The 112,131-nt window shown below is 65.6% G+C and carries 109 protein-coding genes, 1 tRNA gene and 2 pseudogenes (2 of these 112 only partly in view); 63 read left to right on the top strand and 49 right to left on the bottom strand.

Annotation, left to right across the window (positions count from 1 at the left end):
• From rplU to QRN21_RS04925, 11 genes are all read left to right on the top strand, one after another.
• On the top strand, window positions 1-263 hold the 3' portion of the coding sequence (gene rplU / locus QRN21_RS04975) for a 50S ribosomal protein L21 (RefSeq protein ID WP_072591411.1). The gene continues 46 nt to the left of window position 1, outside the view; 263 of the gene's 309 nt are visible here — the last part of the coding sequence; its start codon lies off the left edge, out of view; the stop codon is at window positions 261-263.
• Between the two features lie 19 nt (window positions 264-282).
• Window positions 283-540, top strand: coding sequence for a 50S ribosomal protein L27 (rpmA, locus tag QRN21_RS04970; protein WP_028501603.1), 258 nt, complete (start codon window positions 283-285; stop codon window positions 538-540).
• 107 nt (window positions 541-647) lie between these two features.
• Window positions 648-2,150 carry a GTPase ObgE gene (gene obgE, locus QRN21_RS04965; protein ID WP_285363318.1) on the top strand — a complete coding sequence of 501 codons (1,503 nt, stop codon included), beginning with the start codon at window positions 648-650 and terminating at the stop codon, window positions 2,148-2,150.
• Window positions 2,147-2,932, top strand: coding sequence for a glutamate 5-kinase (gene proB / locus QRN21_RS04960; RefSeq protein ID WP_072591410.1), 786 nt, complete (start codon window positions 2,147-2,149; stop codon window positions 2,930-2,932). Before obgE ends, proB begins: the two co-directional genes overlap by 4 nt.
• Window positions 2,933-2,941: 9 nt before the next feature.
• On the top strand, window positions 2,942-4,195 hold the full coding sequence (locus tag QRN21_RS04955; RefSeq protein ID WP_072591409.1) for a glutamate-5-semialdehyde dehydrogenase: 1,254 nt from the start codon (window positions 2,942-2,944) through the stop codon (window positions 4,193-4,195).
• Between the two features lie 66 nt (window positions 4,196-4,261).
• Entirely contained in the window at window positions 4,262-4,486 is a 225-nt protein-coding gene (locus QRN21_RS04950) for a hypothetical protein (protein ID WP_053096577.1), read from the top strand.
• A 6-nt stretch (window positions 4,487-4,492) separates the two neighbouring features.
• The gene (gene nadD / locus QRN21_RS04945; protein WP_053096575.1) at window positions 4,493-5,095 is read left to right on the top strand and encodes a nicotinate-nucleotide adenylyltransferase; all 603 of its coding nucleotides are present in this window, start codon (window positions 4,493-4,495) and stop codon (window positions 5,093-5,095) included.
• Window positions 5,092-6,303, top strand: a complete 1,212-nt coding sequence (locus QRN21_RS04940; RefSeq protein ID WP_285363317.1) for a hypothetical protein — start codon at window positions 5,092-5,094, stop codon at window positions 6,301-6,303. The genes nadD and QRN21_RS04940 overlap by 4 nt, the downstream gene beginning before the upstream one ends.
• Window positions 6,303-6,686 (top strand): ribosome silencing factor, encoded by a 384-nt coding sequence (gene rsfS, locus QRN21_RS04935; protein WP_042537705.1) that lies wholly within the window; start codon window positions 6,303-6,305, stop codon window positions 6,684-6,686. Before QRN21_RS04940 ends, rsfS begins: the two co-directional genes overlap by 1 nt.
• A 1-nt stretch (window position 6,687) precedes the next feature.
• On the top strand, window positions 6,688-7,377 hold the full coding sequence (locus QRN21_RS04930; protein WP_053096572.1) for an SDR family oxidoreductase: 690 nt from the start codon (window positions 6,688-6,690) through the stop codon (window positions 7,375-7,377).
• A 98-nt stretch (window positions 7,378-7,475) separates the two neighbouring features.
• Window positions 7,476-7,760: a hypothetical protein gene (locus tag QRN21_RS04925; RefSeq protein ID WP_053096570.1), complete on the top strand. Its 285-nt coding sequence runs from the start codon at window positions 7,476-7,478 to the stop codon at window positions 7,758-7,760.
• Between the two features lie 61 nt (window positions 7,761-7,821).
• Here QRN21_RS04925 and QRN21_RS04920 read toward each other — a convergent pair whose 3' ends face one another.
• The 3 genes from QRN21_RS04920 to QRN21_RS04910 all read right to left on the bottom strand — a co-directional run bounded on the left by QRN21_RS04920 (window position 7,822) and on the right by QRN21_RS04910 (window position 10,336).
• Complete coding sequence (locus QRN21_RS04920; RefSeq protein ID WP_053099155.1) at window positions 7,822-8,004, bottom strand: hypothetical protein; 183 nt, start codon at window positions 8,002-8,004, stop codon at window positions 7,822-7,824.
• Between the two features lie 133 nt (window positions 8,005-8,137).
• Window positions 8,138-9,220, bottom strand: coding sequence for an AI-2E family transporter (locus QRN21_RS04915; protein WP_230100734.1), 1,083 nt, complete (start codon window positions 9,218-9,220; stop codon window positions 8,138-8,140).
• Between the two features lie 747 nt (window positions 9,221-9,967).
• On the bottom strand, window positions 9,968-10,336 hold the full coding sequence (locus QRN21_RS04910) for a hypothetical protein (protein WP_285363316.1): 369 nt from the start codon (window positions 10,334-10,336) through the stop codon (window positions 9,968-9,970).
• A gap of 406 nt (window positions 10,337-10,742) precedes the next feature.
• Here QRN21_RS04910 and QRN21_RS04905 point away from each other — a divergent pair, with 406 nt between their 5' ends.
• Window positions 10,743-11,591 (top strand): AfsA-related hotdog domain-containing protein, encoded by an 849-nt coding sequence (locus tag QRN21_RS04905; RefSeq protein WP_285363315.1) that lies wholly within the window; start codon window positions 10,743-10,745, stop codon window positions 11,589-11,591.
• Window positions 11,592-11,599: 8 nt separating this feature from the next.
• Here the strand turns inward: QRN21_RS04905 and QRN21_RS04900 are convergent, their stop codons facing one another.
• The gene (locus QRN21_RS04900) at window positions 11,600-12,241 is read right to left on the bottom strand and encodes a ScbR family autoregulator-binding transcription factor (RefSeq protein ID WP_285363314.1); all 642 of its coding nucleotides are present in this window, start codon (window positions 12,239-12,241) and stop codon (window positions 11,600-11,602) included.
• Window positions 12,242-12,324: 83 nt separating this feature from the next.
• On the opposite strand from QRN21_RS04900, the gene QRN21_RS04895 reads away from it, so the two are divergent.
• On the top strand, window positions 12,325-13,230 hold the full coding sequence (locus QRN21_RS04895) for an NAD-dependent epimerase/dehydratase family protein (RefSeq protein WP_285363313.1): 906 nt from the start codon (window positions 12,325-12,327) through the stop codon (window positions 13,228-13,230).
• Here the strand turns inward: QRN21_RS04895 and QRN21_RS04890 are convergent.
• From QRN21_RS04890 to QRN21_RS04870, 5 genes are all read right to left on the bottom strand, one after another.
• Window positions 13,184-15,127 carry an ABC transporter ATP-binding protein/permease gene (locus tag QRN21_RS04890; RefSeq protein WP_285363312.1) on the bottom strand — a complete coding sequence of 648 codons (1,944 nt, stop codon included), beginning with the start codon at window positions 15,125-15,127 and terminating at the stop codon, window positions 13,184-13,186. The two genes, QRN21_RS04895 and QRN21_RS04890, sit on opposite strands and share 47 nt — an antisense overlap.
• Window positions 15,124-16,389 (bottom strand): hypothetical protein, encoded by a 1,266-nt coding sequence (locus tag QRN21_RS04885; RefSeq protein ID WP_285363311.1) that lies wholly within the window; start codon window positions 16,387-16,389, stop codon window positions 15,124-15,126. The genes QRN21_RS04890 and QRN21_RS04885 overlap by 4 nt, the downstream gene beginning before the upstream one ends.
• A complete protein-coding gene (locus tag QRN21_RS04880) occupies window positions 16,386-17,255 on the bottom strand; it encodes a hypothetical protein (RefSeq protein WP_285363310.1) in 870 nt (289 codons plus the stop codon). Before QRN21_RS04880 ends, QRN21_RS04885 begins: the two co-directional genes overlap by 4 nt.
• 73 nt (window positions 17,256-17,328) lie before the next feature.
• Window positions 17,329-17,658 (bottom strand): hypothetical protein, encoded by a 330-nt coding sequence (locus tag QRN21_RS04875; RefSeq protein WP_285363309.1) that lies wholly within the window; start codon window positions 17,656-17,658, stop codon window positions 17,329-17,331.
• Between the two features lie 627 nt (window positions 17,659-18,285).
• Window positions 18,286-18,358: transfer RNA gene (locus QRN21_RS04870), tRNA-Ala, on the bottom strand.
• A 107-nt stretch (window positions 18,359-18,465) separates the two neighbouring features.
• Here QRN21_RS04870 and QRN21_RS04865 point away from each other — a divergent pair.
• The 4 genes and pseudogenes from QRN21_RS04865 to QRN21_RS04850 form a co-directional block, all read left to right on the top strand.
• Window positions 18,466-18,906 carry a GNAT family N-acetyltransferase gene (locus QRN21_RS04865; RefSeq protein WP_285363308.1) on the top strand — a complete coding sequence of 147 codons (441 nt, stop codon included), beginning with the start codon at window positions 18,466-18,468 and terminating at the stop codon, window positions 18,904-18,906.
• Window positions 18,907-18,947: 41 nt separating this feature from the next.
• A complete protein-coding gene (locus tag QRN21_RS04860) occupies window positions 18,948-20,012 on the top strand; it encodes an NAD(P)-binding domain-containing protein (RefSeq protein WP_285363307.1) in 1,065 nt (354 codons plus the stop codon).
• A 57-nt stretch (window positions 20,013-20,069) separates the two neighbouring features.
• Window positions 20,070-20,726: an SDR family oxidoreductase gene (locus QRN21_RS04855; RefSeq protein ID WP_285363306.1), complete on the top strand. Its 657-nt coding sequence runs from the start codon at window positions 20,070-20,072 to the stop codon at window positions 20,724-20,726.
• Window positions 20,727-20,730: 4 nt separating this feature from the next.
• A pseudogene (locus QRN21_RS04850) lies at window positions 20,731-21,792 on the top strand (glycoside hydrolase family 3 N-terminal domain-containing protein); the annotation flags it as partial.
• A gap of 148 nt (window positions 21,793-21,940) precedes the next feature.
• On the opposite strand, the gene QRN21_RS04845 reads toward QRN21_RS04850, so the two are convergent.
• From QRN21_RS04845 to QRN21_RS04835, 3 genes are read right to left on the bottom strand one after another with little or no spacing between them, the layout of a single operon-like run.
• Window positions 21,941-22,810, bottom strand: coding sequence for a 3-methyladenine DNA glycosylase (locus tag QRN21_RS04845; RefSeq protein WP_285363304.1), 870 nt, complete (start codon window positions 22,808-22,810; stop codon window positions 21,941-21,943).
• A 7-nt stretch (window positions 22,811-22,817) separates the two neighbouring features.
• Complete coding sequence (locus tag QRN21_RS04840) at window positions 22,818-23,843, bottom strand: App1 family protein phosphatidate phosphatase (protein ID WP_056278907.1); 1,026 nt, start codon at window positions 23,841-23,843, stop codon at window positions 22,818-22,820.
• Between the two features lie 4 nt (window positions 23,844-23,847).
• On the bottom strand, window positions 23,848-24,519 hold the full coding sequence (locus QRN21_RS04835) for a DedA family protein (RefSeq protein WP_053096558.1): 672 nt from the start codon (window positions 24,517-24,519) through the stop codon (window positions 23,848-23,850).
• A 41-nt stretch (window positions 24,520-24,560) separates the two neighbouring features.
• Between QRN21_RS04835 and QRN21_RS04830 the strand changes: the two genes are divergently transcribed.
• From QRN21_RS04830 to QRN21_RS04820, 3 genes are all read left to right on the top strand, one after another.
• Entirely contained in the window at window positions 24,561-25,886 is a 1,326-nt protein-coding gene (locus tag QRN21_RS04830) for an anthranilate synthase component I family protein (protein ID WP_072591404.1), read from the top strand.
• Between the two features lie 33 nt (window positions 25,887-25,919).
• Window positions 25,920-28,496, top strand: coding sequence for a leucine--tRNA ligase (gene leuS, locus QRN21_RS04825; RefSeq protein ID WP_285363303.1), 2,577 nt, complete (start codon window positions 25,920-25,922; stop codon window positions 28,494-28,496).
• A gap of 113 nt (window positions 28,497-28,609) precedes the next feature.
• Window positions 28,610-29,212 carry a ComEA family DNA-binding protein gene (locus QRN21_RS04820; RefSeq protein ID WP_285363302.1) on the top strand — a complete coding sequence of 201 codons (603 nt, stop codon included), beginning with the start codon at window positions 28,610-28,612 and terminating at the stop codon, window positions 29,210-29,212.
• 28 nt (window positions 29,213-29,240) lie between these two features.
• Here the strand turns inward: QRN21_RS04820 and QRN21_RS04815 are convergent, their stop codons facing one another.
• Window positions 29,241-30,509, bottom strand: coding sequence for an FAD-dependent oxidoreductase (locus tag QRN21_RS04815; protein WP_285363301.1), 1,269 nt, complete (start codon window positions 30,507-30,509; stop codon window positions 29,241-29,243).
• Window positions 30,502-30,624, bottom strand: a complete 123-nt coding sequence (locus QRN21_RS04810; RefSeq protein ID WP_285363300.1) for a hypothetical protein — start codon at window positions 30,622-30,624, stop codon at window positions 30,502-30,504. Before QRN21_RS04810 ends, QRN21_RS04815 begins: the two co-directional genes overlap by 8 nt.
• Before the next feature lie 116 nt (window positions 30,625-30,740).
• On the opposite strand from QRN21_RS04810, the gene QRN21_RS04805 reads away from it, so the two are divergent.
• The gene (locus tag QRN21_RS04805; protein WP_285363299.1) at window positions 30,741-31,412 is read left to right on the top strand and encodes a Type 1 glutamine amidotransferase-like domain-containing protein; all 672 of its coding nucleotides are present in this window, start codon (window positions 30,741-30,743) and stop codon (window positions 31,410-31,412) included.
• A gap of 74 nt (window positions 31,413-31,486) precedes the next feature.
• Window positions 31,487-32,362: a MerR family transcriptional regulator gene (locus QRN21_RS04800; protein WP_285363298.1), complete on the top strand. Its 876-nt coding sequence runs from the start codon at window positions 31,487-31,489 to the stop codon at window positions 32,360-32,362.
• Between the two features lie 97 nt (window positions 32,363-32,459).
• Here QRN21_RS04800 and QRN21_RS04795 read toward each other — a convergent pair whose 3' ends face one another.
• Window positions 32,460-33,155: a hypothetical protein gene (locus QRN21_RS04795; RefSeq protein WP_285363297.1), complete on the bottom strand. Its 696-nt coding sequence runs from the start codon at window positions 33,153-33,155 to the stop codon at window positions 32,460-32,462.
• Between the two features lie 10 nt (window positions 33,156-33,165).
• Window positions 33,166-34,227: an AraC family transcriptional regulator gene (locus tag QRN21_RS04790; RefSeq protein ID WP_285363296.1), complete on the bottom strand. Its 1,062-nt coding sequence runs from the start codon at window positions 34,225-34,227 to the stop codon at window positions 33,166-33,168.
• 71 nt (window positions 34,228-34,298) lie between these two features.
• Here QRN21_RS04790 and QRN21_RS04785 point away from each other — a divergent pair, with 71 nt between their 5' ends.
• Window positions 34,299-35,051, top strand: a complete 753-nt coding sequence (locus QRN21_RS04785) for an SDR family NAD(P)-dependent oxidoreductase (RefSeq protein ID WP_285363295.1) — start codon at window positions 34,299-34,301, stop codon at window positions 35,049-35,051.
• A 4-nt stretch (window positions 35,052-35,055) separates the two neighbouring features.
• Here QRN21_RS04785 and QRN21_RS04780 read toward each other — a convergent pair whose 3' ends face one another.
• The 4 genes from QRN21_RS04780 to QRN21_RS04765 all read right to left on the bottom strand — a co-directional run bounded on the left by QRN21_RS04780 (window position 35,056) and on the right by QRN21_RS04765 (window position 37,808).
• Complete coding sequence (locus tag QRN21_RS04780; protein WP_285363294.1) at window positions 35,056-35,718, bottom strand: NAD(P)H-binding protein; 663 nt, start codon at window positions 35,716-35,718, stop codon at window positions 35,056-35,058.
• Window positions 35,715-36,797 carry an LLM class flavin-dependent oxidoreductase gene (locus QRN21_RS04775; protein ID WP_285363293.1) on the bottom strand — a complete coding sequence of 361 codons (1,083 nt, stop codon included), beginning with the start codon at window positions 36,795-36,797 and terminating at the stop codon, window positions 35,715-35,717. The genes QRN21_RS04780 and QRN21_RS04775 overlap by 4 nt, the downstream gene beginning before the upstream one ends.
• A gap of 72 nt (window positions 36,798-36,869) precedes the next feature.
• The gene (locus QRN21_RS04770) at window positions 36,870-37,205 is read right to left on the bottom strand and encodes a MerR family transcriptional regulator (RefSeq protein WP_285363292.1); all 336 of its coding nucleotides are present in this window, start codon (window positions 37,203-37,205) and stop codon (window positions 36,870-36,872) included.
• A 108-nt stretch (window positions 37,206-37,313) separates the two neighbouring features.
• Entirely contained in the window at window positions 37,314-37,808 is a 495-nt protein-coding gene (locus QRN21_RS04765; RefSeq protein ID WP_285363291.1) for a MarR family winged helix-turn-helix transcriptional regulator, read from the bottom strand.
• A gap of 83 nt (window positions 37,809-37,891) precedes the next feature.
• Between QRN21_RS04765 and QRN21_RS04760 the strand changes: the two genes are divergently transcribed.
• The 5 genes from QRN21_RS04760 to QRN21_RS04740 all read left to right on the top strand — a co-directional run bounded on the left by QRN21_RS04760 (window position 37,892) and on the right by QRN21_RS04740 (window position 42,844).
• Window positions 37,892-38,962 (top strand): LLM class flavin-dependent oxidoreductase, encoded by a 1,071-nt coding sequence (locus QRN21_RS04760; protein ID WP_285363290.1) that lies wholly within the window; start codon window positions 37,892-37,894, stop codon window positions 38,960-38,962.
• Window positions 38,959-39,624: an NADPH-dependent F420 reductase gene (locus QRN21_RS04755; protein WP_285363289.1), complete on the top strand. Its 666-nt coding sequence runs from the start codon at window positions 38,959-38,961 to the stop codon at window positions 39,622-39,624. Before QRN21_RS04760 ends, QRN21_RS04755 begins: the two co-directional genes overlap by 4 nt.
• Window positions 39,621-40,502 (top strand): VOC family protein, encoded by an 882-nt coding sequence (locus QRN21_RS04750; RefSeq protein ID WP_285363288.1) that lies wholly within the window; start codon window positions 39,621-39,623, stop codon window positions 40,500-40,502. Before QRN21_RS04755 ends, QRN21_RS04750 begins: the two co-directional genes overlap by 4 nt.
• A gap of 85 nt (window positions 40,503-40,587) precedes the next feature.
• The gene (locus QRN21_RS04745) at window positions 40,588-41,511 is read left to right on the top strand and encodes a CPBP family intramembrane glutamic endopeptidase (RefSeq protein WP_285363287.1); all 924 of its coding nucleotides are present in this window, start codon (window positions 40,588-40,590) and stop codon (window positions 41,509-41,511) included.
• 28 nt (window positions 41,512-41,539) lie between these two features.
• The gene (locus QRN21_RS04740; protein ID WP_350223948.1) at window positions 41,540-42,844 is read left to right on the top strand and encodes a glutaminase; all 1,305 of its coding nucleotides are present in this window, start codon (window positions 41,540-41,542) and stop codon (window positions 42,842-42,844) included.
• 77 nt (window positions 42,845-42,921) lie between these two features.
• Here the strand turns inward: QRN21_RS04740 and QRN21_RS04735 are convergent, their stop codons facing one another.
• The gene (locus QRN21_RS04735) at window positions 42,922-43,824 is read right to left on the bottom strand and encodes a CPBP family intramembrane glutamic endopeptidase (protein ID WP_285363286.1); all 903 of its coding nucleotides are present in this window, start codon (window positions 43,822-43,824) and stop codon (window positions 42,922-42,924) included.
• 202 nt (window positions 43,825-44,026) lie between these two features.
• Window positions 44,027-44,854 (bottom strand): MerR family transcriptional regulator, encoded by an 828-nt coding sequence (locus tag QRN21_RS04730; protein WP_285363285.1) that lies wholly within the window; start codon window positions 44,852-44,854, stop codon window positions 44,027-44,029.
• A 46-nt stretch (window positions 44,855-44,900) separates the two neighbouring features.
• Here QRN21_RS04730 and QRN21_RS04725 point away from each other — a divergent pair, with 46 nt between their 5' ends.
• Entirely contained in the window at window positions 44,901-47,765 is a 2,865-nt protein-coding gene (locus tag QRN21_RS04725; RefSeq protein WP_285363284.1) for an AAA family ATPase, read from the top strand.
• 97 nt (window positions 47,766-47,862) lie between these two features.
• Here QRN21_RS04725 and QRN21_RS04720 read toward each other — a convergent pair whose 3' ends face one another.
• The 3 genes from QRN21_RS04720 to QRN21_RS04710 all read right to left on the bottom strand — a co-directional run bounded on the left by QRN21_RS04720 (window position 47,863) and on the right by QRN21_RS04710 (window position 49,832).
• On the bottom strand, window positions 47,863-48,108 hold the full coding sequence (locus QRN21_RS04720) for a hypothetical protein (RefSeq protein ID WP_285363283.1): 246 nt from the start codon (window positions 48,106-48,108) through the stop codon (window positions 47,863-47,865).
• 136 nt (window positions 48,109-48,244) lie between these two features.
• Entirely contained in the window at window positions 48,245-48,982 is a 738-nt protein-coding gene (locus QRN21_RS04715) for a MerR family transcriptional regulator (protein ID WP_285363282.1), read from the bottom strand.
• Window positions 48,983-49,058: 76 nt separating this feature from the next.
• A complete protein-coding gene (locus QRN21_RS04710; RefSeq protein ID WP_285363281.1) occupies window positions 49,059-49,832 on the bottom strand; it encodes an SDR family NAD(P)-dependent oxidoreductase in 774 nt (257 codons plus the stop codon).
• Window positions 49,833-50,052: 220 nt separating this feature from the next.
• Here QRN21_RS04710 and QRN21_RS04705 point away from each other — a divergent pair, with 220 nt between their 5' ends.
• Entirely contained in the window at window positions 50,053-51,090 is a 1,038-nt protein-coding gene (locus QRN21_RS04705; protein WP_285363280.1) for a zinc-dependent alcohol dehydrogenase family protein, read from the top strand.
• Entirely contained in the window at window positions 51,087-51,386 is a 300-nt protein-coding gene (locus QRN21_RS04700) for a DUF1330 domain-containing protein (RefSeq protein WP_285363279.1), read from the top strand. The genes QRN21_RS04705 and QRN21_RS04700 overlap by 4 nt, the downstream gene beginning before the upstream one ends.
• A 24-nt stretch (window positions 51,387-51,410) precedes the next feature.
• Here the strand turns inward: QRN21_RS04700 and QRN21_RS04695 are convergent, their stop codons facing one another.
• The 4 genes from QRN21_RS04695 to QRN21_RS04680 all read right to left on the bottom strand — a co-directional run bounded on the left by QRN21_RS04695 (window position 51,411) and on the right by QRN21_RS04680 (window position 55,494).
• The gene (locus QRN21_RS04695; protein WP_285363278.1) at window positions 51,411-52,358 is read right to left on the bottom strand and encodes a GlxA family transcriptional regulator; all 948 of its coding nucleotides are present in this window, start codon (window positions 52,356-52,358) and stop codon (window positions 51,411-51,413) included.
• A 131-nt stretch (window positions 52,359-52,489) separates the two neighbouring features.
• Window positions 52,490-53,437 (bottom strand): CPBP family intramembrane glutamic endopeptidase, encoded by a 948-nt coding sequence (locus QRN21_RS04690; RefSeq protein ID WP_285363277.1) that lies wholly within the window; start codon window positions 53,435-53,437, stop codon window positions 52,490-52,492.
• A gap of 31 nt (window positions 53,438-53,468) precedes the next feature.
• A complete protein-coding gene (locus QRN21_RS04685) occupies window positions 53,469-53,876 on the bottom strand; it encodes a RidA family protein (protein WP_285363276.1) in 408 nt (135 codons plus the stop codon).
• Between the two features lie 64 nt (window positions 53,877-53,940).
• Window positions 53,941-55,494 (bottom strand): alpha/beta hydrolase, encoded by a 1,554-nt coding sequence (locus tag QRN21_RS04680; protein ID WP_285363275.1) that lies wholly within the window; start codon window positions 55,492-55,494, stop codon window positions 53,941-53,943.
• A gap of 248 nt (window positions 55,495-55,742) precedes the next feature.
• Between QRN21_RS04680 and QRN21_RS04675 the strand changes: the two genes are divergently transcribed.
• The 3 genes from QRN21_RS04675 to QRN21_RS04665 all read left to right on the top strand — a co-directional run bounded on the left by QRN21_RS04675 (window position 55,743) and on the right by QRN21_RS04665 (window position 57,843).
• Window positions 55,743-56,219, top strand: coding sequence for a carboxymuconolactone decarboxylase family protein (locus tag QRN21_RS04675; RefSeq protein ID WP_285363274.1), 477 nt, complete (start codon window positions 55,743-55,745; stop codon window positions 56,217-56,219).
• A gap of 241 nt (window positions 56,220-56,460) precedes the next feature.
• Window positions 56,461-57,066: a serine hydrolase gene (locus tag QRN21_RS04670; protein WP_285363273.1), complete on the top strand. Its 606-nt coding sequence runs from the start codon at window positions 56,461-56,463 to the stop codon at window positions 57,064-57,066.
• Window positions 57,067-57,108: 42 nt separating this feature from the next.
• Window positions 57,109-57,843, top strand: coding sequence for a helix-turn-helix domain-containing protein (locus QRN21_RS04665; RefSeq protein ID WP_285363272.1), 735 nt, complete (start codon window positions 57,109-57,111; stop codon window positions 57,841-57,843).
• Window positions 57,844-57,873: 30 nt separating this feature from the next.
• Here the strand turns inward: QRN21_RS04665 and QRN21_RS04660 are convergent, their stop codons facing one another.
• Window positions 57,874-58,542, bottom strand: coding sequence for a GOLPH3/VPS74 family protein (locus tag QRN21_RS04660; protein ID WP_285363271.1), 669 nt, complete (start codon window positions 58,540-58,542; stop codon window positions 57,874-57,876).
• A 169-nt stretch (window positions 58,543-58,711) separates the two neighbouring features.
• Between QRN21_RS04660 and QRN21_RS04655 the strand changes: the two genes are divergently transcribed.
• From QRN21_RS04655 to QRN21_RS04645, 3 genes are all read left to right on the top strand, one after another.
• Entirely contained in the window at window positions 58,712-59,311 is a 600-nt protein-coding gene (locus QRN21_RS04655; RefSeq protein ID WP_285363270.1) for a small multidrug efflux protein, read from the top strand.
• Window positions 59,312-59,510: 199 nt separating this feature from the next.
• On the top strand, window positions 59,511-60,275 hold the full coding sequence (locus QRN21_RS04650) for a hypothetical protein (RefSeq protein ID WP_285363269.1): 765 nt from the start codon (window positions 59,511-59,513) through the stop codon (window positions 60,273-60,275).
• A 123-nt stretch (window positions 60,276-60,398) separates the two neighbouring features.
• A complete protein-coding gene (locus QRN21_RS04645) occupies window positions 60,399-60,614 on the top strand; it encodes a hypothetical protein (protein WP_285363268.1) in 216 nt (71 codons plus the stop codon).
• A gap of 854 nt (window positions 60,615-61,468) precedes the next feature.
• Here QRN21_RS04645 and QRN21_RS04640 read toward each other — a convergent pair.
• From QRN21_RS04640 to QRN21_RS04625, 4 genes are all read right to left on the bottom strand, one after another.
• Window positions 61,469-61,675, bottom strand: a complete 207-nt coding sequence (locus tag QRN21_RS04640) for a hypothetical protein (RefSeq protein ID WP_136040653.1) — start codon at window positions 61,673-61,675, stop codon at window positions 61,469-61,471.
• Between the two features lie 356 nt (window positions 61,676-62,031).
• Window positions 62,032-63,036 carry a type I glyceraldehyde-3-phosphate dehydrogenase gene (locus tag QRN21_RS04635; RefSeq protein ID WP_285363267.1) on the bottom strand — a complete coding sequence of 335 codons (1,005 nt, stop codon included), beginning with the start codon at window positions 63,034-63,036 and terminating at the stop codon, window positions 62,032-62,034.
• Window positions 63,033-63,512 carry a GNAT family N-acetyltransferase gene (locus QRN21_RS04630; RefSeq protein WP_285363266.1) on the bottom strand — a complete coding sequence of 160 codons (480 nt, stop codon included), beginning with the start codon at window positions 63,510-63,512 and terminating at the stop codon, window positions 63,033-63,035. Before QRN21_RS04630 ends, QRN21_RS04635 begins: the two co-directional genes overlap by 4 nt.
• Window positions 63,513-63,592: 80 nt before the next feature.
• A complete protein-coding gene (locus QRN21_RS04625) occupies window positions 63,593-64,165 on the bottom strand; it encodes an NADPH-dependent F420 reductase (protein WP_285363265.1) in 573 nt (190 codons plus the stop codon).
• 276 nt (window positions 64,166-64,441) lie between these two features.
• Here QRN21_RS04625 and QRN21_RS04620 point away from each other — a divergent pair, with 276 nt between their 5' ends.
• The 6 genes from QRN21_RS04620 to QRN21_RS04595 all read left to right on the top strand — a co-directional run bounded on the left by QRN21_RS04620 (window position 64,442) and on the right by QRN21_RS04595 (window position 70,473).
• The gene (locus QRN21_RS04620; RefSeq protein ID WP_285363264.1) at window positions 64,442-64,840 is read left to right on the top strand and encodes a nuclear transport factor 2 family protein; all 399 of its coding nucleotides are present in this window, start codon (window positions 64,442-64,444) and stop codon (window positions 64,838-64,840) included.
• Window positions 64,841-64,971: 131 nt separating this feature from the next.
• Window positions 64,972-67,677: a cation-translocating P-type ATPase gene (locus QRN21_RS04615; protein ID WP_285363263.1), complete on the top strand. Its 2,706-nt coding sequence runs from the start codon at window positions 64,972-64,974 to the stop codon at window positions 67,675-67,677.
• Entirely contained in the window at window positions 67,674-68,024 is a 351-nt protein-coding gene (locus tag QRN21_RS04610; RefSeq protein WP_285363262.1) for a UBP-type zinc finger domain-containing protein, read from the top strand. Before QRN21_RS04615 ends, QRN21_RS04610 begins: the two co-directional genes overlap by 4 nt.
• Before the next feature lie 86 nt (window positions 68,025-68,110).
• Complete coding sequence (locus tag QRN21_RS04605) at window positions 68,111-68,917, top strand: SDR family oxidoreductase (protein WP_285363261.1); 807 nt, start codon at window positions 68,111-68,113, stop codon at window positions 68,915-68,917.
• Window positions 68,918-68,981: 64 nt separating this feature from the next.
• Window positions 68,982-69,464: a universal stress protein gene (locus QRN21_RS04600; RefSeq protein WP_285363260.1), complete on the top strand. Its 483-nt coding sequence runs from the start codon at window positions 68,982-68,984 to the stop codon at window positions 69,462-69,464.
• A gap of 34 nt (window positions 69,465-69,498) precedes the next feature.
• Window positions 69,499-70,473 carry a DUF5996 family protein gene (locus tag QRN21_RS04595; protein WP_285363259.1) on the top strand — a complete coding sequence of 325 codons (975 nt, stop codon included), beginning with the start codon at window positions 69,499-69,501 and terminating at the stop codon, window positions 70,471-70,473.
• 53 nt (window positions 70,474-70,526) lie between these two features.
• Here QRN21_RS04595 and QRN21_RS04590 read toward each other — a convergent pair.
• Window positions 70,527-70,718 (bottom strand): annotated as a pseudogene (locus tag QRN21_RS04590) (LuxR C-terminal-related transcriptional regulator); the annotation flags it as partial.
• A gap of 1,848 nt (window positions 70,719-72,566) precedes the next feature.
• On the opposite strand from QRN21_RS04590, the gene QRN21_RS04585 reads away from it, so the two are divergent.
• Window positions 72,567-75,410: an AAA family ATPase gene (locus QRN21_RS04585; RefSeq protein ID WP_285363258.1), complete on the top strand. Its 2,844-nt coding sequence runs from the start codon at window positions 72,567-72,569 to the stop codon at window positions 75,408-75,410.
• Here QRN21_RS04585 and QRN21_RS04580 read toward each other — a convergent pair.
• The 6 genes from QRN21_RS04580 to QRN21_RS04555 all read right to left on the bottom strand — a co-directional run bounded on the left by QRN21_RS04580 (window position 75,357) and on the right by QRN21_RS04555 (window position 82,657).
• On the bottom strand, window positions 75,357-77,717 hold the full coding sequence (locus tag QRN21_RS04580) for a helix-turn-helix transcriptional regulator (RefSeq protein ID WP_285363257.1): 2,361 nt from the start codon (window positions 77,715-77,717) through the stop codon (window positions 75,357-75,359). The two genes, QRN21_RS04585 and QRN21_RS04580, sit on opposite strands and share 54 nt — an antisense overlap.
• A gap of 216 nt (window positions 77,718-77,933) precedes the next feature.
• The gene (locus tag QRN21_RS04575; RefSeq protein WP_285363256.1) at window positions 77,934-78,914 is read right to left on the bottom strand and encodes an aldo/keto reductase; all 981 of its coding nucleotides are present in this window, start codon (window positions 78,912-78,914) and stop codon (window positions 77,934-77,936) included.
• Entirely contained in the window at window positions 78,911-79,345 is a 435-nt protein-coding gene (locus QRN21_RS04570; RefSeq protein ID WP_285363255.1) for a MerR family transcriptional regulator, read from the bottom strand. Before QRN21_RS04570 ends, QRN21_RS04575 begins: the two co-directional genes overlap by 4 nt.
• Before the next feature lie 107 nt (window positions 79,346-79,452).
• Window positions 79,453-80,169, bottom strand: a complete 717-nt coding sequence (locus tag QRN21_RS04565) for an alpha/beta fold hydrolase (RefSeq protein WP_285363254.1) — start codon at window positions 80,167-80,169, stop codon at window positions 79,453-79,455.
• A 4-nt stretch (window positions 80,170-80,173) separates the two neighbouring features.
• The gene (locus QRN21_RS04560) at window positions 80,174-81,133 is read right to left on the bottom strand and encodes an alpha/beta hydrolase (RefSeq protein WP_285363253.1); all 960 of its coding nucleotides are present in this window, start codon (window positions 81,131-81,133) and stop codon (window positions 80,174-80,176) included.
• A gap of 108 nt (window positions 81,134-81,241) precedes the next feature.
• The gene (locus QRN21_RS04555) at window positions 81,242-82,657 is read right to left on the bottom strand and encodes an MFS transporter (protein WP_285363252.1); all 1,416 of its coding nucleotides are present in this window, start codon (window positions 82,655-82,657) and stop codon (window positions 81,242-81,244) included.
• Between QRN21_RS04555 and QRN21_RS04550 the strand changes: the two genes are divergently transcribed.
• From QRN21_RS04550 to QRN21_RS04485, 14 genes are all read left to right on the top strand, one after another.
• Window positions 82,656-83,756, top strand: a complete 1,101-nt coding sequence (locus QRN21_RS04550) for an alpha/beta fold hydrolase (RefSeq protein ID WP_285363251.1) — start codon at window positions 82,656-82,658, stop codon at window positions 83,754-83,756. The genes QRN21_RS04555 and QRN21_RS04550 overlap by 2 nt on opposite strands.
• Window positions 83,753-84,529: an SDR family oxidoreductase gene (locus QRN21_RS04545; protein WP_285363250.1), complete on the top strand. Its 777-nt coding sequence runs from the start codon at window positions 83,753-83,755 to the stop codon at window positions 84,527-84,529. Before QRN21_RS04550 ends, QRN21_RS04545 begins: the two co-directional genes overlap by 4 nt.
• A gap of 3 nt (window positions 84,530-84,532) precedes the next feature.
• Window positions 84,533-84,970 carry a hypothetical protein gene (locus tag QRN21_RS04540; RefSeq protein WP_285363249.1) on the top strand — a complete coding sequence of 146 codons (438 nt, stop codon included), beginning with the start codon at window positions 84,533-84,535 and terminating at the stop codon, window positions 84,968-84,970.
• Between the two features lie 108 nt (window positions 84,971-85,078).
• Window positions 85,079-85,732: an SDR family oxidoreductase gene (locus tag QRN21_RS04535; RefSeq protein ID WP_502883082.1), complete on the top strand. Its 654-nt coding sequence runs from the start codon at window positions 85,079-85,081 to the stop codon at window positions 85,730-85,732.
• A 67-nt stretch (window positions 85,733-85,799) separates the two neighbouring features.
• Window positions 85,800-87,383, top strand: coding sequence for an SLC13 family permease (locus QRN21_RS04530; RefSeq protein ID WP_285363247.1), 1,584 nt, complete (start codon window positions 85,800-85,802; stop codon window positions 87,381-87,383).
• Between the two features lie 63 nt (window positions 87,384-87,446).
• Entirely contained in the window at window positions 87,447-88,769 is a 1,323-nt protein-coding gene (locus QRN21_RS04525; protein WP_285363246.1) for an NAD(P)/FAD-dependent oxidoreductase, read from the top strand.
• Between the two features lie 23 nt (window positions 88,770-88,792).
• On the top strand, window positions 88,793-89,719 hold the full coding sequence (sigJ, locus tag QRN21_RS04520) for an RNA polymerase sigma factor SigJ (protein WP_285363245.1): 927 nt from the start codon (window positions 88,793-88,795) through the stop codon (window positions 89,717-89,719).
• Between the two features lie 70 nt (window positions 89,720-89,789).
• The gene (locus QRN21_RS04515; RefSeq protein WP_285363244.1) at window positions 89,790-90,524 is read left to right on the top strand and encodes an SDR family oxidoreductase; all 735 of its coding nucleotides are present in this window, start codon (window positions 89,790-89,792) and stop codon (window positions 90,522-90,524) included.
• A gap of 90 nt (window positions 90,525-90,614) precedes the next feature.
• Complete coding sequence (locus tag QRN21_RS04510) at window positions 90,615-91,625, top strand: NAD-dependent epimerase/dehydratase family protein (RefSeq protein WP_285363243.1); 1,011 nt, start codon at window positions 90,615-90,617, stop codon at window positions 91,623-91,625.
• 59 nt (window positions 91,626-91,684) lie between these two features.
• On the top strand, window positions 91,685-92,248 hold the full coding sequence (locus QRN21_RS04505; RefSeq protein WP_285363242.1) for a TetR/AcrR family transcriptional regulator: 564 nt from the start codon (window positions 91,685-91,687) through the stop codon (window positions 92,246-92,248).
• 119 nt (window positions 92,249-92,367) lie between these two features.
• Window positions 92,368-93,063 (top strand): TetR/AcrR family transcriptional regulator, encoded by a 696-nt coding sequence (locus QRN21_RS04500; protein WP_285363241.1) that lies wholly within the window; start codon window positions 92,368-92,370, stop codon window positions 93,061-93,063.
• 25 nt (window positions 93,064-93,088) lie between these two features.
• On the top strand, window positions 93,089-94,366 hold the full coding sequence (locus tag QRN21_RS04495; protein WP_350223947.1) for an FAD-dependent monooxygenase: 1,278 nt from the start codon (window positions 93,089-93,091) through the stop codon (window positions 94,364-94,366).
• A 113-nt stretch (window positions 94,367-94,479) separates the two neighbouring features.
• Complete coding sequence (locus tag QRN21_RS04490) at window positions 94,480-95,235, top strand: SDR family oxidoreductase (RefSeq protein WP_285363240.1); 756 nt, start codon at window positions 94,480-94,482, stop codon at window positions 95,233-95,235.
• A gap of 149 nt (window positions 95,236-95,384) precedes the next feature.
• Window positions 95,385-95,753 (top strand): DoxX family protein, encoded by a 369-nt coding sequence (locus tag QRN21_RS04485; RefSeq protein WP_285363239.1) that lies wholly within the window; start codon window positions 95,385-95,387, stop codon window positions 95,751-95,753.
• 94 nt (window positions 95,754-95,847) lie between these two features.
• Here the strand turns inward: QRN21_RS04485 and QRN21_RS04480 are convergent, their stop codons facing one another.
• A complete protein-coding gene (locus QRN21_RS04480) occupies window positions 95,848-96,585 on the bottom strand; it encodes an SDR family oxidoreductase (RefSeq protein ID WP_285363238.1) in 738 nt (245 codons plus the stop codon).
• Window positions 96,586-96,756: 171 nt separating this feature from the next.
• Complete coding sequence (locus tag QRN21_RS04475) at window positions 96,757-97,551, bottom strand: SDR family NAD(P)-dependent oxidoreductase (protein WP_285363237.1); 795 nt, start codon at window positions 97,549-97,551, stop codon at window positions 96,757-96,759.
• 332 nt (window positions 97,552-97,883) lie between these two features.
• On the opposite strand from QRN21_RS04475, the gene QRN21_RS04470 reads away from it, so the two are divergent.
• Window positions 97,884-100,175, top strand: coding sequence for a ComEC/Rec2 family competence protein (locus tag QRN21_RS04470; RefSeq protein WP_285363236.1), 2,292 nt, complete (start codon window positions 97,884-97,886; stop codon window positions 100,173-100,175).
• 40 nt (window positions 100,176-100,215) lie between these two features.
• Entirely contained in the window at window positions 100,216-101,253 is a 1,038-nt protein-coding gene (gene holA / locus QRN21_RS04465) for a DNA polymerase III subunit delta (protein WP_053096547.1), read from the top strand.
• A gap of 127 nt (window positions 101,254-101,380) precedes the next feature.
• On the opposite strand, the gene rpsT is transcribed toward holA, so the two are convergent.
• A complete protein-coding gene (rpsT, locus tag QRN21_RS04460; protein ID WP_053096545.1) occupies window positions 101,381-101,641 on the bottom strand; it encodes a 30S ribosomal protein S20 in 261 nt (86 codons plus the stop codon).
• A 236-nt stretch (window positions 101,642-101,877) separates the two neighbouring features.
• Here rpsT and QRN21_RS04455 point away from each other — a divergent pair, with 236 nt between their 5' ends.
• Window positions 101,878-103,143, top strand: a complete 1,266-nt coding sequence (locus QRN21_RS04455; protein ID WP_285363235.1) for an MFS transporter — start codon at window positions 101,878-101,880, stop codon at window positions 103,141-103,143.
• Here the strand turns inward: QRN21_RS04455 and QRN21_RS04450 are convergent.
• From QRN21_RS04450 to QRN21_RS04430, 5 genes are all read right to left on the bottom strand, one after another.
• On the bottom strand, window positions 103,094-103,861 hold the full coding sequence (locus QRN21_RS04450; RefSeq protein ID WP_072591399.1) for an alpha/beta fold hydrolase: 768 nt from the start codon (window positions 103,859-103,861) through the stop codon (window positions 103,094-103,096). The two genes, QRN21_RS04455 and QRN21_RS04450, sit on opposite strands and share 50 nt — an antisense overlap.
• 83 nt (window positions 103,862-103,944) lie before the next feature.
• Window positions 103,945-105,657 (bottom strand): ABC transporter family substrate-binding protein, encoded by a 1,713-nt coding sequence (locus QRN21_RS04445; protein ID WP_053096539.1) that lies wholly within the window; start codon window positions 105,655-105,657, stop codon window positions 103,945-103,947.
• A 117-nt stretch (window positions 105,658-105,774) separates the two neighbouring features.
• Window positions 105,775-107,706: an ABC transporter ATP-binding protein gene (locus QRN21_RS04440; RefSeq protein WP_285363234.1), complete on the bottom strand. Its 1,932-nt coding sequence runs from the start codon at window positions 107,704-107,706 to the stop codon at window positions 105,775-105,777.
• Entirely contained in the window at window positions 107,703-108,626 is a 924-nt protein-coding gene (locus QRN21_RS04435) for an ABC transporter permease (RefSeq protein WP_053096534.1), read from the bottom strand. Before QRN21_RS04435 ends, QRN21_RS04440 begins: the two co-directional genes overlap by 4 nt.
• Window positions 108,626-109,609, bottom strand: coding sequence for an ABC transporter permease (locus tag QRN21_RS04430; RefSeq protein WP_053096532.1), 984 nt, complete (start codon window positions 109,607-109,609; stop codon window positions 108,626-108,628). The genes QRN21_RS04435 and QRN21_RS04430 overlap by 1 nt, the downstream gene beginning before the upstream one ends.
• Window positions 109,610-109,849: 240 nt before the next feature.
• Between QRN21_RS04430 and lepA the strand changes: the two genes are divergently transcribed.
• Window positions 109,850-111,703, top strand: a complete 1,854-nt coding sequence (lepA, locus tag QRN21_RS04425; RefSeq protein ID WP_053096530.1) for a translation elongation factor 4 — start codon at window positions 109,850-109,852, stop codon at window positions 111,701-111,703.
• Window positions 111,704-111,772: 69 nt separating this feature from the next.
• Window positions 111,773-112,131 carry the 5' portion of a DUF1990 domain-containing protein gene (locus QRN21_RS04420; RefSeq protein ID WP_053096528.1) on the top strand. 295 nt of this gene lie beyond the right edge of the window, so the window shows 359 of its 654 coding nt (coding positions 1-359); the start codon lies at window positions 111,773-111,775; the stop codon falls past the right edge of the window.

The following is a 112,131-nucleotide window of genomic DNA, read 5'->3' as shown; positions in this document are numbered from 1 at the left end:
AGGTCGGCACGATCGTTCAGCTCGACCGTGTCAAGGCTGCACAGGGCGAGAAGATCGAGCTGGCCGCAGTGCTGCTCGTCGACGGCGCCTCGGTGACCACCGACGCTGATTCGCTGGCGAAGGTCAAGGTCACGGCAGAGGTCATCGGCAACCTCCGCGGCCCGAAGATCATCATCCAGAAGTACAAGAACAAGACCGGCTACAAGAAGCGTCAGGGCCACCGCCAGGAGCTCACGCGCGTCAAGATCACCGGCATCAAGTAAAGACCGAGGAGACCAGGACATGGCACATAAAAAGGGCGCAAGCTCCACCCGTAACGGTCGTGACTCCAACGCTCAGCGACTTGGCGTCAAGCGCTTCGGTGGACAGCAGGTTCTCGCCGGCGAGATCATCGTCCGCCAGCGCGGCACGCACTTCCACCCCGGCGTGAACGTCGGCCGTGGTGGCGACGACACTCTGTTCGCTCTGGCCGCCGGTGCGGTCCAGTTCGGCGCGAAGGGCGGCCGCAAGGTCGTCAACATCGTCGCCGCTGCTGAGTGATCACAGCACGACACTAGTCATCCGATTCGGGGCGGGCTTCGGCCCGTCCCGAATCTGCGTTTCCGGCCGAGTCCACATCTCCGGCCGCATCAATTGAGGAGAGAGACATGGTCAGCTTCGTCGACACCGTGACGCTGCATCTGCGCGCGGGCAAGGGCGGCAACGGCTGTGTCTCGGTGCACCGCGAGAAGTTCAAGCCGCTCGGCGGCCCCGACGGCGGCAACGGCGGTGACGGCGGCGACGTCGTGCTCGTCGCCGACACCCAGACGGGAACGCTCCTCTCGTACCACCACTCTCCGCATCGCAGCTCCGGAAACGGCGGCCCCGGAATGGGCGACCACCGTGCGGGGTTCATGGGCGAGGATCTCGAGCTTCCCGTTCCCGTCGGCACCGTGGTGAAGAACCCGGCCGGGGAGGTGCTCATCGACATGATCGAGCCCGGTGAGCGCTACGTCGTCGCCAAGGGCGGGCATGGCGGACTCGGCAACGCCGCACTCGCCACCCCGAAGCGCAAGGCTCCCGGGTTCGCGCTGCTCGGGACCCCCGGGTACGAGGGCGATGTCATCCTCGAGCTCAAGACCGTGGCAGACGTCGCTCTGGTCGGCTACCCCTCGGCGGGCAAGTCCAGCCTGATCGGCGCGATCTCGGCCGCACGCCCCAAGATCGCCGACTACCCCTTCACCACGCTGCACCCCAATCTCGGTGTCGTGCAGGCAGGGGACTCGCGGTACACGGTCGCTGACGTCCCCGGACTCATCGAAGGAGCGAGCGAGGGACGCGGTCTCGGACTGGAGTTCCTCCGTCACGTCGAGCGCTGCACCGCACTGCTGCACGTGCTCGACTGCGCAACGCTCGAGCCCGGTCGTGACCCGATCTCCGACCTCGATGTCATCCTGGGAGAGCTCGCCGCATACGAGGTTCCCGAGGGGCAGACCCCTCTGCTCGAGCGCCCGCAGCTCATCGCCCTGAACAAGATCGACGTGCCGGAGGCCCGCGACCTCGCAGACCTCGTGCGCCCCGACCTCGAGGCTCGCGGATTCCGTGTCTTCGACATCTCCACGATCTCGCACGAGGGTCTGCGCCCGCTGACCTACGCGCTCGGCGAGATCGTCGACCAGCACCGTGCCGAGCTCGCCGCGACCGAGGTCCCGCGTGAGCGCGTCATCCTTCGCCCGCGTGGCCCGAAGAGGGGCTTCGAGATCCGCGTCGAGGGCGGCAGCTACGGCAACGTCTACCGCATCCTCGGCGAGAAGCCGGTGCGCTGGGTCCAGCAGACCGATTTCCAGAACGAAGAGGCGGTGGGCTACCTCGCCGACCGTCTCGAGAAGCTGGGCGTCGAGGACGAGCTCTTCCGCCTCGGTGCCGTGCAGGGGTCGACGGTCGTCATCGGCGAGGGCGACAGCATCGTCTTCGACTGGGAGCCCACCATGACGTCTGCGGCCGAGCTGATGACCGCACCCCGTGGCACCGACCCGCGTCTCGCCCCCAACGGGCGTCGCACCACCTCCGAGCGTCGTGAGAACTACTACGAGCGCATGGATGCCAAGGCCGAGGCTCGCGCCGAGGTCGAGGCTCAGCGGCTCGCGGCCTACCGCGAGGACGGGGAGTGACCGCCCGCACGAGGGCGGATCTCGCCACAGCCTCACGGATCGTCGTCAAGGTCGGGTCTTCCTCGATCAGCGGGGAGTCCTCCTGGCGCATCCCCGTTCTGGTGGAGGCACTGGCGGCAGCGCACGCGCGCGGGGCCGAGGTGATCCTCGTCTCCTCCGGAGCGATCGCCACGGGCATCCCGTTCCTGCGTCTCGATGCTCGCCCCACGGACCTGGCCACTCAGCAGGCCGCAGCCGCCGTCGGACAGAACATCCTCGTGTACCGCTACCAGGAGTCGCTGCGTCCTTTCGACATCGTCGCGGGACAAGTGCTGCTCACGACCGGTGATCTCGAGAATCCGACCTCGCGCAGCAACGCGCGACGGGCGATGGAGCGACTTCTCGGTCTTCGCATCCTGCCGATCGTGAACGAGAACGACACGGTCGCGACGCAGGAGATCCGATTCGGCGACAACGACCGCCTCGGCGCGCTCGTGGCCCAGCTGATCGAGGCGGATGCGCTCGTGCTGCTCAGCGACATCGAGTCGCTGTACACCAAGCCGCCGTCCGACCCAAGCGCTGAGCCCATCGACGTCGTCGCTCCGGACGCCGATCTCTCAGGCCTCGAGTTCGGCTCGACGGTCGTCAACAGTGTCGGCACCGGGGGAGCGGCGACGAAGGTGTCCGCCGCCCGACTGGCGGCCGCGTCCGGGATCGGTGTGCTCGTGACCAGCGCCGACCTCGTCGACAAGGCCCTCGCGGGCGCCGACATAGGGACCTGGTTCGAGCCCGCGCTCTCTTAGACTGGGCGGATGACCGACCAGACCCCGCAGGTGCGCCTCGAGCGCGCCAAAGAGGCGTCCCGCGCCACGGCCAGACTGACCAGCGACGACAAGTCCCGCGCGCTCGAGGCCATCGCGGTGGCTCTCGAGGGGAACGCGGCCGCGATCATCGAGGCCAACGGCCGAGACATCGAGCGCGGTCGATCTGACGGCATCGGCGAGTCGCTCATCGACCGACTGCGCCTCGATGAGAAGCGCGTCGCCTCCCTCGCCGCTGCGGTCCGTCAGGTCGCGGCTCTTCCCGACCCTGTCGGTCGTGTCGTCGGAGGGCACCGGATGCCGAACGGCGTCGCTCTCGAGCAGGTGCGGGTGCCGTTCGGGGTAGTCGGGGCGATCTACGAGGCGCGCCCCAATGTCACGGTCGACATCGCGGCGCTCGCGCTGCGCTCGGGGAACGCCGTGGTCCTGCGCGGTGGCAGCGCCGCACGAGACTCCAACGCGGTGCTCGTCGAGATCATGCGCCAGGCACTCGAGGAGGCAGGCGTCACCGCGGAAGCGGTGCAGACCGTCGACGACTTCGGTCGCGACGGCGCCACCGCCCTCATGCACGGACGGGGTTACATCGACGTGCTGGTGCCTCGCGGCAGTGCGGGGCTGATCGAGACCGTCGTGACCGAGGCGACCGTGCCCGTGATCGAGACCGGCGCCGGCAACGTGCACATCGTCCTCGACGAGAGCGCCCCTGACGACTGGGCGCAGGACATCGTCGTGAACGCGAAGGTGCAGCGCCCCAGCGTCTGCAATGCGGTCGAGACGGTCCTCGTGCTCCGTCAGGCCGCGCCACGGCTCGTCCCGCTGGTCGCGAGTGCGCTGCAGAGCGAGGGCGTGGCCATTCACGGCGACGACATGGTGGTCGGCCTCGTCTCGAACGTGATCCCCGCGACCGAGGAGGACTGGGCGACGGAGTATCTGAGCCTCGACATCGCGATCAAGGTCGTCGACACGCTCGATGACGCTCTCGACCACATCCGTCGCTACAGCACCGGCCATACGGAGTCGATCATCACGACGGATTCGCGCAACGCGGAGCGGTTCCTGGCCGAGGTCGACTCGGCGGTCGTGATGGTGAACACCTCCACGCGGTTCACCGACGGCGGGGAGTTCGGGTTCGGTGCCGAGGTCGGGATCTCGACGCAGAAGCTGCACGCGAGGGGCCCGATGGGGCTTTCCGAGCTGACCAGCACGAAATGGCTGGCGCGTGGGGCAGGGCAGACGCGCGGCTGAGGGCTAGACTAGGGGGCGCTGTGGCTCTTCGTGAGCCACGCCCGCCAGCCACGAAACGGAGTCAGGATGAACCTCGTCGCACAGATCGCGATGGTCGCTGCCGAAACCGAGCACCACGGCAATGTCCAGCTCGAGACGCTGATCTTCGGCGTCATCGCGATCATCGTCTTCGCCTTCCTCGGCCTGGTCACGCTGTCATACAAGAACGTCGCCAACCGTCACTCCGCCAAGGCTGACGCCTGGGCCGCGAGGCACGGCAAGGACGGCCACGAGGCAGGGCACGGCCACTAGGCCCATATGAACGACACGACCTCGCGTCCGGCGCGCATCGGTGTGATGGGCGGCACGTTCGACCCCATCCACCACGGGCACCTGGTCGCTGCGAGCGAGGTCGCGCACTCCTTCGATCTCGACGAGGTCGTCTTCGTGCCCACCGGACACCCGTGGCAGAAGTCGGATGTCACCCCCAGTGAGCACCGCTACCTGATGACCGTGATCGCGACGGCGTCCAACCCGCAGTTCACGGTGAGCAGAGTCGATATCGACCGTGAAGGGCCGACGTACACGATCGACACCCTCCGCGACCTGAAGGAGAAGCGGCCCGACGCCGAGCTGTTCTTCATCACGGGTGCCGATGCCGTGGCGCAAATTCTCAGTTGGAGGGACCATGATGAACTGTGGGAGTTGGCCCACTTCGTCGCGGTCTCACGTCCAGGACACGTCCTGAGCACTGACGGCCTCCCGAGCGACAACGTCAGCCAACTGGAGGTGCCGGCGCTGTCCATCTCGTCGACGGCCTGCCGGGCGCGGGTCCGTGACGACGAGCCGGTCTGGTACCTCGTCCCCGACGGAGTCGTTCAATACATCGCGAAGCATCATCTGTATCGGAGCAAGGCATGAGTACATCGGATCGGCAGGAACAGGGTCCGCTGACGCGAAAGCAGTTGCGTGAGATCCGGTTGACCGGCTCCACACCGGTCATCTCGGCGGAGGAGGCTGCTGCTGCCGCTGCGGTCGCGACTCCGCCCGCCGCAACGCCGCCCGAGGAGCAGGACGCCGCCGAGACCGAACCCGCTGCACCGTCGGCACCGGCCGTCCGCGGCGAGACCGAGCCGGGGAACACGCCGCTGACGCGTCGCCAGGTTCGCGAGCGCGAACGCTCCATGACCGGATCCGTTCCCGTCGGCGACGCTGACGAGTCCGACGCGCCGGACAGTGCGGATGATGCGGACTCGACCGACGAGGTTCCGCCCGTCGAGGTCCCCGCGGCTGAGGCAGCCGACGCTCCCGACTCCGACGTCCACGACTCCGATGTCCACGACTCCGACGTCCATGACTCCGATGTCCACGACTCCGATGTCGTTGACGACGATGACCAGGAAGACGAGGACTCGGCTGCGGCGGATCTGCCCGCACCGGTCAGCGCCTCGACGAACCTCGACACGACGGACGACGACCGCGAGCCGGTCACCTCCGGCGCGAGCGACACGAGTGCCGCCGTCGCGGAGCTCGGAATCGAGGCAGAAGCGACCGACGAGGTCGACGCAGGCGACGTTCTGGCGGATGTGGACGACGCTGACGACGACATCGCGGACGGGGAGCGCCCCGTGGTCAACTCCGCCTTCGGTCAGGATCTGCTCAGCGACGACGCGGAGACACGGAAGCCCTTCTCGCCGTCTTTCGACGAGCTGCTGACCGTCGGCGACTCGACCGGTTCCCAGCATCTCGCTCCGAACACCCTCATCTTCAACCCCTCCCCGGGAGAGGGGTCGCTCTCAGGCCCCGTCGCCTCCACGGGAGAGATCCTCGTGACCGGTTCCTACGAACTTCCCAAGGGACTCGGTTCACAGGGCCACGCGCACGGCACCACGGACGGCAAGGACGTGGACGCCGTGCTCATCGACGGCGAACTGCCCCCGGCATCCTCGCCCACGCCGATCGCCGCCAGCGCGGCCGTCAGCACCATCAAGCCCGCCGGCGAGGTCATCCGCCCGCCCGCCCCCGAAAAGGGCAACAAACTCATGCTCATCCTCGCGATCGTGGCGGGTGGTCTCGCGCTCGCGCTGGGCGTGTCCCTGATCGTCGCCTTCACCACGAATGTGTTCTGATGCAGTCACCTGAAACCGCCGAAGAGATGCTCCAGCTCGCGGCCGACGCCGCCGTCTCGAAGGGCGGTGAGGATCTCGTCGCGCTCAACGTCTCGGAGCCTCTGCCGCTCGTCGACATCTTCCTGCTCGTCACCGGAAACAGCGAGCGCAACGTCGCCGCCATCGCCGATGAGATCGAGGACAAGCTCATCGAAGCCGGTCACAAGCGGGTCCGCCGCGAAGGTCGCGCGGAGGCCCGATGGGTTCTCCTCGACTTCGGCGATCTGATCGTCCACGTCTTCCACCAGGAAGAGCGCGTCTACTACGGCCTCGAGCGTCTGTGGAAGGACTGCCCCGTCGTGCCGTTCGAGCTCGCAGACTCCGCCGCAGCAGACCGCGACTGACGTGACCGTCCACCTGATCACCGGTGCCGGATCCGGCATCGGCGCGGTCGTCGCGCGCCGCCTCCTCGATCGAGGCGATCAGGTCGTGGTGCTCGCCCGCGATGCCGGGCGCGCCAAGGAGATCACCGCGGCGCTGCCTGGAGCCTCGGCCGTCGTCGGCGACCTCGCGCAACCCGGCAGGCTGTCGTGGGCACTGTCGAAGCAGGCGCTTCCCGAGCGCATCGACTCGCTGGTGCACGCGGCGGGCGTCGTCGACCTCGGACCCGTGGCCGACCTTCCGGCGAATCTCTGGGAGCGCCAGCTCGCGGTCAACCTCGTGGGGCCTGCCGAGCTCACCCGTCTGCTCCTCCCTGTGCTGCGCGTCTCTCGCGCTCGGATCGTTTTCGTCAACTCCGGTGCGGGATTGCACGCGCACGCCGGCTGGTCGGCGTATGCCGCATCGAAGCACGGACTCAAGGCTCTCGCCGACGCATTGCGGGCCGAGGAGAGCGAGCATGGTGTGCGGGTCACATCGATCTACCCCGGACGCACCGCGACCCCCATGCAGGAGCGAGTGCACCAGCAGGAAGGGCGGGATTACGACCCGGAGCGGTTCATCACGGCGGATTCCGTCGCGACGACGATCCTCACCGCGCTCGACCTGCCGGACGACGCCGCTCTCACCGATCTGACCATCCGCCCTCGGGCGTGACCCCCCTGAAGTCTCTCGTCTCAGCTGTCAAGCCCCTGTGACCTTTCGGTCGGACCGGGGATGATCTTGAGTGGGGAGAGAGTCTTGGAGGGAATCACATGTCCGGAGATCCAGATCCTAGATACGTGCTGCATCGCGTCACACCGTCGGAGTGGGTGATCAACGACCGACGATACGAGACGAACGATCCGCGGCACGTGGTGGCATGCGTCTACGAGTACGCGGACACCGAGGTCGAGGTCGTGTGGCTTCGCGACCTGCCTCTGGCAGTGCGGTACACGACCGCTTACGAAGTTCTCGAAGAGGTGACGCGAGTGCAGGATTCGAGCCGGGCGACGAGGCCCATCGCGATCCCGCACCTGCCCCCTCTTCTCGCGACCTGAACAGGCTGCGCGGCAGGACCCGGGGAGGGGCCTGCCGCGCAGGGGCGTGCTGGGCGAGGACTCAGGAGTCCTCGCCCAGCGGCTTCTCCGACGCCAGGCGGTCGGCCGCGGCGCCGTCGACCTGGTCGGCATCCGCATCAGTGTCGAGAACGGGCTCGCCGTCGACGTCGCGGTGAGGCACGCCGTCGATCTCTCCTTCGTCGTCCGGGCGGGGGACCAGCGGCGGTATCGGGTTGTTGGTCATCATCGACTCCTCTCGTGAGATGTGCGCGCCACGATAGGACGGGCGTGCACAGACAGGGAGTGGGTTGACGACCGAGGTCCGGAGGAGTATCCGGCGGTGCGACGATTCTGCGGCACTCGATGGGTCGGCGGCGTCACACCGTTTCGGGGCGCTTCTTGCGGAACGGCTTCGCGGGGGTGTGCGGGCCGTCCCACACCGTGATGATGCCCCAGGCGACAGCGGCGATCGGCACCGAGAGCACCGCGCCGACGATGCCGCCGAGGATGGTGCCCGTGGTCAGGGCGAGGAGGATCACGAGAGCGTGGAGCTTGAGGGAGCGGGCCATCACGACCGGCTGAAGGAAGTTGCCCTCGAGCTGATTCACGAGCACGACGATGCCGACGACGATGAGGGCTGCCACCGGGCCGTGCGTGACGAGCGCCACGAGAGCCGCGAGGATCCCGGCGGCGGTTGCGCCGACCAGGGGGATGAACGCCGTCAGGAAGACGATCACGGCGAGGGGGAGTGCAAGAGGGATCTGCAGGATCGCCAAGCCGATGCCGATGCCGAGAGCATCGGCGGCGGCGACGATCGACGTGCCGCGGATGTAGCCTCCGAAGACATCGACGGTCTTGTCGCCGATGCGGCGCGCACGCTCATAGCTGTTCCCGGTGAAGGGACGGAGCAGGAACTCCCAGATGCGCGGTCCGTCCTTGAGGAAGAAGAACAGCACGACGATCATCAGCGCGAGACCGGTGAAGAAGCTCGCAGTGGCCGAGACCCCCGCGAGAGCTCCGCGTCCGAACGAGGCGCTGGTCAGGAAGTCGCCGACTCCTGCCCACACCTCGTCGAGATCGATCGATGCGATGTCGAAAGGCAGGGTGTCGAGCCAGGCCGTCACCTGCGTCACGCCGTCGGTGGCCGACTCGATCAGATCGTCCCACTGGGAACGGACCGTCAGCACGATCACCCAGACGATGCCGCCGAGGATCGCGAGGATGCCGATCAGCGCGATCCAGGTGGCGAGGATCGACGGCACTCCGCGACGCCGCATGAACGCGACGAGCGGGTGGATGGCCGAGGCGAGGATCAGCGCGATCGTCACGGGGATGAACACGAGAGAGAGCTGCGTGATCACCAGCACGCCGATGGCGACCAGGGCGAGCACCGAGAGGGTCTGCAGACTCCGTGTGGCGGCGAGGCCGAATCCCCGCGACCACAGCCGCGTCTCCGTCATCGGGGTCGACGTGTCTGACAGAGACGATGACATGGTCTCCGGTCGTCGGAACAGTCCCAGCACGTGCGTCCTCCACCTCGTCGAAGACCGTCTCGGTGACGAAGACGGCCTGGCCTTTCTATCCGGCGCAGCGGACGATGGCAAGTCCCTGGCGCTCTGCCATGGGCGGCCCTTCGCCGATGACGAGGGCGCCCGCGCGCGCCGGTGTGTCGGATGAACGAGAAGAAGGCCCCGCGATCTCTCGCGGGGCCTTCTATCGGGTGGACCTGGGGGGACTCGAACCCCCGACCCCCTGCATGCCATGCAGCGTTCTGGTTCTTCGCGAATCCTTGTACTCGGCGGCGCTTGTTCGCGCCGAGGTTTGGTTGTTCACGGTTGAGAGTGCTTGAAGACTTACTCAAGACTTGCTCGCGAAACGCCACGGACGACGAGCCATGGCCCTGGCATAGTGTCGGCAAGCGGATTCGCCGGCGACGGTTGGAGCGCAAGCGACGATGTGGAGCTTGACGAGACGGACATGTCGCCGAAGAATCGGCGGCTGTTCGCCCTACAAGCAGCGGGAGCTTCATGGCGGGCATAGCTATGCGCCGGGCTAGCACTCGTCCGGCAGGCGACGCCGACACGCACGCTGCAGTCGGAGTCACGCGAGGCCTACCGATAATCTCTCGACATGGAGTCCGATGAGAACGTGCGACGCAAGGCGCTGCTTTGGGCACGGCCCGCGACGGAACTGCTCAACAGTTCGAGTCAGGCGAGCACGACCTCGGCCGGCATGCGGACGTGAGCGCGCGAGGCAACTGAGGCTCCTATGAGGAGAAGCCCGGCGGCAATCGTCGCTAACGCAGGCAGCACCCCGACGCCGGGGACCGTGTCCGCGGTGTCCCAGCCCTGCCAGAAGAACCCCGGGTCAGTAAACGGCACGGCGAGCAACACCAATGCCACTGCCACGAAGACCACTGTGCGCGATGTGGTCCCGTGGATGCCGATGAGTCCCCCCGCGACGAAAATTGCCGCCAGGACCCACGTTCCCAGATGGTCGCCAAGCGCTGCGTAGCTTGAGGCGTCAAGGCATGCCACGGATGGACCGACGGGGTTGTCGGCATCGGACCCAGTCATCGTGCTGAGCGATTCCCAGCACGGGTGCCAGTAAGCGATGCGCTCTGCTCCCGCCACGGTTCCGAGCGCGACTAGTCCTGCTCCGCTGAGCGCCTGCGCCCACCCTGCTTTTCCCCCAGAGGTCCCCATGGCACCTGAGCATAGGTGTGAGGGCGGACTGCGTCCCTGCGTCCTGCGACATATTGGCCGGCGTCGGCAGTTTGGAAACACCGGCGGCCAAGGTCTCCAAGGACGGTGACAGTCCGCACTCATGCGCGCCGGGGAGTGGGAAAAAGAACATCTGATATCTGACTCTAGATGCCCAGCACGTTATATACCGCAGTCGTGATGACAAGTGCCTTCCCCAAACCCAATCGTGTGCTATTTTTTCGGTCTGTTATCACTTGAGCGAAAGCCGAGCACGGCGATGAACGGCACGCCCTGGGTTGCGATGGAGCAACACCTTGTACATCGGAATGACGAGCGGAGCGTCTTGCTCGAGGCATATCGGCAGCCGGACGGGCACGACGTCGAGTTCACGTTGAAGCGGCCGGTCGGCGGGCCGTTCAGCGTGTATGGCGGTGCCGCCGACCCGCTGCTGGTCGCGGAGTACCTGAGACAGACGACCATCGCTTATGGGCACGTGGCCTGGGGAGTGCCGGTCGGATGGGCGTTCATCATGGGCCGCATGGAACTGAGGAGCGACAGCTCGCTCCCTCGGGGACCGCTCACGGCGGCGGTGCGAGCGGTCGACCCGAAGCTCACAGGCGGCGCGCTGCGTACGGTGACATCCGACGTCTCGTTCTTCGCGAACGGTGCCGAGTTCGCCCGTGGCCGTGGCGCGCTGAAGGTCGTCAGCGAGGCGGTGTACGCGCGGCTGAGGCGCGATGGGCTGAATTCGCTGCCGGTGAGAGCGGCGCGTCGTACCTCGGCATCCCCGCTCTCGCTTGACGTTGTCCGGGGCGCGGAAAACGAGTGGGACATTCGATTTGACGAGCGCGACCCGTTCTTCTTCGACCATCATGTCGACCATGTGCCCGGGATGTTGCTGTTCGACGCGGTGCGCCGGGCGTGTGTGCTCGCCGCGGGCACGCCGCGCTCCGACCTCCGCGCGTTCGATGGCACGTACACCCGTTTTGCTGAGCTGCATGAACCCCTGCGAGTGCGCGTGACGTGCACAGACATCGTGAAAAGTCGGCCGAGGCGACACTTCGAAGCCGAGGTGTGCGGTGAAGACGGCGCGGCGATACTTACCGCGCAGGCGGAGGTCGAATGATGACCTGCTTACGCTCTTGCGGACACATCCAGAAGGTCAGGAATCTGCTTGAGAACGGGATGGTCCGCGTCTGCGAGCATCCCGCCGAGAAGTATCGGCCACATGCCGGCAAGCGTGTGGAGGATGCGTTCGCTCCGCCCGAGCGCGGCGGAGAGGAACTGCGTGCCGCTGAACGCACTGATGATGAGGTCAGCGGCGGCGTCCAAGTCCAGCCCCGGTCGGGTCTCTCCCTGCGCACTCGCCCGCTCGAGAAGGATGCGGCAGGCCGCCACCCACTCCCGGTACGGGGCGGAGGCGACTGTGGCCAGCTCGGCGACGGATTCGGTGGACAAGCGGATACCCGCGCGCACGACCGCATCGTCGCGCGTCTGCTCGGCGAGCTCGCGGGAGAGCCTCACAATGCTCACCACGCCGGATGCGTCGGTACTCGTGATTGATTGGATAGCGCCGATAGACGTCTCGTGCTGGCGCCGGACAATCTCTCCTGCGAGGACCAGTTTTGAGTCGAAATGGAAGTAGAACGCACCGAGGGTCATGCCGATACGCGAGGTGATATCGCGGAGCGCGGTCTCGGAGTACCCCTGCTTGGCGAAAATCTCGGCGGCGGTCTGAACAATCAGTTCGCGAGTCTCTTCTGCGCGCTTCTGCATCGGTGCCATTCCCTTCGGGCGAGGTTAGTTTACTGTGGGCACGCTCTGGGGCGCACGCCTCCGGGGAGCGTGCGTTGATAGCGATGACCGGCTCGACAGGCTATGTCGGAGGGGCCGTCCTTCGGGGACGACCGCCAGGGACGCTCCGCGCGCTTCAACGCACGAAAAAAGCGGCGGTCGAGGGCATAGAGGTCACCGTGGGAGACCTTCGCGATAGTGCCGCGTGTGAGCGGCTGCTGGACGGAGCGGATGTCGTGCTGCACTGCGCGAGCTACATTGGCCCTTCCGAAGACCTGGCGACGGACGTGAACGACCACGGAACGCGGACTCTGGTCGAGGCCGCTAAGCGAGCGGGGGTGGCCCGCATCATCTACGTGAGTACGACAGGCGTCTACGGGCACGGTCCGTTCGTGGGAGCGTCGGAGGATACGACCCTCTCCCCGGTGTCGCCCACGAGCAGGTCGCGGCTGGAGGCTGAGCAGCATGTGCTCGCCGCGGGAGGGACGGTGATTCGGCCGCACATCGTCTATGGCGTCGGTGACACTCGCGTGCTGCCGGCCGCGCTCCGCGCCCTGCGTGCGGTCGGCGGGGTCCCGTTCCCGTCTCCGTTGGTCTCTGCGCTCAGCACGACGCAGCTCGCCGCTCAGGTGTGGGCTCTTGTTGCGCGAGAGGACCTGGCGGGGCAAGCGGTGAACGCGAATCACGGCGCGCCGGTTCGTTTGTCGCGGCTGGTCGAGATGGCGGGCTCGGCGACAGACCTCGAGATGATGTCGGCGAACGATGTGTTCCGGCGGGTGCAGGAGGTGGGTGCTAGCGAGCATCAGGCCTGGATGCTCGCCGCGCATAACCACTTCTCCTCGTCGCTTGCAGACGGCGGTTCGCCCGCGGTCGACGACAACCCGCGCATCAGGCAGTGGTACCGCGACTGGGCCCGGGCTGCGCTCATCCCCGAATCGCAATCGCGGGGTCTGCCCGGGCGGCGACGATAGCGGGGTATGTTGCGGAGCAGATTCCTGACACGCACCCGGCGACGAGCCCGAGAAGCAGCACGGATGGTGAGAGCGTGGGCGTCCATCCCTGCAGGACGCACACGATGACGACGGCACAGACGCCGAGCGCTGCCCCGGATACGCCCCCTGCCGCACCAATGACGAGCCCTTCCATCGTGAACACCCGCCATACGGACCCGCGGCTGGCGCCGAGGGCGCGACGGAGAGCAATCTCCGACGACCGGGCTTGGACCGAGAGATACATTGCTATGGCTGAACTCATGCTCGCAAGAAGAAGCAGCAGCACGGAAACGATGCCCACGAGGGTGCCGAGGTCGGTGGCGACACCGAACCGGAGGTTGCGGAGGTCAGCTACTGTTTCGACCCTGACCTGCGCGGGGTCACCGGGTGACACTGCGAGAGGGATGGCCTCGGCCAGTGCGGCCGGGTAGCCGGGCACGGTGCGGACCACCAACGAGGCGTCGTCCGGGGTGAGCGTTCCGAGTGCTGCGGGCGACAAAACGATGGCTTCGCGGAGCGCCGCGTTCCGCCCGGTATCGGTGATGACGCCGACGATATCGACAGCCGCGCCGTCCACCCACACCTGCGCCCCTGGACCCACGGACGCGATACCCAAGTTTTCCGCAGCCCCCTCGCCAACGAGCGCGACCCGCGCGCCCCAGTCGGCGGAGAGAAGACCGACGGCGTGAGCTGGGGCCGCGGTCACCTGCTGCGCGCCGAGGTACCCTGCGTCGGCGACGACAACCGACCCGTCGAACACCGGCTGGTTGGGGACGGAACCGCGTGGAAGGAGAGTGATGCGGGCTTCTGCGGCGGCTACTGATGCGACGAACCCGGAGCTACGCACACCTTCGAGTGCGTTGATGGCTGCTGAGGCATTGCCGTCTGCGGAGTAGAAGCCGTCCGCGAACGCGGTTCCGGAGGCTGAGCGCACGACGACCTCGTCAAGACTTGCCTGCGTCAGTCGCTCGCTGACCTGAGCCGCGGCGCTCTCACTGATGCCGATGGAACAGACCAGCCCGCCAGCGCCCAACATGAACGCCGTCAGTAGGAGGAGCGCGCGGGCGGGCTTGCTGCTGTGCACAGACAGCGCATCGCAGAACTCGTCCCAGAGGCGCAGGGCGAAGCGGCGTCGCGCGCTCGTCGGCGCAGGGGTGTCATGAGAGGGAGGGGCAGACGCCGGAGCGCTGTCACCGGAGTCCGCGACGATGACCCCATCGACTATCTCGACCCGCCTGTCCGCGGCGTCGGCGACCGTAGGGTCATGAGTGATGACGACAACTGTGACGCCCTGCCGATTCAGTTCGCGAAGATGAGCGATGATGCTCGCGGAGTTCTTGGAGTCGAGCGCGCCTGTTGGCTCATCCGCGAGAATCACGGCGGGCTCGGTGGCTATCGCACGTGCGATAGCCACTCTCTGTCGCTCGCCGCCGGACAGGTTGATGGCGGTCTCACCCATCCGGTGCGTCAACCCGAGCCGGCGCAGCGCGACGCCGACACGACTGGCTCGGTCTGCGCGAGGTGTTCCGCGCACTTTCAATCCCAGACTCGCGTTGCCAGCCGCCGTGTCCATGAGGAGCATGCGAGAGTCCTGGAAGACGAACCCGAGCGTCTCGTTGCGGACACGGTCCCGCTCTCGCTCACTCAACGACTGCACGTCGATGCCGTTGAGTAGGTAGCGTCCACCGCTGCTGCGGTCGAGGAGACCCAAGATGTTCAGGAGGGTCGACTTCCCTGAGCCGGATGGGCCGATGATGGCCACGAATTCTCCAGGCATCACCGTCAACGAGATGGCGTCCAGCGCTGTTGTCTTCGTGTGACCGGCGCCGAAGCTTCGCGTGACCCCGTCGAGCTCGATGACGGCCGACGACGTCATGGGGACACCAGAATCTCGGTGCCGACAGGCAGAGCATCGTTCGCCTCGATGGAGACCCATCCGTCCGCCTGTGCGACGACCGCGACGTCGATGCGCTCGTGCGCTGGGGCCTCTCCCTCAGCTGCTTCCTTTCCTCGTACCAGAACGAAAGACGCCGAACCTTCCTGACGGATTGCTGATGTCGGGACGGCGAGGGAGGACTGTGGCTCTCCCCACGGCCGAATCTGAACCGGCGTGCTCGCATCGATAACCACGTCCGCCGGCAGCGCGATACGCACCGGATAGCCTGACGCGCCGGTGTCCTCGTTGGTTGCGAATGCGCCGAGTGCCACGACGGTGCTGAGCACGGGCGCGGCACCCGCGACTTCTACGCCGACTTCCGCGCCGGCCGCGAGTCGACCGACCTCCACCGCCGTCGCTTGTGCTTCCAAAGCGGGAGGGGTCGTGCGAATCGTCATGAGTGGTGCTTCCGCGCCGAGGATCGACCCCACCGGGGCTGCGGCCTGCACGACCCCGTCACCCGTGGGTACGCCGATGAGCTCCCGCCAGGACAGTCCCCGCACGCCCGCAGCGACGAACGGCAGTTCATACCCCGCTTCGCGGTAGAGCAACTGAAGAGTGGCGAGAGACCCGGCACCGAATACGCCGTCCACGGTCGCGCTGTAGCCCATATCGGCGAGGGATTGCTGAACGGCCTTCACATCTGACCCGCGGGCCCCGACGACGATGTCCCGGAACAACGGGACCGAAGACGGCCATGCGAAGACAGGGCGTCCGGACACCTCGCCAATGAGCGACCCGTACTTGAGCGTGTCACCGACCGCGACCGCCATGCGCGACACGACGGCTCTGTCCGACACCGCGGTTTCGTTTTCGGTCGGCGCAACGGGGGTCGCCGCTGGCGGCGCAGCCGTGTCGGTGGCCGCGGGAGGCGCAACTGGAGACGCCTCCCGCGGGGCTTCCGTGACGAGCACGTCGGTAGTGGCCCCTGCCACGACGACCGCGGGCAGCGAGAAGCTGTCACTGACGACGCGTTCTTCGACCTGGGCGAATACTTCCACCTCAGAATCGACGTTCGCCAGCGCCTGGTCCTGAGGGGACTTCACCATCCCACCGACGACGAAGGCAGCACCGACAAGGAGCGCGGTGACCACCCCAAAGGCAATGAGGCGCCCGGGATTCTGCACACGCTTCAGGGGTGCATCGTCAGGGTTGTCGCCTGCTGCGGCAGCCAGATACTGGTCGCGTCGCCGGAAGCTCATCGACCGGCAATCGCGTCCTCGAAGACTGAGATGACTTCGTCACGTTTTTCGATGAAGGCCTGAATTTGCGCAGATTGCGTGTCCATCAGCGCCGCCTCGTAACGAGCCTGAATGTCGTAGAGGGTCTGTACCGCATTCGTGGAACGCGCGCACTCGGCTTCGACAACGATTGCCGCAATCTCCGCTTCCTTGCCTCTCTCCTGGTACTGCTGGACGGGCCGTCCGTCCGCCGAGTCGAGGACGATGCCTGCGTCTTCCATGCATCCCTGCCAGTCCGCTTTCGCCGCCTGGCCCTCGTCGCTGGCGAGAGTTAACTCGTAGGCGCGAAGCCGAATCTGCGAGTCGATGTTCATGTCCCCAGACCAGAGCAGTTCCTCTCTGAGCGACTCCCGGCCTTCGTCCAAGCAGAGGCCGTACTGCTTACCGCGCTCGACGCCCATATCAATGACGTTCACATCCGGCGCCCCCGTGCCCGAGGCCAGCGATACGCCGTATTGCGAGGCGTACGCAACGCTCCAGAGACCGTAAGTGCGGTCTTCCTCCTGCAAGTACGGCGACCAATCCCGCTCATCCGCGACCGGCTCGAACCCCGCCTCGACCATGCACTTGTCGCCTCTCACCGCAATCGCATGCAGCAAGCGAATCATGTAGTCCGGTCCCTGCACGCTGATAGCGGTAACCGGCGTGACAGCAATCGCATGCTCGTAATCGAGCGTGGCGGTGACATCCTCGTACCCGTCGATGCTGACCTCGGGGAGTTGATTCGCGTCCGTGACAGGCGACGTTTCGGAGGCTGTACAGCCAGAAATTACCAAGGTCAACAGCACTGCTGCTGCGACCGCGCCGACGCTGCGTCCGTGTCTCATTCAAGGCTCCTCGTTGGGTGTGTGAGGGGATGGGCTACTGGAGGTAGCCCATCCCCGGGTGGCACAAGCGCGGTCAGCTGATGCTGCTGGTCAAGTTGTCGAATCCCCAGCTGCCGAGGTTCGGCGAGCGGTCCGAGAACTTCGTCGACGCCGCTCCTTGGTAGTCGCGGAACTGGTGCAGAATCGCGTAGTTCGCGACTCCATCCACTTTGATGGACGACGCGCGGTTGTCCGCCCACGTGCCGACATAGCTCGTACCTGTACCGAAGTCCCCGAGGTACTCCCCGCTGTAGTTGTTGAGCTGCCACAGCTTGATGCCAGCGTTCGCCGGTGCTGCAACTACTGCAGTCATCCCCAGAGCCATCACGCTGGCGATGACCCCCGCGACAATCTTCTTCTTCATCATCGAAGTGCCTTTCATTCCATTCGCCGGACCTCCCGACGAGCTAAACATAGCCGCCGCTATGTCGCGTGCATAGGCACGCGACGCGCGAGATATTGGCGGGACCACTTGACGCATAGCGGTCACCATGTTTCTGTGCTCATCGTCGGAGCCACCGGTCTCATGTGCGAGTGCGGGGTGGAGCACGGCCTTCGGGTCGACCCGATGCACGCTGTGGCATGGTCGAGTTCAGAACGGGTAGCCACATCGCCCTAACGGGACCCGCACATGCTCGAGTGGTGCGCCAGCGAAGGATGGCGCTGGAATCTACGAATGAAGGGAGTTGAGCCTGGCGGCTGCCGCTACTGCGCCGGCGGGCAAGCGCGCGGGGGTGTATCGGCTTTCGCGGAAATTGTCATCGGCTCCCGCTGCGTAGCGAGTTGACGAGCGACGAAGCACTTGCGCTGATTGCAGACAACGTGCCTGCGGCAGCAGGTCGCGAGGTGCGCTTGCTGATGGCGACGAGAGGTGGTTAGTGGTTGATGACCATGTCTCAAGACTTTCGCGACGGCCTCATTGCGAAAGTCTTGAGTCTCCGAACTGCCCGTAGAAAACAAGAAAACCCGCGATTTCTCGCGGGCTTCATTGTGGACCTGGGGGGACTCGAACCCCCGACCCCCTGCATGCCATGCAGGTGCGCTACCAGCTGCGCCACAGGCCCAGAACTGCTTCCTCACTGCTCGAAGCAACTTGAACAGAGTACTACACGGATCGCGCGCAACACCAATCGGCGCGGGGCCCCCGGGCGCGTCGCATTAGGCTGACCGCATGACGACGATCACCGCCACCGTAGAGGCCGACTTCGACGAATGGTCCGGTCTGTGGCGCGGGTATCTGACCTTCTACGGCACGGAGCTCCCTGACGAGATCACGACAGAGTCGTTTCGGCGGATCGTCGAGGGGCGGGATCTGCACGGAGCGGTCGCGCGGGACGGCGACGGGCGTGCGATCGGTATCGTGCACTGGCTCACGCACCCGGCGACGTGGAGCACGTCGCCCTACTGCTACCTCGAAGACCTCTATGTCGACGGCGAGTCCCGAGGCTCCGGGGTGGGGCGGCTGCTGATCGCCCACGTGCGTGCCTGGGCTGTCGAGAACGGATGCGAGAAGGTCTACTGGCTGACGCAGGAGACCAACATGACAGCCCGCGCGCTCTACGACAGCGTGGCGACGCACACCGGGTACACGCACTACCAGATCGCCCTCTGACGCCCCGGAACAACCGCGTGATCGCGGGTGTTGTCATCATCGTGAGCATCCTGGACAGCGTCGTGATCGGCGCCGGTCAGGCCGGTCTGTCGGCCTCCTTTCATCTGACCCGTCTGGGCATCGGTCATGTCGTGCTCGACTCGGACTCCGAGCCCGGAGGCGCATGGCGGCACCGGTGGGATGCTCTGACGATGCGCGACGTGCACGGCGTGGCGGAGCTGCCGGGGGATTCTCCACCGCCGCGAGACGGGCAGCGCGCCAATATGGCCGTGCCGGCATACTTCGCGGCGTATGAGCGCGCTCATCGCCTGCCGGTGATCCGGCCCGTGGGAGTCGACCGGGTGGTCGACGAGGACGGCCTCCTGGTCGTGCGCGCGGGGGAACAGGAATGGCGCAGTCGGACGCTCGTCAACGCGACCGGGACCTGGACGCATCCGTTCCTGCCGCACTACCCGGGGATGGAGACGTTCGTCGGCGAGCAGCTGCACACGGTCGACTATCCGGGACCAGAGCACTTCGTGGGCAAGCGCGTCCTCGTCGTCGGCGGGGGCGCGTCGGCTGTCCAGTTCCTCGGAGCTCTGGCGCCGATCACCGACACACTCTGGGTGACGCGGCGTGAGCCGGTGTGGCGCAGCGACGACTTCACCCCCGAAGCAGGAGCAGCCGCCGTCGCGCTCGTCGAGCGACGGGTCGCCCAGGGGCTGCCTCCCGAGAGCGTGGTGAGCGTCACAGGGCTCATGCTGCGGCCGCAGGAACGGGAGGCGGAGAGGCTCGGCGCCTACGCTGCTCGCCGCCCGATGTTCTCGCGTATCGAGCCGGACGGCGTCCGCTGGGCCGACGGCACCTTCGAGCGCGTCGACGTCATCCTCTGGGCGACGGGGTTCCGCCCGGCGATCGCGCACCTCGCGCCGCTGCACCTCCGCAGCGCGGCCGGGGGCATCCAGCTCGACCGCGGCGGGCGGGGGACGACCGCGGTGCAGGACCCGCGGATCCAGCTCGTCGGCTACGGTCCGTCGGCGAGCACGATCGGTGCGAACAGGGCGGGACGCTCAGCGGCGAAGGGCGTCCAGCGGGCGCTGGCCGTCGAATCGGTCCGGAGCCCCTGAGCGATCTCGGCCCGTTCGTCCCGAGCCGACGCCGGCGAGGGCGCGTAGGGTGAAGACATGTCGCGAATCATCGTCTTCGGCGGCCACGGCCGCATCGCACTGCTTCTCGCTCCTCTTCTCGTCGACCGGGGTGACGAGGTGACCTCGGTCATCCGCAACCCCGACCACGTCTCGGAGGTCGAGGCGACAGGGGCGCATGCGCTCGTCGCCGACGTCGAGACCCTCGACACGTCTGAACTCGCGGAGATCATCCGCGGTCACGATGCCGTCGTCTGGTCGGCCGGGGCCGGTGGGGGTTCCGCGGATCGCACGTACGCCGTCGATCGTGACGCGGCGATCCGCACCATGGATGCCGCAGAGGCGGCGGGGGTCATGCGCTATGTCATGGTCTCGTGGATCGGTTCGAAGGCCGATCACGGAGTGGCTGAGGACGACGGGTTCTTCGCCTACGCGGATGCGAAGTGGGCGGCGGACGAGCACCTGCGATCGACGGACCTCGACGGTACGATCCTCGGCCCCGGCACGCTCACGTTCGATGAGCCGACGGGCCGTATCCTGCTCGACCCGGACGGCAAGGGCGAGGTCGCGCGCGCCGATGTGGCGGCTGTGATCGCGGAATCTCTCGGCAACCCCTCGACGTTCGGCCGCACCATCCGATTCGGAAACGGCACGGCCGACTCCGGAGTGCCCATCGCCGACGCTCTCACCACCTGACCTCATGCTGCGACGTCGCTTCGGAGCGGTCAGTGCCGCGGCGTTCGTCGCCCTCGCGACGGCGGCCGCACCGGCCTCTGCCGCGGCTGTCGGCTCGGTGCAGGGCGGTCTCGCCCATGCGCAGATCTCTTCACCAGCGATCGGCGAGCACGCCGAGGCTCTCGTCGCCGAGATGACGACGGTCGAGCAGGCGGCGAGCGTCGTGATGGGGCACATCCCGACGACGGATGCCGGAGCGCTCCGCGCCTACATGCAGCAGGGACTCGGCGGTTTCATCCTGATGGGAGCGAACATCCCGGCGACCGACGACGAGCTCCAGACCCTCACGTCTGCTCTCACGGTCGACCCCGCGCTGCCTCCGCTCGTGGCGGTCGATCAGGAGGGCGGGATCGTGTCGCGCCTCGTCGGCGATGGTTTCCCCGCCTCGACCGTCTTGAGATCGCAGCCGGTCTCCGACACGTCGTCGGCCTTCTCCGCCCGCGCGGCGCTGGTGGCGAGAGCGGGGATCACCGTGAACTTCGGCACTGTCGCAGACGTGACGTCCTACCCGTCGTCATTCATCTACGGCAGGGCACTCGGCACCGACCCCCAGACGGCCGCCGAGCGAGTCGCTGCCGCCACCACGGCGCAAGAGCAGATCATCGCCTCCACGCTGAAGCACTTCCCCGGTCATGGGGCGGCGCCGGGCGACTCCCACAGTGCTGTCCCTGCCACAGCCGAGACCATCGACGAGTGGCGTTCCACGGACGCGGTGCCTTTCGTTGCAGGTATCGAGGCCGGTGCCTCTCTGCTGATGTTCGGCCACCTGGCCTACACCTCGATCGATCCTGCTCCCGCGTCTCTGTCGGCGCGCTGGCACGAGATCGCCCGTGAACAACTGGGATTCGACGGCGTGATCGTGACCGATGACCTCGGGATGCTGCAGTCCTCGGGGATACCCGAGTACGCCGACCCCGTGACGAACGCCGTGTCGGCGGTCGTCGCCGGGAGCGACCTCGTGCTGATGATCGCCGGTTCGACTCCCGACACGGCCGGCCAGATCGTCCGCGGGCTCGCGGATGCGGTCGATGCGGGGGTGCTGCCCGCCGATCGGCTCGCCGACGCGGCCACCCGTGTGATGACGCTGCGCCTGCAGTCGAGTTCGGCGACCACCGACTGGGCACCGTGCCCGGAGTGCGAGCCGGCGGACTGATCGCTCAGCCCGCTCACGCCGGTCAACCCGCGAGCGTGGCGGCGGCGGTGGAGCCGAGCCAGGCATGCAGCAGCTCGCCGCGCAGATGCCCACCGCGCTCTGCGAACACGCGCTGCCGGCGGACGTACTCCGCCTTGCCCTCGGTCGTCTCGATCGGTACGGGCTCGACACCCCACGGTGCCAGGTCGTACGGCGCGGCCTGCATGTCAAGAAGGCGGATGTCTCTTGCGAGCTCGAACGTGTCGAGCAGAAGTTCGCCGGGCACGAGGGGGCCCAGCTTGACCGCCCATTTGTACAGGTCCATGCCGGCATGAAGGCATCCGGGCTGCTCGAACAGGGGTTGCTCGTCGCGGGTCAGTTCCGTGCGGTTGCGAGGCACGGCCGCGGGTGTGAAGAACCGGAAGGCATCGAAGTGGGTGCATCTGAGGTCATGGCTCTCGACGACCAGATCCGTTGCGTCCTGCCCGAGACGCAGGGGCACCGCGTGTCTGTGCTCATCCGCTCGATAGACCATCGCCCACTCATGCAGTCCGAAGCATCCGAACTGCCCGGGTCGAGAGGCGGTGCGACGCAGCATCCGCTCGATGAGGCCAACGAGGTCTGCCTTCTCGCGCGCGAAGGCAGCGGCATCCGGCACCGCACCGGCTCTGGTCGCGCCGGGGGAGTACCACCGCCAGGTCAGCCGCTCGTCGGCCTCCTCGAGCTCGACCCCGGCGCCGGGGTGCCACCGACGCAGCTGCGCGGGCTTGTAGCTGTAATAGGTGAACAGGAAGTCCCATACCGGGTGCTTCTCGCCCCGCGCGGCTCGTTCCCGATGCTCAGCCGTGAGGGCGTCGGCTCTCGTCTGGTGCGCTCGTTCGCGTTCCAGCCAGTCGGTCCGCGCCAGCGTCATGGTCACCTCAGCGGAGGATGCCGGCTTTGCCGAGCAGGTCACGGAGCCCCGCGCCGTCCTCGGCACTGACCCAGGGGGCGACGTCGTCGGAGTGCGGCTCGTGGCCCGCGCGACCACCGGCGAGCACGGCCTCGGCCGGGAGCAGCCGACGGATGGCGACGCCGGCGACGGAGTCCGGGTGCTCATCCATGAACTCGGAGTAGATCGCCTCGTCGTGCTGGCCGTCGTCGCCGATCAGCAGCCATTTCACGTGCGGGAACTCCGTGGCCAGGCGACGCAGGTTGGTGAGCTTGTGCTCGCGCCCGCTGCGGAACCATCGGTCATGCGTGGGGCCCCAGTCGGTGAGGAGCATGGAGCCTGCGGGGAACAGGTGGCGCCCGAGGAACCGGCGGAGAGTCGGGGCGACGTTCCAGGCTCCGGTCGAGAGGTAGACCATGGGAGCACCGGGATATTCGCGGAGCACCTGATCGAGCAGCACGGCCATGCCCGGCACGGGGATGCGCGCGTGCTCGTCGACGACGAAAGAGTTCCAGGCGGCGATGAAAGGTCGGGGGAGGGCGGTGACCATCACGGTGTCGTCGACGTCGGAGACGACCCCGAAGTGGGTCGACTCGGCCACGATGAACGCGGTCGTCTCGACCGGGTCCTGACCCTCGACAGAGAACGTGAAGGTCTGCCATCCTGGCTCGAGCTCGGCGTGCACGACCGAATCGATCACACCGCCCCGGTCGGCGACGACATAGTGCACCGAGTCGCCGATCTGCACGGCGACCTTCGCGAAGCTCACGGGGATGCCGACGAAGCTCCGCCAGCCGCGGACGCTGGCCGGTTCGCCGTCCTTCGTGCTCCGTGCGGGAGGGACGATGAGAACGCGACCGACGACACGCACCCAGCCGGGCCCGCCGTAACCGGGGAACGGGAGGATGGTCGCGGTGCGGCCGCGACGGCGCGCTCGCCCCTCGCGCCACACGTGGAGGCGGTGTTCGAGGCGCGCGAACCAGTGGATCCGGGGCGCCGGAGGTGACGAAGCCATTGCTTCAGTCTTTCACGTCGGTCGAGTCCTTCGCGTCGGAGATGTCGAGATGGCGCGCCTCGAGGCGCGAGATCACCTTCTTGCCCACGAACACGGCGACGAGGAAAAGGGCGATGATGCCGACGAAGATGTATCCCGCGTAGTGCACCCGGTCGGCGAGCTCATCGAAGCTGCCGGCGGCGAGCGAGGTGATGCTCACGTAGGCCGTCGCCCAGAGCAGGCAGGCCGGCGCCGTCCACGCGAGGAATCGGCGGTAGGAGTAATGGCTCATCCCCACGGTCAGCGGCACGAGGGAGTGCAGCACCGGCAGGAACCGCGAGAGGAAGATGGCGATGCCGCCGCGGCGGGCGAGGTAACGCTCCGCCCGCACCCAGTTCTCCTCGCCGACGCGTCGGCCGACCCAGGAGGCACGGATGTGCGGGCCGATCCACCGCCCGAGCCAGAAGCCGATGCTCTCGCCGATCAGCGCGCCGACGACGACCGAGACGACCATCGCTACGGCCTGAGGGAGGCTGGTGATGCCGATGGAGGCGACGAGCACGACAGTGTCACCGGGGAATACGAGCCCGATCAAGACGCTCGTCTCCAACATCACGGCGAGCCCCGCGACGAGCGTGCGAGTGATCGGGTCGATGGACCGCATGAAGTCGATCAGCCACGGCACCAAGTCGTCCACCCCTTGAGAATACGGGAGTGCACGCCGCCTAGGCTGAGAACGTGCCCGAACCTCTGAGCGCCCGCGTCCTGCCCGATCGGGTGACGCCTGACGCGCTCTTCCTCGCCCTCGAACGGTCGTGCGCCGACCTGTTCTGGCTCGACGCCGGGGCGGATGCGACGGAGGGATGGAGCTTCGTCGGGACGGGCGATCCGGCGTCGTTCCCCGGTGAAGTGCGGATGGATGCCCGCACGGCTGCCGCGCATCCCGGTCCTCCGCTGCGGGGTGGGTGGGTCGGCTGGTACGACTACGAGACCGGCGCCCGAGCAGCGGGAGCACCCGTATGGGAAGCCGCTGACGAGCCCGGCGACGCCTGGTTGCGGGTCTCCCGGCTGGCGGCGTTCGATCATGCGACCGGCACCGTATGGGTTGCCGCAGCCGATGCCGATCTCGACGAGTGGAGCGCCGTCGTCGCTCGCGTCACCCCCTCCGCCGTGCAGCGCGGGGAGACGGTGTTCAGTGCGGCCTCGTCCGTACGCAGCGAGGCGCGACACACTCCGACGGAGTACGCAGGACTCATCGAGCGCTGCCGCGAGCTCATCAGAGCGGGGATCGCCTACCAGCTCTGTCTCACCACCCGGTTCACCGTGCCGGGGGAGCACGACGGAGTCGCGGTGTACCGACGCCTCCGTGCCGCAACTCCCGCTCACCATGGCGGCTTCATCCGGATCGGCGGCCGCTCCTTGCTCAGTGCGAGCCCCGAGCAGTTCCTCCATGCTGACGGCGGCATCATCCGCACGCGGCCGATCAAGGGGACGCGGCCCCGCGGCGCAGACGCCGCGCACGATGCCGAGCTCGCCGCCGAGCTCGCGGCGGACCCGAAAGAACGGGCTGAGAACGTCATGATCGTCGATCTGATGCGCAACGATCTGTCGAGGGTGTGCCGACCCGGGTCGATCCGGGTCGAGGCGCTGTGGGCCGTGGAGACGTATCCGGCGGTGCACCAGCTCGTCAGTACCGTCAGCGGCACGGCGGCCGCGGGCACGACGGCGAGCGAACTTCTCGCAGCGACCTTCCCGGCGGGCAGCATGACAGGCGCGCCGAAGCTCTCGGCGATGACGCGCCTGCATGAGCTGGAGGGAGGGCCTCGCGGTATCTACGCCGGGTGCTTCGGTTACATCGGCGATGAGGGGTCGCTCGACCTCGCGATGGTCATCCGCAGCATCGTGATCGACGGTGCGGGCGCTGTGGTCGGCGCAGGCGGGGGGATCACCTGGCGATCGGTCGCCGCCTCGGAGGTCGCCGAGGTCGCGACGAAGGCTCGGGCGCCGCTCGCTGCGCTGGGAGTGGAAATGCCCGCGGCCTGGGCTTCCGATATCCTGAACTGATCCCCTTTTCCCTTCAGATTGGTCGTGCGTTCGTTGTCTGAGAACCTGTCCACCTCTCCCGTCGCCGAGGAGACCTCCTCGGCGCACGCTATCCAGGCCAAGTGGCAGAAGTACTGGGCGGAGAACGAGACGTTCCTCACCGGCGGCGACGATGACAAGCGGCCCCGCCGCTACGTGCTGGCGATGTTCCCCTACCCCTCCGGCGACCTGCACATGGGGCACGCGGAGAACTACCTGTATTCGGACATCGTGGCCCGGTTCTGGCGCCACCGTGGGCACAACGTGCTCAACCCGATCGGCTGGGACTCCTTCGGACTGCCTGCGGAGAACGCGGCGATCCGTCAGGGTGCGGATCCCCGTGAGTGGACTTACCAGAACATCGCTCAGCAGAAGCAGGCGTTCCAGAACTACGGCGTCTCGTTCGACTGGTCGCGAGTGCTGCACACCTCCGACCCCGAGTACTACCGCTGGAACCAGTGGCTGTTCCTGAAGCTGCACGAGCGAGGTCTGGCGTACCGCAAGAAGAGCGCGGTCAACTGGTGCCCGAACGACCAGACCGTGCTCGCGAACGAGCAGGTCGTCGACGGCCGTTGCGATCGCTGCGGTGCCGAGGTCGTGAAGAAGAAGCTGACTCAGTGGTACTTCAAGATCACGGACTACGCCGACCGGCTGCTCGATGATCTGAACCAGCTCGAGGGCTTCTGGCCGCACAAGGTGCTGCAGATGCAGCGCAACTGGATCGGACGCTCGATCGGCGCCGACGTCGACTTCCGCATCGAGGGGCGCGACGAGCCCGTCACCGTGTTCTCGACGCGTCCTGACACCCTGCACGGAGCGACGTTCTTCGTCGTGGCCCCCGACTCCGACCTGGCTTCGGAGCTCGCAGCGGATGCTCCGGCCGACGTGCGCGAGCGTTTCCAGAAGTACCTGGCCGATGTGCAGAAGACCACCGACGTCGACCGACAGGCCACCGATCGCCCGAAGACCGGGGTCTTCCTCGAGCGGTACGCGATCAACCCGGTCAACGGCGAGAAGCTGCCGGTCTGGGCGGCGGACTACGTGCTGGCCGATTACGGTCACGGAGCGGTCATGGCCGTGCCGGCGCACGATCAGCGAGACCTGGACTTCGCCCGCGCCTTCGACCTGCCCGTGAAGGTCGTCGTCGACACGACGGCGCCCGTCACCGGTGCGATGCCGGTCATCGAGGTCGATGAAGAGGGTGTGCCGATCGACACCGGCGCGGCGCTCGACGAGCAGAACCCCGCCTCCACCGGCATCGCTCTGACGGGAGAGGGCCGGATGATCAACTCCGGACCGCTCAACGGTCTGTCCAAGCGCAATGCGATCGCCCGTGCGATCGAGCAGCTCGAGGCGTCCGGCACCGGGCGCGCCGCCAAGAACTACCGTCTGCGCGACTGGCTGATCTCGCGTCAGCGCTTCTGGGGCACGCCGATCCCGATGCTGCACGCGGAGGACGGCCGGATTATCCCCGTGTCCGAGGAGCAGCTGCCGGTGAAGCTGCCCAGCGTCGAGGGGCTCGACCTCAAGCCCAAGGGATCGTCGCCGCTCGGCGCCGCTGAGAGCTGGGTCCGCACGGTGGATGCCGCCAGCGGTGACCCCGTTCTGCGCGATCCGGACACGATGGACACGTTCGTCGACAGCTCGTGGTACTTCCTGCGATTCCTGTCGCCGAACAGCGACACGGTCGCGTTCGACCCGGCTCAGGCCGCCCGCTGGTCGCCGGTCGACTCTTACATCGGCGGCGTCGAGCACGCCATCCTGCACCTGCTGTACGCGCGATTCATCACCAAGGTGCTGTTCGACATGGGGCTGATCGACTTCACCGAGCCCTTCTCGAACCTCATCAACCAGGGCATGGTCCTGCTCGACGGCGCCAAGATGTCGAAGAGCAAGGGCAACCTGGTGCTCTTCGAAGAGGAGCTCGACGCCTACGGCGCCGATGCGCTGCGCGTGGGTCTCGCGTTCGCCGGACCGGTCGAAGACGACAAGGACTGGGCCGACGTCTCGACGACCGGTGCGCAGAAGTTCCTGGCCCGCGCGTTGCGCATCGCCCACGAGGTGTCCTCTCCTGTCGACGTCGTGTTCGCGGGCGGAGATGCGGCGCTGCGTCGAGCCACGCACAAGCTGCTGGCAGATGCTCCTGGGCTCGTCGAGCAGACGAAGTTCAACGTCCTGGTCGCGCGCCTGATGGAGCTGGTCAACGTCACCCGCAAGACGATCGACGGTGCCGCAGGCGCCGCTGATCCGGCGGTGCGTGAGGCGGCCGAGACCGTCGCCGTGATGCTCGATCTGATCGCCCCGCACACCGCGGAGGAGATGTGGGAGATCCTCGGACACGAGCCGTCCGTCGGGCTCGTCACCTGGCGCTCCGCCGACCCGGCGCTGCTCGTCGAGGACACCGTGACCGCCGTCGTGCAGGTGGGCGGCAAGGTCCGCGCTCAGCTCGAGGTGCCCGCGCGCATCGGCGAGGCCGAGCTCGAATCGCTCGCCCGTGCCGACGAGCGGGTCATTCGCTCGATCGGCGACCGCGAGATCATCAAGGTCGTCGTGCGCGCTCCGAAGATCGTCAGCATCGTCGTCAAGGGCTGATCACCCGGCCCTCCGCGGCCCGTCTGCTCTGCACATCCGACCGCCCGCGGGAGTTCTCCCCGACGGGCGGTCGGCTGTCTTCAGGGCCACGTGAGTGCACCTAGCGTGGCGGCATGTCCGATTCGCCGCAGGCTGCGCCCGCACCACCGCGCAGGCTGAAGCTGGGGGTCGGAGCAGCCATCGTCCTCGCGCTCGTCGTGCTCTCGGCCGCGGTCGGACTCGGACTGCTCCGAGGCCAGTCTGCACCGACCGAGTCCGTGCCGATGCCCACGGATGCGGCGTCTGTCGGCGGCACAACGGGTGAGCTGTACGTTCATGTGCTCGGCGCGGTCGAGAGTCCGGGGCTCTACGTGCTCGATCTCGATGCGAGACTGGTCGACGCGGTGGCGGCTGCGGGAGGAACGACCGCGGAGGCCGATCTGGCCGCGATCAACCTCGCGCGAGTGCTGTCGGACGGCGAGCAGATCATCGTCCCGACCATCGGTGCGGAGGCGGGCGATGCGGGAGCAGTCGCGCCCGCCGATGATCTCATCGACCTGAACACCGCCGATCAGGCAGCGCTCGAGACCCTGCCGCGAATAGGTCCGGCGCTCGCTGAGCGCATCATCTCGTGGCGGGAGGAGAACGGGCGCTTCCAGTCCGTCGACGATCTGCTGTCGGTGCCCGGTATCGGCGAGAAGCTGCTCGCCGGCATCCGCGACGGCGTGCGCGTGTGAGGCGGGGTCGGGGGTGGCTGTCTCTGCATCATCTAGCGCGTGCCGACGATCCGGCGTCCGTCAGGATCGCGCGTGCGGCACGTTCTCCGGACACGAGCGCGCCGTTGATCGATGCCGTGTCCCGGTGGTCCCCCGCGATGTACAGGCGCTCGGCGTAGCGCGGCGATCGCGGTGCGCGCAGAGGCGCCCGCTGCGCCGGGAGCGCGTCGTCGATGTCGTCGCGTCGGATGAGCTCCCACGCGCTGACGTCAGCACCCCAGATCTCACCCAGGTGGCGGCGGACGTCACTCTCTTCGGCGGGGTCGCTGCCATGCGGCAGCAGGCAGGTCGCGGCGATGAGGTGGCGTCCGGCCGGCGCGTACGACGGCACCGTGTGCGTCATCACGACGGTGTTCACGACGGGGCCCTGGCCTCGGCCTCGACCGTCGACCGTGAGAAGAGCGGAGGCGGTCGGAGGGTCCGTGGCGGCGAACCACCACGTCTGCAGACCGTTCGTCGCCGGCCGGGCGAGCCCGGTGAGATCGGCGACGGCATCGGGACCGACAGCGACGACCACCCGAGCGGCGCGGACGGAGTCGCCGTCGGTCAGGTCCACCCGGATGCCGCCGGGGAACGCTGACAGGCGTTCCGCACCGGCGCCCAGACGGATGCCGGCGCCCGCCGCGCGTGCGTGCGCGGCGAGCTGCTCGGGAACTGCCGCGATCCCTTGTGCGGGCAGCCCGGGGCGGCCGAGTGCGAAGTACCGCACCAGCAGTCGCGCGAACGCGTTCGACGTCTCGCCGCCCCTCTCTGCCAGAACCCCGGCGAGGAACGGCTCGAGTACAGCGGTGCGAAGCGGGCCACGGAGCCCCGCGGCATCCCACCCCTCGCGCACGGTGACATCGTTCCGAGCGAGACGCGAGAGGGGATGCACCAATGCCGGGCCCGCCCAGCGCGCCAACGCGACGGCGTCCCGACCGCTCACCAGACCGCTGCGCAGTGAGGCGATGATCGACAGCGGATGCCGCACCGGATGCCGCAGCTCGGCCATCCCGTCGATCGTGCGCACCCGCACACCCACCGGGAAGCTCCCCAGCGCGAGCGTTGTGAGATCGACGCTGCGGCGGAGCGCCGGGTAGGCCGGATTGAGAACCTGGAAGCCACGATCCAGCCGGAAGCCGTCGACGATATCGGTGCGCTGGCGTCCTCCGACGGCATCCGCAGCGTCGAGGACGACGACATCGAGCCCGCGTGCGCTGAGCAGCCCGGCGCAGCGGAGCCCCGCGAGCCCGGCGCCGATCACGATCACGTCATGCATCGGCGACGACCTCTCCTCGGCGGATGGCCGACGCGCGTCGGCCGATCTCCGTACGTTCGTCGTGGTCGATCCCCTCGCCGAGCACGATCACCAGATTGCGCAGGCTCCGCTCCATGGCACCAGCGTACGACGGGATACCGGGGAGCGTATCGCCCCCGTGCCGCCAACCGTCGTGGCCTGTCGCCGGCCCCGTCCAGACGACACAATGAAGGTCAGACGAGAGGAATCGCGATGAAGCTGCTGCTCACCTCAGGGGGCGTGACGAACGAGTCCATCCGTCATCGGCTGCAGGAACTGCTTGCCAAGCCCGTCGAGGAGTGCAACGCGCTCCTGATTCCGACGGCGCAGTGGGGGCATCCGATGTGCTCACCTCAGAGTGCGTGGATCTCGATTGCGGGCCGCTGGCCGGGACAGCACGATCTGGTCGAGCTGGGGTGGCGATCAGTCGGCGTCCTCGAGCTCACAGCTCTGCCGAGCATCGACAGGGACCGGTGGGAGTCCTGGGTCCGCGACGCCGACGCGCTTCTCGTGGATGGAGGGGAAGCGGTCTACCTCGCGCACTGGATCCGGGCATCGGGCCTGGAGCGGCTCCTGCCCGAACTCACGGAGACGACATGGGTCGGCGTCAGCGGAGGCAGTATGGCGCTCACGCCGCGAGTGGGCACGCAGTTCTTGGGATGGCGGCCGGACGAAAGCGATGAGACGCTCGGCGTGGTCGACTTCTCGCTGTTCCCGCATCTCGACTACCCGGGCTGGGAGTCGAACACGTCGGAAAGTGCGCGGCAGTGGGCGTCGCAGATCGACGGCCCCGCATACGCCATCGATGATCAGACGGCGATCAGCGTCGTGGACGGGGAGGTGCAGGTCATCTCCGAGGGAACCTGGCTCGCGATCTCGCGCTGAGCGCGGAGTTGCACCTTCCGTAGCGTCATGTGGTGCAGTGGAGGTATCCCGCCCACCGAGGAAAGGCCCCGCACATGTTCTCGTCGTTCATCCCGCCTCGCCGAGTCGCGATCGGGGATGCGGCCGCCTTCGTCGGCACCACGCCGCGGGCGATCCGTCATTACCACCAGATCGGTCTGCTTCCGGAGCCCGAGCGGGGGAGCGATGACCGCCGCCGGTACGGCTACGACGAGATGATCCGGCTGCTGTGGATTCGACGCATGGCCGACGCCGGCATCGCCCTCGACGACATCCGCGACGCTTTCACGGTCGCGGCCGGCCCTGCCGAGCCCGACAGCGACAGCGATGTGGCGCGCGTCCTGGAGCGGCTGGAAGCATCCCTCGTCGCACGGCAGGCCGTGATCGAGCAACAGCGGACCGCCGTGCAGCGAATGCGTGCGCAAGGCAGCAGACTCGGTGTGCTCTCCGACATCGTGAGCGACCGCCTCACAGGCCTCCCCGAGGAAGCCCTGCGGCAGGACGAACTGGACACCCTGCTCGTGACCGAGCGGATGTTCGGTGCGGCCGTCGCGTCCGTTCAGGCATCGCGGTTCATCGCCCTGGCCACTCACCCGGACCTTCGAGAGGATTCTGACCGTGTCAACGCCGCCGAAGAGGCGCTCGATGACTCGGTCGCGGTCGACGACCCTCGCGTGGCGGAGGTGGCCGCCGAACGGCACGCCTTCGAGGCCGCCCTCCACGCGGTGATCGAGAGCTCGGGACTGGCGCAGGCCGACCACGCCCGGCTCGACGCCTGGGACGAGGGGCATGCCGCTCCCGCCGACGGCGCTTCGGCGTGCGGGGTGACGAGCCTCGCCGAGACTGTTCGGATGATGCCCTACGACTTCTCGCCGGCTCGCTGGCGGTGCATGGAACTCGCGCTGGAGCTCGACGGGCCCGGAACGCCTTGACTCTTCCGATCCTCCCTGTCATCCGTCCGAGTCGACGGACGACATGCTTCACGGACGAGCGCCGCGCAGCGGAGGACGACTCGGATTCTCCGAACGCTCAATTGCCGAGGCCGTCGAGGATCCAGTTGTAGCGCAGGCGGAGGCCGCGTTCCATGCTCGCCAGCACCGCACCGGCGCCGAGGGTGATGTTGAGCCACGGGGGGAGACGGATCGGGGAGACGAACGTGCCGAAGCGCTGGGCGACGGCTGGAATCTCGGAGATCACCTGCACGAGTTGAGGGACGTTCACTCCTACACCGATGACCAGGACGACGATAGCGGTAGCGGCTATCCACCAGCTTGCGACCGGATGCGCCTGCTCGAGTCGTAGCCTGCGACCGATCGCGGACTTCGGATGCGGGGTGAGGCGCCGCTCTGATCGGTCGGGCGTGATGTAGTCCATCCTCCGCAGCCCATACGTGCCCATGACGACCTGGATGACGCCGCCCTCGACCTCGAACTTCGCAGGGAGCTGGGACTCAAGAATGCGCGCCCCATCACGATACAGGTGAGCGCGCGGTTCTCCGTCGTCCTCGGCCCCCTTGCCGGAAGCTCGCACATCTACGGCGTAGATGACGTCCGTCCCATCGGGCCTGGGAACGGAGAGGGAGAAGAGCTTCCGCCCGGACACCAGATGCCACCACCGGAAAGGCTCAAGCGGGCGCCCGTCTCCACGCTTCTGGCGACGGGGCGTGGTGCCACCGTCGAGGTTGCTGAGCGTTTCGAAGGTGCCGGCATCGTCTTCGTCGAACACAGTCACCTTTCTATGGAAGAGCGTGTTCCTGGAACATGGTCAACCTTCGGTCAACTTCGCAGCTGCTCTCGGAGGGCATCGATGTCCCAGACGATGCGCTCATCGACTGCCGAGCCGCATTGCGGAATTGCGCGGGGGAGAAGCCGACCACGCGGCGGAACGCCGTGCTGAACGCGCTCTCGGAGAGATAGCCCGTCGACCAGGCGAGGTCGGAGATCGGCATCGTGTCGCGAGCGAGCGCATCGCGTGCGAGACTCATCCGCCACTGGGTGACGTACTCCAGCGGGGGCACCCCCACATGGGTCTTGAAGGAGTGCGCGAAGGCCGATCGGGACATGTGACTGATGTCGGCCAACTCCTTGACGGTCCACGAGTACCCCACGTCGGCGTGCACGGCGCGCAGCGCTGCCCCGATCCCGTCCTCGTTGAGCGCGCTCAACCACCCCGTGGGCCGATCGGTCTGCCCCGCGTGCACGCGCAACATGTGCACGAGCAGCACCTGCGCGAGGTGGTTCTCGACGAGCGGGCCACCGGCGGCATCCTCGCCCACCTCGTTGGCGAGGATGTCGATCAGCTGCGCCAGCCGTGCGCCTCGCGGATCCGTGGCGTGCACGATGACGAGCGGAGGCAGCAGGTCGATGAGGAGCGACGCGTTCTCCTCATCGAACGCGATGTGCCCGACGCACAGGTAGAGGTCCTCCTCGGCGTCTGTTCCGAGGCGCACGACATCGTCTTCGGCGCGGGCGTCCCACGCCTCTTCGGCGAGGCGCGGGTCGGCGTCAGGAGAGCTGGCCAGCCGGTAGGCCGGCGGGTTGCCGAGCAGGAAGGTGTCTCCCTGCTCGAGTCGGACAGGTTCGTGTCCTTCGAGTATCAGCCAGCAGGTGCCGGTGACGAGTCCGCCGATCCGCACATGGGGAAACGTTCCGAAACGCAGTGCCCACTCGCCGGAGGCACGCAGGCTCGGACCGATGACGGTCCGAGGGCGCAACAGTCCGATCGCGTCGGCTACCGGGTCACCGTATCCGAGCATCATGTCCTCCTGGACGATCGATAAAGAGATCAGGATTTCCAACGAGCGATCGTGCTCCCGCCCGAATCAGGATGTATTCGTCAGGCGAAAACAAGCGCAAGGGAGAAAGCATCATGGGTCAGTTCGAGGGCAAGACGGCAGTGATCACCGGCGGCAGCAGCGGGATCGGTCTCGCCACGGCCAGGCAGTTTGCGAGCGGGGGAGCGCATGTGTTCCTCACGGGTCGGCGCGAGACGGAGCTGGCGGCCGCGGTCGAGGCGATCGGGGCTGATCGGGCGACCGCGGCGGTCGGCGACGTGTCCGACCTCGATGCTCTCGACACGCTCTATGCAGCCGTCCGGGAGCGTGGTGGCGGCATCGACGTGCTCGTGGCGAACGCGGCTGTCGGATCGTTCGCGACACTGGAGCAGACCACGGAGGAGCACTTCGACCAGACGTTCGCGGTCAACACGCGGGGGCTCCTGTTCTCTGTGCAGAAGGCGTTGCCGCTTCTCAACGAGGGCGCGTGGATCGTGCTCATCGGTTCCACAGCCGCCGACCGTGGGATGGAGGCATTCGGCGCCTACGCGGCTTCGAAGGCGGCGGTTCGCTCGTTCGCGCGGACGTGGTCCACAGAACTCAAGGGCCGCGGCATCCGGGTCAACGTCGTCTCGCCGGCGTGGATCGAGACACCCGGGGGCACCGCCGCCTTCGGCGATGAGGAGACCGCACGCGCCATGAAGGACCACGTCGCGGCCACCGTGCCGAAGGGCCGTATGGGGCACCCCGACGAGGCGGCCGCGGTCGTGGTCTTCCTCGCCTCGGAGCAGAGCAGCTACGTCGTCGGATCGAATCTCTACGTCGACGGCGGCACGAACCAGGTCTGAGCGATCACTCGGAGACATGGGCGAGGACGGCCTCCGCGATCGGCGTGCGACCCGTGTCGACCTCGAGGATGCGGCGGCGGATACCGGGTTGATGCACGATCTCGCCCAGGGTCGCGGCGACGTCCTGGCGCGTGATGCTGTGGTGGAGCTGAGCGGGGCCGAGAGAGATCCGGCCCCGCCCCGGTTCGTCCGTGAGCAGGGACGGCCGGAGGATCACCCAGTCCAGGTCGGTGCGGGTGAGCGCGACCTCAGCCCGCTTCTTCGTGGCGAAGTAGTACTCCACGTCGTCTTCGAGGTCGCGTTCGCGCCACGACTCCGGCATGACCGAGACGAGGATGAACCGGCGTACCCCGGCGATTCGCGCGGCCTCGGATGCTCGCCGCACACCCTCGTCGTCGATCGCTGTCGTGACGTCGCGCGCGCCGCCGTTCGACCCGGCGCTGTAGACGATGACGTCCTGACCGGCGAACACGCCGACGAGATCGTCGACGGTGAGCGTCGACAGATCGCCGAGGATGCTGCGGATGCCGCGATCGGCCAGACTCCGCTGCTGCTCCGGGCCGCGCACGAGACCTGTCACGTCGTCGCCGCGCTGGACGAGCACGCCCGCCAGCAGGCCTCCCACAGCGCCGGTGGCGCCGAGGATGAGCGTGCGCAGGTGAGTCATGAGCCGACCTCGGCATAGGTCGACACCCGCTCTGCCGGGACGTAGTCGCCGAGCAGTTCGCGCACGCGAGGCACGACCTCGCGGCCGTACAGATCGATGGACCTGTTGCCGTGCTCCCACGCAAGGGGCGCGAGTGCGTACTTGAAGTCGAACCGGCTGAGGTTGAGCGTGCGCACGCAATCGGCGATCTTGATGGCCACCGTCTCGGGCGAGCCGATCATCAAGGCTCCTTCTTCGACCTCGTGCATGTACGACTCGAGCGTCGGCGGACGGGATCCCCGTTCCCCGGCGGCGCGAGTCATCGTGGTCTCCCACGCGGGCCAGAACGTGTCGGCGGCCTCTTCGTCCGTCGGCGCGATGTGCCCGATGGCGTGCTGTCCCACCGGGAGCTGCTCGTGCCCGAACTGCGCGAGGGCCCGGTAGTACAGCTCCACATGACCGGCGAACCGCTGGGGTCTCCCGCCGATGATGGCGATCATGAGGGGCAGCCCGTGGCGAGCGGCACGCACGACCGAATCGGGACTGCCACCGACACCGACCCACGTCGGCAGCGAGCCGCCCTCGACACGTGGGTAGAGGGTCTGCGTCTGAAGCGCTGCGCGGGTGGTGCCCTCCCACGTGACCGGATGCTCGCGCATGAGCTTGACCCAGAGGTCGAGGTTCTGCTCGAAGAGGTTCTCGTAATCTGTGAGGTCGAACCCGAACAGCGGGAAGGAGTCGATGGTCGAGGCGCGTCCCATGACCAGCTCGGCCCGTCCGCCCGACACTGCGTCGAGCGTGGAGTACTGGTGGAACACGCGCACCGGATCCTGCGTCGAGAGCACGGTCACGCTCGTTCCCAGCAGGATGCGCGACGTCCTCCCGGCGATCGCGGCAAGGATCACCGGAGGGGCGGAGTCCAGCATGTCGGATCGGTAGTGCTCGCCGACGCTGAAGAAGTCGAGACCCACCTCCTCGGCGAGGACACCCTGGTCCACCGTGCGGCGAAGCGTCTCGGCGTCGCTGAGCACTCGCCCCGAGAGGTCGGTCATCGCATCCGCGAAGCTGTCGACCCCGAACTGCACAGATGTCTTGGTCATGTCGTTGTCCTTCCTCACGGCCGGCCCGTTCTCCGCCTCGGGGTCAGTCGACACCATGTTGCTGCAACCAGGTCAAGCTCCAGCGGCCGAGAGCCCCCGGAGGATCGCGCCGATCTCGGATCGCGAGCGCTGGAGCCGATCGATGCTCTCCTCCAGCTCTGCGTCTATCGCTTCGAGCGCCGCTTCGGTCGACTCGGGGCAGCGGGCCTGTTCGATCCGGTCGAGCGGTACGCCCATATCCCGCAACCGGCGGATGAGGATCAGGCGTGTGAGATGCCGGACCTCGTACTGCTTGTAGCCGTTGGCGGTGCGGTCGGGCACGTCGAGCAGTCCGACGCGGTGGTAGTGACGCACGGCGTTCAGGGTGGTTCCGGCGAGCTCGGCGAGCTCCCGTGTGCTCCACGCCATCTCCTGCCATCCCTCCTCGAGCGCGGCAACCGGACCGCGCTCAGGTCGTTCACCACCTAAGACCGTGTTCCAGGAACGCAGTCAACCGCCCCGCAGGGCAGGACCGTGTCATTCCGCTGCCCGGTCGTTCGTCGGCGGAAGGTCGAGATGCGCGCGCAGAGCCGCGGTCGTCTCTCCTATGAGCGCGAGCTGTGCCTCGGTGAAGGCATCGACGAAGTATGTCTTCACGGCCTGCAGATGCGGGATGGTGCTGGCGCGGAAGGCGCGAGCGCCCTCATCGGTGAGGGTGACGTGCGAACCCCTGGCGTCGTCGACGCATGGTTCGCGTCGGATGAGACCCCGTTTCTCCATCCGTCCGAGCTGACCCGACACCCGGCTGCGCTCCCACTCCATGGCGGCGGCGAGCTGTGAGGATCTGAGCGACTTCCCTTCGGCTTCGCTGAGTTCGAGCAGCACCTTGTAGTCACCTTCGGAGAGCTGGGAATCGGTGTGAAGGTCGGCCTGCACTCGGGCGCGGAGGATCTCCACTGTCTGGATGTACGCCCGCCAGACGGCGAACTCCTCACTCGTGGGAAGCCCGCTTCGTCGAGCTGCGCTCATCATTCACCTACCGTTCGGGAATTTATTGACATGTGAATCACTTCTGAAATGATGTAGATGTCAATTACACACCCGTGGGGGCCTCAGTGAACAGCGAACCATCCACCATCGAATTCGGGATCGACACCTTCGGCGATCTGCCCCGCGACGATCGCGGCGATGTGATGTCCCCTGCTGCGGCTATCCGCGCCGTCGTCGACGAGGCGATGCTGGCCGACGAGACCGGGATCGACGCGATCACCGTCGGCGAGCACCACCGACCCGAGTTCGCGATCTCCAGCCCTGAGACGGTGCTCGCCGGCATCGCGACCGCGACGAAGCGCATCCGTCTGGGATCCGGCGTGACCGTGCTGTCGTCGGATGACCCGGTGCGCGTCTTCCAGCGGTTCGCGACGGTCGATGCGCTGTCGAACGGACGCGCCGAGGTCATCCTGGGCCGAGGTTCGTTCACCGAGTCGTTCCCGCTCTTCGGGTACGACCTGAAGGACTATGAGCTGCTGTTCGAGGAGAAGATCGACCTTTTCCATCGCCTCCTCGACGAGAAGCCAGTCACCTGGGAGGGCACGACCCGCGCCGCACTCCGCGACGCCGACGTGCATCCCAAGACGGAATCCGGGCGGTTGAAGACGTGGGTCGGCGTGGGCGGATCGCCGCAGTCCGTGTTGCGGACGGCCCACTACGGATTCAACCTCATGCTCGCCATCATCGGCGGGAAGCCGGAGAGGTTCGCACCGTACGTCGACCTGTACCGGAAGGCCGCCGAGCAGCTGGGTCAGCCCGTGCTGCCGGTCGGGATGCACTCGCCCGGTTTCGTCGCCGCCACAGATGAGGAAGCGAAGGAACTGTTCTACCCGGGCTACCGGGTGATCCGCGACCGCATCGGCGCGGACCGCGGATGGCCGCCGATCCGTCGGGAGGAGTTCGACTCCGAGGTCGTCGACGGGTCGATGTACGTGGGCTCGGTCGAGACGGTGGCGCAGAAGATCGCACGGTCGATCCGCACCCTCGACGTCAGCCGCTTCGACATGATCTACTCCGCAGCAGGCACGGTCTCGGCATCCGCACGGTTGCGATCGGTCGAGCTGTACGGCACGCAGGTCATCCCTCGTGTCCGCGATCTGCTCGCCGAGAAACGGGTGCCGGAGGTCGTGCGATGACCCGCGCTACACAGACCATCGGCATTCTCGGCGCCGGCAAGGTGGGCACGGCGCTGGCTCGCCTCGCGCTCGCCGCAGGTCACAGGGTGCTCATCGCCGGTTCGGGCGACCCGGCGAAGATCGCGCTGACGACAGAGGTTCTCACGCCCGGAGCGACCGCGGTGAGCGCCGCGGACGCAGTGCGGGGTTCCGACGTCGTGATCCTGGCCCTTCCGCTGAGCAGATACTGGTCCCTGCCGGTGACCGAGCTCGTGGGCGCGCTCGTCATCGATGCGATGAACCACTGGTGGGAGGTCGACGGGCCGCGCGAGTCGGTACTGGAGCAGGGAGTGTCGTCAAGCGAGGCCGTGCAGCAGTTCCTGCTCGGTGCGAGGGTCGTGAAGGCGTTCAATCACATGGGATATCACGACCTGGAGGACGAGGCCCGTGGATCGGGAGAGGCAGGTCGCAAGGCCATCGCCCTCGCCGGGGATTCCCCGGACGACCTCGAGACCGTCGCCGAGCTCATCGACCGATGGGGCTTCGACCCGCTCACCATCGGCGCGCTCGCCGACGGTGCGCGATTGGAACCGGGAACCCCGGCCTTCGGAGCGAACATCTCGATCGACGAACTCAGCGTGTTGACCGGCGTCGCCGACGACGCCGAGCAGGACGTCGCATGAGCGCCCAGATCCCGGCATCCGATCACCTGGCCGACGGCACCGCCATGGGTGCTGTGACATTGCTCGTCGGCGACCTCGACGGCATGACGAGGTTCTATCGAGACGTCGTCACGCTGCAGGTGCTCGCCGCCGAGGGTGACACCGTCACGCTCGGCCGCGCCGGCCGACCCATCGTCGTGCTCGAGCACGCCCCTGCGCTGCGCCACGCACCGCAGGGCTCGGCCGGCCTCTTCCATACGGCGATCCTGTTCGAGTCGCAGGCGGCGCTCGCCGCCGCCGTGTACTCCGTGGCGAACACTGCGCCGCACACGTTCGCCGGAAGCGCCGACCACCTCGTCAGCCAAGCGTTCTACTTCACCGACCCCGAGGGCAACGGCGTCGAGCTGTACTGGGACCGTCTGCGCACCGAGTGGTCGTGGACGCACGGCAAGGTCGAGATGGGCTCGCTGTTCCTCGACCCGAATGCCTTCCTCCGCCAGCATCTCACCGAGGAAGCCGCGGCCGGCGGCACGGCTCGGGAGGCGGCATCCGTCGGACACGTGCACCTGTCGGTCGGCGATGTCACGTCGGCACGCGCCTTCTACGTGGCCGCGCTGGGCTTCGACGAGACGGCGGACTATCAGGGGTCAGCGCTGTTCGTGAGCGCCGGCGGATACCACCATCACATGGCGATGAACGTGTGGAACTCGCGCGGAGCGGGACCGCGCATGCCGGCGCTCGGCCTGGGCCGCGTCGACCTCGAGCTGCCGGGTGCCGACGACCTGGGAGAGCTGGGGGAGCGGCTGCGTCACTACGGGATCGCCGTACGCGACGACGGGGCGACTCTCGCCTTCGCCGACCCGTGGAACAACGCGGTTCTCGCGCGGGCCTCGGCCTGACTCGCCGACGAGACGCATGGTGCACTTCGCTCGAGGACGCCGGGCGTCTTGACTGTGTTCCACCGACATGGTGTGTGCTGACGCTATGACGACAAGCAACGCTCCCACCGACCGAGAAGACCGGTCGATCGCTCGCGGCACCCTTCCCGATCGTCCCTTCGGCGTTCATTTCCGTATGGCGCGCTGGAAGACGATCATCGTCCTCATCGCGATCCCGGTGACGCTTCTCCTCGTCCAGATCATCGTCTTCCAGGGTGTCGTGGCCATCGAAGGACCGGCGGACCCGAGCAGGCCTTCTCTCACACCCCTCTCCATTGCTGCGACGGGCATCAGCACCGCGATCACCGCTGTCCTGATGACGATGCTGGTGGCCGCCATGGCCAAGGTGTCGTGGCGAGCGGTGTTCCGCCATCGCCGCGCCTTCGATTGGCGACGAGTGGGGATCTACCTGGTGGGATCAGCCGTGCTCGTCGGCCTCGTGACCCTCGCGACCGCGCTGATCGCCCCGGGTTCGACGGGATGGGGCGCATTCGCCCTCGGAGGGACGACGATCGCGATCATCCTCGTCAGTCTCATCGGCGTTCCCCTGCAGTCCGCGGGGGAGGAGATCGCCTTCCGCGGCGTGCTGATTCCGGCCGCCGGATCCTGGTTCCGCAACACCCGCCTCGCCGTCTTCATCGGCATCCTCGTCTCCGGCGCGCTGTTCACCGCCGTTCACGTGACGCTGGATCCGTGGCTCGTCAGCTACCTGTTCGTCTTCTCCGCCTGCACGACGATCATGGGTGTCCTCAGCGGCGGTCTCGAAGCGGCCATGGCCTTCCACGTCGCGAACAATCTGCTCGTCGGCATAGTGAACGCTCTCTTCGCCGGGGGCGGGTCGACGACGGTCGACCGAGGCGTGGGCACCGGCCCCGGCGCCGGCGTGCTCATCCTGATGGTGATGAACGTCGCGGTGGTGGTCATGGTCTGGCTTGTCGAGCGCGCCAAGAAGAAGCGACAGCGCGCTTGAGCGGCGACGCCCGAGGGGAGGTCTCCCCGTGATCGGCTCCCTGGTAGCGGACTATCTGACCGACGCGATTCAGGATGCGGCATCCGATACATCAGGTTCTCTGGCGGAATACATTCCGGAGCTCGCGAACGCGCGACCGCAGAATCTCGCCGCCGCCTTCGCCATGGCCGACGGGACGGTTCATGGAGCGGGAGACGTCGACGTGCCTTTCACGATCCAGTCGATCTCGAAGCCCTTCGTATACGCGCTCGCCCTGGCGGAGCGAGGCTTCGACGAGGTCTTGAGGAAGGTCGGGGTGGAGCCTTCAGGTGAGGCGTTCAATCAGATCTCTCTCGAGGTCGGGACGGGGCGACCGTTCAACCCGATGATCAACGCGGGCGCACTGGCGACGCATGCTCTCATCGGACCGTCCGGCGGAGATGCGCACGAACGCGCACAGCGCGTCGTCGACGGTCTGTCCGCCTTCGCAGGCCGGAGACTGGTCGTCGACGAGTCGGTGTGCTCCTCGGAGATGGAGACTGCGCACCGGAACCTCGCGATCGCTCACATGCTGCGCAGCTACGGCATCCTCGAGGAAGACCCGCGCGCTGTCGTCGACGGGTACATCCGTCAATGCTCGGTACTGGTCACGACGAGAGATCTGGCGATGATGGCAGCGACCCTGGCGAACCACGGACGTCATCCTCTGACCAGCGAGCAGATCGTCGACGAGTCCGTTGTCCGCCAGGTGCTGAGCGTCATGGCGACCTGCGGCATGTACGACGCGGCCGGGGACTGGGTGACGCAGGTCGGTATCCCGGCGAAGAGCGGTGTCGCCGGCGGTCTCATCGGCGCACTTCCCGGTCAGGTGGGCATCGCCACGTTCTCCCCACGTCTCGATCGGCACGGCAACAGCGTCCGCGGAGTGAACCTGTTCCACCGGTTCTCCTCCGATATGGGGCTGCACCTGATGTCCGTTCCTCCGGCCTCGCGAGCAGTCGTCCGCTCGCATCGCATCGTCGGTGACGGCGCAGACGTGATCAGAGTCCTTCAGTTGCAGGGCGGAATCCGGTTCGCCGGCGCTGAGCGGATCGTGCGCGAGGTGGCCGATGCATCTCCAGGCGAACACACTGTGGCGCTGGACTTGACCTTGGTGTCGTCGATCGACGATGTGGCGCAGCGGATGCTGGTGGAACTCGCTCGACGGCTGACCATCGATGGATGCCGCGTGATCCTGATCGATCCCGAATCCGTCGTCTCCGAAACGCACCTCGCCGATGCGGGTTCCATCGACGTCGTGCCGAGGCTGCTTCTCGCATCCGCCGACGAGGATCGCCTGACAGCTCGTATGTGATCGGCACTGCAGACGCCGCGAACCGGGGGCAGATCGGTGGCCGGTTCACGTGCTGCCCACGTGAACCGGCCGCTTCGTCAGGTCGCGTTGCGATCGTGCGCAGATCCCGCGGTCAGGGTGGTTCCAGTGCGCCGGGTGCGGATCGCCACCACGATGACAGCCCCGATGATGAGCGGTATGGGGACGAGGACGCTCGCATCGATCGCGCCGGCCGAACGGTCGGTCGCGACCGTCGGATCGATCTGCAGCGCGGCATCGATCACGAACTGCGTCGTGTTGAACACCGCGTGCAGCACGACGGCGATCTCCAGCCCACCGGTCCGCCAGGTGATCCAGGCGGTGCCGACCGCGAAGACGAGATACCAGACGTTCAGCAGCCCGCTGGTGGAGACGTGGACCAGCGCGAAGAGCACGCTCGAGACGATGATGCCGAGCACGAGTCCGAGGCGGGCATCGCGTGTCCAGCTGCCCACGACGCGAAGGATGAGTCCGCGGAAGCCGTACTCCTCACCCGCGGCCTGGAAAGGGGTCAGTGCCAGGGCGGTGGCGACGAGCAGGAGAAGGTCGTGCCACGCCCAGGTCGTCTGCGGGAACGGCGCCCAGTAGTAGACGATCTGGACCACGACGGTCACGGGGAGAAGGATCACGAGGGCTCGGCCGAAGATGTCGAAGCGGAAGTGGCCTGTCACCGATGACAGCGACCCGCCCCGGACGCCATAGAGCCAGCGCTGGATGAGCATGCTCCACGGGAGGAGCAGAGCCACCGAGAACGCGCCGACCGCGTTGAGCAGCGGTGTGTATCCAGCCCGGGGCTCTGTTCCGATCGCTGCATCGATCAGGACGGCGACGATTCCGAGCCCGAGGATGAACGTCTGCATGCCTCCGATCAGGAGGACGATTGCGAGGATGCCGCGCCCGATACGGCGTTCGTCGCTGACGAGTACGCGGTGATATTCGACGGGCGTGATGGTCTGTGCCATGGCGTTGCCGCTTTCTGTCTCAGTGAGGAAGGGGTATTGCGGAGTGGGTATGAAGTCCGGAACCGCCACGATCACGGTGCTCGCTCGCGGGTGCGTTCGAGCGAACCGCAGACGTCGACCGATGGCAGATCCGGGGTGCGCGGCAGGAGTGCGCCTCGATGTCACTAAAGACTGTGTTCCCGGGACCTAGTCAATCTCTGAGTCAGGCGACGACGTCGAAGAGGGACGGGGCATCGCCGGGTCGGCCAGGGTGCGCGGCGGGTTCGTCTCGCAGCGACGAGGAGACGCGACGGAGCACATCGCGTTGGGCGAGGTTGTAGAGCTCGTTCACGGACGCGACGACGATTTTCCGAGCCTCTTCCCGAGCGAGGTCCGAGGATCGAAACTCTTCCGACGACCACAGAGCTTCAGCCCACCTCCAGTTCGAGGTCGTAGCGGCCATTCGGCGCACGAGGAGCTGCCGTGCGGCCTCCTCCGCGTCGAACGACAACCCATCGAATTCCCGCCTCAGAGTATGGGGCTCTTCCGCGACCATCTCTTGGAGGCGGGATGATCCGCTCGCGCTGTACACGCGACTGCAGATGTGGATGAGTGCGAGGTCGGACTCGGAGAGCCTCGCCGCCACGGTCTCGAAGCCTCGAGGCGCGTCGATGGGAGCACGAACTTCGAGAATCGCGGCGATATCGGACCGCGTGCGGCACAGGCGCTCGATCTCGGCTGCGACATCGGCGTCCGCCTGCCGAAGCTCCGCCCGTACCCCGGTGCTGTCTCTGCGGGCGGCTTCGAACTTCGAGAGAGGTACCCCCAGCTCGGCGACGCGACGCACCTGCAGGAGCCTGACGAGATGCGTGACCTGGTATTGCTTGTAGCCGTTGCGATTGCGTTCGGGTGTATCCAGAAGACCGAGCGAGTGATAGTGCCGAACGGTGTTGAGGGTCGTTCCGGCCAGGTCTGCGAGTTCCCGCGTACTCCATGCGACGGTGTCTGCCGATGATCTGCCCTCGGTGACCGTTCCTCGTGTGGCTGCCATGTCAAGCAGGTTCGTCCCTCGGCGGACTGACTCGCGTCGGCGGAAGTTGCCTATTCTCGTCGGCGGCGGAGCGCTGGCATCGGACAGGGTGCCCGTGCCCGGGTACCCTGTTGCAAGGACAGGCATCGGACGGACCCGGCGGGAGCAGAACCTGACGAAGCTCTTGGGGCGTCGCGCGGAGCGCGGGGTCATCGACGACCTGCTGGACTCGGCGAGAAAAGGACGCAGCGGGTCCCTCGTCGTGCGCGGGGAGGCCGGAATCGGGAAGAGTGCGCTGCTGAGTTACGCTCGCGAGTCGGCATCGTCATCGCAGTTCCGAGTGGAGAGCTGCACAGCGGCCGAGTCCGAGACGCCGTTCGCCTTCGCTGGGCTGCACCAGCTCTGCGAGCCGATGCTCGATCACGTCGGGGCGCTCCCCGCACCGCAGCGGGCAGCCCTCGAGGTCGCATTGGGTCTTCGCGAGGGTGCCGCCCCGGATCACTTCCTCGTCGGACTCGCCACCTTGAACCTCCTGACCGAGGTCGCCGAGGAGACCCCCCTGCTCTGCCTCGTCGACGACGCGCAGTGGCTCGACCAGGCATCAGCCGGCGTGCTCGCGTTCGTGGTGCGGCGGTTGAAGGCGGAACGCATCGCCGTCATCTTCGCGCTGCGCGATGTCGCTGCCGGCCAGGTTCACGCCTTCGCCGATCTCGAAGCAGAGCTGGGCCTCGAGGGCCTCGTCGACAGCGACGCGCGGATGCTGTTGGACGAGGGAGTTCACGCGACACTCGACGATGCCGTGCGCGATCGGATTCTCGCCGAGGCTCGCGGCAATCCCCTCGCGCTGCTCGAACTGCCGCGGAACATCAGATCGGCGGAGTGGGCCGGCGGCTTCGAGTCGCCGGGGGTCGCCGGCGTTCCACGACGCGTGGCCGAGACGTTCCGACGCCGATCAGCGGGCCTGACGGCCGATGCGCAGACGCTGCTTCTGGTGGCCGCGGCCGATCCGACCGGAGATGCTCGACTGCTTCGGCGGGCGCTCGACATGCTCGGTACCGATCAGTCGGCCGGCGAAGAGGCTGAGGCCTCGGGACTCCTGGAGATCGGTGCGCGCGTGTCGTTTCGTCATCCCCTCGTGCGCTCAGCGGTGTACCGGGCAGCCGCCCCGGCGAAGAGGCGCCGCATCCACGCGGCGTTGGCCGTCGCGACCGACGAGCGGATAGACCCCGACCGTCACGCCTGGCATCGTGCGGAGGCAGTGGCGGACGTGGATGAGGGCGCCGCGACCGAGCTCGAGCTCTCGGCCGCGCGCACGCTTGCGCGAGCTGGAGCGGCGGCTGCGGCTGTGTTTCTGCAACGCGCTGCGGAGATCTCCGCTCGTCCCGTCGCCCGGTCGAGGCGGGCTCTGGAGGCAGCGCACGCCAAGCATGATGCGGGGGCGTTCGACGCGGCTCTCGATCTGGCGGCAATCGCTGAGACGGGACCGCTCGACGATCTGCAACGCGCTCGGCTCGAGCTGCTCCGGGCACGATTGGCATTCCACCGCACGGAGGGGGGCGACGCGCCGGGGATGCTGCTGGACGCGGCCTGCACTCTCGCGCCGCTGGACGCCTCGCTCTCGCGGGAGACGTTCCTGCACGCAGTGGACGCGGCGATGATCATCGGCGGATCCGGCGAGAAGCGAGGGGTGAAGGAAGTCGCCACGGCTGCTCTCGCCGCGCCGCGGCCACCCGGCCGGCCCCTGCCTGCGGATGAGCTGCTCGACGCGCTCGTGCTCGTGTTCACCGAAGGGTACGCGGCAGGTGTTCCCGCCGTCCGACGCGCTGTGGAGGCGTTTCGCGACCGCGGCTTCGACGGCGAAGCGATCGGCCAGATGGGAAGTCGCCGATGGATGTGGTCGGCCGCCCGAGCAGCGGCCGCGATCTTCGACGACGAGATCGTGCGCGTGCTCGCCGAACGCAACGTCCGCCTCGCCAGAGAAGCCGGCGCCTTGACCACGCTCCCCGGGGCGCTCGCGGCCCTGTCCGCGACCCTGGCGCTCTGCGGCGACCTTCGACAGGCGGCGGAACTGGCAGAGGAGGGCGCCGCGATCTCGCACGCGACGGGAGCAGTGGCGCAGCCTTATGCACGCCTGATCGTCGCCGCGTGGCGCGGACAGGAGGAGGAGACCACACGTCTCTACGCCGAGTGCGGCCAGAGGACGCGAACGCGAAACGGCGGCACATTGACCGCAACGGCGAACTACGCGTTGGCGGTCCTGCACAACGGACGAGGGAACTACCCCGCCGCGGCGGAGGCCGCCGCTCGAGCGACGCGGACACACGAGTTCTCGAACAGCGGCATCAGTTTTCCCGAGCTCGTGGAAGCAGCAGTTCGCGCGGACGAGCGGAAGCTCGCGGAGCCGGCGCTGGAGGAGTTCTCGGCGCGCGCGGAGGCGAGCGGTACCCCGTGGGCACTCGGACTCGCCGCGCGGTCCCGGGCGCTGGTCGCCACCGACGACAGTGCCGAGGTCCACTATCGGGCATCGATCGAACACCTGTCCGTCTCGGGCGTGAGAGGCGACCTTCTGCGATCGCACCTCGTCTACGGGGAGTGGTTGCGGCGAAGCGGACGGCGTCAGGACGCGCGCGAGCAGCTCCGGGTCGCGCACGAGTCGCTGACCGCGATGGGCGCCGATGCCTTCGCCGCCCGTGCGGCTCGCGAATTGCTCGCAACCGGAGAGAACCCGCGCAGACGTTCGGATCGGCCCACTGACGCGCTGACCGCCCACGAACTGCAGATAGCGCGGATGGTCGCCACCGGGGCGACGTCTCGCGAGGTCGGCACGGAACTCTTCCTCAGCAAACGCACCATCGATGCACACCTGCGCAGTATCTTCCGGAAGCTGGGCATCACCTCGCGCCGACAGCTGAAGGGTCTGCTACCTCCTTAGGCCGACACCTCGCGCTTGACCGTGTTGCGAGAACGCAGGTTTCACAGACAGACGGATGGAGCGGGACCGCATGATCGACAGGCAGAGCATCTCGTGCCTATCGATCTCCCACGCTGACACCGGCCGCTCGCAGGTCGACGAGATAGGCGCTGTCCGAGGGATGGAGGTAATACGCCTCGGACTGCGTGTCGCCGGACGCCGATCTGCGGACGAGCGTTCCTCCGGCTCCGATCACGGCGTCCATGGCCTCCGTGGTGAGGGGCATCCCGGGGTTGTGGAGGAGCCAGTCCTGCGCGGCCTTGCTGCAGCGTCGAAACCAGTGCTGACCGTCTTTGTCCGTCATGCACTCACTACACATCATGTTGCCGCCACATGGTCAAGTCGCGAAACGCGCAGCGGCCTGCCACACGGTCAGGGCCGGAGGGCCTGCCCGATCGGGCCCGTGGGCCAGGTCGCACAGCCTGCCCCCACCACGGAGTTCACGCGTCCTCGGCCTCTGCGGCCAGCGCCTGCGCGATCACACTGGCGCGACCCATCACATCGAGCTGGGCCGGGTTGTACAGGGCGGACACCGATTCGACGAAAGTGTCCCTGGTGAGGTTCGGAGTCCGGGTCAGGTGCGCTCTCGGATCGCTGAGCCACGGATAGTCGCGGAGCAGACGTGCGAGCGTGTGTCCGTAGGACTCGGCGAGCCTCGATCGGGTCTCCTCATCGGCGTCGGGCGGCAGGACATCGAACTCCGCGCTCGCGCAGTCAGGCTCATCGGCGAGCATCTCCCGGACGTCGGCCATCGCCGCTTCGTCGTAGAGCTGGGCGTAGATGAGCACGAGAGCACGTTCCGACGTCGACATCTTCTTCGCCAGACGCTCGAAACCCGATGGAACGTCTGTGACGAATGCTCCCTCCAGGATCGCCCTGATCTCGGCGCGTGCGCGTTGCAGCCGCTCGATGCTCAGCTCGAGATCGGCGTCGACGGCGTGGAGTGCATCCATCGCCGCCCCTCCCTCGTCACCGACGACATCGATGCGGTCGAGCGGCACTCCCAGGTCGCGCAGGCGCCGGATCTGCAGCAGGCGGACGAGATGACGCACCGTGTACTGCTTGTAGCCGTTCGACATGCGCTCGGGCAGTTCCAGCAGTCCGACGCGATGGTAGTGCCGCACGGTATTGACGGTGGTTCCGGCGAGGTCAGCGATCTCGCGTGTGCTCCAGGTCATGTGCAGATCGAACACCGTGTCGTCGCCACAGGGTCAATACCTGGGATCTCGTGTACGAGCTTCGTCGACCGGACCGTCAGCGCCCGCGTTCCTCGGCGATGGAGTTGGCACCGTCGATCGTGATGAGCTGCCCCGAGATGTAGGACGCGCCTTCTCCGGCGAGGAACGCGATCACGTAAGCGACCTCCTCCGCGGTGCCGGACCGACCGACGGGTGTGGCCTTGCCCATGCGGCGTTCTCGTTCGGAGGCGGACGCCGTGTCGATCCAACCCGGAGCGACGGCGTTCACCGTGACGCCCGCCGCTGCGAGGTCGATCGCCAGGGAGCGCGTCAATCCGACGATGCCCGCCTTCGCCGCGTGATAGGCCGTATCGCCTGGGTATGCGGCGACCGGGCCGGAGACCGACGACACGTTCACGATGCGACCGTAGACGGACGCCTCCATCAGCCCCGTGACCGCACGCGTCATCAGGAACGTCGTGGTCAGGTTGCGGTCGAGCGAGGCGTGCCAGTGGCCGAGAAATCCGCCGCCGCGCCGACCCGGGCCCGAGGAGTCCGACACAGCGGTCATTCCGGCGTTGTTGACGAGGATGTCCACGTCGCCGAACGCGTCTGTCGCGCATGCGACCACCGCGTCGACTCCGGCTTGATCGGTGAGATCTGCGACCACGCCTTCTGCGCGGATGCCGGCATCGCGCAGTTCCGCGACCCGATCGAAGATCCGATCCGTCGTCGAGGTGATCACTACGCGGTTTCCTTCGTCGCCGATCAGACGCGCGGACGCGAACCCGATCCCCTGGGCACTTCCCGCGCCCGTGACGATGGCGACTCGCTTCCGTCTTTCGGTCATGGTGCTGCCTCTCGTCCGCTGCGGTACGGCCTGCGGGAGTGCCGGTACGACCACGGAACACCCTGTGGTGAGCACAGAGTCAACCCCGAACCAAAGCCGTGGCGTTATCCTCGCGGATAATGGCATTCACGCCACTGGTAGGCATTCTCACCGCTCGTCACACTGGATCCGTGCCTCACCGTCGCGGCTCATCATCCGCCCCGACTTGGAAGGACCCGAGATGACCGATCAGATGAAAGCCGTCGTGCTGACCCGCTTCGGAGGAGCCGACGCCTTCGAGGTGCAAGACGTCGCCGTTCCGCAGGTCGGACCGCGCCAAGTGCGGGTCCGCGTCCATGCGACAGCCGTGAATCCTCTCGACTTCCAGATCCGACGAGGCGACTATCCCGATCACGTGCCTCTGCCGGCGATCACCGGCCACGACATCTCGGGTGTGATCGAGGAAGTCGGCTCCGACGTCACCGAGTTCGGTGTCGGCGACGAGGTGTACTACACGCCTCAGATCTTCGGCGGCGCGGGATCGTACGCAGAGCAGCATGTCGCCGACGTCGACCTCGTCGGCCGGAAGCCGGCGAACATCAGCCACCTGGAGGCGGCGAGTCTGACGCTCGTCGGCGGAACGGTATGGGAGGCGCTGGTGACTCGTGCCCAGCTCACCGTCGGCGAGACGATCCTCATCCACGGTGGAGCCGGCGGTGTCGGCTCGATCGCCATCCAGGTCGCCAAGGCCATCGGCGCGCGCGTCATCACCACCGCGCGGGCCGCCGATCTGGAGTTCGCGCGCTCCCTGGGCGCGGACGTCGCACTCGACTACGCCGCGATGGACTACGTCGACGCGATCGCCGACATCACCCAGGGGCAGGGCGTGAACGTCATCCTCGACACGATCGGAGGCGATGCCCTGACGCGGAGCCCCTTCGCACTCGCCGACTACGGACGGGTCGTGACCATCGTCGACATCGCGCAGCCTCAGAATCTCATCGAAGCGTGGGGCGTGAACGCCGCCTACCATTTCGTCTTCACGCGACAGAATCGCGGGAAGCTGGATGCGCTGACCGCTCTCGTCGAGCGGGGACTCGTGAAGCCCGTCGTCGGTGCGATCCTCCCTCTCGATCGGGTGGGTGAGGCCCATGAGCTCTTGGAGAACAGGCGGTCGTACGTGCTCCACGGCAAGGTGGCGATCGATGTGGCCGGCACGACCGTCGCGCTTCCCGCGCGCATCGAAGACGCATCACACGGCAAAGGAGTGACCACATGACCGCGTACATCGTGTTCGAGCGCGACAGTACCGAGGACCAGCAGGCCCTCGACCGCTATGCGGCACATGCCGACAGCACCTTCGAGGGTCACGACGTGACGGTTCTTGTCGACTACGGCCCGCGCGAAGTCCTCGAAGGCCCCGCGATCGAGGGTGTTGTCGTTCTTCAGTTTCCCGATAGGGAGTCGGCGAAGAAGTGGTACTTCAGTGACGCCTATCAGAAGGCGGCGCAGCATCGCTTCCGCGGCGCGACCTACCGTGCAGTGCTCGTCGACGGGGTGGCAGAGCAGGCCTGAGCTGGCGCGTCACCTCCGCGGGGATCAGTTCCGTCCCGCGAAGGTGGCGCGATACTCGGAGGGGGACGTGTCGAGCAACCGGCGGAAGTGCAGCCGGAGGTTCGCCCCGGTCCCGAGGCCCACCTGGTCCGCGATCTGGTCGACCGGCATCCGGGTGCTCTCGAGGAGCTCCCGGGCACCGTCGATCCGTGCGCGGAGAATCCACTGCAGCGGAGTCGTACCGGTCTCTTCGGCGAACCGTCGCAGGAACGTGCGGGCCGACATCCGTGCGTGCGCGGCGAGTTCGGCGATCGTGAGCGGCTCGGCGAGCTGCGTCAGGGCCCACTCGCGCGTCGCGGCGAGCGTGTCGCCCTGAGACGCGTCCACGGTCTTAGGAAGGTACTGTGCCTGTCCTCCCGTGCGATAGGGCGCGGTGACGAGTCCGCGCGCGATCTCGTTCGCCGCTCCGACACCCAGATCGGAGCGGACGATGTGCAGACAGAGGTCGAGTCCCGCGGCTGCGCCGGCGGAGGTGAGCACTGACCCTTCGTCGACGAAGAGCACGTTCGGCTCCACCGAGATCTGCGGGTGCCGCCTCGCGAGCTTCTCCGCCGCATCCCAGTGCGTCGTCGCACGCAGGCCGTCGAGCAAGCCGGCGTCCGCCAGAGCGAATGCGCCGTAGCAGATAGACGCGATGCGCACGCCGCGAGACGCGGCGTCGCGGAGAGCCTCGCACACCTCTTCCGGGATCGACCTCCCGGGGGGCGCGTACCCGGGGACGACGATCGTGTCGGCATCCGTCAGCTCCTCGAGCCCGTGCGGAACCGCGTAACCGAAGCCTCCATTCGATGGGACGGTCCCTGCGACGACGCCGCACGCGGACACCTCGTACGGGAAGCCGGTGTCAGGGTGGAACACCTCTGCGGGGATGCCGACGTCGAGGGGGAGTGCGCCCTCGAGTACGAGAACGACCACCTTGTGCGGGCTGGGCATGACCGACCTCCTGTTTCACGCGGGCGAGGATCCGGGTGGCATCATCCTTGCATACATGTCGATTACTGCCATGGACTCTCCGCGACGCCGGTGCCGTTGACTCTGCTCTCGGGGATCAGGGGAGCGGGGGTCTAGGAGCGACGTCTGCGCTCCCGCAGCCAGACCATCGTCAGCGCGGCGAGGCTCGCGGCCGCCGGTATGAGGAGTGCGAGGCCCCCAGCAGCTCCCTCCGATCGCTCGACGGCGACCACGCCGCCACCGGCGAACAGAGCGTTGATCGTGGTGACGACCAGATTGTTGGCCGTATGGAAGGCGATCGCAGCCTCGAGTCCGCGCGTGAGAAGACCCATCACGGCCGTCGCGACCGAGAACACGAGGTAGTAGGCGAACAGCATCGGATCCGTCGATCCGTGCAGGAATGCGAACATCAGGCTGGAGACGACCAGACCCGTGAGGAATGCGGGCTTTATGGAGCGGAACCAGGATCCTGCCGCCGGGAGGATGGCGCCGCGGAGGATGATCTCTTCGCCGGCCGTCTGGATCGGCGTCGAGAGGATGACGACGACGAGGATGCCGATCGTCGTGCTCGTGACGGTGAGGGTCGTCCATCCGACGGCTCCGGCGGCGGTGAGGCCGACCAGCGCGAAGGCGACCCCGACGATCGCGAGCGATCCGAGGAAGTACATCAGCAGGCGGCGCCGATCGAACCGCCGGGGCGCGCTGAAGACGAATCGCCACGGCACCTTGGCGAAGCGCCCGACCAGCACGAGTGCCACGAGCGCCGTGACACCCGTGCTGAGATTGGCGCCCAGGAGCTTCAACGGAGAGAGATCCTGGGCGAACGGATCACGGCCCTCGGCGAGACCTGCGAGCAGGTAGAACGCCAGCTGGGTGACCACGAGGGTCAGCGGCAGAGCGACGATCACGAAGAGCGACTTCCACCACGCCATGCGGTAGTGGATACCGAAAGGGCGACTGCCGTCGAGCGGCGGCATCGCAGGACCGGGGCGCACCCCTCCGGCGGCGCGGGGTTCGGTCAGGGGCGAAGGGTCATGATGATCGCCGGTGAGCGCACTCATTCTCTTCTTCTCTCGTCGTCGGATGCGTCGTTCATGGCAGAACCGCCGTCGCTTCGATCTCGACCAGCAGCTCCGGGGTCCACAGCGCCTGCACGCCGATCACGGTGATCGGCGGCAGTGGTGCGGCGTACCCGTCGGATGCTTGCGCTCGCGCCAGGCCGTCGAAGAGCGGCTCCGCCATCTCCTGCGTCCAGCCCACGACATAGATCGTGAGCCGAGCGACGTCGGCGACGGAGCCGCCGGCACCCGTCACGCCGACGGCGACATTCTGCAGGGCGGTGTGAACCTGTCCGGCGAGGTCATTTGCGGTGATCTCTCCGGATGGTGCGACGGATGCCTGCCCGGCGAGCAGTACCAGCCGGTTTCCCGTCGCGCTGGCGACCGGAGCGTACTCCTCCTGCTCGAGGAGACCTTCGGGGTGGCTGAGTTGCACGGTCATCGGATGCCTTTCGTCGACTGGTTGGGCTTCATTGAAGCCCCTGTCGTGAGAACACAGTCAAGGATCACTGGTTCACCGCGCACGTCAGTTCCGGAGCATTCTCCGGAAGCACGAGGTCGAGGAGGTAGGTGGCGGCGATCGCGTCTGCACAGGGGCTCATGCCCTTGCCGATCACCGTGTGTCCCTCGCCCTGCACCGTCAGGAGCGTTCCTTCGAGCGTCTTCGCGAGTTCGACGGCGCCCTCATACGGCGTGGCCGCATCGCCCGTCAGCGAGATGACCAACGTCGACGGAAGACCTTCGATGTCCTGTGCGTAGGGGATGCGGAGCTCGCCCGTGACCGGGAAGTCCGCGCACTTGTCGCGCGTGGGCTCGTCGGCCGCCGTGCCCGGGTCCATGATCGGCACCTGCGCGTAGGTGTCTTCGCGCAGGTGGGCGAGTCCGTCGGCGTCGAGCGGGTCTTCGTCGACGCAGTTGATCGCGATCGATGCGTCGGTCAGGTTCGAGCTCTGCCCTTCATCGGAGATGCCGGCGATGCCGGTAGCCAGTTGCAGCAGCTGATCGCCGCGACCCTGCTGCACCTCGCGCAAACCCTCGATCGCCAGGGGCCAGAGGTCGGGGCTGTAGAGGCTGGCCAGCACGCCGCCCAGCCCGGCATCGAAGTCCAGTTCGGTGTCACCTGCCGGCACGGGGTTGTCGGCGAGGGGCTGAAGGATGCCCTGGAGGGCTGGGGTCCAGCCGCTCGGATCGGTCCCGAGAGGGCAGTCCGTCTGGGTGGCGCAGAACGCGGCGAGGTCTTCGAACGATGCCTGGAATCCGCCATAGGACGCGAGCAGCCGCTCCTGCGAGCTGAGATTCGGGTCGAAGGCGCCGTCGAGGATCATTGCCCGTACGTTCTGCGGGAACTCCTCGGCATAGACGGCTCCCAGCCGAGTGCCATAGCTCTGGCCGAGGAAATTCAGCTGGTCCTCTCCGAGAACGGCGCGCAGCACATCCATGTCCTTCGCCGTGGTGCGGGTGCCCACGTGTGCGAGGGCGTCCATGCCGCCGGAGCCTTCCGCGCAACGGTCGGCGAGTTCCTTCGTGTCCTTCTCGGTCAGCGTCGGGATCGGCGAGCCGATCCTCGCGAGCAGATCCGCGCCGTCGGCGGATCCATCGGTCAGCTTGCAGTCGATGGCGGGTTCCGTCGCCCCGACGCCTCGAGGGTCGAAACCCACGAGGTCGAAGCGCTCGGTGACCGCGCTCTCGGCCATCAGCGTCGATGCGCCGATCGTGCCGAGCAGGCCCGACCCGCCGGGTCCGCCGGGGTTGAAGAACAGGGAGCCCGCAGACTCGCCCCGCGCCGGGATGCGCACCACGGCGATGGATGCCGTGTCTCCTTCCGGATCCGCGTAGTCCAACGGAACCAGCATCCGGGCGCACTCCGCCTCCGGTGCGAGCGGGAAGTACCTCTCATCCTGGGCTGTGATGGCGTACTCGGCGCAGTCCCCCCATGCGAGCTCCTGGGTATGGAACTCCTCGAGTGCCGGGATCTGCGTGCTGCGCGGGTCATCCGCCGGCACCCCACCGGGTGCCGTGCACGCCGTGAGCACCGCCGCGAGTGCTGCGATGACGGCCACGCCCGGAGCGACGCGCCACCCTCCGCGTGTTCGACGCTTCGCTTGGCCGACTTCCGGTGAAGATCTGTTGCTCGATCGATTCATGCTCAGCAGGGAACACCCTGTTCCCGCGACAGGGTCAAAGCGATGGGGAAAATTCTGTGGCGAGGATCGCCGACCTTGACTCTGTGCTGACAACAGGGAGTTGACTGCGTCGATACTGATATGGCGACACACGAGTAAGAGACATCCGCCGGAGAAGGAATCACATGCGACCGTACATGGACAAGGTCATGCCCGACGCGTGGAACGCGGCCCTCGCGTTGTCGTCGGCGATACGCGAGGCGGCTGCGCAGCGAGGCCTCTCGGCGCAGGAGTCCGAGCTCATCAAGGTGCGGGCGTCTCAGATCAACGCGTGCGCTTTCTGCCTGGACCTGCACGGCCGCGAGGCCCGGCAGTCCGGCATCCCTCAGCAGAAGCTCGATATGCTTCCCGCGTGGCGGGAGAGCCCATTGTTCGACGAGCGTGAGAGGTCGATCCTCGCGGTGGTCGAAGCCGCCACAGTGCTTCCCCCCACAGAGGAGTCCAGAGCGGATCTGTCCGGTGCGCTGTCGGTTCTGGGGGAGCCGACGTTCGTGGCAGCCGAGTGGGTCGCGGTGACGATCAACGCCTTCAACCGCATCTCCATACTCAGCGAGCACCCCGTGCGCCCTCGGGACGTCGAGGGTGCCGTCATTCGAGGGTGATGCCGCCCGCGAGGGTCACTTGCCTCTGTTCGCATCGAACTGCGCCATCACCAGCGCAGCAGTGCTGGCGAATCCGGAGCCGCGGCGGCCACCGTCAGCCAAGAAGCTGTTCCCACCGCAGGGGCAAGACGGTCACCGCCCACCTGCGACTTGACTCTGTGCTCACAACACGGTGTCTTGTGGAGAGAACGGGCTTGCCTGCGACGCCGAGTCGGCGACCACCCCGGACAGAGAGATGAACATGAGATATCGAAGGATCTTCGGTGCCCTGATCGCTGCAGCGCTTCTCGCCGGAAGCGGTGTCGTCGCCGGATCGTCCGCGCGAACCACGATGCCCACTTCTGCCGTGCGTGCCGCCCTCGCAGAGACCATGGAGCTCGACGGGTGGCCTGCCGCTCTCGTCGCCGTCCGAGATGAAGGCGACCGCGTGAAGACGTTGGCGGCCGGCCCGCTCGCGGATCCGCCGATCGACTACACCGTCTTCGATCCCTCATGGGCGCACGCCGCCGGCGCAATGATCTCGACAACCGAGGACATGACGACGTTCTTCTCGGCGCTCGCCGAGGGAGAGCTCCTTCCCGCGTCTCTTCTCGCGGAGATGCAGCAGACGATCCCGGCCGACTCGATCTGGCCGGGAGCGGCCTACGGCCTCGGCCTCATCGCCTTCGAGCTGAGCTGTGGAGTGACCGCCTGGGGACACGGAGGCGACGCGCCGGGCACGGTGAGCCGCGTTGCCGCCACGGAAGACGGCCGGGCGGCCGCGATCGTCGTCACCAAGAACGGTAGGGAAGCGGCGGCGGAGAAGCGCCTTCGCGATCTGGTCGACACTGTCATCTGCGCGCTCTGAGCAGCAGAATAAAGTAGTCGACGACAGAAGACGAGGGCCGCCATGGGATGGAGCACGCGAGAGGTCGCCGACCTCGCCGGTACCACGGTGAACACGGTTCGGCACTACCACCGTGTCGGCCTACTCGAGCAGCCGCAACGGTCGTCGAACGGCTACAAGAGCTACGAGGTGCGACACCTCGTTGAGCTCCTGCGCATCCGCCGTCTGCGTGAGCTCGGGGTACCCCTCGATCAGATCGACCGAGTCGCCGCGGGCGACGATCGTGCTGCGGCGGCGCTGGAAGACATCGATGCCGAGCTCGCCGCCACGATCGAGCGTCTGCAGGAGGCGCGCACACAGATCCGCACGATCGCCGACGGAGCGACGACGGCCGATCTGCCTCCGGGATTCGAGAACATGGGTTCGCGTCTCACGGCGACCGACCGTTCTCTGATGCTCATCTACTCGCAGGTCTACGACGATGAGGCCATGCGTGACATCCGCGCGATGCTCGAGTCTGACCCCGAGGACGTGCGTATCGACTTCGACGCCCTTCCTCCGGATGCCGACGAGGAGACGCGGAGCGCTCTGGCGGTGAGGTATGCGGTGGGGCTGGCCCATGATTTCCTGGCATACCCGTGGTTGCGAGATCCGCTCGCCCACCACAAGAGAAGGCCGCAGCTCACCTGGGAGATGGTCGCGGAATCGGTCGCCGCTCTCTACAACCCCGCCCAGCTCGATGTGATCGCCCGCGGCACCGCCATCGCGCTGGCAACGGTCGAAGCATCCGCGGAATGATCCGACCCGCGTCTCGCGCCGCGTCCCGGCTCACAGCCTGGGAAGCACCGTCGCTGCGATGACCGTGTTCATGATGACGGCGTTCATCGTGCGGACCACTGCGCTCGATGCGGCGGCTGCGCCCCAGTCGCCGTTCTCCAACGTCTTGGCGCGAGTATAGACATCGCTGCCCCAGGGGATCTCGGCATGCAATTGGGGGAGGGTGCCGCTCGCAGAAAGCAGAGCGATGCTCGCCGCTGTGCGGGGGGTGGGCTCGTCGCCATCGATGAGCGCGGCCCGCACATTGCGGATCAGTCCGGCCCGGCGATCGCTCGCCAGCGTGATCTTCGTCGTCGGGATGAATCCGAGAATCTTGCCCTTCGTGCGGAGTAGGTCGCCGCGGGCGACGACACGGTCGAGGACAGGTCCGCGCAGGAGCGGGCCGGAGCCGGCCAGGACGGTCTGCACGTCCTGCGCCTTCTTCGACAGCGACGACAGTGCCGGCTCGAGGAGCGGATCGGGGGCTTCGCCCGCACCGGCCGCCCGCACCCGGGTGAACATCCCGTGCTCCTCCGCTTCGACCCGGCCGGCGAGGGCCAGGTCGGCGAGGACCGCGCCGCCGAGCACATAGAAAAGGATGTTCTCTCCCGCGATGGTGCCGGAATCGGGCTGGAAGAGCAGAAGCATCGTGTCTTCCACGATGAGAGGCTCTTCTGACATCAGTTCTTCACGCATGCGTTCAGTGAAGACCCTGTTCCCAGGACCGGGTCAAGGTCGGATGAGGCCCGAACCCGAGCGTTTGACTCTGTCCTGGGAACAGGGTCTTCACTGCATGCAGAGCGACCGGTCAGCCTCCGGTCGCGGCATCCGACATGAGGAACGAACACCGATGGACAATCCCTACCCCTGGCTCCAGGACTTCATAAACCAGGTTCCCGACTTTCTTCAGCCGGTGATGGTCGCGCTGGCCGCCGCCGTCCCGTACTTCGAAGGTGAGGGCGCCTCTGTTCTCGGCATCATCGCGGGAATCAACCCGGTGGTCGCCGCGCTCGCCGCCATCGCCGGCAACTTCCTCTGCGTTCTCGTCGTCGTCCTGCTCGGAGCTCGCCTCCGCGGCGCCGTCGTTGCGCGACGCGCCGCTCGCTCGACCGTATCGGCCTCTGCGCCGGTCGGCGGATCGACGACGGGCGTTGCCGGCTCCACGACGTCTACAGCCGTCCCGGCGGCTTCGGCGGACGACGAAGAGGACGAGACGACGCGGCGAGGCAAGGGACGCACCAAGCTCCGGCGCTGGATGGTCAGGTTCGGTGTTCCCGGCGCCAGCCTCCTCGCCCCTCTCGCGCTACCGACCATGCTGACCGCCGCATTCTTCGTGGCTGCCGGAATCCCCAAGGAGCGGGTGCTGTTCTGGCAGTTCATCGCGATCGTCCTGTGGACGAGTGCCTCGGCGCTTGCGGCCTCGGGCGTGCTCGCTCTGCTGGGTTGGTGAACGGACTGCGGGGAGACGATGCCCGCGCAGATGCGGCGACGCCTCACGCCACGGCATCCGCAGCCGCGGTGATCATCTCGGCGACGAGCGTCGGCTGGGAGACCGGCAGAGCGTGTGAACCGCCGGGGACCAGCTGCGCCGTCACGGCCCTGTTCCTCGAGATCCATGACGGGGCGTGCGTGTGAGGCGCGACCTGCGGATGCTGCCCATTGCCGGGGCGGTCTGGGCGGTTGCGCTCGTGTGCGTGTTCGTTCCGGCCGCGGCGGGGTGGTGTGTGCTCGTCGGTGCGGTCGGGATGCTGGTGGTGGGGGTGATGCTGGCGTGTGGCTCACGCGGCATGCCGTCGCATGCTGCGCTGGTGCTCGTCATGTTCGCCGCTGCGGCGGCGGTGTCCGTCACGGCCCTGACCGCCGCACCGGCGCGCGACAGCGCGGCGTCGTGGGATGGGCGTGTGGTCGAGGCGACGGGCGAGGTCACCTCGTCGGCGTCTCTCGGTCGGGACGGGCGACTGTGGATAGAGTTGCAGCTCACGGGCATCGGATCGCCGGGGGCGGTGCGCGCGGCATCCGCCCCGGTGCGGATCGGCGTCGACCCGGCCGATGGATTCGATCTCGGCGCGCAGGTCCGGGTCACAGGTGAAGCCGCGGCGACAGGCTCGGGGGAGAGGGCGGCGCTCGTGGTGTTCGCGAGCACTGCGTCGGTCGACGCGCCGACATCGGGTGTCTTCGCGGTGGCGGCCGACGTGCGCAGTGCGTTCATAGAGCGGTCGGTGAGGCTGCCTGAACCTGGGGCCGGTCTGCTCCCCGGTCTCGCGGTGGGCGATACTCGTGCGGTGTCGACGGAACTGAACGACGACATGCGCACGAGCGGACTCAGCCACCTGACCGCGGTCTCCGGAGACACAGTTGAGAAGACAGGTGGGTCAAGCGCGCTCTTGCCGCGCAGCCGCTGCTCGCCATCATGAGCGAGGGGGAGGCAACCGTTATTCATGTCCGGAGAGGCCGATGGCGGTGCAGTGCACCGCGGCTCTAGGGTATGCGCATGACTGATACAAAGACGAGGGTGGTCCTAATTGGCGGACCGCTGGATGGACCACCACGAAGTCGACGTGGTCGTCGAACGGCTACATTTCAACTCACTGCATCACCCCGGTTACGTACAGCATGTGTACGACTTAAAGGGCAAGGACGCGCGCTTTAACGAGCCCGTCTACGAGCACGCGGGGGAGGACGAGACGAACCATCCTGCTGGGCTTGAGCGAGTTGGGATCGACCTCCCGGCCCACGCCTTCGTCACCAGCTAGCAGAGAAGTTGCGGTGGCAAGCGGTGCGGTCGCCGAATGAGCGAGCAAGGAAGGACCTCAGCGTTGCCCGACGAACTCCGGCAACGCTGTTGAAAGGCTCTCCTCGAACAAATTTGGACTGATGGACTCCTCACACTCAGAAGAGTCTCGACACTCAGAAGAGTCTCGGGCAAACGTCGATGGCATGATCAACACATCCTTGAGCATGTCGTAGCCCTAGATGATTCAAAGCCCGTTGGCTGTCTTCTCGGTGAATGCCGAGGTCTCTATTCGGGTAGGTGCAGAGAGGGGCTCGTCGGATGTAGGCACCGATTCGATCACTGAATCGCTCGTTTATCGCAAGCGCCGGGGACGTTGCCGTCCGTTGTTGCAGGGGGCGATGTCGTGACGAGGTTCGAGTCCCGCCGTGGGCCGTGAGTAGAGCTATGCCCACACCTCTCTGCTGAGCGCTTTTGCCGGTCAGATTCGCCTTGGGGTTTGCTCGCACTCGAACAGCGCATCTGTTGCCGTCGACTGCGGGTCCGGACGTTACGGAGCAGGCTCCTCGACTCGGAATCGGCGCGCGCTTCTTTACCGTCGAGCGCGCGGCCTCAAGGAGAGTGACGCGGCCATCCAGAATTTTTGTGACGTGGTGCGAATCCCTGGGCCGCAACGGGCTCTAGGTGCTCGGCAAGGTCGGATTATCTTCCGCTCTAGACGGGTGTTCGCCGGCTACGCGCGGACGTGGTCGGATGCAGAATGGGGTACGCCGGATGGTTGCGACAGGTGGTCTCGTGGGTGGCGAACGGCATAGGCCTGGCAGCTCTCGCCGCCAGCCTGCGGCGCCGCTACCTCGATTGGGAAGCGGGGGCTAGCTACTTGTTCCTCTCGCGTTCGACGATCTTGTTGACCGCGTCCTGCATTTCGATTTCCGCCTCGCCCGCGCTGAGCTCGCCACTCAGGATGCGCCGGGCACGATCGAGGGCTCTCGCGCTCGGTTGCTGGCCCTCGAGTTGATGTCCCTTCTCGATCGCCGCGAGTGCGTGATCTACCTGCGCGGGCGTTAGCCGTTGCTCATCCATAGTCTGCTTCCTTGTACCGGTCGGATCAAAGTCCCCCTGAGCGTAGTCCTGCCCGACCGCCGAAAATCGACGCCCACCTACTCAGAGACGCAGGATGGCACATGCTGGCCTCACGGCTTCGAACCCCTGGCGCGTTCTCCCTCGGAGAGGGGTACGCGCCGATAGTCGGGATAAGTGGTCTTATCGTGGCCAATGGGCCAGACGTTGAAGTGAGATGGGGCTGAGTAGGTACCTGGCGTCTGAGCAGTGCTCGAGCGGGATCGAGAGGGTTCGAGCGTCTGCAAAAAGCGGTGCCGCGGAGCTCGATATACGGCCTGCGAGACTCAGGCAGTCACAGCGATGCAGGTGCGTGCCGCTCAGGTTTCTGTGGACGCCAAGTGAGCAGCTGTCTCGGCGAGACGCATCGAGAATCCGGCCTCGTTGTCATACCAAGCCGCCACGGAAACCATGCCGTTGAATGACTGGGTCAGCGGAATGTCCACGATCGAGGAGTGCGGATCTCCGACGATGCGGGCCGAGGTCCACTCGTCTTCGAACACATCAAGGATGCCGCGGAGTGGGCCCGCGGTCGCAGCTCTGCGGAACGCGTCGCGAAGATCCTCCGTCGCGATCTCGTGCTCCGGAATCACGTTGAGCTCCACGATGCTGCCGGTGCGGACGGGCACCCGATAGGCCTTGCCGGTGATCTGAAGATCCGGCCAGATGAAACCCAGGGCTTTCGCAGCGCCGGAAGAGGACGGGATGATGTTCTCCGCGCCGGCCCAGGAGTCTCTCCTGGACTTCATCGGTTGGTCCGTCAGTGACTGAGTGTTCGTGTACGCATGGACGGTTGAGAAGACACCGAAGCGAATGCCCGTGGACTCGAGGAGAACCTTGACGACGGCCGCAAGTGCGTTGGTGGTGCAACTCGCCATGCTGATGATCTTGTGCGCACCGCTGTCGTAGTCGTCCAGGTTGATGCCCGGTAGCAGCACGGCGTCGCAATCCTCAGCAGTCTTGCTCGGGCCGCTGACCAGCACGCGCTCGGCACCGTTTGCGAGATGCCGCTCAGCCGCTTCCCGGGTGACGCCGCGGCCGGTGCAATCGACGACCAGATCGATGCCGAGCGCGTTCCAGTCCGGCACGCCCTCACGGGAGTTGATGTACGTGATTCGTCTACCGTCGATGGAGATGGACGTGTCGTCGTCTGAGGCGACACCTGGCCACCGTCCGTAGTTCGTGTCCACCTCGAGGAGCGCGGCGAGGTCATCGGCCGAAGCGATGTCACAGACGACGCTCGGGAAGAAGAGGTCGTTCTGCACGGCGCTGCGCACAAGCTGGCGGCCGATACGTCCGAAGCCGTAGACGGCGATGTTCTTCATGATGTGATCCTTCGAGTGAGGAGGTGGTCGCTGGGTGTATGTCCCGGATGTTGCGCGTCGACCAGGTCCCCATATTCCGGATTCTGGTTGATGTAGGCAGAAACCAGGGGACAGTAGATGGTGACGAGCAGACCGCGATCGCGCACGTCGTCAAGGGCGTAAGCGATGAGCTCTACAGCGATACCTCGCCCTCGGAACTCCGGAACAACCGTCGTGGAGAGGATCACGACCCGGTTACCCATCTGTTTGAAATCGATCGACGCGACCTCGAGCTCGTCGAGGCTGGCCACGTAGTGACGTCGAACGTCGTCGCGGTGCACGACCATCTCGAACTCCGCGTCCACCGAGGGCAGATCGACGTCGCGAAGACTGTCCCTGCGAAGGTCCGCCAGGCCGTCCCGAAGGAACCTGTCCTCGGCTGTGTGGACTGCGGATTCGGAGCCTTCGCTCTCGCCGCTGTTCTGTTGCGTGCTCATCATTCGCGTCCATTCTTCAGGGGATCGGTTTCAATCGACCGCGCATCGTGGATGTCGACCGCCGGTCATGAGGCAGCGGGTCACCCGATGAAGACGAATCCGCCCTCGGTGGCATTGGCTTCAGAGAAGGTGATCGCCATCTGGAGGTAGCACAACGCCTCCTGTGCCTCGGCGCGGTCAAGGCTGCCGACGTCAAATGTCTCTGCCCCAGCACGGCTCGCCATATCGAGGACAAATGCCGCGGCATCGCGGTCATCGGATGAAGCAAGCACCGTGAGCGGCTGGTCGTCGATACCTGCGGCCTTCAGATGACCGGCGTAGTTGGTGTTGAATGCCTTGACGATCCGGCTGTCGGGCAGCGCCTCAGCGAGAGCGGCAGCCGCGCTCCCTTGCGGGGCGCGTACCCGAGCAAGCGGGTCGAAGGTGACGGGGTTGCTGATGTCGATGACGATCTTGCCCGCGAGAGCTTCGCTGTGATCTCTGATGATGTGTTCGTGCGCGGTGTAGGGAACAGCCAGGAGGACAGCATCGAAGCCTGAAGCATCCCACTCCTCGCCACGGCCGACGGCCTTGGTTTCGACAGACGCTCTCGCCAGAAACTCGCTGATGGCGCTGGCCATGTTTCCGTTGCCAAGAATCAGGATCGATGTCATGAGCTTTCTCCTTCTGTAGGCATCATCGCTTCGCGCATGTCGACAGCGAGGGCTGGGCAAACTGCGCTGCTCACAGACTGCTTCAGTCGATGAGAGAAGCGAAGAGTCATTCGACCCAGAACTACTCAAGTCATCGCCCGGTGTTGTGAGTGAGTGCCCTGATTGCGCCGGTCAGTGAAGACGAGTGAGTAGCGCGCTGGGTCGACTTCGAGTCATCTGACTGCTGACGTCGCACGCCGCGGACGCGAGCCTGAATGCCTAACGGAAGGGGTCGAAGTGGATCCGACGAGAGAGCCAGACGGCGGGGCGATCTGCCGACTGGAGCGTGAACTAATCGTCAGGGATTTCCTGGCGACATTCAACGCTGCACCTCGCGATGCTGAAGGCACGGCTTCGATCGCTGCCTTCCTGCACCCCGATGTGGTGTACCGTCCTTCCCTGTGTCATGGGGCTGTCGGTCGCGACGCCGTCGCGCGCGTCTGTGAGCAGGTGCGCTGTGCGTTCGAGACATTCGTGATCGAAGTCGAGTCGCTACTGGTGGGGGAGGGGGTGATTCTCGTCGAGCACGCGATGCGCATAGGTCTCATCGGGGTTCCCGTGCAGAACCTGATGGGCTTCTCAAGCTTCCAGATCAGCGGTGAGCTCATCAGCGAGTGGCATCAGGTGCATGTATGACCCCTCGCGAATGAACAGCGCGCGTTGCGCAACGGGCAATCGATGAGTCATGTGACCCGAAGACGCATGCGCGTTTTTCGTCCACAGTGAGTGGTGTCCACTGCTGAGTGGGCTGCGGTCGAGGAGAGATGATGGCAACCCAGCACGAATCCCAGGATCAGTCGTACGCTCGCTCTCCTGAGGAGGTGCTCCGAGTCCTTGAGGTCTCTCGCGATGGGCTCCGCCAGGACGAAGTGATTGCGAGACAGCGGAGCTTCGGGCCGAACCGGCTTCCTGAGGCCAGAAGACGAAGCCCAGTCCTGCGATTCCTCGGCCACTTCAACAACATTCTCATCTACATCCTGCTCGCATCGGCTGTCGTGAAGGCGGTCTACCGGGATTGGATCGATTTCTGGGTGATCTTCGTCGTCGCCCTCGCCACGGGGCTCATCGGCTTCCTTCAGGAGGGCCAGGCCGAGCGCGCACTCGCCGGTATCCGACGGATGCTCTCCTTGCATGCGACAGTGCTGCGAGATGGTGAATGGTCGGACGTAGTCGCCGAGGAACTTGTGCCGGGAGACATAGTGCGTCTTCGCCCGGGCGATCGCGTGCCCGCCGATCTGCGCCTTTTGACCGTCGAAGGCTTGGAGATCGATGAGTCCCCCCTCACCGGCGAATCGGTACTCGCGGTCAAGGGGACGGGGGCTGTGCCTATCGGAGCGGTGATCGGTGATCGCGTCGGGATGGCGTTCTCTGGAACGGTTGTGGGCGCCGGTACAGGAATCGGCATGGTTGCGGCTACGGGAAGCGACACGGAGCTCGGTCGGATCCAAACTCTCATCGACGAAGCGGATCCCCTCGGGACTCCTCTGACGGGGCAGCTCGATCGCCTCGGCAAACGGATCGCAGCGTTCATCCTGGTGCTGGCGGGAGTGATGACGGTTGTCGGTTTGCTGCTGCACGGTGACGGGCCGGAACAGCTGCTCGACTCTGCGATCACTTTCGCCGTAGCTGCCGTCCCGGAAGGGCTGCCGGCGATCGTCACGATCACACTCGCTCTCGGCGTGCGGCAGATGGCCCAGCGCAACGCGATCACGCGGAAACTCACGGCTGTCGAGACGCTCGGCGAGGTGACGACGATCTGCTCGGATAAGACCGGAACTCTGACGTACAACGAGATGACAGTGCGCTCGCTCGTCACATCGGTGGGTCGGTACTCGATCACAGGGGTCGGGTACAGCCCCGAAGGCCACGCGGTCTCAGAGCACTCGGGGGAGGCCGCTTCCTTCCATGAGCGTCGCGACCTGCACGAACTCGTGATCGCTCTTTCCCGCTGCACGGACGCAGCCGTCCAGAAGACTGACGATGGCTGGTCAGTCGTCGGTGCGCCCACAGAAGGAAGCTTGGTGGTGCTCGCGCGCAAAGCGGAGTTCACGGGGGAGGGATACCAACGGACGGCCGAGCTACCGTTCAACTCCAAGAACAAGCTCATGGCTGTGCTCGACCGCTCTCCGGACGGCAGCGTGCGCCTGATAGCGAAGGGGGCGCCCGATCGACTCCTCGATCGATGCGCGTACCAACTCGACGCGAATGGGGGGAAGACGCCTCTCCGACGAGAAGAGTGGGACGACGCGGTGGACTCGTTGGGTCGTCAGGGGTTGAGAGTCCTCGCTGCTGCTGCTGCTCCCTCATACGGAGCGTCGACCATAGAGCTTGGGGACGTGCACAGTCTCACACTGTTGGGACTTGTCGCGATCGCGGATCCACCACGCGCCGAGGCAATCGAGGCGATCCGTCGCTGCCGAGAGGCAGGCATTCGGGTCACGATGATCACCGGAGACCACGCATCAACTGCATCCGCGATCGCTGCGGAGCTCGGGATCGCGGGGCGGTCTTTTCCTCGGGTGGTGACCGGCGCCGAGCTGCAGGTGATGTCGGATGTCGATCTTGCAGATATCGCACCGACCGTGGACGTCTTCGCTCGTACGAATCCGGAGCACAAGATACGAATCGTTCGTGCGTTGCAGTCGCGACGTCAGGTTGTTGCGATGACGGGGGACGGTGTGAATGATGCCCCCGCTCTCACCCGTGCTGACATCGGCATCGCGATGGGCATCAACGGAACCGAAGCAACGAAAGAGGCGGCAGACATCGTCCTCGCCGACGACGACTTCGCCACGATCGAGCGGGCGGTAGCCGAGGGGCGGCGCATCTTCGACAACATCCAGAAGTCACTGATGTTCATCGTCCCGACGACTTTCGCCCAAGCGCTGATCGTTCTGACAGCGGTCATCATCGGGTTCGTTCCGCCGCTTCAGCCAACTCAGGTGTTGTGGGTGAATCTGGTGACCGCCATTACTCTTTCCCTGGCTCTCGCATACGAGCCGGCCGAACAAGGGCTGATGTCCCGGCCGCCTCGAGCCGTCACATCCTCGATGATCGACGGCATCCTCATCGCGAGGATCACGGTCGTGACGCTACTGATCACAGCGGCGTCGATCGGCATCTTCTTCGTGGAGCTGGGGTCTGGGTCGTCGTTCGCCATTGCGCAGACCAGCGCGGTGACCGTGCTCGTTCTCGGACAGGTTGCGTACCTGTTCAACTCACGATTCTTGCGCGTCTCCAGCTTCTCCCTTCGTGCGCTCCGCGGAAACCCAGTCGTCTGGGTATCTGTCGGTATCCTGCTCCTGCTTCAGCTCGCTTTCACGTACGTGCCAGCAATTCAGGAGTGGTTCCACACGGCACCACTCACATGGCGAGAATGGGGCATCGCCCTCTCGCTCGCTGTAGCGATCTTCCTGATTGTGGAAGTAGAGAAGGCGATCGCTCGGGCGGCCAGGAAACGGAGGAAGCCATGAGAGATATCGACCCGAAGGCGGTCCCAAGCGGCACGGGGTGCGTGGACTGCGACGATGTGGGCTCGTGGTGGGTGCACCTCCGCCGCTGCGCGGCATGCGGTCACGTGGGATGCTGCGATAACTCCCCGAATCGCCATGCGACAGCTCATGCCGCGACCACGGGCCACCCACTGATCCAGAGCTTCGAGCCGGGGGAGGAGTGGTTCTGGAATTACGACAGTGAGCAGTACGTCGACGGACCGGTCCTTGCTCCGCCCCAAAGTCATCCCGATGGCCAGCCCGCCCCGGGGCCGGCCGGTCGAGTGCCCGCTGACTGGAGGCAGATCCTGAGGGCCCAGGGCGCGTAAATCGTCATTGAGGGTGAGCGGGTGAGAGCACCGAATCGAGTCGATTGACCTACGCCGACAACCAGCGGCTGCGGGATAGTCGGATCATGGAGCACAAGAAGAAAATCGTCGTTGTCGGCGGCACCGGACTGGCGGGGTCTGCAGTGGTGAGGACCCTCTCCGAGCAGCCCGTAGACCTCGTCGTAGCGTCTCGGGCCACTGGGGTGAACTCATTCACGCGCGCGGGTCTTGAGGAAGCGCTTGATGGAGCGGACGTCGTCATCGATGTCACCAACTCCTCCTACACCGATGAAGCGGCAGCTCTCGAATTTTTCGAGGTGTCGAGCTTGAACCTGGTGAACGACGGACGCGCAGCGGGAGTCTCGCATCACATCGTGCTCTCCATCGTCGGGGTCGAGAAACTGGCGAATTCCGAGGGCGGCTATTTCCGAGCGAAGGCTCTCCAAGAGCGAATCGTCGCAGAATCTGGGGTGCCCTACACGATCATCCACTCCACACAGTTCTTCGAGTATCTCCGCAGCATCGCAGCGTTCGCGACGCGTCAAGGGCGGGTGACTGTCCCCGACGCGCTGGTCCAACCAGTGGCGGTCGAGGAAGCCGCGAAGGTGATCTCAACGGTCGCGTTGTCTGAACCTCGCAACGGGGTACTCGAAGTCGCAGGTCCGCAACGCGGCCGGCTGAAAGACTTCATCCGCTTCGATCTCGCCTCGGTTCTCGACGATAGGCAGGTCGTCGCCGACGCCTCCGCCACGTACTTCGGAGAACTTCCGACGGACGATCTCTTCCTTCCGGGGCCGTCCGCTCAGCTGTCCGACGTGACGATCTCGGAGTGGCTCGAAACTGCGCGCGCGGCTCAACCAGACCTGTTGCATGTGAGCTGGCCGTTCCCGTGAGATCGAACCCCCAGAGATCGGAAGAATGATGTCCACACAACATGAGGCCCCTCTTCCGGAGGACGTGGAGCAGGGCGTCCTGATTGCCGGCGCGATCCCCGGAGGCGACCCCGCGGTACTCCATCACGCAAGCGCTCTCGCTCAGGCGATGGGTGTTCCACTGCTGGTCGTGCATGTCGATACCACCATCGAAATCGACCTGCCCGATCCTGATGGCTACGTCCGTCCTGTACTCGAGGCGCTTCGGCGCGGCGAAGCGGATCTTGAGATCGTTCGCAGAGAGGCGAAGTCAGTTCTCGAGCAGACAAGTGTCGAGTGGACCGTGGTCCAGGTGGCCGGTGATCCGGCGATGGCTTTGCATCATCTTGCTGAGCGCTACCACGCGTCGATGTTCGTTGTTGGTACTCGGCGCGGCGACATCGGAGACGCCGTTCGTGAATTCTTGGACGGCTCCGTGGCGTTGCGCCTCACTCGCCATCAGTCTCGCCCGGTCGTGGTGATTCCGACAGGGGTCATCCACCCCTGGCGAAGCGAGGGCGACGGATGAGAAATGCCAGCGTGCGGCGCCGAAAGGGCCTGCGATGGAGACCCTGAATGAGGTAGCCCTCCCGTATGCGGAATGGCAGCCCACGAAAGAGACGATCCACAGGTATCTGCAGATCGTAGGGAAACTGCGCCTCGCCGTCAGCCCGAGGCGAAATCACTGGTGGAATGTACCGTTCCATGTGACGGCTTCGGGTATCACTACTCGCCCGATGGGCCGAGACCCGGTGTTTGCGATCGACTTCGACTTCATCGATCACCGCTTGATCGTGGCCACAAATCACGGGTCTCGAAGTTCCTTTTCTCTCCAGGGACTGAGCGTGGCAGAGTTTCACGATGCCCTCGTCCACGCGATGCTTGCGGTGGGTGCGGACCCGTTCCCCATATTGCTGTCCCGCCCGTTCGATCTCCCGGACAGCGACCGTCAGTTTCGAGTCGACGACGAACATCGCTCCTACGATCCTTCAGCAGCCGCAACATACTGGCGGGTGCTCGCCGACGTGAACATCCTGTTGGAGGAGTTCTGCGGCCGATACTCCGGAAAGACGAGTCCGGTCCACCACTTCTGGCACACCTTCGACATCGCAGCGACACGGTTCTCCGACGCCATTGTTGAGCACGGCGGCGGCGTCGACCCCGTCACACGAGAGGCCTATTCGCGTGAGGTCATGAGTTCGGGCTTGTGGTTCGGTGACGCAGAGACACCGGAGCCGGCGTTCTACGCGTACACATCGCCGGAGCCAAACGGACTGTCTGACCAAGCCCTACCTGATGGCGCGAACTGGCGGCCTCGAGGCGGCGAGCACCTTGCGGTGTTCCCCCTCTCCGCTGCGCAGCGCACTGGCGACGTCCGAACAGCTGCGTTGGAGTTCTGGGAGGTCGCTTACCGCGCCGGTGCGATGCTTGCCAACTGGGACATCGATCGACTGTCCTGCCCCGACGGGGTGACTGATCCGTTGCTGCGCATCTCGATCGCTTCGACTGCGGCGCCGCTCAGGGCGTCCCGCAGCTGAGCCCTCGTCGTCACGCCCAGTTTCGGGAACAGCCGATACAGGTGCCCCGCTACGGTTCGCGGCGACAGGAACAATCGCCGACCAATCTCCTTGTTCGAGAAGCCGGCGGCCGCCAACTCGGCGACGCGCGCTTCTTGCTCCGTGAGAACGGACACCACGTCGTCGAGTGGTTCCCTTGTGGTGGTGCGCAGTTCGCGCTGCACACGGTCGACCCAGGCCACCGCTCCGATGTTCTGGAAGTCCATCCTCACTCGGAGTAGCTGGTGCCGTGCTTCCGTGATTCGACGCATGCTGCGCAGGCGCTCCGCGTACACAAGCCGGAGACGAGTGGCCTCGTAGACGAACGGAAGTCCTTCTGCAGCGAGGAGCAACGACTCGATTCGCTCAAGTCCGTGATCTGCATCGATGATGGCTTCACTCGCACTCAGGACGAAGTCGGCGCGCTTTGATTGGAAGTCGTTCATGACCAGCGTCGACTCGCTGAGGCGTCTTCGCGCTTCTGCGACCATCCCGATCTTCAACGCATAGTCGACGAAATCAAAAACCTCGATCGGACCGTAGGGCCCCACAGTGAGGCTGAGATGATCGGGTCGGCGGGTCAGAAGTAGCGCGACGGCTACGTCGTAATTGCCTCGCGATCCCTCCATGAGGATGACAACGGATTCAGCGACGGCGCGGAGGCGATGCGCTCGGCGGATGCCGGGGTCAGAGAGCACCTGTTCTACGCGTCTGCTGGCTCGGTCGCGGTCGCCCCGAAAGGCTTCGACGACCGCGAGCATGGTTTCCGCATTCAAAGCGAAGAGTTTGCTGCCGACGCGCTGCGCAAGCAGCAGAGCGGAGGCCGCTGTCGTGCCGGCAGTGCTCCAGAATTGCGACTGGATCTGCACGTGGGAGAGGAAGGTCGTGCGGATGAGTTCGGCCAGGACATTCTTCGACGACAGACCGATGCCGTCCGACAGTGCATGTCCAGCGAGCCGCATGGTCTTGAAGGCATCCAAGACGTCGGCGATGCTTTCGACCACCTCCATCCAACTTCGTCTGCCATCGAGTGGGGTGTCCGAGAGGCGAGCTCCGTCTGGGGCATTGACGGCCGACATCGTGGCTGCGATCCGGCGGAGAGTCGGGTGGGCCCGTGTGCCATCCTCTGCAACGCGGTCGATGAACTCGTCCCACCCGGACTCTTGAGGGTCGGCCATGCAGCGCAGGGCCAGAACGGTCAGGCACTGATTGCGAATGTCGTCGTCTTCGACGGTGTCGAGCGACGCTTGAAGGGTGTTGTGGGCGGCTTGCATGTCGTCTTCTCGAAGTACCTGGATGAGTGCGCGCGCCGGCGCGCTCAGCCGCAGCAACTTGTCACCTGCCCCTTGACTCACACCGTGAGCGATAAGCCGGCGCGCCAAGGTCAGGTCACCCTCGAAGGCCGCGATATTCGCCGCACTGGCCATCAACATCGCGTCCGTGACCGGATCGAGCTGCCGAGCGGGAGCCTGCAGCAACCAGTTGACTGCCAATAGTGGAAATCCGGCTTCATCGAGACGGACGGCTGGATTGACCGCGGCTTCGTCAGCTGTGGAAAGACACGTGCTCAGCTCATCGAGATCGGCAGTCACTAGAACGGTGACGCGATGCAGTTCGTCAACGATATGCACACTGCCATCAGCTCGGCGGCTTACGAATCCGGCCTGCACAGCCTCCTGCTCCACGGGGGTGTACGTGGAGGACGTCCACTGCGGTCGCGTCACACACAAGCGCAGAATCAGATGTCGGCACTCAACGCTGAGACCGCTGAATGCACTAGCGGTTTCACGGTTCACACCGAGGGAATCTGGGTCTGGCAGTTCACCGAACCATGATCTGGAGTTCAGATCGTCGGGTACGGCTTCCGGGAGAGAGTTGGCGGAACCGAACAGGTCGAGAAGATGGCGGACCGCGAGCGGAGAGAGAGCTGGGTATCGGGTACTGATGGAAATGAGATCTCTCATACCAGCAAGATAGAGGCGGGCAGGGGCCGCGCACATCGCATGACTCTTGGAGACGTTAACACGAATGGGTATGCCCCGAGCAGCATCGATGAGAGAAGACACGGAGTGAGGATGAACGCAGACGATCCGATGACTCGAAGAAGTGAGCTGCGGCGCGGTCTTCGCGGTCGTGACGATGAGATCGAGAGATTACGCCGACTACTCGGCGGTCTCGTGGGAGGCTCGGCCGACCATGTGCTGATCGTCGGTGAGCCGGGGTCCGGCAAGTCGGCTCTCCTCGATCACGCCCGAGCAGAGGCTCTGGACGCGTCGATACCGGTTGCCCTGGTGCGTCCTGGGGGAATCGCGTCCTCGGGCATCGCAGCGACGATTGCGCAGGCTCTCGCTGAGCCGGGAATCGGCGTCATCGATGAGTCGGCGGCCCATCAGATGGAGACGTCACCGGAGCTCCGTTACTGGTGGCTCCAAGAGATCGAAGCAGCGATCGAGCGACTCTCGCGACCGCTGTTGATCGTGATCGACGACCTTCAGTTCGCGGATGAACTCACTCGCCTCGCTGCTCGAGTTCTGCCGAGACGCATGGCTCAATCCTCCGTGGGATGGATCGTCGCCCAGCGCACGGCTGATTTCGATCAGGAGGCGATGCGCACCGTCTCAGGTCCCATGTCGGCCAGGAATCCGATCGTCTTGGGTCGTCTCGACACGGAGGCTGTCGCGAAAATTGCAGCAGATGTTCTCGGTGGCGCACCAGATGATGCGATCCGATCTGTTCTGGCTCGCGCCGAGGGCCTTCCGCTGCGCGTGATCAGCTCGGCGCGCGAGCTGAAGGATGCAGGCGCGGCGCAGATAAGCAACGGCACCGTCTCGCTCGTTCGAAGTCGGCTGGAGGCCCGAGACAGGGAAATGGATCCCATAGAACGTCGCCTGGGGACTCTGGACCCAACTGCGCGCGAGATCGCTCTGTCGGCGTCAGTGCTCGGTCTTCAGTTCACGGTGGAGGATATCCTGCTCTTGACTGGCCTCGCTCCCGGCCAGCTTCTGCAGCCCGTCGCCGAGCTGCTTCGATCCGGTGTCCTGCGCGACGCGGGAGGTGCCCTCGAATTCGAGCATGAGATAGTGCGTCAGACAGCCGAGGGGCAGCTCGAACCTGAGACTCGCAACCGCTTGAGCAGAGCCGCGTTTGTCATGAGTCGCGAAGCGAACGATGCATCCCCGGTGCTGGCGAAAAGGGCGCTGCGAGCGGTGGAGCAGACAGCAAGCAAGGCACCAGGGTCACCGACCCCTGACGAAGCTCTCGAGATCCTGGAGACTGCGTTGACCGCCGTCGCCGAGGAGGATGCACAGCTCGCCGCCGACATCGTCGAACTTCGCTTGCAGCTTCTCGACCAGGCAGGATCGCAACTGCGTGGAGCGATGGCGGAAGCTATTCCTTTTCTGCTTCACGCCGGACGCACGTCGGAGGCGCGCGTGCTCGCGCGACGCGGTATCGCGGCGGGAATGGATCCTGACGAAGAAGTAGCCGCGCGGTTGGCACTCGCGCAGTTGACCACCATGGACGAGCCCACAGCGACCAGAGAGAACCTGCAAGCAGCCCTGCGGCTGCCAGTGCGGTCTCCGGTACTGCGAGGTCGGCTGGCTGCTATGAGCACGCGTCCGTATACGACCGACTATCTGTACGACGCCCTTGAGGAGGTGCTGCCGGAAGTCCGCGAGATCGTGCGGCTTTCCAACGACGATATCGCCCTCTCCACTCTCGAGCATGTGGAAGCGATCGCAGCCTACTTTCGGCACGACTGGGCGTATGCGCGTCAGGTCATCAGCAGGGCGGAGGAACGAAGCGCGCGCGCAGAAAGTCCTGAGGGATGGTTCGCTACCCTCATTCGCATCTCGTTGCTCCGGTACAGCGGCAGACCGTTGGACGCTCTACGCTCGGTCGACCGAGAGATCCGCACCGCAGACGAGCGGCAGCAAGCCTTCGCCCTTTTGCACCTGCAGCTGGTCAGGGCGAACGTTCTTCTGGACCTCGGGCGCCTTGACGAGGCCGAGATTCAAGCTGAGGCGGTTCGCGATCTAGGCGAGGACATCGGCGCCGTCTGGCCAATCGACGTCGGTGCCGTGTCGATCCTCGCGCAGATTGCCATCTACAAAGAGTCGCCGGGAGTGGTCGAACGGCTGGAATCCGTCGTGAGGGAGTTCGAGCGAGATGAGGTCGCGCACCAGCGACGCGGAGGAGAATGGATTCAGCTACTGTTCGCTGACATTCTGGGTGAAACGCGGATGATGGACGCGCGAACGAGCGGCACATACGAGCGGTCACGAATATACGGTCCTCCGGTTGGGGGCGCTTCAGACCCGTTCGACGACGTCTACTTCGCGCGCATCACTCTTGGGATTGGGCGTCCCGAGCGAGCGAAGAAAGCGGCATCCATCGCACGAGACCGCGCTGCAGGCGCCAAGGCCCCGATCGCGAAGGCTGTGTTCGAACATGTGACCGGTCTGATCGATGGGAGCCCGCCACTCCTCAGATCGGCGGCGGAGGCGTACCGTCGAATCGGTCGCCCGTTGGCGGAAGCTGCCGCCTGGGAGGATCTCGCCGTTTGCGTGATGTCACAAGATCGGATGGAAGCGACCGAGGCGCTCCTCACCGCACACACTCTCTTGGCAGCATGCGAGGCAACGCGCTCACTCGCTCGGGTGGAAGGTCGACTGCGCGCACTGGGGGAGCGTCCTCCGGTAAGAACCAGCCCGAGGAACGCCCTTGGTCTCACTGCCGCTGAACAACGCATCGTCAACCGTGCTGCTCGCAATGAAACCGCAGCCGAGATTGCGGCCGCCCTTTATCTGTCGAGAAATACAGTGACAGCCCACCTGAGGCGAATCTACGCAAAGCTCGGAGTACGGTCACGGCAGCAGATGATCGAGGTCGTTCGTGCCGGGGGTATCGGCGGAGCTTGACGAGGTGCGGCCCCACCTCTGTAACTCCTCCCGAGAGGTGATGCCCAGTTTGATGTAGATGCTTCTCAAGTGCGCGACGACGGTGTGTCGTGAGAGGAACAGGTCGGCAGCGATCTGAGAGGCAGAGTGATCCAGTACTGCGCGCTCGACGACTTCGCGCTCCATCCACGTCAACCCATCACTCCTTGCCGGGGCTGTGCCCAGTGACCGGGGTGCGCTCCGGCCGCTGACGCGCAGCAGTCGCCGCACGCGCGCTGCGCTTCTGACAGCTCCAGCCCGATAGAGGATGCGGTGTGCAGCTTCGAACGAAGACAATCCAGACCGATGAGCCTCGCGCTCCGAGACCTCACCGAGCGCGATGTACGCGTCGGCCTCGAGGATAGGACGGCCGAGCGATCTCCACTGCGCGGTAGCAGTGTTCAACTTCGCACTGTCGCCGAACAGCAGCCCTTCGATGTGGGTGAGGATGGCCTGCGCCATTGCCTCTTGCGGATTCTGTTGACGTCGTCCTCGCGCCGAGCGAACGCATCGATCCGCGAGATCCGAGTGTTGCAGCGCCAAACATGCGCGCACGAGAATGACGTCGTCCTCCGGATCGGTCCACGGCAAGACCTCGACCTGGGACCCCATGTGGAATCGAAGGTCAGCGGCAGCCTCGTCGGCGTCGTCTTGCCGATCGAACTCGAAGGCGAGTATCAGACGCCAGGCCGCGCGCCGGAGAGATGCGTCATCGTTCCCGGTGCACGGGGGCCTGAGCGCCATATCGACTTCGCTCAGTACTTCGGGATCTCCTCGCAGAAGAGAGACGAGGAGCTTGGTTCTAATGCCCACGGATTCCATTCGGTCCTCGATGCGCGGAAGCTGATGCTCCTGCATCGGAGCCAGCATGGAAGCGGCCTCATTCACGCGTCCGAGAGAGAGCGCCGCTGACGCTCTCATGGCAGCGAGCGGGATCAGCACGGAAGTGTTTCCTTCACGCTCCGCGTGCGAAGCAATGTCGTCGTACAGCGTGAGCGCGCCTCTGGAGTCGCCGAGAGCGTGTTGGATGTGTGCTTGCCAGAGTGCGGGGACACCCCAGTAGCTCAGCGGAATCCGCGCTATGCGGAGTCTTGTGACTGCAACACCGGCGAGATCACGAGCTTTCTGGAACTGCGATTCCTGAAAACGGGCAGATGACAATGCGAGATGCAGGAGCGCCTGAGCTTCATCGTTGTCTTGGATCGCTGCGCTCAGCAGCGCCTCGGGCGCTTCTTTGGACACGATTCTCTCGAAACCCAACCGCGCAAGGTAGTACAGGCGCAGAGCGTTGAGTCGGGTGCGGATCGGCGAGTCTGATTCGGTCAGCTTCAGTCCGGCTTCGGTGAGCTGAAGACCGCGTGACGCGGTGGTTTCCAGCCGTGCTAGCCACAGCATGCCGTAGGCGTCTTGCTCGTGGGTCGTACGCCCGGTGAAGACCCGGGAGACGATCTCCACAGCCGTGTGAGTCTGAGAGGTCTGCCAAAGGAGCGCGAGCAAGACGTCCGCGACGAGTGGAAGATCAGGATCGTCATCCGCGCGGAAGAGGGACATCGCTTGTTCGCCGAATGCAATGGCCTCTCGGGGACTGACTTCCCTCAGCTCATTCATCGCAGCGACCGCGAGATCGCGGATGCTCACGTCGATCGAGTGTGCATGCGTTCTTCCCGCTTGGAACCCCGTCTGGACGTCAACATCGAGCAGAAGAGCCGCAGGCAGTCCTCGCTTCCTCAGGAGCTTAATGATTGATCTTCGCAGCCCCGCACGCATAGCGGTCGAGACGCTGGAGATGACGGCGTCAACGACACGAAGACTAATGGGGAGTGTGAGATCGGCATCCTGCCGAAGTAGTCCGCGCGCAGCGGCCTGTTGCATCGCTGAGCGGACATCTTCGAGGTCGCTGCCTGTCAACGCTGCAAGATCGTTGGCGGAGAGTGCCACCGGAGCGATCGCAGTGAGTGTCACGATCATGCGGACCATCTCATATTCCGAGTCCACCTCGACCAGATCGTGCGTTGCTGGGGTGGTGGGCCAGAGCGACCTCTCCGCCCCCGCTGGCTCGTCGGCGATCACCCAAGCCAGGTTGCCGTAGTCACCTCTCCTGCGTAGCAACGAGTCCGCCTCAGCGAGCACAGCGTCGGACTTCTCATGAGATGAGATCACGAGTACGGGCTGGCTGCTCGCGAGCGCTTTGATCCCATCGGCAACCATCAGCGCCAACAGGCGGCGACGGTAATCGGTTATCCGCCATATCGGTAGCAGCGGGATCGGTTCTGATCGGAGGTCGTTCAACGAATGAAGTATCGTCCCGCCAGCAATGCTTTCGCTGATCGGGTTGCTTCGTGTTCGAACGACTGCGACTCCTGCTTTTCGTGCAGCTGCAGCCAGGCGGTCCACCGAATCGCCGGTGATCGGAGCGACGAAGCGCCCCCCGGTGCCCGCAACGAGCGCCCCGAGGGCCTCGCTGGTCCAGCGAGGTTGCTCATCTCCAGGCGGTGGCATCGGCAATCAGCGATCGACACCAACCGGTGCATCGATCCCATCTCGAGACCCGACCATCTCCGATAGCGGGACAGCCTCTCGAAGCTTCTGACGGTCAGCTTCGTTGAGCTCGATGCCCGCGGCGGCGATGTTCTCTTCGAGCCGAGTCCGGCGACGAGTTCCTGGAATTGGCACTACTCCCTCGGACATCACCCACGCCAGCGCGACCTGCGCGACGGTAGCCCCCTGCTCCTTAGCGATCGATTGAACCCGTTCGACGAGACGACGATTGGCCTCGAATGCTTGGGGCTGGAATCGGGGGAGTCCACGGCGTGCGTCGTCCGGCGAAAGATCAGTCAGGGATCTGACTCCGTCGGTCAGCACTCCCCGACCGAGCGGAGAGAACGCCACGACGCCGATGCCGAGTTCATCTGCGACGGCCTTCTCGTCGTTCTCCAGCATGTCGCGGGCAAAAAGCGAGAACTCGGACTGTACGGCTGCGATCGGGTGGACGGCGTGAGCGCGTCGGAGAGTAGGTGCTGAGGCCTCTGAGAGTCCGATATGCCGCACCTTCCCCTCCTTGACCAGCTCGGCCAGTCCGCCGACGCTTTCTTCGATGGGAACGGCAGGATCAACGCGATGGAGGTAATACAGATCGATCGTATCCATCCCGAGGTGCCTTAGTGAGCGCTCGCAAGCCCGTCGAATGTACTCAGGAGTTCCGTTGCGTCCATGGATCGTTCCGTCGTCGTCCATCTCGGCGGAGGCCTTCGTGGCGATGACGATCTCGTCTCGACGATGGCCGAGCGCTCGTCCGATGAGTTTCTCGTTCTCGAAGGGTCCGTATGCCTCCGCTGTGTCAATGAGTGTCACACCGAGGTCGACCGCCCGCTGGAGAGTCGCGATGGCCTCCGCTTCATCGGTTGGGCCATAGTAGGCACTCATTCCCATCGCGCCCAGGCCGATGGCAGAGACCATCAGTCCATCGCCGAGTTTCGTCTGTTTCATTCTTCCTCTTTTCGTGCCTTTTGGCGGTCGTTGACGACGGCGTGATATGCGTCTATCTTCGTCTGCAGCGCCGCCAGGTGACGGTGTGTGCGGGTGAGCTCCTCGAGCACCTTTTGGCGATGCTCTTCGAGCACCCTCAGCCTCTCCGCCTCCGACCCTTCGCGGCGGGAGAGATCGGCAAGCACCCGCATATCTCCGATCGACATGCCTGTCTCTCGGAGCATGAGAAGACCATTGATCCACTCCATGTCGTGTCGGCCGTAGCGTCGATGGCCGGAGGGGTCTCTGCGAGTCGGGTCAAGCATCAACCCTTCGCGCTCGTAAAAACGAAGCGCTTGAACGCTGAGTCCCGTCACCCGCGCAACCTGGCCGATCGTCAAGCCGGCATCGGGGATGTCGACGTCGATCGTCGGCAAGGTGATCGCGTGCATGTTCCTATCCTGAAACCTATAGTGCGGTAGAGGTCAAGTCGTGAGACGCATCGAATGTCAGGTGAAGCGTGCGCCGCACACAAATAACGCGCGGCGCACGCCCCAGATCACCGTGTGGCGTGGAAGGCCGAGAGGATCGTCTTCGCCACAGCCGCGGGCTGAGACACGGCGAGTGCGTGCGATGCGCCATCGATCACCGTCGCCTCGCGCGCCCCCGCACGCTCGGCGAGGAAGGCGATGGCTTCAGCGGGTATGTTTCGATCAGCGCCGGCGCAGATGAACCACGACGGCACGGACTTCCACCCGGGCTGCGCTGCGGGCAGCGGTTCGTTGAGCGCTGTTTCGGTAATCGGCCTCTGAGTCTGGGCCATGAGTCGCGCGGTGGCATCGTCCACGTCAGCACAGAACTGTGCGTGGAAGACGTCCTCGCGGATCGTGAGGTCCACCTGCCCTGACGTCAGGACGTTCGGCTGCAGTGATTCTCCCAGGGTGCTCCCGGGGAACTTGCCGGCGAGATCGGCCGCGGATTCGCCGGTGTCAGGCGCGAAGGCTGCGACGTAGACGAGCGCGCGCACGTTGTCTACGAGCGACGATGCCTCCGTGGCGACGACGCCGCCGTACGAGTGCCCGACGAGCACCACCGGGCCATCGATCGAGCGGACCACATCCGCCACGTACTCGCCGTCGGAGGTGACCGAGCGAAGCGGATTCGCAGCCGCGATCGCGTGGACCCCTTCAGCAGCGAGGAGCGAGATGACGTCGTTCCAGCTGGCGGATTCGGCGAAGGCGCCGTGGATGAGTACGACAGTTGCTTCCTGAGACATGGTTTCAGTCCTTCCGGTTGGTGCCGAGTGCTTTGCGGAGTACGTGGACGGCGACGCCCACGGCCGCGGTGGACGCTGCACTTGTGCGCAGCGGGTTGAGCATCATGAAGTCGTGGATGATGCCGTTGAATCGAATCGACGTCGTGCGGACGCCTGCCTCGATGAGTCGGCGGGAGTACGCCTCACCTTCGTCCCGCAACACGTCGTTCTCATCGACGATGACCAGCGCTTCCGGCAGACCGCTCAGTTGCTCGATGCTCGCCCGCAGGGGCGATGCGGTCACCTCGTTGCGGACCTCGAGATCCGGAGCGTATGCGTCCCAGAACCACGCCATCGACTTGGCGGTGAGGAAGGGCCCGTCGGCGAACTCGGCGTAGCTGGCGGTGTCCTGTCCGGCATCCGTTACGGGGTAGTACAGCGACTGGTGCACGAAAGAGACCTCGCCGCGCTGTTTGGCGAGGATGGTCACTGCGGCCACCATGCATCCGCCAACGGAGTCTCCCGCGATCGCCATCCGCGAGGAGTCGATTCCGTGCGCATGACCCTCGGCAGTGAGCCACCGGGCCGTCGCGTAAGCCTGCTCGATGGCGACGGGGTAACGAGCTTCCGGCGAGCGGTCGTATTCCACGAACGCGACAGCGGCATGGACCCCGACCGCGAGCTCACGTACGAGTCGGTCGTGCGTTCCAGCGTTGCCCAGGATCCACCCGCCACCATGGATGTAAAGCACGACGGGGAGTTCGCCGGTCACGCCTTTCGGGCGGACGAGGCGCACCCGAACGTCACCGACCTTCGCGAGAACGGTGACCCATTCCTCGTCGATCTCGTGCTTGTCGATCGGCGCCGACTGCACATCGTCGAGGACTTTGCGTGCCCCCTCCGGACCGAGCTCGTACAGGAACGGAGGTTTCGATGTCGCGTCGGCGAAGGCTTGCGCTTCACTCTCAAGGACATGAGGTTTCATGACAGAACTCCTTCAGTCGGAATATCACTCTCTGAAACGAGGGCGTGAGGCGATCGTGCTCCTCACGGGGTCTTGGATGAGAGAGTCGAATGACTCAGGCGAGTCTGCTCAGAGTTCCATCCAGCCACTGCGCATCCTCGGCACGGAGCGGATGCCTAGGTACGAGGTCACTGCGCCGGCGAACATCAGTGCAGCGGTGACGATCGCAGCGCGATGAAAACCGTCGAGGTCCAACGTTCCGCCGACGACAAGGGCGAGCAGCGCCACGACAATCAGTCCCGCCACGCGGGAGACGGCGTTGTTCACCGCTGATGCGATGCCGGATCGGTCCGATCGGGCTGCCCCCAGGACTGCAGACGTGAGCGGTGTGACGGTGAGGGCGAGTCCGAATCCGGTCAGGATCATGCTGGGCAGCATCTGCCACCAGTACGAGAACTCCGAACCCACGGTGAGCAGAAGCAAGGCGCCGAACCCCATGACGGCCGGCCCGACGGTCATGAAGATTCGTGGACCCCAGCGCCCGCTGAGGACGCCGATGCGTGAGCTGAGGAAGACGAGAAGAAGAGTCATCGGCAAGCTGGCGAGCCCGGCCAATGTTGCCGGAAAGCCTGCGTTCTGCTGCAGGTAAACAACGACCACGAATCCATTGAGTGAGATCCCCGCGTAGACGAATGCCGTTGTCAGGTTCCCGGCCGTGAAGTTCCGCTTTCGGAACATATCCAGCGGAAGGATCGGTTGCGGCGTGTGAGCCTGGCGGACGATGAAACCGATGAACAAGATCGCACCGCACGTAAGTGGTATCCAGATGGGGGGCGCGTCCCAACCGAGCGTAGGTTGCTCGATGAGCGCGAACACCAGTGCGCCGGGGCCGAGAGTGCAAAGGGCGGCGCCGATCCAGTCGATTCCGGATCCTCGTTGCCGGGAGTCTCTCAGGCGACCGTGGGCGAGCAGAGCAAGCGTCGCAGCTATGGGAACAACGTTGACCACGAACGCCCAACGCCACGAGAGTACATCCACGAAGACGCCTCCGATGACAGGGCCGACGATCATGGCGGCAGTGGTCATCGCAGTCCAGATTCCGATAGCCCTCCCTCGGACCGCCCCGGAGAAGTTCGACGTGATGAGCGCCAGAGAACTCGGAACGAGAAATGCCCCGGCTGCGCCCTGAACAGCGCGCGCGACGATGAGGAACTCCACGGTCGGCGCAAGCGCGATCCCGATCGACGCGACCCCGAAACCGAGAAGGCCAACGCGAAGAACAAGAACTCGGCCGAAGACATCACTGATCGAGCCAGCAACGAGTATGAGCGCGCCCAGAGTGATCAGGTAGGCGTCCACAACCCACTGCTGCGTACGCAGGCCGCCGCCGAGCTCTTCGCTGATTGATGGGAGCGCGACATTCACGATCGTGCCATCCAGGAAGGCCACGAACGAACCGAGTACTGCAACCCAGAGAACAAGCCGCTGAGTAGAGGTCAGCGGCCCTGAGGAGAGTGGGGTTGAGTCAGCGGAGGTGGCGGTCATGGCGATCACGGTAGCCCGACGCCGCCCGTGCGCGGTGCGTGTCAGCTACTCGGCTGAGTCGAATGACCTAACCCCGGATCTAAGCAGACCAACACACTTGCAAAGTGGATCGAATCATGAAGATCAAGAGCCTAGCGACGAACGCACTCATGCGCACGAGGTCGTCCTTGTGAACCCGCCGCTGAATGCGACAAACCGCATCCAGGCGGGAGAGCTTTCCATCGCATACGTCGATGAGGGCGGGCATGACGCGGAGCCGGTTGTCCTCCTCCACGGTTTCCCCTACGACATCCACAGTTACGACGACGTCGTTCCCCTGCTCGTCGAAGCCGGCTTCAGGGTTCTCGTACCGTACCTGCGGGGGCACGGCCCCACGACGTTCCTGAGACCGGACGGCCCTCGTTCAGGCCAACAGGCTGCGCTCGGCGCCGACCTGCTCGCGTTCATGGACGCCCTGGGGCTCGAAAAGCCGATCCTCGCCGGGTACGAGTGGGGCGCACGCGCGGCCTGCGTCGTCTCGGCACTTTGGCCGGACAGAGTGCGCGGCCTCGTGTCGGTCAACGGGTACCTCATCCAGGACATCGCGACTTCTCAGTTGCCGATACGTCCGGACCTCGAGGCGGGGCTGTGGTACTTCTGGTACTTCAGCACAGATCGTGGACGCGCCGGACTATCAGAGAACCGAAAGGCGATCGCCGAGGTGATCTGGAAGCGGAACTCTCCGGAATGGCATTTCACCCGAGACCACCTCGACCTCGTCGCAGAGTCGTTCGAGAACGCCGCATACGTCGACGTCGTCATCCATTCGTACCGGCATCGGTTGGGGCTCGCCCCCGGAGACCCTCAATACGAGGAAATCGAATCGGAACTCAGCAAACGACCGGTGATCACGGTACCCACCGTCACCCTCGACGGGCAGGCAGACGGGAATTTTCCCGCGACAGACGGGAGTTCCACCGCTCACCTGTTCTCTGGGCCCCGCTTGCATCGCCAGGTCCCGCGGGCAGGCCATAACCTCCCGGCAGAATCCCCGCGCACCTTCGCGGAAGCCATCCGCGATGTCGCCGACCCTTCCGGACTCGGCAAGGGAACCCCATGACTGTCGCAGAGCAATCACAGAGCAAGGAGCATGAAATGAAGATCGTCGTTTTCGGAGGCACGGGCCGCATCGGATCGCAAGTGGTGGATTTGCTCCGTGAGGAAGGTCACGAGGTTGTCGTCGCGGCCGTTCCAGAGGTGGACGCTCTGAAGGGCACGGGCATCGCAGCAGCGCTCGCGGGCGCAGATGTCGCCGTCGATGTGACAAACGCCATGATCTTCGACGAAGAAGAGATCGTCTCGTTCTTCACGACGACCAGCCGCAACATTCTTCAGGGAGAGATCATGGCTGGCGTCGGTCGCCACGTCGTGCTCTCCATCGTCGGTGTCGATCGCATGAATGCGACCTCGTACCTGGCCGGCAAGGTCGCTCAGGAGCGCACGGTGGCTGAAGGCGGAGTCCCATACACGATCGTCCGTGCCACTCAGTTCCAGGAGTTCCTCCCGGGGATCGCAGACATGAGCACCGTCGACGGTGTTGTGAGAGTGCCCCCGATCCTTCTCCAGCCCACAGCAGCAATCGACGTCGCACGAACAGTCGCAGACGTCGCGGTTCACGATCCCGGCACCACCGTCGTCGAGGTGGCGGGGCCGGAACGGGCACGGATGTCCGAGTTCATCGAAGAGGCGCTTCGTCGCGCAGACGACGAGCGCACGGTGGTTGAGGATCCGGAGGCGTTGTACTCCGGCGTCTTCCTCCCGGAGGACGGGTTGGTGCCGGTCGGCGACGCGCGGATCGGTGAGATCTCGTTCAACCTGCGCGGACAGAGCTGACCGATGAACGGGACTTCGAAAGTGGGCGCGCTTCAGTACTCCGCCCTGATCGCAACCGTCATCATCGCCGTGGTTGTGGGAGTCTGGTCCTTCGCGTTCCCGCAGTCGTTCTACGACCATTTCCCTTCCGTTCTCGGGGAGTGGATCTCGCAAGACGGCCCGTACAACGAGCACTTGGTGAGGGACCACGGGGCGATGTACCTCGCTCTCGGAGCAGCCAGCGTGGCGGGATTCTTCTGGCGCGAGCAGGCTGTCTACCGAGTATTGGGTATCGCGTGGACCGTCTTCGGCGTTCTGCACTTCTCGTACCACGTCACCCACCTCGGCCACATGTCAGCCTCAGACGCGACCAGCCAGGTCATCGTTCTCATCGTTGCGGTGGTGCTCGGCGTCGGACTGTTCATCCCGCCCCGGGCGCGACGGTCGAAAACCGGTGGCTGAGCGATGAGGATCGCCATAGCCGGAGGAACAGGCACAGTCGGGAGTCACGTGTCGCGAATCGCTGCGGAGCGGGGGCACGAAGTCGTGGTTCTCGCGCGCAGCCGAGGAATGGACTTCTTGACGGGCGCGGGGCTGACGAAAGCCCTCGAAGGAGTGGACTGCGTCATCGACGTATCCAACATCACGACGCTTTCCGCTGTAACGGCGACACAGTTCTTCGTTGCCGTCACAGGAAACCTCGAAACGGCCGAGACGGAAGCGGGCGTGGGACACCACGTACTGCTCTCCGTGGCTGGTATCGATGCGATCAACTCGTCGTACTATGCGGGCAAGCTGGCACAGGAGCATGCCGTGCGTGCAGCTCGGACTCCTCACACGATCGTGCGGACTGCGCAGTTCCATGAGTTCGCCGAGCAAGTCGTCCGGCAGACATCATTCGCCGGTCTTGCCTTCGTCCCGAGGACTCTTACTCGGCCGGTCGCTGCTCGAGACGTCGCTCGCAGACTCGTGAATTCCGCCGAGGCGGGGCCGCGCGAGAGCCTTCCCGATCTTGTCGGCCCGAAGGACGACACGCTCATCAGTATGGTGCGGCGAATGATCGAGTTCGATGGCGCTTCAAGAAAAGCCATCGAACTGAGACTCCCCGGTCGCTATGCGCGCGGGCTTGCCTCTGGTTCCTTGCGCGGATCCGCTGATAGGGAACAGTCCGCTCTCACGTTCAACAAGTGGCTCACCACCCCAGACCACACCCGGATCGATTGAAGAGCTGAGCCGCACGGCAACGGGTCGATCTAACGGGCTGCGAACGAGGAAAGCAGAGGTGCTACCGATGGATCAGGTGGTTGTCGCTTTCGGTCTACTTCTCGCGGTGGTGGCCGCTTTCGTCACGAATCGCCTTCCGCCGGTCCTCGTTGCAGCCGCCGTGCCGATCGCGCTGTGGGCAACGGGGCTGTTGACGCTGGAAGAGTCGTTCGCTGGTTTCGGAGATCCGCTCGTCATCTTCATCGCTGCCCTTTTCATCGTCGGCGAAGCACTCGTTGCCACCGGTGTGACGGCGTGGCTCGGGAAGCAGACTCTGAGGCGGGCGGGGAGACGTCGTGGTCGTCTCACACTCGTGATTGGTTTCGCAGCCGCATGCCTGGCCGCTTTGATCAGTATCAACGGCGCCGTCGCTGCGTTGCTCCCGATCGTGGTTGTCGTCGCGGTTCGAGCGGGCATCGTGCCCTCGAGGATGCTGATTCCACTTGCATTCGCCGCGAGCGCCGGCTCCCTTCTCACACTTACCGGCACTCCCGTAAACGTCGTCGTATCTGACATCGCGGCACAATCCGGCGGACGTGAGTTCGACTTCTTCGAGTTCGCGCTGGTGGGTGTTCCGCTCGTCGTTTTGACGATCGGCTTCACGGCTGCGCTGGGAGGGACCCTGCTGCCGCATCGAGTGGCAGAACGTCTCGACGAACAGGCGAGCGATCCCGAGGAGAGCGCCCGAGCATGGGGCGCAACGTATGACGTGGAGGTGAGACCTGGCCATCATTTCGGTCCAGATGAGGGTGTCATCGAGATCCTGATCGCACCTCGATCAACACTCATCGGACGCCGCGTGAGCCCGGGTATGCGCACCCGGGATGAGAACTTGGTGGTCTTGGCCCACAGCAGGTTGGGCGACGGCAGGGCATCGGATCCTGATACTGACGGTGTCGTCCTCCGTGCTGGTGATTCGGTGCTTGTCCATGGGCCTTGGGAGTCGTTGCACCGCTACGCGGCATCGTCAGATGTCATCGCCGTGACGTCCCCGCGATCGCTTCAGCGTGGTGTCCCTCTCGGACATGGCGCTCGTCGTGTGCTGACCATTCTGGTGACGATGATCGTGCTTCTTGCAACCGGACTCATTCCGGCCGTGATGGTCGGACTACTCGCCGTCGGCGCGCTAATCATCACTCGAGTCCTCACACCGCTTCAGGCGTTTCGCTCGGCGTCATGGGAGTCGGTCGTCCTCATCGCCTGCATGATTCCCTTGTCAACCGCGTTCATCGCCACCGGGGCGGCCGATGTCGTCGCGACCGGTCTTCTGGCGCTGGTCGGGACCGCCGCCCCACAGCTCGCGTTGCTGGCGATCTGCATCGTGACGGTTCTGTTGGGGATGTTCATGTCGAACGTCGCGACGGTACTTGTCGTCGCGCCTGTGGCCGTCGCTGTCGCCGCCACACTTGAACTGAGCATCCTTCCGTTCATGATGGCGTTGACTGTCAGCGGCGCGGCGGCTTTCTTGACCCCGGTTTCTACGCCCGTGAATCTCATGGTCATGCAGCCGGGCGGATACCGCTTCGGCGACTACTGGAGGGCAGGGCTGCCGCTGACGGTCCTGTACGTCGCTGTCGCCGTCCTCTACGTTCCGCTCGTCTGGCCGTTCTGACGCACCGTGCTCACATCTGCGGCGGCTGCGTCGTCACATATTTGAGAGAGAGAAGGTAGCACCGTGAAGGACATCGTGATCGTCGGCGGCGGGTATGCGGGTTTTTACACCGCCTGGAAGTTGGAGAAGAAGCTCCGCTCGAGCGAAGCACGCGTCACAGTCATCGACCCTCGGCCGTACATGACGTATCAGCCCTTTCTTCCCGAAGTGGCCGCGGGCTCAGTGGAAGCGCGTCATGTCGCAGTTCCACTGCGACGGCACCTTCGACGCACGCGACTCATCGCCGGAGCCGTCACGCGAATCGATCATGCGTCTCGCACCGTGACCGTCACTCCCAAAGACGGCGGACCGTTTCCGATCAGCTACGACATCATCGCGGTAACCGCCGGTGCCGTCACTCGTACCTTCCCCATCCCCGGTCTTCTCGAGGAGGCGATTGGGTTGAAGCAGATCGAGGAGGCGGTCGCAATCCGTGACCACATCATGACTGCCTTCGATCGAGCGTCTGTTTTGCCGGCGGGACCAGAACGCAGCAAACTCCTCACCGTCACGTTCGTTGGCGGCGGCTTCTCCGGCGTCGAGGGCTTCGGGGAGACGCTGTCTTTGGCTACGGCTCTCCTGAAGTCTTACCCTGAGCTCACCCCCACCGATATCTCCTTCCATCTCGTCGAAGCACAGGGCCGGATTCTCCCTGAGGTGACCGCAGGCCCGGGGCGTTGGGTAGTGCGTCACTTGGAGAAGCGCGGTGGCCGGATCCACTTGAACGCTCAACTGCAGTCTGCTGTGGGTGGGCACGTCGTGCTCTCCACCGGCGAGGAATACGACAGCGGACTCATCGTCTGGGTCGCAGGCAATGCAGCGAACCCGGTTGTCGCGACTCACACCGATCTGCCTCTCAACGAGCGCGGTCTCGTACGCGTTCGAGCCGACCTCCGCGTCGAGGACGCCGACGGTGTCGTTGTCACGGACGCGTGGGCAGCCGGGGATGATGCGGCTGTGCCCGACCTGGTGGCGCCGAGGGCAGGAGCGCTTGCTGTCCCGAACGCTCAGCACGCTGTGCGCCAGGGCAAACGTCTCGCCAAGAACCTCATCGCGACGCTCCGAGGGCAAGAGCCGACTGACTACGTCCACCACAACCTTGGCGTCGTCGCCACCCTCGGGCTGGGGCGGGGAATCTTCCAGTACAAGAAGATCGTCATCACCGGATTTCCGGCATGGGTGATGCACCGCGGTTATCACGTGTTGGCGGTTCCGACGTGGGAGCGGAAGTTCCGCGTGCTTCTCATCTGGATCAGTGCCGTCTTCGCGGGTCGCGACATCACCTCCCTCGCGTCTGTGAAAGACCCTCGCCGCGCCTTCCTCACCGGTGGGAAGGTGGACGAGTGACGGCCAGTGGGGATCCTCATCGCATGTCCGAGCCAGATGGGCAGGACGAGAGTCTGCTCGATGTCTTCGCGGAGCGACGACGACTCGTAGCGATCGGCTACCGCATGCTCGGAACGATCGCCGAGGCAGAAGATGCCGTGCAGGAGACGTACATCCGCTGGTACCGGATGACTGATGCGGAACGAGCCGCGGTCGCCAACAAGCAAGGATGGCTGACACGGGTCATGAGCCGAGTCTGTCTCGACGTCCTCGGTTCCGCACGCGTTCGGCGGGAGAAGTACATCGGCGAATGGCTGCCGGAGCCTGTTCCCTCCGACTTGTTCTCGGGCCACGCGCTTGCGGCATCGAGCGCGAACGCGGATCCGCTGGACAAGGTGTCTCTCGATGAAGAAGTCAGCACGGCGCTGTTGATCGTCATGGAGAGTATGACTCCCGCGGAGAGGGTCGCCTTCGTGCTGCACGACGTCTTCGCCGTGCCGTTTGATGAGATCGCCACCATCGTCGGACGCAGCAGTCCGGCCGTCCGGCAACTAGCCGCTTCAGCACGTCGACGTGCACGCGAGCACGATGTCGTTCCCGGTCGCACACGCGAGCACGACGAGGTCATCGTGGCTTTCGCGGCAGCATGCGCGGACGGGGACCTGGTGCCATTGATGGCGATGCTGGACCCGTCTGTCACCCTCCGGGCAGATGGCGGAGGGATCGTGAACTCTGCCCGCCGGCCGGTTCTCGGAGTGTCGAACGTGGCCCGCTTCATGATTGGGATGCTGCAGAAGCGGCCGTCGCTCGTCATGGATCAGCAGAGGACCGGTGACGGCATCGCTCTCGTGATGAGAGATCAAGGGCACCCCAGAGGCGTGATGAACATCAAGGTCAGAGGCGGCTTGGTTACCGACGTATGGCTCCAGGTCAATCCCGCGAAGCTCAGCGCGTGGCGAGCGAGGCACTGACCTCACAAAACCGCGCCCCGGATCGTCATGATGATGAGCCGACAGGTGTCGGACGGGAAGGGAACATCCAATGAAGATCCTGATCATCGGCGGCAACGGACATGTCGGCACACGCCTCACTGCGCGCCTCCGCGAACTCGGACACGAAGTCACGGCCGCCTCGCGCGGGAACGGTGTCGACGCTCTCACCGGTCGAGGCCTGGGAGAGGCGATGGAGAACGTTGACGCCGTCGTCGACGTCCTCAACACGATGGAGATGGATGCCGCGGCAGCGACTGCTTTCTTCCGTGGAACCACAGAACGCGTCCTCGCCGCCGAGCACTCTACCGGCGTACGCCACCACGTGCTGCTCTCCGTGGTGGGCGCCGACCGCGCGCTCGCGAACGGATACTACGCGGGCAAGGTCTCTCAGGAAGACGCTGTCCGCGACGGCGACATCCCGTTCACGATCGTCCGCGCAACTCAATTTCATGACTTCGTGCCGACGATCGCCGACTGGCTCACCGTCGACGGAGCGGTCAACGCGCCGCGGATGAAGCTTCAGCCGGTTGATGTGGACGACGTGGTCGAGCTGCTGGCTGAGATCGCTCAGGGCGCACCGCTCAATGGCACCGTCGATCTGGCCGGGCCAGAAGTTTTCACTCTCGACGAGCTCCTGCGCTCGTCGCTTTCGCTGGCAAACGATGAACGTCCGGTCGTGACGGTAGAGGGTACGGCTCTCGGCGCTGACGCTCTTGACTCCCTCGTGCCGCTCGGAGACCATCGCAGCGGCAAGACCCGCTACCCGTCCTCGACATCGCTGTGAGGCGAACGCCAGTTATCCGGAATAGATTCCGGATAACTGGCGTTTCCAGTTCATGTCCGCATGACGCGGCCACTGACAGGAAGAAGCAGCATGTACGACAACGACCACCAGTCCCCGCGCGACATCGTTGTGATCACGGGTGCGAATGGGTATCTGGGAAGCCACCTTGTGGCCCAAGCGCTAGAAGCTGGATACCGAGTGCGCGCAACGGTTCGTGAGGATCGGCGCGGCGATGAACTACGTGAGGATCTGACACGCGCAGGACAGGCCTCGCTCGAGAACCTGGAGATCGTCCTCGCGGAGCTTGATGCAGACGCGGGGTGGGCCGGCGCAATGGAAGGGGCCAGATTCGTGCTGCACGCCGCGTCACCCTTCCCTGCATCCGCGCCAGCTCATGAGGATGAAGTCATTGCTCCAGCACGAGACGGAGCGATTCGTGTCCTTCGAGCTGCGCGAGACGCCGGTGTAGAGCGGACGGTTATGACTTCGTCGTTCGCTGCGGTCGGATACTCACCGAAGGAGTCTGCGTCTTACACGGAAGCTGATTGGACTGATCCCGAGGGGGATCTCCAGCCCTACATCAAATCGAAGGTTGTTGCGGAACGCGCGGCATGGGACTTCGCTACGACGAACCCCGGGTTCGATCTCGTCGTGATCAATCCGGTCGGAATCTTCGGGCCTGCGCTCGGGCCGAAGCTCTCGACGTCCGTGGGGTTCGTCAAGGCGATGCTCGATGGCGCCATGAAGAGCGTGCCGAGGCAGCACTTCGGTGTGGTGGATGTGCGTGACACAGCTGCGCTGCATCTGGCCGCGTTGACCCACCCCGCTGCCGCCGGCGAGCGATTCCTCGCTGTCGCCGATGGACCGTCCGTGAGCTTCTTGGACGTCGCAATGATGCTCAAGGAGTCGCTCGGTGAGCGCGCATCTCGCGTCCCCGATGTGGAAGACAGCATGAGCAGCGACGGATCGGATGCCGCAACGATTCCGTTGATCAGCAACGCCAAGGCGAAGCAGGTTCTCGGATGGGTGCCGCGTCCGGTGCGAGATACCATCGTCGCGACAGCGGATTCACTGACGGGACTCGGTCTCCTCGATCAGTGAGTCGCGGGCGAGCGGTGCTATAAACGGGCTACACCCTTTGCCCAGACGAAAGCGGACGCATGAGCTCGACCAGCCGACCACTTCGGGCGGACGCGCGTGCAAACCGAGCCCGTGTGCTCGAGGCCGCGCTCCGAGTGTTCGCGCAGCGTGGCGGCGACGCCAGCTTCACAGATATTGCTAAGGAAGCTGGCGTGGGGGTCGGCACGGTCTACCGTCATTTCCCGACGCGAGAGGATCTCATCGATGCCGCTTACGCGGACGAGATCCGATCACTGACCGATGCCGTCCCTCAATTACTCCTGCAGATGGAACCGCGGCAAGCCCTGAGACGCTGGATGGACCTGTTTGCCGCGTACCTCGGAGTGAAGAGCAACCTGATCGCGTCCGGAGGATCCAGCGCCTTCGCAAGTGGCACCCACGCACACAGCCGCGAGCAGAACATCGCGGCTGTGGCGATGATCCTTGACGCGCGAGACGATGCGACACCGAGGCTCACGGCCGAGGAGTTGCTGTTGTCGACAGGGGGCATCATCCTGACCACTGACTCCCCGGATCTGGTGACCCAGCGAGCAAGGATGCTGGACTTCTTGGCAGAGTCGGTCTGGACTAAGTCGCGCGCGTAAGTGCGGCCGACGGGTGGGCCCGCATCGGCGAGTGGCTCACTCCGGACATGGCTCGTTGCGATCAGGATGGACTTACAGCGGCGCGAGCGCCGTCAAAGCGAGTGAAGAGGAATGCATTGATGCCAGGCCTACCCGAGCACAGCTCCGACACTGCGGCGCGCATCCTTGCGGCCGCCAGCGATCTCCTTCTCCGACGAGGCGAACGTGCCGTAACCATCGCGGAAGTCGCCCAGCGCGCGAAAGTCGGCAAGGGCACGGTCTACCTCTACTGGGCGAGTCGAACGGACCTGATCTTTGGATTGATCGCTCGCGACTTCTTGGCTTTAGCTGAGGAGTTCACTCGGAAGTTCAGCGCCGATCCTGATCTCGCGCGCCCGTCTCGTCTTTTCCCGGAGTTGCTGAGAACTGCGCCGGGACGGCCTTTCGTTCGTGCCGTCCTGTTGGAAGACGAAGACCTTCTCGGGGTTCTGGCTGCCGACCCACGGTCGAAAGCCATCACGGATGCGCTCGGCCCGGAGAAGTTGATGATGGCCGTCCTGCCATCGTGGCGCGCAGGCTCTCTCGCGAGCGACGACTGGACATTGGAAGACCAGGCCTACGCTGTGCTGGCCGTGTTCCGAGGATTTCTCTTCAGTCACGAACTTGAGGCCGATGGTGACGCACAGGTTGATACACCGGAGATCTTCGGAAGAAGTATGGCGGCGGTTCTGGGGGAGAAGCGTGCGGCTCCCGGTGAGGTGACAGCGGCTAGTGAAACGATCATCCGCTACCTCGAAGAAGGTACGGATCTCGTGCTCCGCAAGATCGCCTCGTAGGCCGGAAGGAGAGTAAACTGACCATATGACCAAAACAGTCAGTTACTCAGAATCCATCCAACTTCCCCAACGTCGCGCTCTCGTGGTGGGAATGGGGGTGACCGGACTTGCTACCGCGGGGCGCCTGGCTGCCGCCGGTTGGGAGCCAGTCCTCATCGAACGCTCCGCGGATCGTAGGCGTGGCGGGTACTTCATCTGTCTCTTCGAAGCGGGACGGTATGCCGCCGAACGACTCGGCATCCTTCCGTTCCTCCATGACCGCAATCCGCAGGGACGCACTTTTCTCACGGATCGGAAACTGCGGTCCCAGCGTGCGCTCGGACTCAAAGACCTTCCCGGTTCGCCTTGGATGCTGTTGCGCAGCGATGTCGAAGACGCGGCTTTCGAAGCGCTTCCTGACGACGTCGAGATCCGGTACTCGACTGTTCCGGTGTCTGTGGACGCTGATGGAGATGGGGTCGATGTCACTCTCCGCAACCTCGCGAACGGTTCGGAGCGAACCGAGAGGTTCGACCTCGTGGTCGGAGCTGACGGCGTGAGGTCGTCCGTGCGACGGCTGGCGTTCGGGCCCGACGAGGATTTTCTGCAATCGTTCGGGTACATGATCTACGCCTTCCAGTACGAGGGTCAGCCTCGCGGGATGCGGACGGGTCAGAGCCTCACCCTCGTGGAACCGGACCGTGCCCTGTGGGGGTTCGGGTTCTCCGACCACGACCCGACCATGATGCTGAGCTATCGCACGGACGACCCCGCGGGAGAACGCGCCAAGATGCCTGCTGAACGGCTACGCGAGGTGTTCAGCGACAGCCCACTCGGCGAGACCCTCAGCGATGTGCTCGAAGCAGCGGAACACGCGCCTTCACCTCTGTGGGACACGGTCGAGCAAGTACACATGCCGCGCTGGCACCGCGGAAGAGTGGTTCTGGTCGGCGATGCCGCGTGGTGCGTGACTCTGTTTGCGGGGATGGGCGTGTCCGCGGGACTGATCGGGGCCGACGTCCTGGGATCTGCTCTAGAGCGGCACCCGGAGGATGTCGACCAAGCCCTCTCTCACTGGGAAGAAACGATGCGCCCGACGATCGAGAACTATCAGCAGATCGGCGTCACCCAGCAGGATCTCTTCGTCCCGAGAAACCGTCGCCAGATCGCCCTTCGGCACGTGATCGCGTGGTTGTCGCGTCGACGCTACGGGCACCTCGTCCTCAATCGACTGCTGCACAGTGAAGCCGACTCGCGTACCACTGATGTCGTTCTCCCTCCGGCGCCCTCATCCAACAACGGAGAGCACATGCTCGTCGCCTGATCGTGCACATCGGCCTCATGTGGGGGTGAGGGCGAGCACACCTCACACCTGTGGTGTCTGCATCGTCAATACTTCGAGGCATACCTCGATCGCCTCACCACGAAGGGAAATCCATGAAGATTGCAATCGCAGGTGGAACCGGCACGGTCGGGCGTCACGCCGTGAGCTCGGCGCAGCAGCGCGGCCACGAGGTCGTTGTTCTCTCGCGCAAGAACGGTGTCGATGTCATCGACGGCGCCGGCCTAGATCAAGCGCTCGTCGGAGTGGATGTCGTCGTCGATGTCCTCAACACGACCACGCTTTCCACCAAGAAGGCCGTGAACTTCTTCAGCACCGTTACGCGAAACCTTCTGGCCGCAGAAGCACGGGCCAGCGTCTCACATCACGTGGCGCTGTCGATTGTGGGCATCGATTCGATCGACACCTCGTACTATGCGGGAAAACTGGCTCAAGAGCGCCTCATCCTTGCGTCCGATGTGCCGCACACCATTGCTCGCGCGGCGCAATTTCACGAGTTCGCCCAGCAGATTGCATCTCAGACGACAGTAGGACCCGTCACCCTCGTTCCGAGAACTCTTTCGCGTCCCGTGGCCGCGTTCGAGGTGGGCGCCCATCTCATCGAGATCGCCGAGTCGACGCCTGCAGGGCGCGTGCAAGACCTGATCGGGCCTCAGAACGAGACGCTCGTTGGCATGGTGCGTCGTATGTATGCCCACGACGGCACCTCTCGTCGAGCACTGGACATTCGCTTCCCGGGCTCGTACGGCGCTGGTCTCGCATCGGGGGCGCTGCATGGTGACGAAAGCGTGTCGCGCATCAGCGCAACCACCTTCGACGACTGGCTGGGATCCGCCACCAGAGTCAGGTAAATCGCTACTCCTCTCGTCGCGGCCGACTTAGGCCGTACTCCCATCGGTCGGCGCGCAGCGCCGGCAGCGATTTCACGTGCTCTGTGAGTCGATTGACTCTCTCGCTGCACGAGTTCCGATCGGGATACTGGCGTCGGAGGTTGTGACTCATGGTGATACTGCTCTGGATATTGAACGGCGTGCTGGCGATAGTGTTCGCCAAGACTGGTTCATTCAAGCTAAGTCGGTCAAGGGACGATCTTCGCGCGGCCGGTATGGGTTGGGTAGACAGTTTTCCGCGCGGATCCGAGAAGGCAATCGGGTTCGCGGAGATCTGTGGGGCGATCGGATTGGTTGCCCCGTTGGTCACTGGAATCGCGCGAGTTCTCGCTCCGATCTCGGCGCTCGCGCTCATGTTCTTGCTGCTCGGCGCGATCGGGACTCACCTGCGCCGTAAAGAACGCGCGACGTTCCCGCTCGTGCTGGCTGTGTTCTGTCTGCTCAGCGCCCTCCTTGGCTTCGTGGTGATACGCGATTAAGGAAGGCAGCAGAGAACAGAGCACGCGATCTCGAGGCCCGTCTACCGTGCTTTCGCGGTAGACGTGCACTCGATGTACCGAGGAACTCGCGAGATCAGTCCGCGGTCGGGATGTCGCGAACCGGGTAGAGCACGCTCCCCATTCGATACTCGCCGCGAGGGACCATGGCATCGATCGGCCCGTCGCTTTCGACCGTGATCACCTCGCGTGTGTCACCGGATGCGGCAAGGGTTCCGCGCAGCAGGTCGTCCATATGGAAGCGCTCCGGCCCCGCGATCTCCACTTCGCCCAGCGGTGCTGCAGCCAGAGCGATCTCGCCCAGCAGGGCTACAAGTTCATCGAGTTCCACGGGCTGAATCAGATCGCGAGGCGCCATCACTTTGCCCTCCACCGTGTGCTGGTCGGCGAGGACCGGAACGTAGCTCTGGAACTGGGTAGAACGCACGATCGTGTAGGGCAGCGTTCCCTCCTTGAGTGCGCGCTCCTGCGCCACCTTGCCGAGGTAGTAGCCAATCTCCGACGCGTCACCTTCTCCGACACCGACGATGGAGAGAAGGATGTGATGCTTGACGCCAGCTCGCTCACCCGCCGCGGACAGTGCTTTAGTCGTCCCCTCGAAGAAGTCAACAGCACCTTCTTTATCGAAACGCCCGGTATTCAGGACGTTAATTATGGTGTCAACGCCTTCGAGCACTTCCGCGACCCCTGTGCCCTGGATGTAGTCCACGCCGTCGTCGAGTCCGCCGGAGACCACCTCCACGCCGTTCTGCTCCAACAGATCTGCGACCTTCGAGCCGACTCGTCCTCGCCCGCCCGCAATTAGCACCTTCACGACTTAATACTCCTTCCGTGAAGCGGTGGTTCCGCCCACAAAGGAGTGACGATTCACGTCGGGATAATGTGAGGACGCCTCGCTCAGCTCGTCAGCGCTGCCGAGGTCAGTGTCGACTGTGAGCGCGAGTTTACGTGTTCTGACGTGTCGACTCGTCGTGTCCGGCAGGCCCTAGGGAATGATTGAGTCGATGTAGCCGCCGTCGACGCGTACCGCGGCACCGGTCGTTGCGGACGCGAGTGGGGATGCGAGGTACGCGACCATGTTCGCGATCTCCTCGGGCTCGATGAGTCGTTGCAGAAGCGACTGCGGACGGTGCAGCTTCATGAACTCGCGCTGTGCTTCCTCCCACGGCAGATCCCTGTCGACCAGCTGGTAGACGAAGTCCTCCACGCCGCCAGTGTGGGTCGGGCCGGCGAGCACAGAGTTGACCGTGACGCCGGTGCCCGCGGCGTCCTTCGCGAATCCGCGGGATACGGCGAGAAGCGCCGTCTTCGACATCCCGTAGTGGATCATCTCCGCCGGTATGACGACCGCCGAGTCGCTGGCGATGTTCAGTACCCGACCCCAGCCGCGCTCCTTCATCTCGGGAAGTGACGAGCGGATCAGCCGAACGGCTGCGAGCACGTTCACATCGAAGTAGCGTCGCCACTCGTCGTCAGTGATGTCGAGGGCGGGCGCAGAGCCGAAGATGCCGAGGTTGTTGACGAGGATGTCAACGGGGCCGACGGCAGCGAGCACTGCATCTGCACCATTCGTGTCCGTGACGTCACCGGGGGCCTGGATCAGGTCACGACTCGGATCCTCGCTTTCGAGATCAGCGACGACGGACGCAACTGTTTCAGATGAGCGTCCGTTGATGGCGACACGAGCTCCCGCGTCCGCCAATGTCGCTGCTATCGCTCGCCCAATGCCCTGGGTAGAGCCGGTGACCAGGGCGGCCTTGCCTTCGAGGTCGATGCGCATTTTCGGGTCCCTTCCGCCATTGTGCTGTCTCGTCCGACAACTGGAGTAGCGCTCACGCATATCGGAGACGATTGATGAGCAACGTTACGCCGAAGGTCGTTGTGCGTGTGCCGTGCCGGTTCTGCTCTTCCGGTTAGGGACGAGGTGGCCCGGAACTGATTGCACCTCGACCGGTCTGCACATGGAGCAGCTTTCCGGCGTTCTCCACGGTCGTTGGGACGGCGGCAAAGCGTACTGATGGCGCACTCGTATGGTGTTTCGATGTCCGAGCCAGCCGAGACCAAGGATCTGAGCGAGAAGATGCTGACAGGCAGTCGTGACAGGGCACGCGGGTGAGGCGCGATCCGCGTCTTCTCCCCATCGCCGGGGCGGTATGGGTGGTCGCGCTGCTCGGCGTGTTCGTACCCCCCTCGGCGGGGTGGTGCGTGCTCGTCGGGGTCGTCGGGGCATGCGTGGTGCTGGGTGCGATGCTGCGGCGCCGTGCCGTTCGAGCATCGGCGGCGGGCGTGGGGCTCGTCGTGCTCGCAGCTGCGGCGGCGGTGTCGATCACAGTCATGGTCGCGACACCGGCGCGCGAGGGCGCCGCGTCGTGGGACGGACGTGTGGTCGAGGCGACGGGGGAGGTCAGCACCTCGGCGTCGGTCGGTCGGGATGGGCGCCTGTGGATGGAGGTGCAGCTCACGGGCATCGGGTCGCCGGGGTCGGTGCGGGCGGCATCGGCTCCGGTGCGGATCGGCATCGACCCGGCCGGCGGATTCGATCTCGGCGCCACAGTCCGGGTGAAGGGCGAGGCGGCGGCGACGGATCCGGGGGAGAGGGCAGCGCTCGTCGTGTTCGCGAGCGAGGCGTCGGTCGAGGAGCCGGCATCCGGGGTCTTCGCGGTCGCGGCCGGATTGCGCAGCGCTTTCATCGACCGGGCGCAGCGACTTCCCGAGCCCGGAGCGGGTCTGCTTCCCGGACTCGCCGTCGGCGACACCCGCGCGGTGTCGACCGAGCTGAACGATGACATGCGCACCAGCGGTCTCAGCCACCTGACGGCGGTCTCCGGGGCGAACTGCGCCATCGTCGTCGGGGCGGTGTTCTGGTTGGCTGCGCTGTGCGGCGCCGGACGGGGGACTCGAGTCGTCGCGGCCGCTCTCGGTCTCGCGGGCTTCGTCGTCCTCGTGACGCCGGAACCCAGCGTGGTCAGGGCGGCGGTCATGGCGGGTGTCGCGATGCTGTCACTGCTTCTCGGGCGGCCGAGCGCGGGTGCGGGGATGCTGGCGCTCAGCGCGAGCGGCATCCTGATCGCCGACCCGTGGCTGGCCTCGACTGCGGGATTCGCGCTCTCGGTCTCCGCATCGGGTGCGCTGATCCTGCTCTCGCCGTCGCTCACCCGCGGACTCGCGCGATTCATGCCGCAACCTCTCGCTCTCGCGATCGCCGTGCCGACGTCCGCACAGCTCGTGTGCGGCCCCGTCATCGCCCTCTTCGCAGAGCAGCAGTCTCTCGTGGGGCTCGTGGCGAACCTGCTGGCTGCGCCCGCGGCGCCGATCGCCACTGTCATCGGCCTCCTCGCGTGTCTCGCCGCTCCGGTGGGCGTTCTCGCCGACCTTCTGGCGGCGTCGGCATGGTTGCCCGCCGCGTGGATCACGCAAACGGCCAGCATCACGGCCAGGCTGCCGTTCGCTCAGATCGCCATGGTGCCCGGCATCGCCAGCGCCGTGCTGGTCAGCGTCGTGAGCGCGGCGATCGGGGTGATTCTCGCCGATGGGTACCGCGCGGTGCCGGTCGTCAGGGGTGTCGCAGCCGCCGTGCTGGCAGTCGCGCTCGGACTGGGCGGTGCGCATGTGGTGCTCAACGGTCCGCTGGCGAGCGCGACCACTCCCGACGAATGGTCGGTCGCCGCCTGCGATGTGGGCCAGGGAGACGCACTCGTCGTGCGCTCGAAGGGGGCGATCGCCCTGATCGATACCGGGCCGGAACCAGAGCTGCTCGCCTCGTGTCTGCGCGAACTCGGTGTCGAACGCGTGGATCTGCTCGTGCTCACGCACTTCGATCTGGATCACATCGGCGGGGTCGAGGCTGTTCAGGGGAGAGTCGGCGCGGTGCTGCACGGGCCACCGGGGGAGAGCGGTGACGAGCGGATGCTGCAGCACCTCGCCGACGGCGGTGCGACGGTCGGTCAGGCGGCAGCGGGCATGCGGGGTGACCTGGGCGCGGCGTCCTGGCAGGTGCTGTGGCCGCAACGTGGGTCGGAGGCGTTCCCGCCGGGCAACGACCAGAGCGTGGTTCTGGAGATAGGTGGCGGCGGCGTACCCCGCTCGCTTTTCCTGGGCGACCTGTCGGGGGGGGCGCAGCGGATGCTGGAACGCACCGCGCATCTCCGAGGCGACTACGCGGTGGTCAAAGTCGCCCATCACGGCAGCGCCGACCAGGACTTCCCGCTCTATCAGGACCTGCACCCGAGTGTCGCGCTGTTCAGCGCAGGCGTCGACAACGACTACGGGCATCCGCGAGCGGAGACTCTGGCATCGCTCGAAGCTGCCGGTGCGCGAGTGCTGCGGACCGACCAGCAGGGCCGTCTCCTCGTCGGCCTCGCGGGAGAGGAGCTTCAGCTGTGGGCCGAGAAGCAGCCACCCTGACGACGGGGTCGACGTCTGTGGCCCCCGGTAGTCTGGAGGCATGGCTGCTTCTCGTACTCCTTCCCGCGGTGGGACCAAGGCAGCCAAGGTCCCGCAGGTGTCGTGGCGCGATCCGCGTCCGGCGCCGGTGGTGCTCGTGTTCGGCCCGGAGGAGGTCTGCGCAGAGCGCGCGATCGCCGGAGTCCGCGACTACCTCCGCACCGAAGACCCCGCGCTCGAGGTGACCGATGTCCGCGCTGATGACTACGCGCCCGGGACTCTCCTCGCGCTGACCTCGCCGTCGTTGTTCGGGGAACCCCGGCTGGTGCGCGTGTCGGGGGTGGAGAAGTGCTCGGATGCCTTCTTGCAGGAGGCTGTGTCCTACCTCGACCACCCGCAGGAGGGTGCGACAGTGATCCTGCGCCACACCGGGGCCAGCGTCCGCGGCAAGAAGCTGCTCGATGCGGTGCGCGCCGGGACGGGCGACGGCATCGAGATCCCGTGCCCTGCGATCAAGCGCGACGGCGACCGCGTCGACTTCGCTGCCGGCGAGTTCTCTGCGGCGAAGAAGCGGATCGCCCCGCCTGCGTTGCGCGCTCTGGTCTCGGCCTTCGCCGATGACCTCACCGAGCTCGCGGCGGCATGCCAGCAGCTGATCGGCGACGTCGAGGGCGATGTCACCGAAGAAGTCGTCACCAAGTACTACGGCGGGCGGGTCGAAGTCTCTGCCTTCGTCGTCGCTGACACGGCGATCGCCGGACGCTATGGCGAGGCTCTCGTGGCCCTGCGCCATGCCCTCGCCTCCGGCGCCGACCCCGTGCCGATGGTCGCGGCATTCGCCATGAAGCTGCGCACCATGGCGCGCGTCGCCGGAAACCGCGAGCCGAGCCGTCAGCTCGCGCAGCGACTGGGAATGAAGGACTGGCAGGTCGACCGTGCGCGACGCGACCTCGCCGGATGGAACGAGCGTTCGCTGGGAATGGCCATCCAGGCGACGGCGCGCGCCGATGCCGAAGTCAAGGGTGCCGCCCGCGACCCGATCTTCGCTCTCGAGCGGATGCTCACCGTCATCGCCACCCGCCAGCCGTTCGGCGAGTGAGCGCGGTCTGACGCGCGGCAGCTGCCTCGTCCGTCGAGATCGCTGGCACATACGGTTCCGAGCACGCGAAAGAGCCCGCCCCGCGAACGGGACGGGCTCTTGTCACACCGTCAGGCGTGGAATCGGCTCAGAGAGCGGAGACCTGCTTGGCGATGGAGGACTTGCGGTTCGCAGCCTGGTTCTGGTGGATGACACCCTTGCTGACGGCCTTGTCGAGCTTGCGGGAGGCAGCCTTCAGAGCAGCCTCGGCTGCAGCCTTGTCACCGGAGACGACAGCGGCGCGGGTCGCGCGGATGTGCGTCTTCAGCTCGCTCTTCACGGCCTTGTTGCGCTCGTGAGCCTTGTCGTTGGTCTTGTTGCGCTTGATCTGCGACTTGATGTTTGCCACGTGTGGACGCTTTCTGTACGGAGTTGTTAGGAAGTGCCGGCAGAAGAAGAGGGCTTCCACTCGGCGGTCGTGAGGGAAGAACCCACACGCAAGCCAAGAACCAACTCTACCAGCATCCGGGCGGTTCACCCTAAACGAGCGAGGTGTCCTCGTCACTGATGCGGTGTCGGTGCGTGTGGGTGCACAATCATCAGTATCCCGACACTCGCGTCGCGACCCCGACGTCAAGGAGCGACATGAGCCCCGCCCTCCCATCCGGATCGCCGGTGTCCGCTCTGCGGAGAGTCGGACCGCCATGGATGACCGTCTTCACCCTCGCCTGGCTGGCGATCTGGACGGTGCAGCTCACTCCGGTCCAGTTGCTCCTCCCCTTGCAGTTGAACACGTCTGAGAAGGACTGGATACCCGGCGTCATCTCGTCCGGGCTGGTGCTCGGCATCGGCGGTCTCGCAGGGATCGTCGCGGGCCCGCTGGCCGGGGCGCTGTCGGATCGCGCGGCCGTCGGACGGCGGCGCCGGCGACCATGGGCGATCGGTGGCGTGCTCGTCACCGCGCTGTTCCTCGTGGTGACCGGTTTCAGTGAGGGGCCCTGGGCCGTGGGAGGAGCCTGGGTCGGTGTGTCGATCGGCGTCGCGGTGTCGTCGGCCGCCTTCACCGCACTGATAGCGGACCAGCTTCCTCCGACGCAGCGTGGCGCCGCATCCGCCGCCGTGGGCTCCAGTCAGGCGGTGGGCATCGTGCTCGGCGTCGGGCTCGTGGTGCTCCTCGGGCTCGGCATCCGTGAGGGGTACCTGCTGCTCGCCGGGATCATCGCGACGGTGGGAATCGGTGCAGCGCTGCTTCTGCCCGATCCGCCCGCGGCCGTCGACGCGACTCCGGTGACGCGTGATCGTCATCTGCTGGCATCGCTGCGCGATCGGGATTTCGCCTGGATGCTGTCGGGCCGGCTCGTGACCAACATCGGCAACGCGCTCGGCACCGCACTGTTCCTCTTCTTCCTGCTCCATGGTCTGCACCAGGAGACGACGGTGGCGCAGGACAACCTGCTGCTCCTGATCGTGGTCTACACGCTGTTCGTGGTGCTCGCATCGGTGTTCACCGGTGTGTTCTCCGATCGCACGGGCAACCGGCGTTCCCTCACGATCCTGGCGACCCTGGTGCAGGCGGCCTCCGGCGTCGTGATCGCCATCGTGCCGACCTTCGAGGCGACGATGGTCGCCGCCGCGCTCATGGGGCTCGGCTACGGCGCGTTCTCGACCGTCGGGCTCGCCTTCGCCGCCGACCTGCTGCCCGGCGAGAGGGACCACGCCCGTGACCTCGGCATCGTCTACGTCACGGCGGCGCTCGGCCAGCTGATCGGCCCGGTGCTCGGGGCGGGGCTCGTCGCGCTCGTCGGGGGATTCTGGCTGGTGTTCGCAGCAGCCGCCGTGCTGTCGCTCGTGGGCGGTGCGCTCACGGCTCTGGCGAGGCAGCCGGCGCGGGAGCCGCGGCCTCACCCGTAGCCTCGGATTCGATGGTCGCGACGGCCAACCGCAGGACGGCGTTGAAGATCTGCGGACGCATCGCCGTGACGAGGTGCGTGGTGCGCGGCACGACGATGAGCTCTGCGTGAGGCGCGAGCCGTCGGAAGAGGGCCTCGTTGACTCGCAGCTGATCCCACTGTCCGTTCACGAACCACAGCGGCACGCGGATGCGGGCGACCGCTGTCGCGAGATCGAGCGTGGCGAGATTTCGCAGTGCCGTGTCCTGGGTGTCCAGCGCATAGCCGCCGGCGGCGAAATCGGAGCGCGTCTCTTCGGGGATCGTCGCTTCGAGGATGCGTTTCGTGATCCACATCCCGCGATCGGGCAGCCGATCGACGGCGCGCGCGATCGCGCGATACGCCGCGAGACCGGCGCCTCGGGGGAGCGACGTGCACGACGCGGCGACGAGCCCCGCGACCCTCGGTGCCTCCGCTCCGCCGACGTAGGCGAGTGTCAGCAGGCCGCCCATCGAGTGCCCGACGAGCAGCACGGGACCTCGCGTCGCTGCGTCGCGCACCGCGACGTCGATGGTGTGGAGCGCCTCGTGCAGGGTGAAGTCCTCCTCCATCCGGGTGCCATGCCCGGGAAGGTCGACAGCGACGGCCCCGATGCCCTGCTCCTCGAGGAAGGCGAGTTGCGACCGCCACATCGTCGCGGACGTTCGGATGCCGTGCACGAAGACGATCTGGACGCTCACGCGTTCAGCATAGAGAAAAGCGGGGCCGGTGGATGGACCACCGACCCCGCTGCGAAGCTCTGACGAGTCAGGCTCCGAATGGATTACTTCTCGTATCCCACGTTCTCCACCGGCGTGATGCCGAAGAGGTCGAGACCCACGTAGGGCTCGGGCGTGAGGTTGGCGAGACCTTCCTTGACGGTCCAGATCTCCGGGCCGTTGAGGACCGGGATGATGCCCCAGGTCTTCGCGAAGATCTCGGACTCCATCTCCATGGCCTTCTTGGTCTGCTCGACCGGGTCGGAGATCGTCTCGAGCTCCTCGTGGATCATCGTGTCGATCTCCTCGGTGCCGGTGCCCGACAGGTTCAGGCCGCTGTCCGAGCAGTACAGCTGGCAGAACCAGGCGGCACCGAACGGGTCGGACGACGTGAAGTTGAGGAAGAAGATGTCACCGTTCTGCGTGGTGTAGTCCTCGGCGAAGTCGGCGGACGGGCGGGTGTCGATCGTCACCTCGACGCCGACCTCCTTCAGCTGCGCCTGAACGGCGAGCGAACGCGCGCGCGCGGTCTCGGTGTCGGAGTGCACGGGGAAGACGAGCGACAGGCGCTGGCCGTCCTTCTCGCGGATGCCGTCGGCACCGGCGACCCAGCCGGCCTCATCGAGGAGCTTGTTGGCACCCTCGGTGTCGCCGTCCTTGCGGCCGGCCTCCTCCAGCGCGTTGACATAGTCAGGCTGGAACGAGAAGAGGGTCAGGGACCCGGCGGGCTCCTCGGTGTAGTTCAGGCCGTTGAAGACGATGTCCTTGACCTGCTCGATGCTGATCGCCTCGAACACGGCCTTGCGGACCTCGAGGTCGGACAGCACCGGGTTGGTCGAGTTCAGCGTGAAGATCGCGTTCGCGGTCGCCTGACCCTTGTAGGTCTTGACGCCTTCGAGACCCTCGACCTGTGCGAGCAGCTCGGCGCTGCCGGTCTCGGCCATGTCGACCTCGCCGTTGCGCAGTGCGTTGACCGCCGCGGTCGGCTCCATCTGGATGAAGGAGACCTTGTCGAGCAGCGGAGCGTTGCCCCACCACTTCTCGTTCGGGACGAGCGTGACGACGCCGCCGGTCTTGTCGAAGTTGTCGACCGTGTAGGGGCCTGCGGCCCATTCCGGGTGCCAGTCGCCGAGGAACGCCGTGTTGAACAGCTCAGGCGTGTTGACGGCCGGGTGCAGCAGCTGCGAGTAGACCATCTCGGGCCAGGCGAACTCGCCCTTGAAGGTCACGATGACGTCGCGGTCGTTCTCGCCGGCCTCGACGGACTCGATCTCCTTCCAGCCGTCGGTCGCGTTGGGCTGGTACTCCTCGTTCTCGCCGCTCTGGGCTTCCCAGGTGGCCTTGAACGCGGTGACGTCGATGGGCGTGCCGTCGTTCCAGACAGCCTTCTCGTTGACCTTGAAGTGCAGGACGGTCTTGCCGTCCTCGACACCGAAGGAGTAGTCGTCGAGGTATGCGTCGTTCTTCTTGACGGTGCCGTCAGGATCCATCAGCAGGATCTGGGGGCGGAACCACGTCCCGATCTGGGTGACGCGGGCGTCACCGTCGCTGTGGAAGTAGTTCAGCTGCTCGGCGATGTTCGAGACGGGGATGCGGAGTTCGCCGCCCTCTGCGAGGTTCTCGCGGGGCTGCGGGTTGTAGTCCGCGCCCTCGACCGTCTGAGCTTCGCCTTCACCGCTGTTGCCGCCGCCGTTGCCTGCCGGTGCGCACCCGCTCATGACGAGGGCGAAGGCGGCGCCGAGAGCAGCGATGCCCATCAGCTTCTGATGCCGTTTCATGGTACTCCTTAGTGCCTGTCGGCCTTACTTGGGATAGGGGCAGACTAACCCCGCAACTCTCGGGCGAAACCCCAGTGACACGGAACCGTTATCGGACTGTGCACATCGGTACACAGGTCAGCTGACGGCGATGGCCTCTGCGTCGAAACCCTCGACGGGAAGGATGATCCGCTCGCGCGTGCGCTCGATGTCGGGGTCGGGGATCGGGATCGCCGAGAGCAGCGCCTTCGTGTAGGGGTGCTGCGGATCGTCGAACACCTGATCGACGTCTCCGTGCTCGACGAACGAGCCCTTGTACATCACTGCGACCCGGTCGGCGATGTGGCGTACGACGGCGAGGTCGTGCGCCACGAACAGGTAGGACAGCCCGAGCTTGGCCTTCAGCTCGTCGAGCAGGTTGATCACGCCGGCCTGGATCGAGACGTCGAGAGCCGAGACGGGCTCGTCGAGCACCACGATCTTCGGGTTGGTCGACAGCGCTCGTGCGATGCCGATGCGCTGACGCTGACCACCCGAGAACGCCTGGGGGAAGCGGTCGCTGTGCGCCGGGTCGAGACCCACGAGACCCATGAGCTCCTCGACGCGATCGAACACGTCGTCCTTGCTCATGCCGATCGCGAGCATCGGCTCGGCGATGATGTCCCAGACCGTCATGCGAGGGTCGAGCGCCCCCATCGGGTCCTGGAAGACGATCTGAAGATCACGACGGAGCTTTCGCTCCTCCGCTCGGTTCTTGATGTCAGCGACGCTCGTGCCGCCGATGCGGATGTCGCCGTCCTCCTGGGCGACGAGATCCATGATCTGGAGGAGCGTCGTCGTCTTCCCGCTGCCCGACTCGCCGACGATCGCGAGGGTCTCACCCTGGCGGATGTCGAAGCTGATCCCCTTGACGGCGTGCACCTCGCCGACCTTGCGCTTGAAGAGCGCACCCTTCATGAGGGGGAAGGTCTTGTTGAGGTTGACCGCCTCGAGGGTGATGGGACGGTCCTCGCGGGGCACCTTCGCCAGCCCGCTCTCGGGGATCTCCGGGACGGGGAAGACGGGGAGTCCGCCGATGCGTCCGTCGTCGTCGATGTCGTTCGCGCGGATGCAGGCGACGGAGTGGTCGGAGTGACCCTCGGTGGAGATGCGGAGCAGATCGGGCTCGCGCTGCAGGCACGCGTCGATCGCGATGGGGCATCGCGCCGCGAACGGGCACGCATCCGGCAGATTGATCAGGAGCGGGGGGTTGCCCTTGATCGGGATCAGCGGCACCTTCTCGGTCTTGTCGACCCGCGGGATGGCACCCAGAAGGCCGATCGAGTACGGCATCCGGGTGCGGTAGAACAGCTCGCGCACCGGGGCCTGCTCGACGGGCTTGCCGGCGTACATCACCAGCACGTCGTCGGCGGTCTTGGCGACCACCCCCATGTCGTGCGTGATGATGATCATCGCGGCGCCGGTCTCCTGCTGCGCCTTCTCCATGAGCTCGAGGATCTGCGCCTGGATGGTGACGTCCAGCGCGGTCGTCGGCTCGTCCGCGATGATGAGCTTGGGATTGTTGGCCATCGCGATCGCGATCACGACACGCTGACGCATGCCGCCGGAGAACTCGTGCGGGAAGGCCTTCATGCGGCGCTCCGCCTCGGGGATCCCGACGAGCTTCAGCAGCTCGACGGAGCGGTCCCAGGCGTCCTTCTTCGACAGCCGACGATGCACCGTGAGAGCCTCGATCAGCTGGTCACCGATCGTGAACACGGGCGTGAGCGAGGTCAGCGGGTCCTGGAAGACCATGGCCATCCCGTTGCCGCGGATCACCGAGAGCTGCTTGTCGGACTTGCCGAGCAGTTCCTGGCCGTCATAGATGATCGACCCGGTGACCTTGGCGTTGTCATCGAGCAGGCCCATGATCGCGAGCGAGGTGACGGACTTGCCCGAACCGGATTCGCCGACGATGCCGAGGGTGCGACCCTCTTCGAGGTCGAACGAGACGCCGCGCACGGCATCGACTCGACCGGCTTCCGACGGGAAGCTGACCTTGAGGTCTCGGACGGAAAGGACAGTACTCATGCGCGACCTCCAGCCGCAGAGGTCGGATCCAGGGCGTCGCGCAGACCGTCGGCGATGAGAGCCATCGAGACGGTGAGCAGGGTGAGCGCCGCTGCAGGGAAGTAGAAGAGCCACGGTGCGCTCACCAGAGTGCTGGAGCCGTAGCCGATCAGGGCGCCGAGCGAGACGTCGGGCAGCTTCACACCGAAGCCGAGGAACGAGAGCGCGGTCTCGGTGAGGACGGCCGACACGACGCCGAGCGTGAAGTTGATCACCAGCAGCGACCCGATGTTCGGGAGCATGTGACGCAGGACGATCCGCATCCCCGAGAGCCCGGCGTAGCGAGCGGCATGCACGTACTCGCGCTCGCGGATCGACAGCGACAGGGTCCAGATGATCCGGGCAGGGAAGAACCAGCCGACGACGAAGATCATGACGAGCGAGATCACCAGCCAGTTCCCGCCGGCGTCGTTCGAGATCATCGCGAGGATCAGGAAGTTCGGGACCACCATCATGAAGTGGATGATCGCGAGCATGATCCGCTCGTACCGGCCGCCGAAGTAGGCGGCGGTGGCACCGATGAGTGCAGAGACGACCGTGGTGCCGATGGCCACGAGGGCAGCGATCATCATGGAGCGCTGAAGACCGACGGCGACCTGGGCGAAGTTGTCGTTGCCCGAACCGTTCGTCCCGAACCAATGCTCGGCCGAGGGAGCCTGGCGCAGCGCGAGGAAGTCGAGGTCGGTGTGCGAGTACGGCGCGATGAGCGGTCCCACGATCGCGAACACCACCAGAAGCGCGAGGATGACGACGCCGATCAAGGCACCGCGGTTGCGCAGGAACCGACGCGTGTACAGCGTCAGCATCGAGGTGCGCTTGCGGTTCTTCGGCTTCTCCGGCTCGGCGATCTCGGGGGACACCCCGATGGCTTCCAGGGACATCAGCTCACCCGCACTCTCGGATCGAGGACGACCACGGCGACGTCAGCGAGGATCGCGCCGATCGCCGTCATCAGGGCGCCGAACGCCGCGACTGCGACCACGCCGTGAATGTCGTTGTTGTTCAGGGTCTGGATGAAGTACCGACCCATTCCGTTCCAGTTGAAGATCGTCTCGGTCAGCACCGCTCCGGTGAAGACCGCGGGGATCGTGAACGCGACCTGCGTCGTGACGGGGATCAGCGACGTCCGCAGCGCGTGCTTGCGGATGGCCTGCTGCTTGGTGAGTCCCTTGGCACGGGCGGTGCGAACGTAGTCCGCCTTGATGTTGTCGAGCAGCAGCGAGCGCTGCAGGAAGTGGATGGACGCGTAGCCCGTGAGCACCAGGCCGAGTGTGGGGAGCGTCAGATGTTGGAGGACGTCTATGAGGACGGGGAAGAATCCCTCGACCCCCTGACTGGAGGATCCGACGACGTAGAAGACGGTCGTGCCGACCGCGTTGTTGAAGTTGATCGCGAGCAGAACCAGAGCGAATCCCGCAACGACCGTGGGGATGTTCATCGTGATGATGCTCGTGCCCTGACCGATGCGGTCGGCCAGTTTGTACTGACGGGATGCCGTGTAGACACCGAGGGCGATGCCCAGGATGGTCGTGATGATCGTCGCCCCGAGCACGAGCTCGGCGCTGATCCAGACCCGATATGCGACCTGCTCGTTGACGGACTCGCCTGTGGGGCCGACTCCCCAGTCCCAGCGGAAGAGGATGCTCGAGAACCAGGTCCACCATCGTTCGATCAGGGGGACCGATTCGCTGAGGTTGCGAGGCTTCAGCAGCGCATCGATCTGATCGGGCGAAAGCGGAGGTCGACGTCCGACGTAGTTGTTCTCGGGATCGAGATACAGCCACGCGAGGAAGTAGGTGATGTTCGTCGCGATGACGATCATCAGCACCCATCCCAGCAGGCGGCGCAACAGATACTTGATCAAGGTGATGATTCTTTCTCTTTTACAGACGCGCGCGGGATCCGCCGACGCAACGCTGAGCCGGGAAGACAGTCAATCACCATCAGCCGATCTGCGCGACACGACGCCTGCACTTGGTCTGTGACGGAGTCTTATCGCTCACGGGATCCGGTGTCACGGATGGCTCCCGGGCAACCTCGGCAGAATATCACCGGATCGCACGAAGCGGGCATAAGCCTCACCTCACCGTAGAATCGTCAGGACATGTCACCACGCGCTCTCACTCCGCTTCAGCCTGCCGCGACGCCTTCGGCGCAGATCCGCAACTTCTGCATCATCGCGCACATCGACCACGGCAAGTCGACCCTCGCCGACCGCATGCTCCAGATCACCGGCGTGGTCTCGGATCGCGACATGCGCGCGCAGTACCTCGACCGCATGGACATCGAGCGTGAGCGCGGCATCACCATCAAGAGCCAGGCCGTGCGGATGCCGTGGGAGATCGACGGCGAGACATTCGCGCTCAACATGATCGACACCCCGGGGCACGTCGACTTCACCTACGAGGTGTCCCGGTCTCTCGCCGCCTGCGAGGGCGCGATCCTGCTCGTCGATGCCGCCCAGGGCATCGAGGCCCAGACTCTGGCGAACCTCTACCTCGCGCTAGAGAACGACCTGCACATCATCCCGGTGCTGAACAAGATCGACCTGCCGGCGGCCGACCCCGACAAGTACGCCAAGGAGCTGGCATCGCTCATCGGCGGCAAGCCCGAGGACGTGCTCCGCGTCTCGGGCAAGACCGGTGTCGGCGTCGAGGAGCTGCTCGACCGCCTGGTCAAGGAGATCCCCGCACCCGTCGGAGACGCCGATGCTCCGGCCCGCGCCATGATCTTCGACTCCGTCTACGACGCCTACCGCGGGGTCGTCACCTACGTCCGCATGGTGGACGGCAGCCTGTCGCCCCGCGAGCGCATTCAGATGATGTCGACGGGTGCCAACCACGAGGCGCTCGAGGTCGGCGTGTCGAGCCCCGAACCGGTGCCGTCCAAGGGGCTCGGCGTCGGCGAGGTCGGCTACCTCATCACCGGAGTGAAGGACGTCCGTCTGTCGAAGGTCGGTGACACGATCACGACGGCACGCAGGCCCTCGACCCAGGCTCTGCCGGGCTACACCGACCCGAAGCCCATGGTCTTCTCGGGGATCTACCCGATCGACGGCAGCGACTACGCGGAGCTCCGGGAGGCGCTCGACAAGCTCAAGCTCTCCGACGCCTCGCTGCAGTACGAGCCTGAGACCTCGGTCGCCCTCGGTTTCGGCTTCCGCTGCGGGTTCCTGGGACTCCTGCATCTCGAGATCATCACCGAGCGTCTCGAGCGAGAATTCGGCCTCGACCTCATCACCACCGCACCCAGCGTGATCTACGAGGTGCTCACGAGCGACACGGGCGAGACCGTGACGGTGACGAACCCGAGCGAGTACCCCGACGGTCGCATCGGCTCGGTGTCGGAGCCGATGGTGAAGACCGCGATCCTGCTGCCCAAGGACTACGTGGGCACGGTCATGGAGCTCTGCCAGTCTCGTCGCGGAGCGCTGCTGGGCATGGAGTACTTCTCCGAGGAGCGCGTGGAGCTCCGCTACATGATGCCGCTCGGTGAGATCGTCTTCGACTTCTTCGACCAGCTCAAGTCCAAGACCCAGGGCTATGCCTCGCTCGACTACGAACCCGCCGGACAGCAGGAGGCGGACCTGGTCAAGGTCGACATCCTGCTGCAGGGTGACAAGGTCGACGCGTTCAGCTCGATCGTGCACCGCGACAAGGCCTACGCCTACGGCACGCTGATGACGGAGCGACTGCGCAAGCTGATCCCTCGCCAGAACTTCGAGGTGCCGATCCAGGCCGCCATCGGCGCCAGGATCATCGCCCGCGAGACGATCAGGGCGCTGCGCAAGGACGTGCTCGCCAAATGCTACGGCGGTGACATCAGCCGCAAGCGCAAGCTCCTCGAGAAGCAGAAAGAGGGCAAGAAGCGCATGAAGATGGTCGGTCGTGTCGAGGTGCCGCAGGAGGCGTTCATCGCAGCGCTCTCCGGCGACGTCGAGGGCAAGGACAAGAAGTAGGACCTTCGGGCCGGGCTGTTCCCGGCGTGGAGGGTGATCGTCCAGGGAACGGGAAGTAGGCTGGAACGCATGCGGCGCGGGACTTTCCGAGACGACACGGTTGACTATGCGGCCGTGGGTGCGACCCACGCGCCCGATCTGATGCAGTACCCGCCGGAGCGCAGCATCCCGGCGGAGAACTCCTGGCGGATCGGCAGCGGTCATGACCGCTTCCAGTCCGCGGGCGAAGCGCTGCTGACCTGGACCGCGCAGCGCGCGGCGGGCCTCAGCATCGAGGATGTGCGTCCCGCGCCCGGTCCCGCCTACGCCGGTGTCAGCTTCGACGCCGAGGGCACTCCGATCGCACCGAGCAAGAACGACGTCGAACAGCGCTTCGACGCGGAAGGCACCCCGTTCGCCGGCCCGGGCATGACGTTGCGTCTGCATGG

It is taken from the genome of Microbacterium sp. LMC-P-041 (assembly GCF_030209555.1).
Classification (GTDB): Bacteria; Actinomycetota; Actinomycetes; order Actinomycetales; family Microbacteriaceae; genus Microbacterium.
This window is presented reverse-complemented; position numbering and strand designations above follow the sequence as displayed.

Bases quoted from the DNA above. Each gene is read 5' to 3' on its own strand.
- QRN21_RS04660 (WP_285363271.1), bottom strand. From the start codon at position 58,542: ATGTCAGAAGAGCCTCTCATCGTGGAAGACACGATGCTTCTGCTCTTC.
- QRN21_RS04555 (WP_285363252.1), bottom strand. From the start codon at position 82,657: ATGACCGCCACCTCCGCTGACTCAACCCCACTCTCCTCAGGGCCGCTG.
- QRN21_RS04650 (WP_285363269.1), top strand. From the start codon at position 59,511: ATGCTGCCCATTGCCGGGGCGGTCTGGGCGGTTGCGCTCGTGTGCGTG.
- QRN21_RS04955 (WP_072591409.1), top strand. From the start codon at position 2,942: ATGACCGACCAGACCCCGCAGGTGCGCCTCGAGCGCGCCAAAGAGGCG.
- QRN21_RS04770 (WP_285363292.1), bottom strand. From the start codon at position 37,205: ATGGCGTGGAGCACACGGGAGCTCGCCGAGCTCGCCGGAACCACCCTG.
- QRN21_RS04585 (WP_285363258.1), top strand. From the start codon at position 72,567: ATGAACGCAGACGATCCGATGACTCGAAGAAGTGAGCTGCGGCGCGGT.
- QRN21_RS04655 (WP_285363270.1), top strand. From the start codon at position 58,712: ATGGACAATCCCTACCCCTGGCTCCAGGACTTCATAAACCAGGTTCCC.
- QRN21_RS04745 (WP_285363287.1), top strand. From the start codon at position 40,588: ATGACGACAAGCAACGCTCCCACCGACCGAGAAGACCGGTCGATCGCT.
- QRN21_RS04735 (WP_285363286.1), bottom strand. From the start codon at position 43,824: ATGGCACAGACCATCACGCCCGTCGAATATCACCGCGTACTCGTCAGC.
- QRN21_RS04685 (WP_285363276.1), bottom strand. From the start codon at position 53,876: ATGACCGTGCAACTCAGCCACCCCGAAGGTCTCCTCGAGCAGGAGGAG.
- QRN21_RS04705 (WP_285363280.1), top strand. From the start codon at position 50,053: ATGACCGATCAGATGAAAGCCGTCGTGCTGACCCGCTTCGGAGGAGCC.
- QRN21_RS04440 (WP_285363234.1), bottom strand. From the start codon at position 107,706: ATGAGTACTGTCCTTTCCGTCCGAGACCTCAAGGTCAGCTTCCCGTCG.
- QRN21_RS04700 (WP_285363279.1), top strand. From the start codon at position 51,087: ATGACCGCGTACATCGTGTTCGAGCGCGACAGTACCGAGGACCAGCAG.
- QRN21_RS04645 (WP_285363268.1), top strand. From the start codon at position 60,399: ATGGACCACCACGAAGTCGACGTGGTCGTCGAACGGCTACATTTCAAC.
- QRN21_RS04925 (WP_053096570.1), top strand. From the start codon at position 7,476: ATGTCCGGAGATCCAGATCCTAGATACGTGCTGCATCGCGTCACACCG.
- QRN21_RS04640 (WP_136040653.1), bottom strand. From the start codon at position 61,675: ATGGATGAGCAACGGCTAACGCCCGCGCAGGTAGATCACGCACTCGCG.
- QRN21_RS04565 (WP_285363254.1), bottom strand. From the start codon at position 80,169: ATGTCTCAGGAAGCAACTGTCGTACTCATCCACGGCGCCTTCGCCGAA.
- QRN21_RS04490 (WP_285363240.1), top strand. From the start codon at position 94,480: ATGAAGATTGCAATCGCAGGTGGAACCGGCACGGTCGGGCGTCACGCC.
- QRN21_RS04780 (WP_285363294.1), bottom strand. From the start codon at position 35,718: ATGACTCACCTGCGCACGCTCATCCTCGGCGCCACCGGCGCTGTGGGA.
- QRN21_RS04670 (WP_285363273.1), top strand. From the start codon at position 56,461: ATGAGATATCGAAGGATCTTCGGTGCCCTGATCGCTGCAGCGCTTCTC.
- QRN21_RS04695 (WP_285363278.1), bottom strand. From the start codon at position 52,358: ATGCCCAGCCCGCACAAGGTGGTCGTTCTCGTACTCGAGGGCGCACTC.
- QRN21_RS04880 (WP_285363310.1), bottom strand. From the start codon at position 17,255: ATGAGACACGGACGCAGCGTCGGCGCGGTCGCAGCAGCAGTGCTGTTG.
- QRN21_RS04810 (WP_285363300.1), bottom strand. From the start codon at position 30,624: ATGGAGCGGAGCCTGCGCAATCTGGTGATCGTGCTCGGCGAGGGGATC.
- QRN21_RS04495 (WP_350223947.1), top strand. From the start codon at position 93,089: ATGACCAAAACAGTCAGTTACTCAGAATCCATCCAACTTCCCCAACGT.
- QRN21_RS04805 (WP_285363299.1), top strand. From the start codon at position 30,741: ATGAAGCTGCTGCTCACCTCAGGGGGCGTGACGAACGAGTCCATCCGT.
- QRN21_RS04915 (WP_230100734.1), bottom strand. From the start codon at position 9,220: ATGACGGAGACGCGGCTGTGGTCGCGGGGATTCGGCCTCGCCGCCACA.
- QRN21_RS04905 (WP_285363315.1), top strand. From the start codon at position 10,743: ATGAACGGCACGCCCTGGGTTGCGATGGAGCAACACCTTGTACATCGG.
- QRN21_RS04900 (WP_285363314.1), bottom strand. From the start codon at position 12,241: ATGCAGAAGCGCGCAGAAGAGACTCGCGAACTGATTGTTCAGACCGCC.
- QRN21_RS04505 (WP_285363242.1), top strand. From the start codon at position 91,685: ATGAGCTCGACCAGCCGACCACTTCGGGCGGACGCGCGTGCAAACCGA.
- QRN21_RS04575 (WP_285363256.1), bottom strand. From the start codon at position 78,914: ATGAAACAGACGAAACTCGGCGATGGACTGATGGTCTCTGCCATCGGC.
- QRN21_RS04445 (WP_053096539.1), bottom strand. From the start codon at position 105,657: ATGAAACGGCATCAGAAGCTGATGGGCATCGCTGCTCTCGGCGCCGCC.
- rpmA (WP_028501603.1), top strand. From the start codon at position 283: ATGGCACATAAAAAGGGCGCAAGCTCCACCCGTAACGGTCGTGACTCC.
- QRN21_RS04765 (WP_285363291.1), bottom strand. From the start codon at position 37,808: ATGATGAGCGCAGCTCGACGAAGCGGGCTTCCCACGAGTGAGGAGTTC.
- sigJ (WP_285363245.1), top strand. From the start codon at position 88,793: ATGTCCGAGCCAGATGGGCAGGACGAGAGTCTGCTCGATGTCTTCGCG.
- QRN21_RS04950 (WP_053096577.1), top strand. From the start codon at position 4,262: ATGAACCTCGTCGCACAGATCGCGATGGTCGCTGCCGAAACCGAGCAC.
- QRN21_RS04845 (WP_285363304.1), bottom strand. From the start codon at position 22,810: ATGACGCTGGCGCGGACCGACTGGCTGGAACGCGAACGAGCGCACCAG.
- QRN21_RS04815 (WP_285363301.1), bottom strand. From the start codon at position 30,509: ATGCATGACGTGATCGTGATCGGCGCCGGGCTCGCGGGGCTCCGCTGC.
- QRN21_RS04435 (WP_053096534.1), bottom strand. From the start codon at position 108,626: ATGTCCCTGGAAGCCATCGGGGTGTCCCCCGAGATCGCCGAGCCGGAG.
- QRN21_RS04890 (WP_285363312.1), bottom strand. From the start codon at position 15,127: ATGACGTCGTCGGCCGTCATCGAGCTCGACGGGGTCACGCGAAGCTTC.
- QRN21_RS04570 (WP_285363255.1), bottom strand. From the start codon at position 79,345: ATGCACGCGATCACCTTGCCGACGATCGACGTCGACATCCCCGATGCC.
- QRN21_RS04545 (WP_285363250.1), top strand. From the start codon at position 83,753: ATGACTGTCGCAGAGCAATCACAGAGCAAGGAGCATGAAATGAAGATC.
- nadD (WP_053096575.1), top strand. From the start codon at position 4,493: ATGAACGACACGACCTCGCGTCCGGCGCGCATCGGTGTGATGGGCGGC.
- QRN21_RS04510 (WP_285363243.1), top strand. From the start codon at position 90,615: ATGTACGACAACGACCACCAGTCCCCGCGCGACATCGTTGTGATCACG.
- QRN21_RS04485 (WP_285363239.1), top strand. From the start codon at position 95,385: ATGGTGATACTGCTCTGGATATTGAACGGCGTGCTGGCGATAGTGTTC.
- lepA (WP_053096530.1), top strand. From the start codon at position 109,850: ATGTCACCACGCGCTCTCACTCCGCTTCAGCCTGCCGCGACGCCTTCG.
- QRN21_RS04540 (WP_285363249.1), top strand. From the start codon at position 84,533: ATGAACGGGACTTCGAAAGTGGGCGCGCTTCAGTACTCCGCCCTGATC.
- QRN21_RS04630 (WP_285363266.1), bottom strand. From the start codon at position 63,512: ATGAGCACGCAACAGAACAGCGGCGAGAGCGAAGGCTCCGAATCCGCA.
- QRN21_RS04455 (WP_285363235.1), top strand. From the start codon at position 101,878: ATGAGCCCCGCCCTCCCATCCGGATCGCCGGTGTCCGCTCTGCGGAGA.
- QRN21_RS04730 (WP_285363285.1), bottom strand. From the start codon at position 44,854: ATGGCAGCCACACGAGGAACGGTCACCGAGGGCAGATCATCGGCAGAC.
- QRN21_RS04665 (WP_285363272.1), top strand. From the start codon at position 57,109: ATGGGATGGAGCACGCGAGAGGTCGCCGACCTCGCCGGTACCACGGTG.
- QRN21_RS04775 (WP_285363293.1), bottom strand. From the start codon at position 36,797: ATGACCAAGACATCTGTGCAGTTCGGGGTCGACAGCTTCGCGGATGCG.
- QRN21_RS04755 (WP_285363289.1), top strand. From the start codon at position 38,959: ATGACCCGCGCTACACAGACCATCGGCATTCTCGGCGCCGGCAAGGTG.
- QRN21_RS04785 (WP_285363295.1), top strand. From the start codon at position 34,299: ATGGGTCAGTTCGAGGGCAAGACGGCAGTGATCACCGGCGGCAGCAGC.
- QRN21_RS04675 (WP_285363274.1), top strand. From the start codon at position 55,743: ATGCGACCGTACATGGACAAGGTCATGCCCGACGCGTGGAACGCGGCC.
- QRN21_RS04720 (WP_285363283.1), bottom strand. From the start codon at position 48,108: ATGACGGACAAAGACGGTCAGCACTGGTTTCGACGCTGCAGCAAGGCC.
- QRN21_RS04875 (WP_285363309.1), bottom strand. From the start codon at position 17,658: ATGAAGAAGAAGATTGTCGCGGGGGTCATCGCCAGCGTGATGGCTCTG.
- QRN21_RS04550 (WP_285363251.1), top strand. From the start codon at position 82,656: ATGGCGATCACGGTAGCCCGACGCCGCCCGTGCGCGGTGCGTGTCAGC.
- QRN21_RS04515 (WP_285363244.1), top strand. From the start codon at position 89,790: ATGAAGATCCTGATCATCGGCGGCAACGGACATGTCGGCACACGCCTC.
- QRN21_RS04530 (WP_285363247.1), top strand. From the start codon at position 85,800: ATGGATCAGGTGGTTGTCGCTTTCGGTCTACTTCTCGCGGTGGTGGCC.
- QRN21_RS04535 (WP_502883082.1), top strand. From the start codon at position 85,079: ATGGACTTCTTGACGGGCGCGGGGCTGACGAAAGCCCTCGAAGGAGTG.
- QRN21_RS04840 (WP_056278907.1), bottom strand. From the start codon at position 23,843: ATGGCTTCGTCACCTCCGGCGCCCCGGATCCACTGGTTCGCGCGCCTC.
- QRN21_RS04710 (WP_285363281.1), bottom strand. From the start codon at position 49,832: ATGACCGAAAGACGGAAGCGAGTCGCCATCGTCACGGGCGCGGGAAGT.
- QRN21_RS04595 (WP_285363259.1), top strand. From the start codon at position 69,499: ATGGAGACCCTGAATGAGGTAGCCCTCCCGTATGCGGAATGGCAGCCC.
- QRN21_RS04500 (WP_285363241.1), top strand. From the start codon at position 92,368: ATGCCAGGCCTACCCGAGCACAGCTCCGACACTGCGGCGCGCATCCTT.
- QRN21_RS04910 (WP_285363316.1), bottom strand. From the start codon at position 10,336: ATGACTGGGTCCGATGCCGACAACCCCGTCGGTCCATCCGTGGCATGC.
- QRN21_RS04750 (WP_285363288.1), top strand. From the start codon at position 39,621: ATGAGCGCCCAGATCCCGGCATCCGATCACCTGGCCGACGGCACCGCC.
- QRN21_RS04475 (WP_285363237.1), bottom strand. From the start codon at position 97,551: ATGCGCATCGACCTCGAAGGCAAGGCCGCCCTGGTCACCGGCTCTACC.
- QRN21_RS04690 (WP_285363277.1), bottom strand. From the start codon at position 53,437: ATGAGTGCGCTCACCGGCGATCATCATGACCCTTCGCCCCTGACCGAA.
- obgE (WP_285363318.1), top strand. From the start codon at position 648: ATGGTCAGCTTCGTCGACACCGTGACGCTGCATCTGCGCGCGGGCAAG.
- QRN21_RS04885 (WP_285363311.1), bottom strand. From the start codon at position 16,389: ATGAGCTTCCGGCGACGCGACCAGTATCTGGCTGCCGCAGCAGGCGAC.
- QRN21_RS04920 (WP_053099155.1), bottom strand. From the start codon at position 8,004: ATGACCAACAACCCGATACCGCCGCTGGTCCCCCGCCCGGACGACGAA.
- QRN21_RS04895 (WP_285363313.1), top strand. From the start codon at position 12,325: ATGACCGGCTCGACAGGCTATGTCGGAGGGGCCGTCCTTCGGGGACGA.
- QRN21_RS04625 (WP_285363265.1), bottom strand. From the start codon at position 64,165: ATGACATCGATCCTGATTCTTGGCAACGGAAACATGGCCAGCGCCATC.
- QRN21_RS04865 (WP_285363308.1), top strand. From the start codon at position 18,466: ATGACGACGATCACCGCCACCGTAGAGGCCGACTTCGACGAATGGTCC.
- QRN21_RS04715 (WP_285363282.1), bottom strand. From the start codon at position 48,982: ATGACCTGGAGCACACGCGAGATCGCTGACCTCGCCGGAACCACCGTC.
- QRN21_RS04940 (WP_285363317.1), top strand. From the start codon at position 5,092: ATGAGTACATCGGATCGGCAGGAACAGGGTCCGCTGACGCGAAAGCAG.
- QRN21_RS04610 (WP_285363262.1), top strand. From the start codon at position 67,674: ATGAGAGATATCGACCCGAAGGCGGTCCCAAGCGGCACGGGGTGCGTG.
- QRN21_RS04820 (WP_285363302.1), top strand. From the start codon at position 28,610: ATGTCCGATTCGCCGCAGGCTGCGCCCGCACCACCGCGCAGGCTGAAG.
- QRN21_RS04855 (WP_285363306.1), top strand. From the start codon at position 20,070: ATGTCGCGAATCATCGTCTTCGGCGGCCACGGCCGCATCGCACTGCTT.
- QRN21_RS04560 (WP_285363253.1), bottom strand. From the start codon at position 81,133: ATGAAACCTCATGTCCTTGAGAGTGAAGCGCAAGCCTTCGCCGACGCG.
- holA (WP_053096547.1), top strand. From the start codon at position 100,216: ATGGCTGCTTCTCGTACTCCTTCCCGCGGTGGGACCAAGGCAGCCAAG.
- QRN21_RS04635 (WP_285363267.1), bottom strand. From the start codon at position 63,036: ATGAAGAACATCGCCGTCTACGGCTTCGGACGTATCGGCCGCCAGCTT.
- QRN21_RS04615 (WP_285363263.1), top strand. From the start codon at position 64,972: ATGGCAACCCAGCACGAATCCCAGGATCAGTCGTACGCTCGCTCTCCT.
- QRN21_RS04605 (WP_285363261.1), top strand. From the start codon at position 68,111: ATGGAGCACAAGAAGAAAATCGTCGTTGTCGGCGGCACCGGACTGGCG.
- QRN21_RS04800 (WP_285363298.1), top strand. From the start codon at position 31,487: ATGTTCTCGTCGTTCATCCCGCCTCGCCGAGTCGCGATCGGGGATGCG.
- rsfS (WP_042537705.1), top strand. From the start codon at position 6,303: ATGCAGTCACCTGAAACCGCCGAAGAGATGCTCCAGCTCGCGGCCGAC.